Here is a 115,343-nt window from a genome sequence, read left to right as displayed (position 1 = left end):
CGAATCTGATAACGAGCCTGCCATTTGCTCTAAAATCTCTTTTACTGCATTTTCAACATCTTTTACCGGGACGTGCGCATGTTGCAGAGCGAGTTGTTCTATCAATTCTGACTTGGTCATAGTGTTTCCTTAGTTATAAAAGGAAGGGCTATCGCCCTTCCAATTTAAGACTTATTGATTAGTCTTTTTGAGCATTTTTGAAAGCTGCAGCCATTGCATTTTCGAACTCTGGCTCGTCTTTCTTAAGCTTCTCTAGAGCTTCTTTTTCTTCAGCTTCGAACATAGCTTTAACAGATAGGCTTACTGTACGGTTCTTACGATCCACACCTACAAATTTAGCTTCGATTTCGTCGCCTTCAGAAACTGCGGCAGTCGCGTCTTCAACACGTTCTTGAGCAATGTCAGCTACACGGATGTAACCTTCAACGCCTTCGCCAAGATCGATAGTCGCGCCTTTCGCATCAACTTCAGTCACTTTACCTTTAACAATAGCACCTTTTTTGTTGGCGTCTAGGTAGTTAGTGAATGGATCAGCGTCGATTTGCTTAACACCTAGAGAGATGCGCTCACGCTCTGGATCCACTTGAAGTACGATAGCTGTGATCTCATCACCTTTCTTGTACTCACGTACCGCTTCTTCACCTGGAGTGTTCCAAGAGATATCAGATAGGTGTACAAGACCGTCGATACCACCGTCAAGACCGATGAAGATACCGAAGTCAGTGATAGACTTGATCTTACCAGTAACTTGATCGCCTTTGTTGTTAAGACGAGCAAACTCTTGCCATGGGTTAGCTTTACACTGCTTAAGACCTAGTGAAATACGACGACGCTCTTCGTCGATTTCAAGAACCATAACTTCAACTGTATCACCAAGTGAAACAACTTTTGAAGGATGGATATTCTTGTTAGTCCAATCCATTTCTGAAACGTGAACTAGACCTTCAACACCTTCTTCGATTTCAACGAAACAACCGTAGTCAGTTAGGTTAGTTACACGACCAGTTAGCTTAGCACCTTCTGGGTAACGACCAGCAATTGCAGCCCAAGGATCTTCACCAAGTTGCTTAAGACCTAGAGAAACACGAGTCTTCTCTTTGTCGAACTTAAGTACTTTAACGTTGATTTCGTCGCCTACATTCACGATCTCTGAAGGGTGCTTAACACGCTTCCAAGCCATATCTGTGATGTGTAGAAGACCGTCAACACCGCCTAGGTCTACGAATGCACCGTAGTCAGTAAGGTTCTTAACGATACCTTTAACTTCTTGACCTTCGATAAGGTTAGCTAGAAGCTCTTCACGCTCTTGTGAGTTTTCAGATTCGATAACTGCACGACGAGAAACAACGACGTTGTTGCGCTTCTGGTCAAGCTTGATAACTTTGAACTCAAGCTCTTTACCTTCAAGGTGAGCAGTGTCGCGAACTGGACGAACATCGACAAGTGAACCAGGTAGGAATGCACGGATTGAATCAACTTCAACTGTGAAACCGCCTTTAACTTTACCATTGATGATACCAACAACGGTTTCGCTTTCTTCACAAGCTTTTTCAAGACGGATCCATGCTTCGTGGCGCTTAGCTTTTTCACGAGAAAGGATAGTCTCACCGAAACCATCTTCAATTGCGTCAAGCGCTACGTCTACTTCGTCGCCTACTGCAACTTCTAGTTCACCAGCAGCATTTTTGAATTGCTCTGCAGGGATAGCACTTTCTGATTTCAAACCAGCATCAACAAGAACGATGTTGTTCTCGATTGAAATTACAGTGCCTTTTACGATAGAGCCTTGCTCTGCTTCAAAACCCTTTAGGCTTTCTTCAAATAACTGCGCAAAATTTTCTGACATACTAAATACGTCTCTATAAAGTTAATATACCAATTAGCAACCATGCTGCATGGGGTTGTTAAAAAAGCATCAGCATCCTGCCAATGAGATTAATGTTTATTTCGGTAAACAGCTTTTAGGCAGCTTACCAGCCACAATGGCGTCTTGTATTAGAGACATAACTCTATCGAATACCTGCTCAGCATTGTCATCGGTTGTATCAATGACTACTGCATCTTGTGCCGGCACCAAAGGAGCAACCTTGCGATTCATATCGCGATCATCGCGAGCTTTAATGTCTTCCAACAGACCACTTAGTGTAACATCATGACCTTTTTCATTCAACTCAACAAAGCGACGTCGAGCTCGCTCTTCGGCGCTTGCAGTCAAATAAATTTTCAGCTCTGCATTTGGAAACACGACTGTTCCCATATCTCTGCCATCTGCAATTAGACCTGCTTCACTTCTGAATGCACGCTGGCGTCTTAAAAGTGCTTCTCGTACACGCGGAAGCGCTGCAATTTTAGAAGCAGCGGCGCCGACTTCTTCATTTCTTATGGTGTTTGTAACATCTTCACCTTCAAGAATGATTTTGCTCTTTTTCGTATCTTTATCAATAATAAATTGCACATCAAGATTGGCTGCTAATGGCACTAGGCCATCTTCGTTATCAACAGCAATCTGATGATGAAGCGCTGCTAGTGATAAAACTCTATAAATTGCACCACTATCCAACACATCCCAATTTAAAGTTTCAGCTAACAAGCGACAAACAGTTCCCTTGCCTGAACCACTTGGGCCATCAACGGTGATAACTGGCATCATAGCCTGCATTTAGACCTCCTAAAAATGCTCACCAGAGTCAAACGGCGCATATTATACTCCAATTTGCTGAACATATCCTTATTTACCTAAGGTTTTTTGTTATAAGTCAAATTATTAAGTAAGCAAATATGTAGATTGGAAGAGACTAACAGATTAATAAATAGCACTTGTTTCGTGCTCTCATACCTTAATCGGGTTGCAACTTTAATTAGGAATGAGAGCACCATCGAGACCGAGTTATCTTTGACTTATGCTTTCAAGTACAGAGAAATAGGTAGGAAAAGTCTTTGCGGTACATTTCGGGTCATTAATTACCACTTCATAACCACCCACAGCCACCATCGAGAAACACATCGCTATTCGGTGGTCATTGTAAGTGTCTATTTCCGCGAAATTTATCTGTTTAGGTGGTGTGATTTCGATAAAATCATGACCTTCCACAACTTCAGCTCCTAATTTCTTAAGCTCAGTCGCCATCGCCGCAAGCCGATCGGTTTCCTTTACTCGCCAGTTGTAAATGTTACGTATAGCGGTTTTACCATCTGCAAACAAGGCAACAGTTGCTAATGTCATCGCAGCATCAGGTATGGCGTTTGCGTCAATATCTACGCCTTTCAAATGACCTTTTGTCACTACAATACGGTCATCATACCAATCAATTTTAGCACCAACCTGCTCCATAACATGTGCGAAGCCGATATCCCCTTGTACACTTTGTTTCCCTACTCCCTTAATCTCAACTTCGCCACCAGCTATTGCTGCAGCAGCTATGAAATACGAAGCAGACGAAGCATCTCCTTCGACCATTATTTCACCTGGTGATTGATAAGACTGGCCACCTTTCACGACAAAGCTTTGGTAATTATTATTCTCTACAGAGACGCCAAAGTGCTTCATCACTCCAATCGTGATATCAATGTAAGGCTTTGAAACTAAATTACCTTTTATCGTTATTTTGGTATCGCCTTGAAATAAAGGTGCAGCCATTAATAGCGCAGTTAAAAACTGGCTAGAAATACTTCCGTCAATCTCAACATCGCCGCCTTCCAATGGTTTACCGGTAATCTTGAGTGGTGGATAATCTGCACTCTTAAGGTACTGAATATCTGCACCTAAAGCAGTCATTGAATCCACCAAGTGACCGATTGGTCGTTCTTCCATCCGAGGCTCACCAATAAGTTCATATTCCCCGGAGATCGCTGCAAGTACAGCGGTAAGGGGACGGTAAGCTGTGCCGGCATTACCGAGGAACAAAGCTTCTTTGGGTTGCTTAAATCGAGCGCCATTACCATGGACAAACGCCACTGTGTTATTAAGCTCAAGGTCAACATCTATACCTAAGTGAGAAAGTGCACCGAGCATATGTCTAATATCATCACTATCAAGCAAATTCGTCACTTTAGTGGTACCGTCGCACAGTGCCGCTAGTAGTAGTATTCTATTGGATAAGCTTTTTGATCCAGGCAACGTGACTGAACCATTGATCCGTTTAATAGGGTATAGTTTTAATTGCTCCATCAACTATTCTCCTGAGCAAACTTATCCATAAATGAAACCAATGCGTTGATGCCTTCTATTGGCATTGCATTATAAATACTTGCTCTCATACCACCGACAAAGCGGTGCCCTTCTAATGCAACTAGACCATTTTGCTCTGCTTCTGTTAAAAACTTTTCATTAAGTGAATCGTCCTTTAGCCAGAATGGTACATTCATCAGTGAACGGCAGTGTTTAGCAACTTTATTTGAATAGAAATTAGAGCCATCAATGTAGTTGTAAAGAATATCTGCTTTATTCTTGTTGTGTGCTTCCATTGCCTTAACACCACCAATACTCTCTAGATACTTGAATACTTCAAATGCTAAATACCAAGCAAATGTTGGCGGAGTGTTGTACATGCTTTGCTGTTGCGCAGCTATTGCATAATCGAGTATCGCAGGACGAGGAAGCCCTTTTCTTTCAAGTAAGGATTTTCGCACAATTGCGATGCTTAATCCGGATGGACCTATATTTTTTTGCGCCCCAGCATATATAAGATCAAAGTCATCAACATTTATCTCTCTAGATAGAATATTTGACGACATGTCAGCGACGATAGGAGCTGAAGGATGTTTAGGCACATCAAAAATTTCAATTCCATCAATGGTTTCATTAGGGCAATAGTGAATGTAAGAGGCATTCTCTGGTATTTGCCATTGCTCTACAGGCAAAATATCAAATTGACCGTCTTGGTCTGCACGAATATTTACTGCGTGGGTTTGTGTGAATTTCTCCGCTTCTTTGGTTGCTCCGACAGACCAAATACCATTTTCAATATAAACACCGGGAGCATCATCTTGATGTAAATTTAACGGAACTGCCGAGAAATGACCTCGGCCGCCCCCATGCATAAAGAGTACTTCGAAGTCATCAGAAATATTCATAAGCCGACGCAAACTTGCTTCACACTGTGCAGCCATTTCTAAATAAGGCTTGGAGCGGTGGCTAATTTCCATAACCGAAACCCCTAAACCTTGCCAATCTAAAAACTCTTGCTGTGCTTTTTTCATTACTTCTACAGGGAGCATGGCTGGACCAGCGCAAAAGTTATATACCGTCATATTTTCCTCATTCCACTTATTGATGACTTTTATGCGCTTTAATTTACCAGTGTTAAGCAACCGGTGGTAGTAGCTGAAGTTGAAAAAAGCTAATTTAAAAAAGGATTTTTAATAGCTATTAACTTCTTGGTGAAATATATATATGAAAAAAGCGACACATGGTCGCTTTTTTATAGTTTGCCTAATACTATTCTTCAGTATCTGAGGCTTCAGCATTTGGTGAATCTTCACCTTGTTCTTCTTGTATTTCACCTTCAAGTAGCGGATCGACTTCAATTTCTTCAATCCGTTGTAGGCCAACAACTTCCTCACCTTCAAGTGTTCTGATTAAGATAACACCTTGAGTGTTACGACCCACAGTTGATACTTCTTTAACTCGTGTCCTAACTAAAGTACCACGATTAGAAATTAACATTATCTCGTCGTTTTCATCTACCTGAACGGCGCCAACTACTGAACCATTTCTCTCGGTAACTTTAATTGATACAACACCTTGAGTCGCACGGCTCTTAGCTGGATATTCATCCAACGGCGTTCGCTTACCATAGCCGTTTTCCGTAACTGTTAGGATAGCTCCGTCACCTTGAGGAACAATCAACGATACCACTTTCACATCGTCTGGCATCTTAATACCACGTACACCTGTCGCTGTACGGCCCATTGGGCGCAATGCTAGAAGTTCTTCACCAGTTTCTGGATCACGTTTAACTTCACCAGTTTCAGAGTCGCGTTGTTTTTCATTAAAACGAACCACTTTTCCGTGTTCAGTGAACAACATGATATCGTTCTCACCGTTGGTGATGTTAGCACCGATTAAGCTATCACCATCATTCAAGTTAATCGCGATGATACCGCTTGCTCGTTGACGACTGTATGCTGTTAGTGGAGTTTTCTTCACGATACCACTAGCTGTTGCCATAACGATAAACTTGTCTTCTTCATATTCACGTACTGGCAAAATTGTCGTAATGCGTTCATCTGCTTCAAGCGGTAGCAGATTTACGATTGGTTTGCCACGAGCTGCTCGTGATGCTAGTGGTAGCTGGTACACTTTCAGCCAATACAAACGCCCAGAGGTCGAGAAACAAAGGATAGTATCATGTGTGTTGGCAACGAGTAGCCGCTCAATGAAATCTTCGTCCTTCATTTTTGTAGCTGAACGTCCCTTACCACCACGACGCTGAGCTTCATAATCAGACAGAGGCTGGTACTTAACGTAACCTTCATGAGAAAGCGTCACAACGACATCTTCTTCGTTAATCAAATCTTCTAAGCTGATATCATGTGCTGCCGCAGTGATTTCAGTACGACGCTCATCGCCATACGTTTCTTTAATCTCAACCAGTTCATCACGGATAACTTCCATTAAACGTTCTGGATGTTCAAGAATGTATAGCAGCTCTGCGATTAACTCGAGTAACTCTTTATATTCGCCAAGGATCTTTTCGTGTTCTAGACCAGTTAACTTGTGCAATCTCAAGTCTAGAATAGCCTGTGCTTGCTGCTCAGAAAGATAATACTGACCGTCACGAATACCTAGCCCTTCAGCCAACCAATCAGGGCGAGCAACGTTTTCTTCACCGGTACGCTCAAGCATTGTTTTGACGTTACCCAAATCCCATGAGCGAGATGTTAGCGCAACTTTTGCTTCAGCTGGGGTTGGAGATTTACGAATAAGTTCAATAATCGGGTCAATATTTGCCAGCGCGATCGCAAGGCCTTCGAGTGTATGTGCTCGGTCACGAGCTTTGCGAAGATCAAATACGGTTCTACGTGTCACTACTTCACGACGGTGAATAATGAACGCATCAAGCATTTCTTTTAAGTTGAAGCACTTAGGCTGATTGTTATCTAATGCCACCATGTTCATACCAAACACGGTTTGCAGCTGTGTTTGAGCATATAGGTTGTTCAATACAACCTCACCTACTTCACCACGCTTAATTTCAATAACAATCCGCATCCCGTCTTTATCTGACTCGTCACGTAATGCGCTAATACCTTCAACTTTTTTCTCTTTAACCAGCTCTGCTATTTTTTCAATTAAGCGAGCTTTGTTAACTTGGTACGGAATTTCATGAACGATAATGGTCTCTCTACCAGTTTTTTCGTCCACTTCAACATCAGCTTTGGCACGGATATAGATTTTACCACGACCGGTTTTGTAAGCCTGTTCAATTCCCTTTTTACCACTGATAATAGCAGCCGTGGGGAAATCAGGGCCTGGTATGTAGTCGATCAGTTCTTCGATGGTAATGTCAGGGTTTTGAATTACTGCCAAACAGCCGTTAATTACTTCAGTTAAGTTATGCGGCGGAATATTTGTCGCCATACCAACAGCAATACCCGATGAACCATTTACCAACAAACTTGGTACTTTAGTAGGTAATACGTCTGGAATTTGTTCGGTGCCATCGTAGTTAGGCACATAGTCAACGGTTTCTTTTTCTAAATCAGCTAGTAGCTCATGGGCTATTTTCGCCATCCGTACTTCGGTGTAACGCATTGCAGCTGCTGAATCACCATCAACAGAACCAAAGTTACCTTGGCCATCAACTAGCATGTACCGCAGTGAGAAAGGTTGCGCCATACGTACAATAGTATCGTATACAGCACTATCACCATGTGGGTGATATTTACCGATTACGTCACCAACAACACGCGCTGATTTCTTGTAAGGTTTATTCCAGTCGTTTCTTAACTCATTCATCGCGAAAAGTACGCGTCTGTGAACAGGTTTAAGACCATCGCGTACATCTGGTAATGCACGACCTACGATTACACTCATTGCATAATCAAGGTATGAATTTTTTAATTCATCTTCGATATTAACCGGTAGGATTTCATTGGCGAGATCAGACATATGACTTCACTTTCCTTCAGTGTCTTCCCCTTTTATGTCACACTAGCAATTAAAAAAGCTGTGTGCTCAAGCTTTAAGCTGGGGCTTGTTTATTATTAATTTCACCGAGCATGCTATCACACTTTTTACTGTTTTACAGGTGCTATTTTTTAGCAATGGCCTTTATAATGCGCTCAATTCAACGAGGAAGTTTTTTATGACCGAACATCAAAATGTAGACCCAAGCGAAATTGCTAAGTTTGAGGAAATAGCAGAGCGTTGGTGGGACAGAGAAGGTGAATTTAAACCGTTACATGACATTAATCCGTTACGCCTAGACTTTATCAATGATAAATCGCAAGGATTATTCTCTAAAAAAGTCTTAGATGTTGGCTGTGGTGGTGGCATTTTAACAGAGAGCATGGCTAAACTTGGCGCCGACGCCACTGGTATTGATATGGGACAAGAGCCATTGAATGTTGCAAAACTACATGCATTAGAAAGTGGTGTGACAGTGAACTACCTAAAAATACCTGCAGAAGAATTTGCGATGCAACACCCTCAAGCCTTTGATGTTGTTACTTGTATGGAAATGCTTGAACACGTTCCTGAACCTGAGTCGATTATACAATCGGTCGCCAAACTGGTTAAACCAGGCGGGCATGTATTCTTTTCGACTTTAAATAAAACAGTAAAAAGCTACATGCTAGCAATCGTAGCGGCGGAAAAAGTGCTAAAAATGGTGCCGGACGGCACTCACGATCATAGCAAATTTATTCGACCTTCTACTCTTATCAATTGGGCTGAAAAATACGATCTCAAAGTTAGGGCCTCTGCTGGCATCAATTACGATCCGTTTGGCAAAACCTTCAACTTATCTAAAGACGTTTCTGTTAACTACATTTTGCACTTTGAGAAACTAACATGATTGAAGCTGTTTTATTTGATTTAGATGGTACATTGCTCGACACCAGTGATGATTTAGGTGCTGCGTTAAACTACGTACTATCTAATCATGGTTTACCCGTTGTATCCAAAGCAGCATACAGTAGTGCCATATCAAATGGTGTTGCAGCATTACTGGACGTTGGCTTTGGTTCAAGGTTGGCTGAGTTTGATAAAGATAGCTTGCGGCAACAAGTGCTCAATTATTACGAGCAGAATTTATCAGTACATTCGCACGTATTCGAACTCGTAGAAGAAATGCTGTCATCCTTACGAGATAGAAAAATCAAATACGCCATAATGACCAACAAGCCAGCGTTTCTAACTTTGCCGTTATTAAAACGTATCTCCGCCCTGAGAGATATTGAGGTGGTAGTATGTGGCGACACGTTAAGTGTTGCTAAACCACACCCTGAACCTTTGCTGCTTTGTGCTCAACAACTTGAGGTTGCTCCTGAAGCCTGTATTTATGTTGGCGATGCAGAGCGCGATATCATTGCTGCAAAATCAGCAAAGATGACAAGTGCAGCTGCCATGTGGGGATTTATTCCTTCAAAACAGCAAGCTATCTCATGGCAAGCGGATCTGTATCTTACTAACCCAATGTCACTAATTTCGCATATATAGTATTATTTTTTAATAGCACTACTATATCTTGTGCTTTTGCTATAATAGACACAGATTTGTGTAGAAAAAAATCAGTCAGATATTTTTTTTAATTTTGCGAAAAATCTCATGGTTTAAGTTGATTTTTCGTCGAGTGTATTTAAGTGGATACTGAAAGGTGAGTAGATGCTCACATATTTAAATTATCCCAAACTTATCCACAATTCTGACTGATTTGCTCTCTTGCAAATTTGTACTAACCCCACTATCTTGTGATCCCAAGCCAAAAGGGCCCCATATATAGTGGTGGTTTGCTAATCATTTTTTTAACCGTGCGATATCTTGATGCGCATTCCTAAGGAATACAGGCACAATTATATGAACCAAAAGTTATCTGTATGCAAAAGAAACGGCCGTAAAGAGCCGTTAGATCTGGATAAAATCCACCGTGTAATTACATGGGCAGCGGAAGGACTTGAGAATGTTTCAGTATCTCAAGTAGAGCTGAAATCTCATATCCAGTTTTACGATGGTATTCGTACAGAGGATATCCATGAAACAATCATCAAAGCGGCCGCGGATCTGATTTCTAAAGACACGCCAGACTATCAGTATTTGGCAGCTCGCCTAGCCGTATTCCACCTTCGTAAAAAAGCATACGGAGAATTTGAACCACCACATCTATACGACCATGTTGTAAAACTTGTTGAAGGCAAACGGTACGATCAGCACCTACTTAGCGATTACAGCAAAGAAGAACTAAACGAGCTTAACGACTATCTTGACCATGGTAGAGACATGAACTTTAGCTATGCCGCAGTTAAACAACTTGAAGGCAAGTATTTAGTTCAAAACCGTGTTACCGGCGAGATTTATGAAAGCGCTCAGTTCCTATATATGTTGGTAGCGGCAAGTTTATTCGCAAACTACCCCAAAGAGACACGGTTAGATTACATCAAACGTTTTTACGATGCTGTTTCACTGTTTAAAATTTCTTTGCCAACGCCGATTATGGCTGGTGTACGTACCCCTACTCGACAATTTAGTTCGTGTGTTCTTATTGAATGTGCTGACAGCCTTGATTCAATCAACGCGACATCGTCGGCTATTGTTAAATACGTAAGTCAGCGCGCTGGTATTGGTATTAATGCCGGTAGGATCCGTGCTTTAGGCAGTCCAATTCGTAACGGCGAAGCCTATCACACAGGTTGTATTCCCTTTTATAAGCATTTCCAAACAGCGGTTAAAAGCTGCTCTCAAGGTGGTGTTAGAGGTGGTGCAGCAACCTTGTTTTACCCTTTATGGCACCTTGAAGTAGAGAACCTACTGGTTCTTAAAAACAACCGTGGTGTTGAAGAGAACCGTGTTCGCCATTTGGATTACGGTGTGCAATTCAACAAAACAATGTATAGCCGTCTAATCAAAGACGAATATATCACCCTATTCAGTCCGTCAGATGTTCCGGGTCTTTATGATGCGTTTTTCGAAGATCAAGAAAAGTTCGAGGAATTGTATGCTAAGTACGAACAAGATGAGTCTATTCGTAAAAAACGTATAAAGGCGATTGAGTTGTTCTCAATGTTTGCTCAGGAACGTGCAAGCACAGGTCGTATTTATCTACAAAACGTTGACCACTGTAATACGCACAGTCCATTTGACTCAAAAGTGGCTCCAATTCGTCAATCAAATCTATGCTTGGAAATTGCACTACCGACTAAGCCACTTAATAATGTAAACGACGAGGAAGGTGAAATCGCACTTTGTACGCTATCGGCTTTCAACTTGGGTGCGATCAACTCATTAGATGAACTGGAAGAACTTGCGGAACTCGCCGTACGTGCGCTTGATAACCTATTAGATTATCAAGATTATCCTGTACCCGCTGCATTCAATGCAACTATGGGTCGTAGAACCTTGGGTATTGGTGTGATTAATTTCGCTTACTATCTTGCTAAAAACGGAGTTAAGTATTCAGATGGCAGTGCTAATGGCTTAACTCATAAAACGTTTGAAGCTATCCAATACTACCTAATGAAAGCTTCTAACCAGCTAGCGAAAGAACGCGGTGCATGTCCTAAGTTCAATGAGACAACTTACTCTCAAGGTATTATGCCAATTGATACTTACAAGCGTGATTTGGATAAGGTCTGCGAAGAACCGTTACATCTTGATTGGGATGGGTTAAGAGAAAGTATCAAGCAACATGGTATGCGTAACTCAACGCTATCTGCCTTAATGCCTTCTGAAACGTCATCACAAATTTCAAATGCAACTAATGGCATTGAACCACCGCGTGGTCATATCAGTGTTAAAGCAAGTAAGGATGGTATCCTTAAGCAAGTTGTGCCTGAATATGAAAGACTAAAAGATGCCTATGAGTTACTTTGGGACATTCCATCAAATGACGGATACCTGACGCTAGTTGGTATTATGCAAAAGTTTGTCGACCAGACTATTTCTGCAAATACAAACTACGATCCGACTAAATTTGAAGGCGGTAAAGTGCCAATGAAGTTGTTACTTAAAGACTTACTAACGGCATATAAGTTAGGCGTTAAAACGCTCTATTATCACAATACACGCGACGGTGCAGCTGATGCGCAAGATGAGCTTAAACCTCAAGCCGAAGATGATGGATGTGAAGGCGGCGCTTGTAAAATCTAGTTTTATTACGCGGGTGAAACCACCCGCTTTTTTAGGTATTGAGTAACACAGTTATGGCATATTCTACGTTTAGCAGAAACCACAATAATCAACTACAAGAGCCGATGTTTTTCGGTCAGTCTGTTAATGTATCTCGCTTCGATCAACAAAAGTATCCCATTTTCGAAAAGCTTATAGAAAAGCAACTCTCGTTTTTTTGGCGGCCAGAAGAAGTTGATGTCAGCAAGGACCGCTTAGACTTCCAAGCGCTTCCAGAACATGAAAAGCACATATTCTTAAGTAATCTTAAGTACCAGACACTGCTTGATAGTGTTCAAGGTCGATCGCCAAACGTGGCGTTACTTCCGATCGTGTCTATTCCTGAGCTTGAAACGTGGATAGAAACTTGGGCGTTCAGTGAAACTATTCACAGCCGTTCATACACACATATTATTCGTAATGTGACGCAAAACCCAGAGCTCATTTTTGATGATATCGTGGGTAACGATAGAATTGTCGAACGAGCAGATGCGGTAACCAAGTACTACGATGAGCTAATTGAAAAAGTTAACCTGTACAATAAGTTAGGTGAAGGTAAACACGAAATTAACGGTGAAACCTACAACGTTAGCTTGTTCGAGCTCAAAAAACTGCTTTACCTATGTGTGATGTCAGTGAATATTCTTGAAGCTATTCGTTTTTATGTCAGCTTTGCTTGTTCATTTGCTTTTGCTGAACGCGAGCTCATGGAGGGTAATGCCAAGATCATCAAGCTCATTGCGCGCGATGAAGCCCTGCACCTATCCGGTACACAGCATATGCTAAACATTATGCAAGAAGGCAAAGATGACCCGGAAATGGCCATTGTAGCTGCACAATGTCGCGAAGAAGCTATTAAGATGTTTGTTGAGGCTGCACAACAAGAAAAAGAATGGGCTGAATACCTATTTAAAGATGGTTCGATGATAGGATTGAACAAAGACATTCTTTGTCAATATGTTGAATATATAACTAACATTCGTATGTCCGCTATCGGCTTACCTACCCAGTTTGAAACTAAGTCTAACCCGATTCCTTGGATTAATGCTTGGTTGGTTTCAGACAACGTACAAGTTGCGCCTCAAGAAGCTGAAATCAGTTCTTACCTTGTTGGACAAATTGATTCAGAGGTAGATGCTTCAGACTTTGGCGACTTTGATTTGTAATGGCTGAGAAGCCAAATTTTACCATCACTATCGAAAATATCACGGAGCCCCTAAATCATCGGGCTCCTTCTTGTTCAATCTTAGAAACATTAGAATCTGCCAAGGTAGAAGTTGCCTATCAATGCAGAGAAGGCTTTTGTGGCGCATGTCGCGCTAAACTATTGGACGGCGAAACACGTTATAATCAAGAGCCTTTAGCCTTCGTTAGAGATGGGGAAATATTGCTCTGCTGCAGTCAGCCTATTACCGATATCAAAATTGAGCTGCCCTAACACGGGTGGCCAATATTTTTGTCTGTCATTGCCGTCAAGATCTAACTATCACGACCTAAATCTAGCTATGGAATATCAACTGTAATAAATTCACAATTACGTCTGTTATCCCCACTTTCCTAATTCGTTGATCAACTTTGAGTCGAAAAAAGCTAGTTGATAACACCGCTATCGCGCTCTGCTAGCGCTAAGGTACCAATCCCCGTGTAGGTAAAAATTTGCTTTTTAGTTGTTATATTTAACACGGTCAGCGGCAGCTTTAGTCTCTAAAATTGATCATATACTGATGGAATGGGTATTAAGCAAATTTGGTAATAGTTGTCGAAATATAATGCGCTCCGTCGGTGACACTAATGGCACCATCCTCAATAACTACGTCCCAATGTAAACTCTTTTCCAACAGCTCAACAAGCTGTTCTACAAACTCTTTACTAAGACTGAATATAGAAAGATTATCAATAAAGAGTAACTGTACAGAGCGCTCTGTGAACCAATGCTCTCCTTCTACACCTAACAGCACCAGTTTAGGATAGAGCTTTGCTAGTCTAGAAACTTCGTCAACTTCTCGCCAGTCAATAAACATCGCAACTTCTATTTCAAAAAAATCATCTTCTATCCACACATCAGGTAAATTTTTGCGACTTCCTTTGTCCCAGTTTACCGCTTTTTCATAAGAAAGCGCGCAAATACCGAGTAGCTTCAAAGCAAAATGGGAAAGGCTTTCTTTAGAAAGCAAAGCAGTAGTAAAAGCTTCTTCGTGGTGACTTTGATGAAATAAGTCAGCCACCTTAATTCTTGCTTTATAAACAAATGGCTTACTCATTAGCTCGTATCCAATGTAGTTTGTAACTTAATTATAGACAGCTTCATTAATACAACAAAGACTAAGTTATAATATAACATTATTGATCTACCGCTCGCACGATGTTACATTATAACAAATCAAACAATAACTCTCACTTTTGGTAGTATTTATGTTTAAGCAGTCCGTTATCAGTAGCGCTATTTTATGTGCATTTAGTGCTTTTCCAGCGATCTCAGCTGAGTTACAAGGCAAGGTGGTCGACGCAAATAACCAACCACTTGCCAATGCGACTATCCACCTTCATGGTAAGAGCAAATCTGTTCAGTCAGACAAAAATGGTTTGTTCACCATAAATATCGACTCAGACGCCCAACTTCACATCTCAAAACCTAATTACCTAGACAGCCGGGTTGAAGTCAATGAGTCTAGCGGCTATGTAAAAGTATCTTTGCAGCCTAGTTCTGTTGAAACGATAGTGGTCTATTCTTCTGCACTACACAAAAACAGCATGGAAATGACCTCTCCTGTCAGTGTTCTAGGTGGTGACGAACTTAAAAACCATGCCAAACCAACACTCGGAGAAACGTTAAAAGGCCAACCTGGTATTAATGCCAGCTACTTTGGCCCAGTTAGTTCAAGTCCTATCATTCGTGGTCTTGATGGACCTCGGGTAAAAATCACCCAAAATGGTTTAGATAGCAGTGATGCGTCTCGCGTAGGTCCAGATCATGCCAACACCAACGATTCACTTGCAGCACAACAGATTGAAGTACTGAGGGGTCCAGCCACTCTATTGTATGGTTCTGGTGCCATTGGCGGTGTTGTAAACGTAGTCGATAACCGCATTCCAGCCGATGTTATTGATGGCTTTCATGGCGCTGCAGAATACAGTCATGATACAAACTCCAACACCAATACCTATGCCGCCCTATTAGAAACGGGAAAGGAAGGATTCAACTTTCATTTTGACGGAGTTAAGCGTAGAGGACATGATTATGAAACACCACGCTATGCAGTAATGCCTGAAGAGCATGACGAGCATGAAGAAGAGTCAGAGCACGAGACACATGCAGATGAAGTCAATTATCTGAACACGGTTGAAAATACCTTCCTTGATTCTGAACAGGTTAACTTTGGGACGAGCTTTGTCGGTAATCATTTAACTATTGGCGCTTCATTTGGCCGTATAGAAACAGATTATGGTATACCTGCACACTCACACATAGGCCACGATCATGGTCATGATGAACACGGTCATGACGAACACGAAGACGCTGAAGACTCACATGATAACGAAGAAGAACATCACGATGAGTCAGTGTTTGCAAAAGTCAAACAAGACAGGTTCCAAACCCGCTTAAACTATGCAATTCATAGTGATTGGCTTGAATCTGTAAGTATCCAAGCCGGTTTCACCGATTATGAACATGCTGAAATTGAAGCCGGTGAAGTTGGAACCGTTTTTAAAAACGATACGAGCGAACTTCGAGCATCATTAGAGCACCGCTTTGGTCAATGGCACGGCACCATTGGCTATCACTATAGCGACAGCGACTACCGAGCTGATGGAGAAGAAGCTTTTACGCCTTCTACCAAAACCGAAACTCATGCGCTCTATTTACTAGAAGAACGTAAATTTGATCAGTTTACCATTGAGTTAGGCGCAAGATTTGAAAATTATGAGTTAAATAGCGCTATTGAAGAAAGCCATGATTCACATGATGAGCATGATCACGAAGAAGTCACTGACACTAAGCACTATTTGCTTGAAATGGACAATCTGAGTCTATCGGTTGGCGGTGTATATGATTTTTCGGAAGGTCAAAACATAGCAGTTTCGTTATCTCGTTCCGAACGTGCACCGCTGACAGCCGAGCTACTTTCGAATGGCGTACATATAGCGACTAGCACCTATGAACTTGGTTTAGGGTATGACATTGAAAATGGTGTTGCTCATTTTGAACCTACCAACATAAAACAAGAAACCGCCAATAACCTTGATATTAGTGTTCGTAAATTCTCTGGTGACTTTGGTTATACAGTTAACCTATTCTATAACGATATCGAAAACTTCTACTATCAATCTTTGACAGATCTAATGTTCACAGGAGAACATGGCCTTGAAACCGCTGATCATTTCCATGAAGGTGCACTTCCGGTGTTCAAATTTCAAAGTCAAGACGCGAAACTTTACGGCTTAGAGTTCGATGCGCATTATAAACTTTCTGACTCATCACGTATCAAGGTCTTTGGTGATTCGTTGACTGCGAAACTTGACAATGATGACTACTTACCGCGTATTCCAAGCAATAAGTTAGGTATTGATTATCAATACAATCAAGGAGCTTTGCTCACTAGTCTGACTGTAACGCACTACTTTGAACAAAAGGATATCGCTAGTTATGAAAGTGCCACGTCTAGCTATACCTTAGTCGACTTAGCTGCAAGCTATGAATTTTCTGTGTCTGGGAGCGACTTGGTGGCGTACTTTAACGCGGACAACCTCACTGATGAGCTGGGTTTTGTTCACAGCTCCTTTATCAAAGAGCAAGCGCCACTGCCCGGCCGTAATTTCCGCTTTGGGATCAGAGGCTATTTCTAAGCCCGAAGATTTTACGCTCTATCACCCTTGGTGATGCTAAAAGCTACTCAACTACGAGTAGCTTTTTTTTGAGGTGCTTTGAGGCTAAGCTTTAGTACCAAAGATTTTATCACCAGCATCGCCCAACCCTGGGATTATGTAACCTTTTTCGTTTAAATGACTATCAAGCGAAGCTGTGTAAATCTCGACGTCAGGATGAACGTCATTAACAGCTTTAACTCCCTCTGGCGCCGCAACGAGTACAATGGCTCTGATAGTTTTGCAGCCTGCAGCTTTTAACATGTCGATTGTTGCTATCAATGAACCTCCAGTGGCCAGCATCGGGTCGACCACCAAAGCCAAGCGTGTATCAATGTGACTCACTAATTTCTCAAAGTAAGCTTCTGGTTGTAGAGTTTCTTCATTCCTCTGCAAGCCAACAACGCTTACTTTCGCTGCTGGAATCAATTGTAAAACTCCGTCCAGCATACCCAAACCTGCTCGCAAGATTGGTACTAACGTTATTTTCTTGCCATTAAGCCGTTTTACCGTTAACTCAGTTCCCTGCCAGCTGTTAATCACCTCATCACGTAATGATAGATCTTTGCTTGCCTCATACGTTAACAAGTTACCAACTTCAGAAACTAGTTCTCTAAACTGTTTGGTACTTATGCCTTGCTCGCGTAACAAGCCCAGCTTGTGTTGTATTAACGGATGATCAATAACATGTAGTGTCATAAGTATTGTCCTTACAATGAACTGAAAAAGTCTTCTGGCTGGTTCCTAACAGGTTTTGTACATTGCACGGTCGGTGTCCCAATATACAGATATCCGACAATCTCATCTTTTTCGTCTATACCCAACAACCTTTTAACTGTAGGACTTTGTGCAAAATATCCAGTTCTCCACACACCTGACAACCCTTGCGCGAAAGCAGCTTGTTGCATAGCGAAAACACTACATCCCGCGCTTTCGATTTGCTCGATACGAGGAACCTTTGGGTGCTCTTGAAAAGGGGATATTGCAATGATTAGCATTGGCGCGCGTTCAGGTAGTGACTTAGCTCGTTCAATCGTACGCTGATCTTGTGCCTCTTCAACTGCTGCTTGATGATAAATTTCACCAAGTTTAGTTCTGGCTTCTTCCTCTACCAAAATAAAGCGAAATGGCTTTAGCCCACCATGGTCCGGTACTTTCAATGCTGCTTTTTTTATAACCTCGAGCTGTTTTGGAGTTGGTCCTGGGTACGACAAGTTGCTGTCCGATTGTCGTGTTAAAAGAAGTTCAATTGCGTCCATTTACTGTCTCTTAATGTTCATTTTTAGTGTCATAGTTGAAGAATATCATTGTTCACCTTGACTGCTCTAGCTTTGCTTTAAGTCGTAACTTACTAAGCCAATAGTCCACACTGACATAACGGCCTCCGCCGACAAAAAACAACACCAATAACAATACAAAGTAAGTCGCCGAAAACTCAATGCCATTATTTAAAATAACGATATTCCCTTTTTCAAATAGGTATTCGGGAAGCCCATTTTCAGCAACAATCTGATTTATTCTATCCAGTCTTTCTTTTGCTTCGATACTGTTTTGCAAACTCTCTTCTGCGCTTTCAAAGCCAAACCACGCAAAAACTTTAGCTGCGCTGGTATCAGGATTTGTCGGAGCTACTGCAAACCAACCATTCTCCAGATGAACAGTTGTCGCCGCGACTAACATAGTGATCATCAGCGGAATAGATACCAGCCGAGTTAGCAAACCGAAAAAGAGTAACCAACCTCCAAGAAACTCACTCCATGCAGCCATAAAAGCAAGCATGTCAGGAAAAGGTAATCCAAGTCCCCACTCACTATTTGCAAACCAAGCAACGACATTTGGGTCTGCTTGTAGTCGCTCAAAAAAGCTGGCTTGTGGATTATTTAAGTTTAACTTGCTATATCCAGCGACGATCATCACAGGAGCAAGGATCAGACGGATCAATAACGACGGCAACCCGTCTAAACATTGGGTTTTGTGGATGAGTTTTTGGTAATTGTTATACAGGTAGGTTAACATCTAGCGGCCTCGATGACACATGAAAGTTATCATTATAGACCGCCAGACATAGGTAGTTATTTCACTATATTGCTCTTGCGACTTGTAGCGCCTCGTAAATTGCTCGCTTAGCGTCAATTGCCGATGCGAGTTTCGCCCCACCGATTACATGCATATTTTGCGGCATTGACTCGCGATTAAACAAATCATCATTGGATACTTGACCAATACAAGCGACCACTGTATCCACATCAAGCAGCTGAGTCTCACCCGCCACTTTTACTGTCAATCCTTTGTTGTCAAACGCTACATATTCACATTCGGCAATTTGTTCGACTTTGTGATGTTTCGCAACAGCACGATGGATCCAGCCGGTGGTCTTTCCAAGGTCAGCTCCGAACCTACCAGGTGAGCGCTTCAACATATAGAATTTACGCTGTTCTGCTGAGGGTTTAGGTTGGCACTCGATCCCCCATTGAGATTTGAACGCGTCAATACTTTGATTACGTTGTTCAGTTAAAAACGCGACCATATCAAAGCCGATACCACCCGCGCCCAGAATTGCAATTTTTTCACCTAGTTCAACTTCACCACGGATCACTTCATCATAGGCAAAGACTCGTTTACCATCAGAACATTGGATATTTGACATCCTAGGTCTCACACCTGTAGCAAACACCACATCATCAAATTCATCAGCCATCGATTGTTCAAAAGCTGTATTTAATTCAAGCTCGACACCTAGTCGCGCATTTTCACTGACATAGTAGTTCAACGTATGTTGGAAATCTTCTTTACCAGGTATTCGCATTGCTAAATTAAATTGCCCCCCTAATTCTGAAGCCTTATCTATCAATTTTACTTTGTGTCCCTTGGTGGCCAAGTAATAGCTAACTGATAGCCCAGCGGGGCCGGCCCCTACAACCAATACCTTCTTACGCTTTGTCGCTTTTTGTAGCGGGTAGTCAAGCTCAAAGCCAGCTTGTGGGTTTACTAAACACGTAGCACGTTTTCCTTTGAATACCTGATCAAGACAACCTTGATTACAACCAATACAAATATTGATTTGTTCGCTACGCTGTTGTTGATACTTATTAAAGAATTCAGGATCTGCCAACAGTGGTCTTGCCATTGAAATCAAGTCTGCGTCGCCTTTTGTTAGAATATCGTTCGCCAAATCTGGCGTGTTAATTCTATTTACTGCGATCACAGGAATATCAACTACTTGTTTTAAGCGTTTGGATGCTTCTCGATAAGCACCTGGCGGTACCATTGAAGCAATCGTTGGTACTCTCGCTTCATGCCAACCAATACCGGTATTGAGAACGTCAACGCCCGCTTCTTGTAGAGCTTTGGCTTGGCGTGTTACTTCTTCTGGTGTCGACCCGTTTGGAATTAGGTCCATCACTGATAGCCGGAAAATAATCATAAAGTTATCACTGACCGCGGCTCGAACCGCTGTAACAATCTCGACAGCAAAACGCATTCTATTTTCTAACGAGCCGCCGTACGCATCAGTACGTTTGTTGGTATGGTTAGCCATAAACTCGTTGATCAAATATCCTTCCGAACCCATGATTTCAACGCCATCATAGCCCGCTTTCTCAGCTAACTTAGCTGATTTAGCAAAGTCCTTTATTGTTGATTTGATGGCACTTATTGACATAGCCTTAGGTTTATAAGGATTGATAGGCGCTTTTATGGCACTAGGTGCGGTATTAAAGGGATGATATGCATATCGACCAGCGTGTAAAAGCTGCAAGCAGATTTTACCACCATGTTTGTGCACCACATCGGTGTATGCTCGGTGTTTTATTACATCGTAAAGGCTGTTAAATGACGATGATATAGGCGTTAGTTTACCCCGTATGTTCGGACTATATCCTCCGGTAATGATCAACCCTACTCCGCCTTTGGCTCTGGCTTCATAAAATGCAGCTAGCCTTTTCCTGTTGTGCCAGCCTTCTTCTAGGCCGGTGTGCATTGACCCCATTACGAGTCTATTTCTCAATTCGGTGTGTTTAAGTTTTAGTTGTTGTTCTAACATTCGCCGCCCCAATATACTGGTCTTACCTGTGAACATTAACGTTTTTTTATTATTTGGCAAGCCCCACTGACAAAGATTTTAGATTAGCCTTTGAAACTTGGCGTAAAAATGAGCACATAAATACTTCGTTACGTTTTTCCTGTACCTATACATCATGTGCTGGTATATGATTAAATCAGAAGTTATACCGAATAAAACATGAAGGTGCGTTTTGAAGTTTATTGCAAATATATTTAAAGGTCTTTGGGCTACCTTAAACTTTTCCAGAAGGTTACTACTGAACCTAATATTTCTGTTCATATTTATCGCGATAATTATCAGTTTGTTTTCAGGTGAGGACGACGTCACTATCGAAAATAACAGTGCGTTAAGATTGAACCTATCTGGATCTTTGGTCGAAGAATTAACCTACAGAGAACCTGTTGATGCTGCTTTCGAAGATGCTATAGGTGATCAAGATCGGCCGATGGAAATCTTAATCGATGACGTCATCAAGGTAATCAATAAAGCCGCAAAAGATGATCGTATTCAGGTCATGGTACTTGACCTGCAGAGTATGCATAGCTCGCATCTAGATAAATTACGCGACGTGGTTAATGCTGTCGAACAGTTTAAAGCAGCAGGTAAAAAGGTGTATGCACACGGCGCATATTACACTCAAGCTCAGTACTTTTTAGCTTCTGCTGCAGACGAAATTGCACTACATCCGTACGGTGCAATTAAAATGTCAGGCTTTGGTATGTACCCTCTTTATTTTAAAGACGCACTAGACAAGCTGAAAGTGAACCAGCATATTTTCCGCGTTGGTACTTATAAATCAGCAGTCGAACCATATATCCGCAACAATATGTCTGATGCCGCAAAGGAGTCAAATCTAGGCTGGCTTAACCCGCTTTGGGATCAATATAAATCAGAGGTCGCACAGCGCAGAAGCTTCGATGTTGCTAACTTTGACGAAACGCTTGCCGCGTTAGAAAACAAAATGGCATCAGCCAATGGTGATTCTGCGGTTTACGCACTGAGCAATAGCTGGGTCGATAAACTCATGACGAGTCAAGAGTTCACCAACAAAATGATTGACGAAGTAGGTAAAAACAAGTCAGGTAAATCATACAAGCAAGTCAGCTTCAAACAATACAAGGCTACGCTACCGCCAAAAATGCTGGCAGAGAATCCTATCACCGAAAAAGTGGCTGTTATCGTCGCAAGAGGTCAAATCTCGGATGGTAAGCGTAAAGCTGGTGCAATCGGCGGTGACTCAACCGCAGCGCTACTAAGAAAGGCACGTTTCGATGACAAAGTGAAAGCGGTTGTTTTAAGAATCGATTCCGGCGGTGGTAGTATGTTTGCCTCTGAAATTATTCGCAATGAAGTATTAGCGATTAAAGAATCAGGCAAACCGATTATCGCGTCAATGGGTTCAGTAGCTGCTTCAGGTGGTTATTGGATTGCTGCATCTGCCAATGAAATATGGGCTTCTCCTAGTACGATTACAGGTTCAATCGGCGTATTTGGCACCATAATGACGTTTGAAAAATCTTTAAACTCTCTAGGGGTGTATTCTGATGGTGTAGCCACCACAGAAATAAAGGGACAAAGTACAGTACGTGGAATTGACGAGAAGATGGCAAATATCATCCAAATGGGTGTTGAAGATGCCTATGACAAGTTTATTTCTATGGTTGCCCAGGAGCGTAACTTAACGAAGTCAGCTGTCGACGAAATCGCCCAAGGTCGTGTATGGCTGGCTACACAAGCTAAAGAGTTCGGCTTAGTCGATAAACTGGGCAGCAAAGCTGATGCCATTAAAGCAGCAGCCGAACTGGCTAATCTTCAACATTATGATGTAATTACGATCGAGCAAGAGCTAACTGAACAAGAGAAGTTTATGAAGCAAATTCTTGGTACATCAACTGCTAAAATGGCGTTACAAGCAGTGCTTCCAGAGCAAAGCGTGCTACTTGGTAACTCTTTAGGTAGCTTATCTGATGTTCGAGAGCAAATAGAGTCACAAGCGAAAATGATTAACCAGTTTAATGACCCGAATAATATCTATTCTATTTGTCTAACTTGTGAAGTGACCATTAATTAATTTGGTACAGTAAAGATACTGCAATTGTGATGCTGCAGTTGTTATAATTAGCCCAGAAATCATTCTGGGCTTTTTTATGAAAAGAAAAAAAATATATATCGCTTATACCGGTGGTACTATTGGTATGAAGCAATCGAGCAGAGGCTATGTTCCTGTTGCAGGTTATCTCACTGACACAGTTAAGAACAACGCGGAATTTACCCGAGAAGAAATGCCACTGTTCGATATCCATGAATATTGCCCACTTATTGACTCCTCTGATATGTCACCACTGCATTGGCAATTAATTGCAGACGATATAAAAGCAAAGTATCAAGATTACGATGGTTTTGTCGTGTTACATGGCACAGACACGATGGCCTATACCGCTTCTGCATTGTCATTCATGTTTGAGAATTTAACCAAGCCAGTAATTGTCACGGGCTCACAAATTCCACTATCTCAACTTCGCTCAGATGGTCAGGTGAATTTACTCAATGCAATGTATTTGGCTGCGAATTATCCCATCGCTGAAGTGAGTTTATTCTTCAATAACAAACTCTATCGTGGCAACCGCGCAATTAAAGCGCACGCTGACGGATTTGATGCGTTCGCGTCACCAAACCTCCCGCCACTTGCCCAAGCTGGTATCAGTATTCAGCTAAGAGAAGGAAAGTTGAGTCCGTATGTGGAACAAAGCCTACAAGTGACAAAAATATCACCACAACCGATCGCGGTGTTGCACCTATATCCCGGTATTTCAACCAGTATTCTACGTAATCTAATGCAAGGTGATATCAAAGCGCTTATTTTACTGAGTTTTGGCGTTGGCAACGCGCCACAAGACGAAAACTTTTTAGCCGAGCTTAAATCTGCCAGCGACAATGGCGTTGTGATTGTGAACTTGACTCAATGTATTCAAGGTAAAGTAAACATGGGGGGTTATGCGACAGGCAACGCATTGCTCAATTGCGGCGTGATCAGCGGCTACGATATGACTCTGGAAGCTTGTCTGACTAAATTACATTACTTATTTAGTCAAAAGCTTGAATTAGAGACCATACGCCACCTCATGCAAGACAACCTAAGAGGTGAATTAACCCGTTAGCCAGCTGCCCTTGGCAAATATCAGGTAAAATAAAAGCCGCTGTCTCGCGGCTTTTTGCTTACTCTTTGATTATCTCACTTTGGCATCAATTTCGACCAAATCAGTTAAGTGGCACATTTCGCCACTATGGGTTTTTATTCCATGTTCCCCAAAATAATCACGCTGTGCTTGTACCAAGTGACCATTGCTGGGAGTGCTCAATGTAGCAATGTAGGTTTGTGTTGCAGATAACACAGGAAATGACAAACCTGTCGCCATCGCCTTTGCTGCAACACTGCGCAATGCTTGAGATTCATGGTCCAGAGTATCTATAAACTCAACCCCTTGGGCTATATCATCTAAGTAATCCGCACGAATAATACAGCCAGCACGCCAAGTTTGTAGTGTTTTATTTAAATCCACTTTCCATTGGTGAGAGCGAGAGGCACCTTTTATTAATGCCAATCCCTGTCGATAGCAAAGCAAGCTGGCAAAGTAAAAGGCCGACTTCAACTCTTCTAAATCGACTTCTATTTGCAATGTTGATTTATTAGCATAAGTCATTTCTTTCGCTGCAGGTGTATCAATAGTGTTGGTTAGATGACGTGCTTGAACCGCCGCCACAAGAGAAGGTACTGCTATCCCCAACTCTAACGCATTTTGCGCAGTCCAAAGTCCAGTTCCCTTTGCCCCTACTTTGTTGTCAATGAGATCAACCAACGATTCGCCTTGCTCAGTCTCTAAACTCAATATATGACTTGATATTGCAAGTAGATAGCTATTTAGATTGCCCTCTGACCAAGACTCAAAAATCTCAGCTACTTGCTTAGGTGTACGTCCAGTACCAAGACGTAATAGTTGATATAGCTCAGCAATTAGTTGCATCAAGGCATATTCGATGCCGTTGTGTACCATTTTTACAAAATGGCCACTGGCAGATTGGCCAACACGCGCAAAACAAGACTCACCGTTATAACTGGCTGCAACCTTCTCAAACCAAGGTTCGATCCGCTCCCATCCACCTTCAGAACCACTCGCCATCATAGCTGGACCATGGCGCGCGCCTTCGGCACCACCTGAGATTCCCATCGTCGCAAACTCAAATTTGTTTTGATATTTAAGCTTGCGGTCAATACCATCTTTATAGTTGCTGTTGCCACAATCAACGATGATATCGTCTTTACTCGCACCCGCTTCAACTAGGTCACTACATACTTTGTCAACCAGCTCACCAGCTGGAACCAGCAGCAAAATAGAACGAGGAGTTTCTAATCGTCTGATCATATCACCTAAATCAGACACTATGTGTAAACGCTCTGCCATACCTAACGATTGTGCGCAGCTAATCAACTCCGCTCCGGCTTCAGGGTTTCTGTCATAAGCGACTAAAGTCATCCCCTTTTCTATTAGATTCAGCGCGAGGTTTTTACCCATCACACCCAAACCAACTAATGCAACCTGCATTTGGTTTCCTCCTCGGTAACATCAAAACTTTATGCGTTCGTGTTTATCAATTATACCTTATCCCAATCGAGTTAAATATTTAATCAGCTTGAGTGGCCAATTGGACGGCAATAGCGTCCATAATCGTTCCTCTCGAGTGACTCGATATTTAGTTACAATCAGTAGCTACGAGTTCAATTCACTAGCGAGACACACTTTTCGCTAATCTTTAGTATGGAAAACACTCATACTATTCACTCGAGCTAGGTAGTTAACAACTTGGTATGTCACAATATGTCAGATGTCAGTAAATTAAAAAGTCATTCTCAATGACAAAAAACACTTCAAGAATTTGCACGTTGACGCCTACTGACACCGGTGTCATAATGATGACATATAGATCATATAACTTAATCAAAGTGTAAAAAAGAGCTAACAGGCAAAACTTTGCGGTTTATTTAGTTATATTGTGATTTTTAACTCAGCTTGTACAAATAACCAGCAAAATGCTATTTTTTGCACAACAACTATTCCAGCAAACTTTTGGACAAGCCAACAGGAGAATCTGATGCTTAGACGCACAAAAATCGTCGCAACCTTGGGTCCAGCCACTGATAGAGATAACAACCTAGAAAAAATTATTCGTGCTGGCACCAACGTAGTCAGACTTAATTTCTCACATGGAGTCGCACAAGATCATAAAGACAGAGCCAACGCGGTTAGAGAAATTGCCGCGCGATTGGGAGTTAACGTTGCGATTCTAGCCGACTTACAAGGTCCAAAAATTCGCGTTTCCACTTTTAAGGATGGTAAAGTCAACCTAGAAGTCGGTGCAAAGTTCACACTTGATGCCAAAATGGAACCCGGCCAAGGTAGCGTAGAAGCCGTCGGTATTGACTATAAAGAATTACCCAATGATGTAATGCCGGGCGATCTACTGCTTTTAAATGACGGTCTTATTCAATTAACCGTGGATAATGTTGAAGGTCATTTAGTTCACACCACTGTAAAAGTTGGTGGTATTTTATCAAATAATAAAGGTATTAACCGTTTAGGTGGTGGTTTGACAGCACCTGCATTTACCGAAAAAGATAAAGAAGACCTAATTACCGCGACCGAAATTGGCGTTGACTACATTGCCGTGTCATTTCCAAGAAGTGGTGACGACATGCGCTATGTACGCAGTCTCGCTGAAAAAGCAGGTTCAACCGCACAACTACTTGCAAAAATTGAACGAGCTGAAGCTGTTGAAAGTGCAGAAGCCATTGACGATATCATTTTGGCATCTGATGCAGTGATGGTAGCGCGTGGTGATCTGGGTGTTGAAATTGGCGATGCAGCCCTCGTTGGCAAACAAAAGCAAATTATCAGCCAAGCACGCTCTCTCAACCGTACCGTAATTACTGCGACACAGATGATGGAGTCAATGATTGATAACCCTATGCCTACTCGCGCTGAAGTGATGGATGTTGCAAACGCAGTCCTCGACGGGACGGATGCAGTAATGCTTTCGGCTGAAACAGCGGCTGGTGATTACCCTGAACAAACCGTTGCGACCATGGCGCGCGTCTGTTTAGGGGCAGAGTCACAACCACAAACGCATATCTCAAAGCACAGATTAGATAGCCGCTTTGCTGACACCTGTGAAACCATTGCACTTTCAGCTATGTACGCCGCTAACCACTTGGATTCGGTAAAAGCTATTGTGGCACTGACAGAGTCAGGAAATACTGCAAAATTAATGTCAAGAATAAGCTCAGGACTGCCTATTTACGCGCTTTCAAGACATCAATCAACGCTTGGTCAAGCGTCTTTATACCGTGGTGTATATCCGGTTTATTTCGACTCAACTAAATGCAACGAAGACTCGACAGTTCGTGAAGCATTAGCGACATTGGTTGAAGCCGGATCTCTAGAGCAAGGCGATACAGTGATCATCACTCATGGTGATAAGATGGAAACGATCGGTGCAAGCAACACCTTAAAAATCGTGACCGTATAAAAATTGAAAACTAGGTAGCAATTGCTGCCTAGTTTCTAGCTGGCTAAGGCTGCTTTAACTTTATCGCGGTAGCTTCTGCTTACCTTCAGCTCCTGACCATTTTCCAACACTAATAAATACTCACCACTGCTTTGTGTAACTAGCTTACTGATTTGTTTGGTATTTACGATTGCTGAACGGTGGACTCTAACAAACAATGCTGGATCTAACTCACTTTCTAAGTCTTTCATTGTCTTTCTCAGAATATGAGTTTGACCATCGCTGCAATGCAAACACATGTAGTCACCCGCTGCATCAACCCACTGAATTGAGCTAGTTGCAACACGAATTATTTCCCCCTGCTCCTTCACGGCAATTGATTCAGAGTATTTTTTGTCTTCTAAAGTGTCTCCACTTGCGAGCTTTTTCAGGATTTCTTCACAATTATTACCAGTGATCCCGGCTACAAAACTTGCTAGCTTTTTCTTATGCGCATTATCTTGCTGTGTTTTTAGATAGCTTTGCACTTTATCCACCGCCTGTTTTAATCTGTTGTCATCAACGGGTTTCAGTATGTAATCCAACGCATGAATTTCGAATGCCTTAACGGCATACTGGTCAAACGCAGTTACAAACACGATTGCGGGTAATGGCTTGACGCTTTCACTCAGCGCCCGGGCAACTTCAAACCCGTTCATATTCGGCATCTGAATATCTAAAAACACCAAATCAACATCTTGTGATTGGCATAGATCTATTGCCTGTTGACCACTACCACATAGTTCTACAACACTAATCTGTTCATACTCTTTTAAACGAACTGCTAAGCCCTTTCTAGCCAGTGGCTCATCGTCAACGATAAGTGTTTTAATGTTGCTCATTACTTCTTAGCCTTTTCATACGGAACGCGAATATTTACTTTAAAGCCTGTAGGCTCATTATGAGACAGCACAAATGAATAATTGTTCTCATACAATGTGCTAAGCCTATCCTTAGTGTTAGCCAAACCTACGCCTTGTGCATTCACCAACTGACCATCCACGATTTCTGCACCAGGGCCATTGTCACCGACTTCCAAGAGTAGTTCATTAGCAAATACCTGCGCTTTAATCTCGATTTTTCCGCCATGTTCAATGTGCGCAATTGCATATTTAATGCTATTTTCGATAAGCGGTTGCAGTATTAAACTAGGTACAAGTCCCTGCTCGGCTTCTTCAGTGACTTCAAACTCGACCGATAACCGCTCATCGAATCGTACCTTTTCAATTTCCAAATACAACTTCAGTGCATGTAACTCTTGTTCCAAGGGCACTTTTTTTATCGGATCGGTATTTAATGTGTGTCGTAAAAAGTCACTTAACCGAGATACCATTTGGTTTGCATCTTTGTTTTCTTCAACCAAAATCAAGGTTGAAATTGCATTCAAAGTATTGAATAAGAAATGCGGATTCAATTGATATCTAAGCATTTTCAACTGTGCTTCATGCGCCATGGTATTTGCCTTGAGCGCCTTTTGTTTTTCGCTCTGCAATAACTGGTAATATTTAATCCCGAAATAAAGACCGCTCCAGCACAGTACGATATAAACTGAGTCTAAGCCTTGTTGCAGATAGTAAAACCACTCTTCAGGACGATAACCGTGACGATAGATTTCCCAATGGTTAAACTTCTGTACAACAGCCCAAAGCGTGCCTGTTACATAAGATGCTGAAAACACAACCAGCATCAATATCCATGGTGATGAATTCCATATTTTTCGATACAAATAGCGCAACGGCACAGTCATTAAACAACCAGCATAGGCATTTAGAACGATTACGAAGACATAAATATCTCGCATCTCAAAGACTTTTGAACCGATATAATTAACTAAGGCGTAACCTAGCCAACCTACGATTTGGAGTACCCAGAAAAATCTCTGTCTATTATCGACCAGTGATTGCCACTTCAAAATTTATATACCTCTTCCATTGTTACCCGATTATATCTCGACCTGACGTTTTTATTCACTGTTGACGGTCTCACTTTTTAATCGCCCCATCGCAAATAAAAAAAGACACTTAAGTGTCTTTTTTAGAATATCTTAGTATTTAACGTTGATAATCACGCGAGTTTATCCGATGCAACTTTGTAAGTTGGATCTTCAATCACATTCACTTCAACTAAATCTTTAGCTTTTTCTAGTAGTTGTCTGCAATCTTGACTTAAATGTCTGAGGTGTAGCGTTTTTCCTGCTTTAGTGTAGCGCTCAGCCAAGTTATCAATTGCTTCAATCGCACTATGATCAGCCACACGACTATATTTAAATTCAACAATTACATCATTCGGATCATTGTTCACATCAAATAAGTCAGCAAAGTTTTTCACAGAGCCGAAAAATAATGGCCCGTGTAATTCGTATACTTTTGCGCCGTCTTCATCAATATAGTTGCTGGTGTATATGTGCTTTGCATGCTCCCAAGCAAATACCAAAGCGGATACGATTACACCAACACATACTGCGATAGCAAGGTCAGTAACCACAGTAACACCGGAAACCAATACAATCACAAAGGCATCTGATTTTGGTACGCGCTTCATTAGTCTAAAGCTTGACCATTCGAATGTGCCTAGTACGACCATAAACATCACACCAACCAGCGCTGCTAACGGGATCATTTCAATCAAACCTGCAGCGAATAAAATGAAAGCTAACAACAATATCGCCGCAGTAATACCAGATAGACGGCTGCGACCGCCAGAGTTGATATTGATCATTGATTGTCCAATCATCGCACAACCGCCCATTGCACCAAACACACCACAGGTTACGTTCGCAGCGCCTTGTCCAATACACTCTCGGTTACTGTGACCGCGGGTTTCGGTGATTTCGTCAATAAGTGTCAGTGTTAACAAGGATTCAATTAGACCAATAGCGGCAAGTATTAACGCATAAGGGAAAATAATTTTAAGAGTTTCTAGGTTCCAAGGTACATCAGGAATGTGGAATACCGGAAAACCCCCTGCGATGGTCGCATCATCATTGCCCGACATATCTTTCAAATAATCAAGTACGTTTCGAGCATCTAAATCTAAGCCGATTACGATACCTGTTACAACCAAAATTGCTGCTAGGCTCGAGGGCACCGCAGTAGTTAATTTTGGTAGAAAATGGATAATTGCCATCGTTAACGCCACTAGACCACACATAATGTACAGTTGCCCACCTTGCATCCAAGCTAAATTGCCACTGTCGTCAAGGACTTTAAACTGTCCTAGCTGCGCTAGAAATATCACGATTGCCAGTCCATTTACAAAGCCTAGCATCACTGGATGCGGCACCATACGGATGAACTTACCAAGCTTAAAGACTCCTGCCAGTATCTGCAGAACCCCCATGAGAAGCACTGTCGCAAATAGATATTCTACCCCGTGTTCAACTACTAAGCTCACCATGACTACTGCTAAAGCGCCAGTCGCACCAGAGATCATGCCAGGCCTTCCACCTAGAATTGAAGTCACTAAACCGACAATAAATGCCGCATATAAACCCACTAACGGATCGACTTGCGCTACGAAAGCAAAAGCAACAGCTTCAGGCACGAGTGCCAGAGCAACTGTTAACCCCGAAAGTATGTCATTTTTTGCAGAGCTGGGTGCTTTGCTGATCAGATTAAACATCTATATCCTCTGGTCTTAATTGACGTTGAACGGAAAAGCGCTGGATTCTATCAAAATCCAGCGCTTTTAACAAATGGGATACACTATAGGCCAATTACTTGGCGAGGGTATGACAACGTATTAAATTGGCAACGCCGTGCTTCTTTTAACGCAAGTCATGGTGACGTTGGAATGCACTTCTTGAACGTACTCAAGGTTGAGTAAATTATCACGAACGAACTGTTCATAGCCTTCAATTCCGCGTGAGATAATGCGCAACATAAAGTCCATTGTACCAGCCATTGTGTAACACTCAGTGACCTCGTCATAACTCATAATCAGTTTTTCAAATTCAGATAAGTTATTACGTCCATGATTTGAAAGCCTCACATGAGCATAAACAAGCATATCAAAGCCGAGTTTTTTCTCGTCTAAGAGTGCAACTTTACCTTTGATGTAGCCATCTTGTTCGAGCTTGGCAATGCGCCTCCAACATGGTGATTGAGATAAACCTACTTTATCAGCAATTTCAGCTGTGGATAGACTCGCGTCCTGTTGTAATAGTGCCAGTATTTGGCGATCAACTTGATTCAATGACATATTGTATTCTAAATTTTTAGTTAAACTGAAATTGTCGTTTAAAGCGAACACCGAAGTGTTTGGTGTACACAACACCGTGACATTGTTAAGTATTTAACCAGTATACGACTGATTGAACTTTTGTCCTATATGTTAGCCAAAACGACCGCTCATAAATGGGTTCGTTGCTTTTTCTATGCCTATCGTGGTGTTTTCACCGTGCCCAGACAACACTAAAACCTCGTCTCCAAGTGCAAATAACTTATTCTTTATCGATTGTTTAAGTACTTCTGCATCTCCCTTTGGAAAATCAGTTCTGCCTACAGAGCCCTTAAACAACACATCTCCTACAATGACCTGTTTACTATCATCATGATAAAAGCATACATGACCAGGTGTATGCCCTGGACAATGTAAAACTTGCAGCGATAAGTTACCTACCGTGACTAATTCGCCCTCTTCCAACCAACGCGTTGGGATAAAGGCATCATGCTTATCAAAACCAAACATTTGAGATTGCATTGGGAGAGCATCCAGCCAAAACTTATCCTCTACATGTGGGCCGACTATATCAATATCGAGCATGTCGCGTAGTTGTACACTTGCACCAACATGATCTAAGTGGGCATGCGTAAGCAACACCATAACCGGCTCTACACCAAGCTGCTTTACTCGACTGATAATTCTTTGTGTTTCTCCACCAGGATCAACAATAGCAGCTAGTTTGGTTTCGGGACACGCAATAATCCGACAATTTTGCATAAATGGGGTTACGGGTAGCGTCTCTACTAACATCTACTTCTCTCCAAATTCCATCAAAATTGGATATTTTAGGTACGCATTATCATAAAATGGCGTTCTCGCGTAAAGCCATTCCATTCTTGCAGACGGATCATCAGCAAATTGTTTGTCTTCGCGAATTTTTTTATCAAACTCTAATGCCATTGCTGGATTTTGTTTTAACATTTTCCGAGCAAATGGCTCAAGTGCATAATTTTCAACATACTCTGTACGCTGAAATATCGTTGTAAATTCACCCCAAGCGAAAAATGAATCAGGTGCTTCTGGATGTAATAAGTGTGTCGCAAGTTCGCCAAGGGGCTGTGCTGTCTTCACTCGATACCAATTAGGCAACAGCTGCGCTTTTTCGAATGGCGAACGTTCAAACTCTGCTTCAACTCTAAAGCGTCCTTCAAACGGAGCATTAGCAAAGTTGTAAGATTTAATACTTGTCTGCTGTACTTGCTTATCAGCCAACGAAAAATCACCTTGTTCGACTTCGATGCCATGAATTTTTAGCTTGGTCACAATATTGGCGTAAGCAGGCGGGATATAAAATGCCGTCGGTACTTTTACGCTCTTACTGACCACCTTTTGCCAATAAATCGGCAGTTTTTCGTAGTGTTCTGCTTCGCCTAAATATTTTGCTTCAAGTTGGCCCGATATTGCGCTATCGAATTGTTTATATTTTATGCCTTTAAACTGGATGAAATCTGGTTGTTCAGAATATGTTCTTTCTACGACTAGTTCGGTAGGAATAAAGCTTTGTTCTTTTTCCACAGCAGAACGCAATAATTTGCCATGCTCTGCTAGCGCATTAATAACGCCATCCATAAACACATACGTGCCTAGCACTCGTTGTTTGTATGGTTTTAAAGAGTGATTTTCTACCAATATGGTTGGTAAACCTCGCAGATCTCCCCAGCCATTTGAAAACCGAGGTGAAGCCACCCAGCCTGCGATGCCTTTTTTGAAGTCTCTTTTGTCCATCGCAAAAACCAGCGGGCCGGGTATATGGCCTTGCTGCTCAAGCTGCTGGTCAATCATTGGCGATAGTGTAGACTCTAAGACCTCAGCAATTGCAGGGGAATCACTGGCAAAACTTGGATTAAACCCGTAGGTAATGTCATATTGATAATCTGCGCCATCGGTAACATGAACATCAATATAAAGGTCGGGTTTGAACTCGTTAATTACCTTAAGTACCGCTCTTACTCCTTCGGTATCAAGCTTCGTGTAATCTCGATTTAAATTTAAGTTTTTACCATTTGTACGAAACCCCATTACTTTCGGGCCGCGTTGGTTAATTCTGTTGAATTCGCTGCGTCTTTCATGCCCATCAACATTTAGTATGGGAATAAACAGTAAATTAACTTTTGACAAAATATCACGACGTTTACCTGTAGCAATGTCTCTGAGCATCATAAACATGGCGTCTTTGCCATCTATTTCCCCAGCATGGATCCCCGCTTGGATCAATACCGTCGGTTTTTCCGCACTACTAGTTAATTGTGCCGCCCCTTGTTCAGTCGCAACGAGCATTTTTATCTCTCTCCCAGCAGCACTTCGACCAATCACTTTTACACTGAATTGTGTTGGATTAGCAGCGACTAGGCGATCGACAAACGCCATTGTTTGCTCATAATTGGGTGAAACCACACCGCCGCTGAGTTCAAATTCAGTGGTCAAAGGACCTTGCTGCTGCATCAAAGCGACACTTTTTCCTTGCCATGGTTCAAGCGGTGGCAAGTAGTCATTCATTGTAAGTGCAGCGGTAAGCATAAAAACACTGGAATTGATCATATTTCTAAACCTTGAACTGAGACACTGCAATTATATCAATATTTTATCAATCGACTTACAATGTGCGGTGATTCAACAAAAATTTGCATTTAATCACGGTTAAAAGAGAAATTGACTAAGCACCTTGGCATTTTTTATTAGAAAAGTGGCCTTTACCTCTGCTAACGAGGTTAATTTAAGTTGCTTGACTAAGGTGCTTGTTAAAGACAAAGGGTAATGATTTGCTTAAAAAATCCATTCTTATCACAGGTTGTTCAACTGGCATTGGCTTACACTGTGCAAAACAGTTACAACAAGATGGCTTGAACGTCATTGCTTCAGTGCGTAAGACTGAAGATATGGCACAGTTTAAAAGCTTGGATATAAATTGTATTCAATTAGATTTAGACTGTACCGAGAGTATTGAACGTGGTTTTAACGATGCCCTCGCGCTTGCCAATGGAACGCTTTACGCACTTTTCAACAATGGTGCATATGGTCAACCTGGTGCTGTAGAGGACCTCCCGACAACAGCATTAATAGCACAATTTAATACCAATCTATTCGGCTGGCATCACTTAACAAGGCTCGCTGTGAAGCACATGCGCAAACAAGGTACTGGAAGAATTATCCAAAATTCATCAGTGTTGGGGCTAGTTGCCCTGCCGTACAGAGGAGCCTATAACGCCAGTAAGTTCGCACTTGAGGGGTTAACTGATACTTTAAGAATGGAGCTTAGAGACAGTGGCATTCAGGTCAGCCTTATTGAGCCAGGACCTATTAAGTCTGAATTTCGCAATAATGCCAAATCTGCGTTTTTAACCCATATAGACATCGAAACTAGCGCGCATAAAAACGAATACCAAAGTCAGTTAGAACGGTTAGCAAAGCAGAATACAACACAACCGTTTACATTGGGTCCTGAAGCAGTCTACCAAGTATTGCATCACGCACTAACGGCCAAGCGTGCCAAAGCCAGATATTATGTTACTTTTCCGACTTATTTAATGGGCTACTTGAAGCGGGTTTTAAGCACCAATTTGCTGGATAAAGTGCTATTACGTAATCGTTAATATATTTCGGATACTAAAAAAGGAGCCTAGGCTCCTTTTCATCAAGACTAAAAGTCTTTAGCTTCGCTTATTAAGCAGCTAGACCTTCTTTTGCTTTAGCAACTAGTGCTGAGAAAGCAACTTGGTCGTATACTGCGATATCAGCTAGGATCTTACGATCGATTTCAACAGATGACTTTTTAAGGCCATTGATGAAACGGCTGTAAGAAAGACCGTTTTGACGTGCTGCAGCATTGATACGTGCAATCCAAAGTTGACGGAAAGTACGTTTCTTAGCGCGACGGTCACGGTAAGCATATTGACCAGCTTTAGTTACCGCTTGGAAAGCTACACGATAAACGCGTGAACGCGCTCCATAGTAACCTTTAGCTTGCTTTAATACTTTTTTGTGACGTGCACGTGCAACTACACCGCGTTTAACTCTTGCCATTTCTGATATCCTCTATTAAGCGAATGGTAACATACGATCGATTAGGCCTAGGTCATTCTTATGAACCATAGACTTAGCACGAAGGTGAAGTTTACGCTTAGAAGACTTCTTAGTCAGAATGTGACGAAGATGCGACTGTTTACGCTTGTAACCGCCAGAAGCAGTCTTTTTGAAACGCTTAGCAGCGCCTCTGTGTGTTTTTAGCTTATAAGCCATTGCAATAACTCCGAATGATATTGCTTTAACATAAGTAAGCAGGCGGAGCGAACTCACTTTCAAGCCTGACTTACGACCATAGCCGGTGAAGAGCGAACTCTTACTTTCTATTCTCGAAATTAAATTCAGCCTTAAGCCTATGATTTAACTATAACTCTTGAATAACCGGATAACGCAGGTGGCGTTAGCACTTTAGACCTGCGTTAAATTCGTTGCGTATTATGCCGAGATTAAGACTTTTTAGCAATAGGTGCCATCATCATTATCATCTGACGGCCTTCTACTTTCCTAGGAAAAGATTCGACTGAAGCGATATCCTCTAACTCGTCTTTAATGCGGTTTAGAAGATCGATACCGATTTCTTGGTGCGCCATTTCACGGCCGCGGAAACGGATCGTTACTTTAGCTTTGTCGCCACCTTCAAGGAATTTGCGAAGGCTACGTAGCTTGACTTGATAGTCACCAACATCAGTACCAGGGCGGAATTTAACTTCCTTAACCTGAATTTGCTTTTGCTTTTTCTTTTGTTCTTTTTGGATTTTTGCTTTTTCAAAAAGGAACTTACCGTAGTCCATCACTTTACACACAGGAGGCTCTGCATTCGGACTGATTTCAACAAGATCTAAACCTGCTTCATCAGCCATAGCCTGTGCATCTTTCAATGAAACAATGCCAGCCTGCTCGCCTTCAGCATCAATTAAGCGAACCTCATTCACTGTAATCTCTTCGTTAATACGATTTTTTTGAGCGTTTGTTTGCCCTTTTTTGCCGCCTCTAATGGTACGTTCCTCCAAAAAATTCAAAAATATTTGCGTGCCCTTGAAAAAGAAAAAGTGCACGCAAGTTAGTTGTTATAGTCGGTTCTTAATTTCTTCGCTAACTTTTGCAATGAAATCTTCTACCGAGAATTTACCTAAATCCTCACCAGTTCGGGTTCTTACAGCAACTTCTTGTTGCTCTACTTCTTTGTCACCGACAACTAGCAAGTAAGGTATACGTTTTAAAGTATGCTCGCGGATTTTAAAACCAATTTTCTCATTTCTCAAGTCAGCGCAAGCTCTTATTCCAAGTTTATTCAACTTTTGTACAACTTCATGAACATAATCCGCCTGTTTATCGGTAATATTCATGATCACAACTTGCTTTGGTGCTAACCAAGTAGGGAATTGACCAGCGTATTCTTCCGTTAAAATACCGATAAAGCGTTCAATTGAACCCAAAATTGCACGGTGGATCATAACCGGAATCTTACGTTCGTTGTTTTCCGCTACATAAGTTGCGCCTAAACGACCAGGTAACGCGAAGTCCAGCTGTACTGTACCACATTGCCAAGCACGTTCTAAACAGTCATAAAGAGTAAATTCGATTTTCGGGCCATAGAATGCCCCTTCACCCGGAAGATATTCAAATTCGATATCTTTAGCTTTTAGTGCCTCAGCTAATGCCGACTCAGCTTTGTCCCACATCTCGTCTTCACCGATGCGTTTTTCTGGACGAGTAGACAGTTTTACAACAATTTTCTCAAAGCCGAATGTTGAGTAAGTGTCATAAACCATATCAATACATGCAGAAACTTCAGCAAAGATCTGTTCTTCAGTACAGAATACATGAGCGTCATCTTGAGTAAAGCCACGAACGCGCATTAATCCATGTAACGCACCAGAAGGTTCATTGCGGTGACAACAACCAAATTCAGCCATGCGTAAAGGCAAGTCGCGATAAGATTTCAAGCCTTGGTTGAAAATTTGTACGTGACCAGGGCAGTTCATTGGTTTGATAGCATATTCACGCTTTTCAGACTCGGTAGTAAACATCGCGTCTGCGTATTTATCCCAGTGACCAGATTTTTCCCAAAGCGCTCTGTCCATCATCATCGGACCTTTCACTTCTTCGTAGTTATATTCGCGTAGTTTTTCACGAACAAACTCTTCTAGCTCGCGATAAATACTCCATCCATCGTTATGCCAAAACACCATACCTGGCGCTTCTTCTTGCCAGTGCCATAAATCCAGTGCTTTACCAATTTTACGGTGATCGCGTTTTTCTGCTTCTTCAAGGCGCTTTAAGTAAGCTTTTAGCTGCTTTTTATCCGCCCATGCCGTACCGTAAATACGCTGCAGCATTTTGTTTTCTGAGTTGCCACGCCAGTATGCACCAGCCACTTTCATTATTTTAAAATGGTGACAAAATTTCATGTTTGGCACGTGCGGACCACGACACATGTCAATATATTCTTCGTGATGGTATAACCCTGGGCGGTCGTCTTTGGCGATATTTTCGTCCAGAATTTCCATTTTGTATGTTTCGCCACGCGCTTCAAATGCGTCACGAGCTTCTTGCCAGCTTACTTTTTTCTTTACTACGTCATAGTCTGTTTTTGCAAGCTCTAACATGCGTTTTTCGATGGCTTCAAGGTCTTCTTGGGTCAACGAATGCTCTAGATCAACATCATAATAGAAACCATTGTCTATTGTCGGACCAATTGCCATTTTCGCTTCTGGAAAAAGTTGCTTAATAGCGTGACCAATTAAGTGCGCACACGAGTGGCGAATAATTTCTAAACCATCTTCGTCTTTTGCAGTGATGATTTCTAGCGCTGCATCGGCTTCAATAAGATCACAAGCATCAACGCGTTCGCCATTCACGCGACCAGCGATGGTCGCTTTCGCAAGACCAGGACCAATGTCTTGAGCGACTTCTAAAGTTGTGACAGGGTTTTCAAAAATACGCTGACTGCCGTCAGGAAGAGTAATTACTGGCATGAGATTTCCTATTTACAGTGGTGACACCTACGACGCGCCACATGTATTCATTTATTTTGATATCGTTCGTGCCCAACAACGCTTTTACGAATAAGCATTGTATGTACAATTAGATTGCATCGTTTGGGGTCTTTCAAACTTAAGACGCTATTTTGTCGTTTAACTTGGCTAAGTGCAAGCCTCTGACTAAAATTATTATGCTAATCAGGTTGATATTTAAATTGGAGCTGTAGTGACTAAAAAGCGATATCGTTTTGCAACCTTTAATCTTTTGAACTTTGCAGCACCGCCCTATTCTTTCTATCAACTACACGAACGTTATGACGACACTCAATGGCAGACCAAAAGCCAATTTATTACCGGACTTGTTCAACATATTGACGCTGATGTCATTGTTTTTCAAGAAGTGTTCAGTCCTAGCACATTACAATCTCTATGTGAGGACTTAGGGCTAGAACACTTCATCACGGTAGATATCCCCAGCCCAGATGTTGTGTACCCTACGGTACTTTTTCGCCCTGTTGTGGCTCTCGCATCAAAACTACCGATTAAATCGTTTACACCCCTTGAGCCCTGTTCAGAGCTTTTGGAGTACTTAAATAATCAACATCAATTTAAATTTAACCGAACACCTATTAAATGTAGTTTTGATATCCCGCAGTTTGGTTTGCTTACTTGTTATGCTGTGCACTTCAAGTCACAACGTGTTCACTCTATGGCGCACATGCTCGACGAGCACAGCCAAGACGATCCTCTACTTGAACTATTACACGAGACTGTCGGTACACTGCAATCTCAGATCTCCCGCTCTCTCGAAGCTTCTATTATTTATTATGATGCACTTAAAACACAAAGAGAAAAACAAGCAGCGACCCTAGTGATGGGAGATTTCAACGACCAGCTAGACAGTCCAGCTCTTTCCTTTATGACCCAAACTTTTCCGCTTACTTTGAATGCTTCGGTCTTTGAAAGTGTTGGCCTGTTCGATAGCTACGAATTTGCAAACAATGCGCAATTGGTTAAACCGGCTAGCCATTATTATCAAGGTGAAGGAAATGTACTAGATTATATACTTTGCTCCAAAGAGTTTAACCCTAATAGAGCTAAGCCTTGTGTTAAAGAGCTGAAATATCTTAGTTTCGATGCACATTTAGACCCTAAAAAACAACGAGAAGATATTTGCTATTCAGACCACGCCGCAATAGCAATAGAAATTACACTATGAGATAATCTGTTTTTTGCATAATCGGACACAACAATGAAAACACTTGGAGTCGAAATTTCTGGCAGCGAAGCATTGCTTTGTTTGTTGACCAAAGAAGACGACGTATTTGATATCAGAGATATTCGTCAAAGGCGCTTCACTCTTGCCAATCAAGGCTTAGAGCTTGAGGATATGCGAAAATTCCAATTTGATGTGGCTAAGCTTGTTGAAGATTACGGTGTTGATTCTATCGCTATCCGCCAACGTCCTCATAAAGGTAAGTTTGCCGGCAGTGCAGCTGGATTTAAAATGGAAGCTGCGTTACAACTTATTCCAAAAGTTGACGTAAAGTTACTCACCGGCACTGAAGTCAAGGAACAACTCAAGGCTAATCCACTACCTGTTGATTATGAAGACACCGGACTTAAAAAGTTCCAAGAACAAGCTTTTATTAATGCTTATGTATACATTATGCGCAAAACTTACAGGAAAGAAGATTAAGTCAAGCGCCATTTGTTCTGGCACTATTCATCACGCTTAAAATTAACAAGGCCAGCTTCTGACTGGTCTTGCCTGACATCCTAACCGCAATACCGTTCATTTCAGTGACTAATCTTGTCTGTCCATTGCGGCATAACGCTGTTTTTAGGCAGCTGGTAGATTAACGTTAGTGAAATAAAATAAAACATATTAAGATATTCCTTCGCAGTAGGCTCTCACGAGCATTGAAGGAAACGTATATGTACAAAATATTTGAGCGATTTACCGAACCCTTCCCAAATAAGGAAGCGGTTCAGCCACCAAAAACCCTATTCTCTTTTTGTCGATTTTACACAAAAGGCATGGAAGTCCCACTCGTTATTATGTCTTTTTGTTCGGCGCTACTGGCCGTCCTTGAGGTCACACTTTTTAGCTTTATGGGAACGCTGGTTGACTGGCTGAGTACACATACACCAGAGCAACTATTTACCCAAAAGCGCTCAGAACTGATAAAAATGAGCGTTATTACGCTAATAGTTCTCCCCCTTTTAGTGGTTTTAAGAAGCTCATTGCTACATCAAAGCTTGCTTGGAAATTACCCGATGGCCATCCGTTGGCTAGCGCATCGCTATTTGCTCAAACAAAGCATGTCATTTTATCAAGATGACTTTGCTGGTCGCATTGCCACCAAAGTGATGCAAACATCTTTGGCAGTTAGAGAAGCTGTGATTAAGCTACTTGGCATTTTAGTATATGTTGTAGTGTATTTTGGCGCCATACTGACACTACTCGCGAACAGCGACAGTCGCCTGATGATACCTATGTTAGTTTGGTTATTTTTATATATCGGATTGCAATTTTACTTTGTACCGAGACTGAAGAAGGTGTCTAGTGAACAAGCGGATGCCCGCTCAGAGATGACGGGCCGTATCGTTGATAGTTACACCAACATTTCCACCGTGAAACTGTTTTCTTACACCAAAAGAGAAGAAGACTACGCCAAAGACAGCATGGCTGTATTTATCAAACCCGTATATAAACAGATGCGTTTAGCAACCGGTCTGGATGCCAGTATTCATATGTTGGGCTTTTCATTGGTGTTTAGTGTCGCCGCCATGTCCATACACTTATGGTCCTTGGACGCGGTTACAACTGGCGCTATCGCTATCGTCGTCAGCCTTGCACTGCGCCTTAATGGTATGGCGCAATGGATTATGTGGGAAGTCAGTGGATTGTTTGAGAACATTGGCACTGTAATTGATGGCATGAATACCCTGTCCAAACCACTGGATATTGTAGATAAAAAAGACGCAAAATCGCTAAAATTAACCCATGGTAAAATCGAATTTAGCAACTCCACTTTCGCCTATAAACGCCAGGATGTGAATAAGCAACATAATGTGATTGACGCATTAAACCTAACCATACAGGCAGGTGAAAAAATTGGTTTAGTAGGTCGCTCTGGCGCTGGTAAATCCACTCTGGTAAATCTGTTGTTGCGCTTTTACGAGCCAGATCAAGGTGCTATCAAAATTGACGATCAAGATATCTGTCAAGTGACGCAAGAAAGCTTACGCCAGCATATTGCGATGGTAACACAAGACACTTCACTACTTCACCGCAGTGTGCGCGACAATATTTTGTACGGCAGACCAGATGCGACAGAAGAAGAAATGATTGCAGCGACCAAAAAAGCACAAGCGTTCGACTTTATTCAAGACTTAGAAGATAGTTATGGCAACACAGGTTTTGATGCACAGGTTGGAGAGCGCGGTGTAAAGCTTTCCGGCGGTCAACGTCAACGTATTGCTATCGCCCGAGTGCTACTTAAGAACGCCCCGATTCTCATTTTGGATGAAGCAACTTCTGCGCTCGATTCCGAGGTTGAGCAAGCGATTCAAGAGAGTCTGGATACGTTAATGGAAGGCAAAACTGTTATCGCTATCGCACACCGACTATCAACCATTGCACAAATGGACAGGTTAATCGTATTGGATGATGGCAAAATTGTTGAGCAAGGCTCTCATCAAACCTTGCTAGAAAAAGGCGGTATATACGCCAAATTATGGTCTCATCAAACTGGCGGATTCATTGGCGTGGAGTAACACCATGACAAAATAAATCAACCGCCTGTTTAACTAACTCTTCAAGCTCCGCTTCTGCAAGCGGAGCTTGCCATTTTATTGCCCTATCCCAATACCCTAAGCGCTTTAAAGCGCCCCAAAAGTAAGAAGCCGCAAAACTTGCATCAAAATGCCCTAAACACCCTGAATTTGCAGCGTCTTCAAACCATTGGATCATCGCGAATTCACAACGGCCAAATTTTTCGTTTAGCTTTTGTGCTTGTTCATAACTACGCATAGACTCGATCATCACAATCCGTGACAGGCGCATGTAATCCTCATCGTTTAAAAGCGACATGGCACTTTGACCCAAATGCTGCAATTGAATAGCAAAGTCGTAGTTCGGAATAAATTGAATGGAAGCAATAGGCTTGATCCGCTCTATAAGTAGCTCGACAACCGCATCAAACAAATCTTCTTTTGTTGGGTAGTGTTTATAGAGCGTTCTTTTTGATACCTCAGCCAGCTGACAAATTGATTCCATAGTGGTCGCTTGTAAGCCTTTATGGGCAAACAGCTCTATCGCTGCACATAAAATAGACTGTTGTTTCGACAATTGTTGTGTCATCTCGATTTACTCGACCCAGGCAATTAACTGAGCTTTTAGTGGATTCGTCTTACTATGTATACTTTAGCGTATACCTTTCTACAAAAAAAGTACACGAAACCGTTTACCTCAAAAACAAGAAGGTATACACTACCGTTTACTTGTACAATTGTCGCACAATGTAGCTATAATCTCACATACTCTATACATTTATTGACAATAGCGCCCAGCTGAACACTTTCTTCAGTGCCCTTAGGGCGAGTTACAAGGTAGTTCCTCGAACTCGAGGCAGCACAATATTCTATTTTTATTGGAGTGTTCATGTATTCAAAATCATTACGCAGTCGATTGACAGGCCTCAGTGTTTTGCTTTTCTCAACAACTTTACTTAGTGCCTGCTCAAAAGCTCCAGAGCAAGCCGGGCAAAACACAATGCCGCCAGCGCAAGTTAATGTTATTAACGTAACTGCAGAAACGGTTCCATTTAGTATAACTCTGCCTGCGACATTAGCGGGCGATAAAGAAATCGAGATCAGAGCTCGGGTTACTGGTATTGTCGAATCACGCAACTTTGATGAAGGCCAGTATGTAAAGGCTGGTCATTCTCTATTCACCATCGAACTTGAGCCTTTCGAGCTAGCGGTAGAAAAAGCAGAAGCGACTTTGCACGGAGCAGAAGCCAACTTGGCACAAGCTAAAAGAGAGCGCGATAGGCTCGAACGCTTAAAAGACGAACGCTCCGTTTCCAAGCGTGACTTTGATAACTCGGTGTCAGCCTACGAGATTGCACAAGCAAATGTTGAATCCGCTAAAGTTGCTCTAAAAGAAGCGAAGTTAGATTTACAGTATGCTCAGGTTGAAGCTCCTGTCTCAGGCATTGTCGGTCGTGAACAGGTATCACTAGGCAGCTACATTTCAGGGCCAGGCACATTACTGACAGAGCTTACAGATACCAGCGTTATGCGTGCACGCTTTGGCTTTTCAGAAAGAGAACAACTGAGAATACGCAAAGATGTAGAAATGGGCTCGCTTAAGTTACCCAGAAATAATGAATTTGATACCACAATTATCTTGCAAGACGGTTCTACATACGGACAAATAGGTAAGGTTAACTTTAGTGACATTCGTGTTAACCGCTACACAGGCACCAGTGAACTACAAGCTAGAATCCCGAACCCCAGTGGTGAATTACGTCCAGGTCAGTTCGTCCGAGTACAACTAGATGGCGCAGTAAGAAATAACGCTATCGTTGTTCCTCAAAAGGCAGTGTTGGACAGTGGCGTAGGCAAATTTGTTTACCTCGCAAGGCAAAACGAACAAGGCATGACTGTAGCATTACCAGCACCTGTAGAAGTTGGAGAGTGGACGCGCTTTAATGACCAAAACATGTGGGTGATCCGCAGCGGCCTTAAGGTTGGCGATCCGGTGATTGTCGAAGGTATGGCTAGGATCTTCTTCCCAGGTATGCCTGTTGCGATAAGTAACCAAGGAGAGTAATCAAATGTTCTCTCGTTACTTTATTAGTCGGCCAATATTTGCCTTCGTTATATCCATCATTATTGTGCTCGCAGGTTTAGCTGCAATGAGGAGCTTACCTATTGCACAGTATCCTGAAATTGCACCTCCGCAAGTCGAGGTTATGGCGGTATACCCTGGCGCCTCAGCGGATGTATTAGAGCAAACAGTTGCAACCCCTCTAGAAAATGCCATTACCGGTGTCGAAGGTATGATGTATATGACATCGACGAGCACCAACTCAGGTGTGACCACGATTACTGTTACATTCGAGATTGGTACCGATGTGGACCAAGCCGCAGTAAATGTAAATAATCGCGTCAAACAGGTGGAAGCCAGACTCCCAGAAGAAACGCGTAGGCAAGGTGTGGTGGTTCAAAAAACCTCCTCTAACTTCTTACAGGTACATGCGTTCTATTCCCCCGATGGTACCCGAGACGGTTTATGGACATCCAACTATGTCACTTTAAACATCTTGGATCGGGTTAAGCGCATTCCAGGCACCACCAATGTGCAGATATTTGGTGCTCGAGATTATGCTATGCGCATTTGGTTACAACCTGATGTAATGAGCCAACTCGGGGTCACTGCCCAAGAGGTGGCAAATGCAATTCGTGAGCAAAACTCTCAATATGCAGCGGGCAGTATTGGCGCTCCACCGACTGCAATGACCGAGCAGTCTTTAGTTTATAGTGTTACGGCAAAAGGTCGTCTGTCATCGACTGAAGAGTTTGAAAACATCATCATTAGAGCGAACCCTGATGGTTCTACATTAAGGTTGAAGGATGTTGCACGTGTTGAATTAGGCTCTAAAGACTATAACTTTCAAGGTACCATCAACGGTAAAGAAGCGGTATTACTCGGTGTATTTTTGCAACCTGGCGCAAACGCGCTAGACGTTGCTGATGAGGTCGAAGCCACTATTGAGGAAATGAAAAAGCAGTTTCCCGAGGGCCTATCTCATATTAACTCGTATGACACAACACGCTTTGTAGAAGTGTCGATAAGAGAAGTACTGAAAACGCTTGGCGAAGCCATGATCTTAGTGTTTTTAGTGGTGTTCTTATTCTTACAGAATTGGCGCGCAACCTTAATCCCAACCTTAGCAGTACCAGTGTCATTGCTCGGCACGTTTGCAGGGCTATATATGCTTGGTTACTCTATCAATACTCTGACATTATTTGGCATGGTACTGTCAATTGGTATCGTTGTGGACGATGCTATTGTAGTTTTAGAGAACGTCGAACGGATCATGCATGAGCAACATCTGAACGCCAAAGAAGCTGCAATTAAAGCAATGCAAGAAGTCAGCGGCCCGGTAGTTGCGATTGTATTGGTATTGTGTTCAGTCTTTGTCCCTATCGCATTTTTAGGCGGTTTGACCGGTGAACTGTTCCGTCAATTTGCTATCACCATCTCTATTTCGGTCAGCTTGTCTGGGGTAGTTGCACTCACCATGACTCCTGCACTTTGTGTTTTGCTATTAAAACATGAACACAAAAAAGACAAAGGCTTCTTTGCTTGGTTCAACAACTGGTTCCAACGCGTTACCGGTCGTTATGTAGGCTCGGTCAGTTTTATGATCCGTCGCGGTGCGTTAGGATTTGTATTAATGGTATCAATGGTTGGTGCAACCGTGATGTTATGGCAGAAAACTCCCAGCTCGTTGGTTCCTGACGAGGACCAAGGGTACTATATGATTGCGGTCTTCTTACCCGATGGCGCTTCTTTACAAAGAACCAAAGAGGTAGCAGATCAAGTCATTGCAGCCGCTCGTTCAAACCCAGCCAATGAAAATGTCGTGGCATTCACCGGTCTTGACTTCATTGGCGGGGGCTTCAAAAACAACGCAGCGACGATGTTTGTGACCCAAAAGCACTGGGATGAACGAGAGGTTCAAGCCAAAGATCTGGTCGGTGAGCTGTTTATGAAAACCGCTCATATTAAAGAAGCCTTGGTGCTTGCGTTCAACCCTCCGGCTATTTTTGGTCTTGGAACAACGGGTGGCTTTGAAGTTTACCTGCAAAATAAAGGCGGAACCGACCCTGCTAAGTTGAAACAAGGCATGCAACTACTGATGGGGGAAGCACAAAAAAGTCCGATACTATCAGGTATTCAAACCCTTTGGCGACCAGATGCCCCGCAACTAAAAGTGCATATGGACAGAGAACAAGCCAGAGCGATGGGTGTTCCAATAAACTCAGCGTTTAACGCACTCGCTGCTAACTTGGGAAATTACTACGTAAACGACTTCAATAAATTTGGCCGCGCTTGGCAGGTTATCATGTCTGCAGACGCACAATTTAGAATGACCCCTGAAGATGTAGGTCGTATCTATGTTAAAAACGCGCAGGGTGAAATGGTGCCCATATCTGCCTTTACAGATGTTGAATATAGCCGCGGTCCAGAAACCTTAAATCGTTACAACAATATGTCTGCTGTTATGCTAATGGGTGAAGCCGCACCGGGCTATAGCTCGGGTCAAGCTATTGCAGAATTTGAACGTATTGCCGCAAAAGTTCTACCGCCCGATATGACCTATGAGTGGACAGGCTCAGCGTATCAAGAAAAGCAGAATTCGGGTACAACCGGACTTGCAATTGGTATGGCGGTGGTAATGGTGTTTTTGATCCTTGCCGCGCTTTATGAGCGCTGGTCATTGCCAATATCCGTACTGCTGGCTCTACCATTTGGTACGTTCGGCGCGCTCATATCAATTTGGGTAGCAGGATTAACCAATGATGTGTATTTCCAAATTGGCTTGGTTACTCTGTTAGGTCTTGCCAGCAAAAACGCTATTTTAATCGTGGAATATGCCTTGATGAAATACCAACAAGGTTGGAGCCCAGCGACTGCTGCGCTTGAAGCCGCTCGCTTGAGATTTAGACCGATTATTATGACGTCTTTGGCGTTCATTTTGGGCGTGGTTCCCTTGGTGATCAGTTCAGGGGCTGGCGCCGGTGCAAGGCATAGTGTTGGTACTGGCGTTATGGGTGGTATGCTATCTGCAACCTTCCTAGCGGTGTTCTTTTTACCCTTGTTTTTCTACTGGTTAACCTCAAGACGCGTTTCGGAGCGCCGTAGCAAACAAGAACTTGCCGACGAAATCGCTCACAATCATAAAAAAGAGCATGTTGACACGGATGAAGGATTAGCCTAACGGCTAGTTTAGCTACTTAGTAAAAGGCCCCATTTAGTAACACTAAATGGGGCCTTTTGTTATGACGGTGAGACTCTATTTTTCTAGAATTACTCGGTATCTAGCCTTACCCGCTCTAACGTGTTCAATTGCCGCATTGATATCGCTGAATTTAAAGAATTCAGCTTGCGGTTTGATATTGTGCTGAGCAGCAAAATCTAGCATTTTAGCAATCGTCGCTGGGCTTCCTACTGGCGAGCCTGAAATACTGCGCTGACCGGCTATTAACCCAAATGCACCGATATCCAATGGCTCAAGCGTTGCACCAACAAAGTGTAAACGCCCCTTTGGCTTTAAAGTGTTAATGTAAGCATTCCAATCAAGCTTTACGTTTACCGTTGAAATAATGTAATCGAACCGCCCAGCCGCTTGTTCCAACTCTTGTGGATCACGTGAATTAATGATGTAATGCGCCCCCATCTCTTTAGCTTCTTGCGCTTTACTTTCGCTGGAAGTAAACGCCGTCACCTCGCATCCCCAAGCATTTAAAAATTGCAGCGCCAAGTGCCCTAGCCCACCGATACCAATTACCGCCACCTTATCTGTGGGTTCAACATTAAATTGGACTAACGGGTTAAATACCGTGATCCCACCACAGAACAGCGGCCCTGCAGTTGTTGCATCAATTCCGTCGGGTAAGACTACGACACTACTTGCTTGTGCTCGTACTTTATCGGCAAATCCACCATGATGTGAAACGATAGTGCCTTGCGCCGTTGCACATAAGTTATGATCACCACCGTTACAACTACCACAGTGTCCACAATAGCCACTATGCCAACCTAGCCCCACTGTTTGCCCAACCTTTAAGTGACTGACATGACTACCAACTTGGCTGATCTTTCCAATCACTTCATGACCACCGACCAACGGATATTCACTCAGTCCCCACTCATTATCGATCATCGACAGATCGGAATGACAAATTCCACAATATTCGACTTCAATATCGACTTCATCTGGCCCAAGCCCACCTAGTTCATATTGGTATGGCTCGACCTTAGCTCCGGCAGACATCGCTGCAAATGCATTTACTTTCATGAGAACTCCTTGATATTCATTATGCTGTAGTTTATCACGCAGAAGGTGTCGACTATGACGCCAGCATATTCGCTTATTGTAGAAACTTAGTTTAGTTGATGATTACGCAGTGGACTTGGTTTTAGATCGCTGGATCAGACAGTGCTTTGGGGTTTTTTGGAAAAAAGAAATCGGGTTGCTTCTCACGCAGTGCAAATTCACGTGTATTTTTATAAGGTAACTTCATAAAACCTGCAACACCGTAGTCTTGAATGCTTACTGCGTATTGCATAATCTGTGTGAGGATTGCGTTAAAACGCGCTTCTTTACTGGCATCAAGTAAACGATAGTAATAGTGTATTTTCATCCTATCTTGTAACGACTCAAAGATAATACAACCGGTATGATGAATTTGGTTTAGTTCAAATACACATTGAATGATTTGCTTGGGTAACTGCAGCTGCTCGTCTGGATCTTTACCATCTTCAAAATAGGAATGAGGACGCGTAACTTCGTTGGTAGATACATCACTCACGCTATATTCTAGCTCGGGAAGTTGATCAAAAATAAACGCACCGGTACCGTCACGTTCTAGCTGAATAGTTTGCCGTGCATCTAGTAAGCAACATTTGAACAACCCCTTTTGCTGAATACTCTGCGCTAACATCACCGTGGCATTAATCGCATCTTTGAACGCCCGATTCAGCGATTCATCATGTAAAATAAGACTCGACTCAACAAATAGCTGCTCTGCTTTCCAGTGAAAGCTCAATCCGCCCACCACGGGATACTTTGCTAGCCGACTGATGGATGCAAGAAAGGCCTTTTCGGTGTCACCAGTATCAAACAAAAACTCTTTGTAATATCGGTCTAACTGCGCGTCGTTAACCTCTTTGAGATTTTGTTTATGGTCTGCGCGACGTAAAAACTGCTTTCGCGAGCTATACACAACAGTGTCAGGTTTGCTCTGAGTCTCATGCGTCCAAAACGGAATGCTGGTTTTTTTTGGTGCAAGGTCTAATTCAGGTATGTAAGTTTTTGCGATTGCAGGCATATTTCGAATGAAGTAATCCCCTGCTGCATCTCTAATTGCTTTGTCTTTGCTGAGCATTCCATCAATGGTTTTGGCGAACACAACAGGCAATCCCAAACTAGATGCCGGGATCACATTTGCGCCAAACCGACAAGACTGAGCACTAGCAAGGGCATAAATTGTTGATGCTACGCCCTGCTCGTCAAACCTTGGTGATGACTGTGCGCCAGACATTTGTTCGTCACCAATAAAGTACACATCCCCCATCCGCGCGTTTGTTGCACTAACGTCAGAGGACATTAAATCCATGATATTGCTGGCTACTGGTTCGCCATGTACATCGACCTGCGCATAAACCGAGCTACCCCAATCCACAAGCGCAAAGCTGTCGGACTGCCTGTCCCAAACAATATTAGAAGGTTTGATGTCACCGTGCACAATGGGCTGAATTGACATGCCATTTCTTCGCTCGCGTAAATCAACTAGCACATTGCGCAGTTTTAGTGCTAATGAAACAAGCGTAAGAGCATTAAAGCGACCCTGCTTAATGGAGATCTTTTCTAAGTCTTCTCCTTTGGCCCGCTCCATCATTAAGATCCCTTGTTTCTTTGCACGCTCAAACGCATAAAACTTCGGAACCATCGGATTGTTGATCTGCGAAAGCATATAGCCCTCGTCTTCGAGTCGGTCCCTAACACTTTGTGCAAGCGTAATTCTGGAGAATTTAAAAACCCACTCTTTTCCCGTTTCGCTGGTGCCTGCAAATACGAAACCAAAAGCACCGGAACCAATAACTTCCACATTTTTGTAGCCCAGCAATGACAGCTGCTTTTTACAAATATTTAGCCATTGACGGTGTTTTTTAGCATCATGATGAGACAACAAGTACACTGACTGTTGTTCATTGATATAGAAGTGTTGTATGGACTTTTCTGACATATTCGAGACACAAAAAAGGCCGACAAGCGCCGACCTTAGTTGAATAACTTACTCTTTAGGCTCTATTTTTGCCCATGAATCACGCAAACCAACCGTTTGGTTAAACACCAAACCTTGTTCTTTGTTATCACGGCAATAATAGCCTAAACGCTCAAACTGGAATCCTTGCTCAGCATTTGCATCAGCAAGCGAAGGCTCAAGTTTAGCATTAGCTATAACCGTTAATGACTCAGGATTTAATACCTCAGTAAAGTCATCTGCCGCAGCAGGGTTTGGCACCGAAAACAGACGGTCATACTGACGTACCGTTGCATCCACGCAATGCGAAGCCGACACCCAGTGAATTACACCTTTCACTTTGCGCCCATCTTCTGGGTTTTTGCCCAACGTATCAGGGTCATAGCTACAGAAAATAGTTTGAATATTGCCGTTACTATCTTCTTCAATACGTTCTGCTTTAATCACGTAAGCGTTACGCAATCTCACTTCTTTACCTAACACCAAACGCTTGAACTTTTTGTTCGCTTCGACGCGGAAGTCTTCTCTTTCGATAAATACTTCACGCGTAAACGGTAACTGACGAGAACCCATATCTAGCGTTGGGTGGTTTGGCGCTTCTAACATTTCCACCTGATCGGCATCATAGTTTTCAATCACAATGCGAACCGGATCTAGCACAGCCATCGCGCGCGGTGCATTTTCATTAAGGTCATCACGAATACACGCTTCTAGCATACCCATTTCAACCATGTTATCCATTTTGGTTACACCAATACGCTTACAGAATTCACGGATTGAAGTTGGCGTGTAGCCACGGCGACGTAAACCAGCGATGGTTGGCATACGCGGATCATCCCAACCATCCACGTGGTTATTAACCACTAGGTCGTTAAGCTTACGCTTAGACATTACCGTGTACTCAAGATTAAGTCTTGAGAATTCAATCTGCTGTGGGTGGCACTCTATGCTGATATTATCCAATACCCAATCATACAAACGGCGGTTATCTTGGAACTCTAGCGTACAAAGTGAATGCGTGATCCCTTCCAACGCATCGGAGATACAATGCGTAAAATCATACATTGGATAAATGCACCATTTATCGCCCGTTTGGTGATGGTGAGCAAAACGAATACGATAGATGATAGGATCGCGAAGCACCATAAACGAGCTTGCCATATCAATCTTGGCACGAAGTACACATTCGCCTTCTTTAAACTCACCATTTTTCATTTTTTCAAACAGCGCTAGGTTTTCTTCAGGGCTGGTATCGCGGTAAGGACTGTGTTTACCTGGCTCTGTTAGCGTGCCACGATATTCTCTCGCTTGCTCTGGCGTTAGGAAGCACACATAAGCCAAACCTTTATTAATTAGCTCAACCGCGTACTCGTACAGTTTGTCAAAATAGTTTGATGAGTAACAAATGTCACCATCCCACTCAAAACCAAGCCAATGAACGTCATTTTTAATTGAATTAACGTAATTGATGTCTTCTTTTTCTGGGTTAGTGTCATCAAAACGCAAGTTACATTTGCCTTTGTAATCCTGAGCAATACCAAAGTTCAAGCAAATTGATTTTGCATGTCCAATGTGTAAAAACCCGTTCGGCTCAGGCGGAAAACGCGTATGTGTAGAAGCATGTTTTCCACTTGCAAGGTCACTATCAATAATATTTCGAATAAAGTTTGATGGGCGATTCTCAGTTTCCGCCATAGGAAATCTTTCCTCTGAATTATGCTCGTAATTTAACTGTGGCATTATTACAAAATCTAACGCGAACTTACAGCAAATAAATAACAGGAATGTGTATTTGTGGGAACAACAATAGGTTAATATTATTCAATACACTTTTGTGACATATTTTGTTCTAGCGCAATACATCTGTCACAATTTAATCATATAGTTGCGCCGTAAAATCAGTTTTGGAAAGGAAAATCATGGCAACATTAAACTTGAACCGCGTGTACATCCCCACAAAGGCGAGAAACAACCACTATATTCTGGTGCAATTTGAGCCTAGTGATGAGTTTTATAATTGTTTCGATACTGCAGAAGCGTGTTACGAACGACTAGCAAGGCAGCTGTTTGCGTTATGTGACGAGTATGAATTGCACAACGTTCACGTTATTGCTAATGACAAACTGCCTGTTATTCGTTATCACGACGAAGCTTATACAATTCAGACAGACAACCAGCTGTTGTTTTTTTACAACCCTAGATTTCATGAAGCCCATCAAACCTACATTGAAAAGGGTTATAAGGCTAAGAAGATCAGATTGTTGTTCTTGGCAACAGGTAACGAACTCAGAGCAAACGCTGCGAACTTTCATAGCAAAGTAAAACATGTTCTTGATGAACTAAAAGACGGTATTATCTCGCCAATGCCAAGCTTTAGAGTAAGAGATCACCAACATCTTACTTACGATCTATATGCCAAAGCTAAGGGTGATAAAGAGTCTTATGGTTATAAACTACGTGCACTCTACCCTCGTTATCAAGCAAGAAACTGCTCGCTACCCGAATCCCATAGCGAAATGACCTATGTCACTTTCAGCGTACCAGTGTCGCGTAATTTTAAAACCGAGTATCAAAGCTTGCTAAGACCTAGTGACTACGGACAATTTTATCGTCTTATTGAAGATAAGTTTCTATCGGCTTGTTCGAACAAGCAGCTCAATATGGTTGCGATGGTTGCGGATGGCAAATTGCCGATAGTACGGAGCAATAAACAAGATCAATCAGCAGATCGTCATGAGCTACAAAAACTAAGCTTTGACACCCACTCAACTGACAACCAAATATTCTCGGTATATAACGAAGAAAACTTGGTTGATACGTTACGCTTTGTCATCGTCGCGCATGAAAAAGACAAAAAGGATATGGGTTATGGCCGATTCTTAAATCATGTTGAATCAGCGATCAAAAGCTTTATTAACGATTTGCCAATCAATACTGAGCGTCAAGACGTTAACGTGCGCTTCTTCCAACATATCAGTTACGACCACTAAATTGATCTGAATGAGTATTAGCTTAACCTGTCAGATTTGATTGTTATGACTTGATCAAATCTGACAGTCGCATAAGCTAGAAGTAGACGGTGGAAATGCTAAGCTAACGGGCGGGAATGCAGCTGTATTATTATTGTGTAGCACCGTTGTGAGTGTGGCAAGACGCGCTTCGTTATGTTACTTAACCCGAGTATTTAACTACTTTTTTGTGCTCAATCCCACGGTCATCTAATGCGACCATGAAATGAGCACTATCAGTAGGCCAAATAAACTCTAAACTATTCAACAAGTTTACATCGACATTTTGGTTTGCAAGATGACGACTAAGTCCATCTGCCCAATACCCAATAGACTTCTTAATTCTATCAGTACACAGCTGATTTGGTTCAAACTTTCTATTTAGCCAGTTGATAACAATTTCGTGACCTTGGCTGTGTATAACTGCTAATTCATAGAATACATAATCGCCATCTACATAATTTTCATCGCTAACAAAGCTATGTCCGAAATTATGAATGGCCGATTTTATATTTTTATACTTCATGGGCTACAAGTCCCCCTTGCGGGCCACCCTACCAAAACTTATCTTATTTGAGGAGTAACCTTGATCACTCCTCAATCCACTTCTTGATGCCAAATTAAGTCTTTATATGGCTTTGTTTTTAAGCTTTCCAGACGACTTTTTAGGTCACCGCAGTGCAATTCTAACTGATGTCCGTCTGGGTCAAGCAGATAAATAGAATCACCTTCGCTGGTATTACGTTTCCAGATCTTTACATTTTGCTCCGTTAGCATTGGCAGTATGTTATTCAAATCTGACTGCTCAATAGTAAATGCAATATGAGTATAATCTTTAGCTGGACAGGTATTGCCGTGTGAAAGACACAACCACACGTCTTGGGACCTTAAATATGCGCCTTTGTCCCAGCTAACTAATAATTCGAAACCTAGCACTTGATTATAAAACCCAATAGAGACAGATAAATCGCTTACCGCAATGGTGATATGGTTCAATCCTTTTAACATGTACGCTCCAAAAACGAAAAAAGCCGTGGCACAGGGCTCAACGGCTTTAACAACCAGAATTTAAACTTATAGCGCTTTTTCAAGCTCAGGTAGTGCGTCAAACAGATCTGCAACTAAACCATAGTCTGCAACTTGGAAAATCGGTGCTTCTGGATCTTTATTGATAGCAACAATTACCTTTGAATCTTTCATACCTGCCAAGTGCTGGATCGCTCCACTGATCCCAACGGCAATATACAGATCCGGAGCCACAATTTTACCCGTTTGGCCAACCTGCATATCATTTGGCACAAATCCAGCATCTACAGCGGCACGCGATGCGCCAATGGCAGCGCCAAGCTTATCCGCAATACCATTTAGTAACGCGAAGTTTTCACCATTTTGCATTCCTCGACCACCAGATATAACGACTGGCGCGGCATTTAACTCAGGGCGTTCAGATTCAGTCTGTTCAATACTAACAAACGAACTCAGCTCAGTTGCAATAGCCTGTGACTGTGAAACTACAGTGCAAGCATCTTGGCTAGCAGCGGGATCAAAAGCAGAGGCACGAACCGTGATCACTTTTACTGTATCAAGGGACTTAACCGTCGCGATGGCGTTACCAGCGTAAATTGGTCGTTTGAATGTATCTGCATCGACAACATCGATAATTTCAGAAATTTGTGACTTGTCCAACAACGCGGCCACGCGCGGCGCAATGTTTTTGCCGGTTGTCGAAGCTGAGAACACGATGTGGCTGTAGTTTGAAGCTAACTCGACAACCAATTCAGCGGTATTTTCTGCTAGCTGATGCTCATATACGCTATCGTCAACTAACACGACGTTAGTGACACCTGCAATGGTCGCTGCTGCATTTGCAACATCAGCAACTCCAGCGCCAGCTACCAACACGGTAACGTCACTATCAATCTTAGCTGCGGCTGTCACAACTTTGTTGGTTTCAGGCTTTAATGCGCCGTTTTCGTGTTCAGCAATGACTAATACGCTCATGAAATCACCTTTGCTTCTGTTTTTAGTTTTGCGACTAACTCTGCTACACTCTCGACTATAACACCACCTGAACGTTTAGCAGGTTCCTCTACTCTAACCAGCTCAACGCGTGGAGAAAGATCGACGCCCAGCGAATCCGCGGCAACCACATCAAGCGGCTTACGCTTTGCTTTCATGATGTTAGGTAATGAGGCATAACGTGGCTCATTCAAACGCAGATCGGTAGTCACTACAGCTGGTAGTGCAAGGGAAACAGTCTGTAAACCACCGTCAACCTCACGAGTTACTAAAATTTTACCACCTTCAACAACCACTTTGGAGGCGAATGTCCCTTGACCACGCTTAGTCAGTGCTGCAAGCATTTGCCCAGTTTGGTTGTTATCCGAGTCAATAGATTGTTTACCCAGAATAACCAGCTCAGGCGCTTCTTGCTCAACCAGCTTTGCAAGCAGCTTGGCAATATGTAATGACTCAAGCTTAGCATCTGTTTCTAGATGAATAGCTCTATCTGCACCTAATGCCAGCGCAGTTCTTAACTGCTCCTGACAAGCTTTGTCGCCTATTGAAACAGCAATAACTTCTGTAGCTTGCCCAGCTTCTTTTAAACGTACTGCTTCTTCTACTGCAATTTCACAAAAAGGGTTGATTGCCATTTTTACATTGCTTAAATCAACATCACTGTTGTCTGATTTGACTCTCGCCTTGACGTTGTAGTCAATCACTCGTTTGATTGGCACAAGTACTTTCATGGTTACTCCATCATCTGGTTATTCTTTTTACTGACGTCTACGTCAACAAATTATTTTATGGGAATCAGACTACTTCCTGTTGACGTAAACGTCAACCTAAAATAACCTTAGCTTAACTAATTGCAAACTAAAGCCTCTCTTTAGTTAATCTACCGTCAAAATGTGGGGTTGATAATGGTCGAACGCGAAACCATGGAGTTTGATGTTGTGATAGTGGGCGCAGGCCCTGCGGGCTTGTCTTGCGCTATCCGACTCGCTCAACAAGCACAGGAACAACAACAAGAATTAATGATATGCGTTGTCGAAAAAGGCTCTGAAGTCGGTGCACATATTCTATCTGGGGCTGTTTTTGAAACAAAAGCACTCGATGAACTTATCCCCAACTGGGCTGAAAAAGGCGCTCCGGTCACCACCAAAGTCACTGGCGATGATATTTATCTATTTAAAAACGAAACTAACGCCACGAAATTGCCGCACTTAATTGTGCCAAAAACATTTAAAAACGATGGCAATTACATTGTTTCAATGAGCAATGTCTGTCGTTGGTTGGCGGAACAAGCCGAGCAACTTGGCGTTGAGATCTTCCCAGGATTCAGCGCACACTCTTTGCTCATTGAAGACAATGAAGTAAAAGGTATTGTTACTGGCGATATGGGATTAGATAAGCAAGGACAACCCAAAGACAGCTATATGCCAGGCATGGAACTACGCGCTAAATACACAGTATTTGCTGAAGGTTGTCGCGGCCACTTAGGTAAACAGCTAATCAGCGAGTTTAACCTAGACAAAGACGCTTCACCGCAGCACTACGGTCTTGGCTTTAAAGAGATCTGGCAAGTAGACCCAAGCAAGCACGAAGAAGGCAAAGTTGTGCATGGCACTGGTTGGCCACTAGACAATGAAACACATGGTGGTTCATTTATGTATCATGCGGAAAACAATCAAGTCGTAGTCGGGTTGATCATCGATTTGAACTACAGCAACCCGCATTTAAGTCCATTTGATGAATTTCAACGCATGAAGCACCACCCTACTTTTGCAAGCGTTTTGGAAGGTGGTGAGCGCATTGCCTATGGTGCTCGTGCAATCGCCAAAGGTGGACTGCACAGCTTACCTAAAATGCATTTTCCTGGCGGTTTATTGGTTGGCTGTGATGCTGGCACACTTAACTTTGCCAAAATCAAAGGCAATCACACCGCAATGAAATCAGGCATGATTGCAGCGGATACGATTATCACCGCGTTGAAACAAGAAGAAGCTGCGGCAGATTTGAGTGCGTTTGACGATAACTTTAAAGCCAGTTGGCTTTATGACGAACTGTATCAGTCACGCAATTTTGGACCAGCGATGCATAAGCTAGGTCGGATCATGGGCGGCGCATACAACATGATCGATCAAAATATCTTTTCGGGTTCATTGCCTTTCACTATCAAAGATGAACATAAAGATCATGAACAACTCAAACTCGCTGCCGACGCAACGCCAATTACTTATCCTAAACCAGATAATAAGCTCAGTTTTGATAAACTTTCGTCCGTGTTTCTTTCAAACACCAACCATGAAGAAGTTCAACCCTGTCATTTAAAACTGACTGACGAGCAGATCCCGATAACAATAAACCTTGATAAATATGATGAACCCGCGCAGCGCTATTGCCCAGCCGGAGTTTATGAGGTCAATGAAAATGAACAAGGTGAGAAACAGTTTGTGATCAATTCACAAAACTGTATCCACTGTAAAACCTGTGATATCAAAGATCCTAGCCAGAACATTACTTGGGTCACACCTGAAGGTGCTGGTGGACCAAATTATCCTAATATGTAATTTATCCTAAATTGCAAGGGGCTTAACGCCCCTTTTTTAATATGGAGTCGCTTGGTTCCGCCTAGCCAACAATCACCGCAATCTTAGGAACCTTAGCGTTACCGAGATCCAATAGCGGTGTTATCTACTCACTTTTCTCGACTCAAAGTTGATAAGTTAATTAATAGAATTGCCATAAATAGCGAACGGTTAACCCATTCCCTTTAAAAAATTTAATATATAAGCTTGATGTAGTGAGTTTTTATTGTGCTAACCTGTGGCTGTATAGCTCAAAGTGCGATTGCAGCATTTTCAATCGGCAACATTAGAAGGTAGTTTGCTTTTTACTGATTTTATAATACCTTTATCGGAAACATTTTGTACGCGGCAAGTCCAGAAAAAGTGCCTTCTAGTACAAAAGGTAAAAAACTTGTTCGTGTCTGCGCGGCAAAACAGTGAGCCTTTTAACAAAAATTGCAAAGGAAAATTGCGTGAAAAAAATAGTTATGTCCGGTGTCACATCAGGCTTTGGTTCTCAATGGTTTACTGAATTGGATAAACAGTATACGGCTGAGTTTTTTATCCTCGCAAGAGACCGAAATAGGCTACATACGTTGATCCAACGTCAACAAATCAGCAATAAAGTGCACTTTGTAGACTGTGATCTCAGCTCTTTGAAGTCTATTAAACTAGCCTGTCAGTATATTTCCTCCAGAACTGACCATATTGATGTATTAATTAACAACGCGGGGGTTTGGGCTGGCGAGGTGCTGGAACTATCAGAAGATGATATTGAGATGACTTGTGCGGTTAATGTTGTAGCTCCTTATTATCTGACAGGCCATCTTCTACCATTGCTGAGCAAAGCACAGCGAGCAAGTATTGTTAACACTGCATCGTTTCGACATCGCGACGCAAAAGTCAATCAGAGTGATATCGAAATGCTTTCGAATTATTGTCCTGAGCAAGCTTACTGTAATAGCAAGCTGTATACCATTCTACTGACAAAACAGTTAGCAAATTTACTCGCTAATACCAATATTTATGTCAACTGTTTTGATCCTGGGATCGTTGACACCCCGATGTTAAAACAAGCGTTTCCGAAAAATCTTGGATTTATTTACCCGCTGTTCAAAAAGCTAATAGCGCGAACGCCAACAAAAGGGGCCCAAACAGGTGTGTTTTTGAGTGATAGCGATAACTATGACGTTTCAGGTGAGTATTTCAAAGATCACAAAGTAAAAAGCTCTTTTATACCAAGCCATAGTCAAGAATTAACTTCTTGGCTTTGGAGTGAGTGTGAGACCCTTACTGGGTTTGTTTATCCACTAGGTATTAATTTTTCTTCTGGTTGGATAGACGATTAAGATGAGGTAAATAATCGCCTTAAGCTTATTGTATAATAAAGTGGAAGCAGCACAACACTCCGTCTTTGACCTTAATTTTATGCTCCTAGAGCTTTAATGATGAAACTAGGTAAATCAACTCTCAAAGCCCGTAGTAAATAACAATCCAAACCTGAAACAGTGAAGGATTTACTGCGATTTTTGGTAATAATTAGTAAAACATGAGAAGTTGGTTACGAGTAACTACACATTTCTAAATTAAAAAATATATAGAAACTAATAAGTTCGCTTATCTACAAAAAATGCCAGCTCAATAATTGGGAGCTGGCATTGCTCAAATGTTCAACTTCGTAGAGATAACGACTGGGCGAACAATTCATGCTTACACATCTTATTGAACGCTCTCAATTAGCGAACCACTTCTGACAGATGCGTCTACTTAAGGTGTTTATCTAAAAACTTGAGCAGTTTTGTGAAGAACTCAATTTTATTTTGTTCGTTCACATAACCATGACCTTCTTTGTCAAACACAAGCCATTCATACTCTTTGTCCGCTTCTTCAAGTTTTTTCCTCAAAAATAAAGCGTGCTCAAAGTCAGCTCTAGGATCTTTTTTACCATGAACAATCATTACTGGAACTGTAAGCTTATCTACATGGCGGGCAGGTGAAGCCTCATGTAATAACTTAGGATCTGTTCCTACATACTTTTTCAGTGTATTTGTTCCATAAATTGTTCCTGGTGTATCTCCGGTTTTATACAGAATATCCATATCGTAAACCCCCATGGAAGCAACCGCACATTTATAAAGGTCAGGCTCGCGGATTGGAGCCATAACAGCTGAATAGCCACCAAATGAATGTCCAAATATACATACTCTATCTTTGTCAGCAGTACCTTGCTCAATCATAAAGCGTACTCCGTCATTGATATCATTCATGATGGTACTGTGCCAATTATGATAACCACTGCTTTGGAAAGACCTTCCATATCCACCACTACCTCGGAAGTTAACACGTAAAACTGCATAACCATGATCAGCTAGTAAGCTCACTTGATCATCGTATTGCCAATTATCTCTAGGGCCATGAGGGCCACCATGCGGCATGACAATCAAAGGTAAGTTTTTCGACTGATTCAATGGCAAAGTAATATAACCATGTAAATCTTGTCCATCCCTTGCAGTGAACTTAATAGGCTGAGTTTTAGCAATTTTTTTTCTATCTAAATGTGGAAATGACTGCATTAACGGCGATATATTTTGCTTCTTTGTATCAAACAGATAGTACGTCCCAGGTTCGTTATCTGCTGTTACACGAACAACCAACTCTTCCATTGAAGAAGTCATACTTGTGATGGATACATTATGACCTTTAAAGAACTGTTGTAATGGTTTTAACCATTTAATCAAATCACTGTTGTCATCTATAACGTCTATTTCAAGGTAATCTGGCAAATATTCTACTGCAACCAACTTGCGATTTTTATCAAATAGGTAGTCAGATGCATCAACTAAGGGGTGACCAGAAAGCAGCGTTTTCTCTTTGCTTTTAAGGTCTAATTTAAATATCGCTTGAGTCTCGCGACCAATTGTTGATGCCACATAGACAGTATTATTATCCGGAGCAAAAGCCAAAGGTGATAACACACCTTCATCTTCTAAATAACGACCAAATTCTTTCCATTCATCTTCCTCTGAATCACGATAGTAAAGAAGGTGATAGTTTTTATTATCATGCGCTTCAACACCAACAGCAAACCGTGCCACACGATTATGGTCAGCCAACATACCACCACCTTTAACTGGTGACTTTTCTAAAATATATTCACGGCCTGAGTAAATATTGATTCTTTTATATTCTGCATAAGAAATTCCATTCGGCACAGTTAAAACATAAATTTCATCATTTGACTCTGGTGCAACATCACTGATAATCAAACGTCCTTTTTCAGCTTTGGTTTTCGCTTGATTACGTTTACCTTTTTTGCGTCCCCCGTGCAGTATTAGCTCCTTAGAGCCATCAATATTCATTGCCACAACTTCACCAGTCGCGATAGGCATATCCATACTACTTAAAGACATCCCAACATTAACCGCTACGCGCTCATTATTGAGCCACGACATGCTAAGAGGAAATTCCTCCCCTTTCCAATTTAACGTAGTAGTCATCGACATATCTTTACGGCGTAAAATTGTTAATACCCTATCACCATTGTCGTTAGTGAGAATAACAGACATATGCTTTCCATCGGGAGACAGCGTAATCTGATGATATTGAGACTTTTTAGCAAAGTCTTCTATAGAAAAATAGGGAGGAGAATCGGGTTTTGCAGCCACGTTAAAACATGACAGCAGTAGCGCAAGAAGCAAATAATAAAACTTCATATTGTTTGTCCTTAATACCAATAGTACATAAAAAAAGCCCCATAACCGAGGATATGGGGCTTAATACAAATTATAAATTAAAATGTGAGAGTATAATCTAGAATAAACTCACGTCCTTTAATAATTGTTGTTCCTGGGTATGCAAAATTATTAAAGTATGGAGCATACTGTTCAGATGCATCACTTCGAGCTTTAGTATCGAATAAATTGTTAATACCAATTCTTATAGCGTTATTATCATCTATTGAATATGCTGCACCAAAGTTGTAGTTAAACCAAGGTGCATAACGTCTATTTTCAACTTGAGTCCAATCATCTTCATCATAATCGTTATGCATTGAGCCATAACGATATTGAACCAAAGTTAGATACCAATCATCAGTTAACAAACTTAATGTGGTCGAAACTTTTGAACGGAACTCATCATTGTATCGATCATCTCGGAAGTCCTCATTGATCTCTTCATCCATGAAATATTGGTTCTCAGTCTTCAGAACATGAGAGTATTGAGTTTTAAAGCCAACTGTTCCTACATCTTTGAATTCATAGCTATACTCCAATTCGAAATCAAAACCAGTTTGCTCTCTCATTGCAGCATTGATAAATGAGGAGTTGATTTGTTTCATTTTGTACGAACTATTGAAACCAGTGGCGCCATAACGCTCGACTTTTCTAAATGCCTGCTGACAAAGAACGCTATTAGCGTCTTCCGTACCATCAAGACAATCTTTTTCATTCAATGTGATTCGACTAGCAGGATATCGACGTACAGCATCTTCCATTTTGATCTTGTAGAAATCAAGTGTTAGATTTAAGTCATCAATTGGCTGCCACACAAAACCAAGGGTTAGTGTTTCTCCTTCTTCCTCTTTCAATGATTTCTCACCAGAAGTAACGCTAAATACGCTGTATGACTCTTGATAATCTTGATTACACGCTTTTCCAAGAGATTCAAGATCGACGTTGTCAAATAATATTCCGTCATTATTACCAGCTGCTAATGCCTTACAAGATGCTGATAAACGCTCGTCAGTAACTGAAGAGAAAGAACCCGATGGGTCTGCAAACACGTTATGTAAGTCTGGCGCTCGGAATGTCGTTCCCCAGTTCGCACGTAACAATAACTCTGTTGTTGGGCGATACTCTATACCAACTTGATAAGTAGGAGAACCATCCACATTAGTAGCATCATCATAGTGGTCATAACGAGCGGCAAGGCTTAAGTTTATTTCTTCGGTAACAGGAACCGCGAACTCTAATGCCAACGCATAGCGGTCACGCTCACCAGACCCTTCTGTACCTGTAAGACCTGCCCAGCCATCACCTTCTTTACCAAGCGTACGTGGGTGTACGTTCATATCATATTCAGAGCGCTCAAACTCAACTAACGCTGAAAAGCCCACAAAGCCTGACGATAATTCAAGCAAATCACCTGTAATACTCGCACCAGTTGTCAATACACTTGAGTCTGATTCTGAATCATTCAAACCAAAAATCGAATCGATGTCTTGCTCAGAGATTGGAGAGAAAATGCGGTCGATATTAACTTTAGACTTCTTTGTAGCTTCATCGAAAGTCACAAAGTAATCAGACACTACTTCTTTCTTAAGATAATATTCCTCTTGTCTATCAGTAGTTTGGCTATAAGCAACGAAAACTTCGTAGTCATACTCTTCAAATATGATACCCGATAACGACAAGTTAGCCGTCAACATATCCTCTTCGAAATTACTATCGCCCTTGTTTCCGATTTCTGAAGGGAGGATACTGCGGTTAATGAAAGAGTACTTTTCAGTTTCTGAATTCAAGAAATAACCATTACCAAGCCATAAATTAGATTCTTGAATATCTGTTTTTACGAAACGAGAATCCCAGCTTTTTGAACCGGTAGACATTGAGTCAGACATCCAATAAAGGCTGGTCAGGTTTAGTTTGTGATTGTCAGATAGTTCATAGCTAGCGTTTAAATAAACAGACGTGTTAGAACGCTCGTTTAAGAATGAAGTATCACCTCTTGATTCATTTGTTCGACTACAATAAAACCCGCGACTCGGGCGGTTTGCGTGCACAGTATCGCCGAATGAATTACAAGCTTCAGCACCTGGATCTTTATATTGCCAATCTCCAATCGTTGTGTCGTATTCCATAAACATAACGTTACGAGGCATTGATTGTGTATGCTCAGGAATATCTTCTAGATTTGCTGGGGTATCAAATCTATCGTCTAACCAAAGGCGTTCTTTAGCTTGTAGCATTTCGTTAAACGTGTGATCTAAAGCTAACACCCACGAATAACCATCGCCTTCACCGCCAGTTACGACATTAAACTTCTTAGAACCGCCGCCACCTGCACCTGTTTCTGAACCACCAACATTAACAGTAGTTTCATCAACCGACGTTTTAGTAATGATGTTCATTACACCAGCAATTGCATCTGAACCGTATATTGCTGACTGACCACCAGTAACGACATCGATACGTTCAACAGCTGCTAACGGGATTGTCGCAATATTAAAAACGTTGTTTTGTCCGTTGTAAGCGCGAGGATAGTTAGCAACACGCTTACCGTTCAATAGAATTAGAGTACGGTTTGGACCAAGGCCACGAAAGTTAACTGTCTCAGCGTTACTGGTAAAACCGTTGGTGAAAACTTGTCCCTGATTAGAACCTGTTGCTGAACTCAGTGACTGAATCGCGTCATAAGCAGTAATAAAACCTTTGTCAGTTAAATCGGCTGCTGTAATTGACATAACTGGTGCTGCACCCTCAATATCAGTGCGCTTGATACGTGAGCCGGTGATTGCAATACGCTCAACTTCTTCCGCTTTTTCATCTTTTTTATTTTCTGCGTATACGAGTGAAGTGCTGGATAATGCACCTAATACAACTGCTGATTTGACAGCTAATGCGAGCTTGTTAAAACTTTTCATTGTTTTCCCTAATATTAACAAAAATATAATAATATTTATTATTTATATACCTTTATCCCTTGGATATTAACCCAAAAAAGGTACGCTTATAGAAATAACATATTTTTCGGGAAATGTAATGTTTTTCTGTAATATTGTTATTTTAAGGATATATATTTTTTCTGACGAGATAATACTCACTCGTTGAAACGACTCTATTCAGCTAACTATCTAAATGAGCTAGATGGTTAGCCTATAATAATGAGTTAGATATTTAGCATTTAATAAAGATGAGAATAGGCTTGACTTAAATCAAACCCATTAAATCGAAATTTATTTTTGTTCTTCTTCCAGACGGATCAACAAAGCTTTGATGTCGTTTTTTGCACCAATAATATGTTGTTTTAAGTATGCACATGCTTTATCAGCGTCTTTTTGTCGGCAAAATTCTAGCAAGTTGCGGTGTTCTTCAGGTGCGGTGGTGATCCCACCAGCAAGCAGTATGTGCATACGAACATAACGTTCTGAGTTTTTGCTGTAGACATCCACTAATTCACGGGTTTGTGGTCTTTCTGCCCGGCTATATAATTTACTATGAAACTCAGCATTAAGCCTGCCTGTCGCCAACTGGGTGTCTCCCGCTGCCATCGCTTCTTCTAAATCAGCAAGCACAGCTTCTGCTTCAAGTAAGTCGCGATTGCTTAATTTGTCGATAGAATGTCTGAGAAGTTCAGCTTCGAGCAGTGCTCTTAAATCAAAAATTTCGTCAATTTGCTCAGCACTAAGCTTTGTTACTGTGGCACCTTTGTGAGCTTCAAAGTTAACTAAACCTTCAGCCTCCAATTGTAGTAACGCCTCTCTGACTGGAATGCGGCTGACATTGAGTTCTTCTGCAAGAGCTGCTTGTCGAAGCGGATCTCCGGCTTTGATTTCACCAGAAAGAATTTTTTCACGTATTGCTTCTGCAACTAATTGAGTTCGAGTTTTATGTACAATCGCCATGACTATAATTATTCGTTATTTTAACAGGTTATTATACGCGCTATCTTATAAATTGCACCTGCCAACGATAAATTGCGCGATGCAGGGATAATTCAAAGCAGGAAAATAAAAGCCCACTTCGCTCAAACAAGCGGTGGGCTTTATATTTGCTTAACTCTGTATACAAAGTGGCCTGACGAAACGCATAAACGCGCCCAGTCCAACAGATGTAGCACGTACATCTGTAGAAGATGGGAACGGGCCACCATGGTTCATTGTGGCGCAGACCTCAACACCGGTTGGCATTTGTCCATAAATCAGCCGCCCTACCTGATATTGTAAAGATTCGATAAATCCAGCGGATTGACTTAAATCATCTGCAGTGCCATGCACACTTGCCGTTAACTGCCCCGGCAGTAAATCAACCAATTGCTCCAACTGCTCAACCTCGGTGTATTCTACAATCAACGCGCATGGTCCAAACACTTCTTCACGCAACGAGTCTTCTGCTAAAAAAGTCTCTAAATCGCAGGTAAATAAATGCGCACTAGCGTGAAAGTTTTGCGACTGCTCAGCGGCACTGATTAACGTCACTCTATCTTGGTCTTTAAGCCGGGCAATGGCATTTTCATACGCTTTCAAAATACCCGGTGTAAGCAACGTATCAGAGTTTGCGCCAGAGATAGTGTCTTTTGCCTTGTCTATGAATGCTGTTGCGTGCTTAGGCACTAGCCAGACTCCGGGACTCGTACAAAACTGTCCATTCCCCATCAGCAGAGAGTTTACTAGTTGCTCAGCCAGTTGCTCACTTCCTTCAGCAACGATTGAAGGCAAAATAAACTGTGGATTGATGCTGCCAAGCTCACCATAAAATGGAATGGGTTCGTATCGCGTCGCAATAGACTCCATCAGAGCATTGGCCACACCGAAAGATCCGGTAAAGCCAACGGCTTTAACAACAGGCTGTTTAACCAAACTATGAGCGGCTTCATAAGCTTTTGCTTGAAGCATGGAAAATACACCTTTTGGCATTTTCGTCTTTTGAATGGCAATATCAATAGCCCTTGTCATTAGCTCACAGGTTCCCGGATGAGCTGGGTGGCCTTTATAGATCACAGGGCAGCCAGCAGCAAGCGCAGCGGCAGTATCTCCTCCTAAAGTGGAAAACGCGTACGGAAAATTAGATGCACCAAATACCGCAACTACACCAATGGGTATATGAGTAAGCTTGGTGGCTGGCTTGGGTAATGGCTGCCGCTCTGGTTCAGCGGGTTCGCAGCGCGTAACTCCTAGCGTCGCCAAGTTATTTTCTAACTCAGTAGCGAATGCTCTCAGTTGATTTACCGTACGCATTCTTTCACCCTCTAAGCGAGGTCTTGGTAGGTTTGTTTCAACCATTGTCGTGGTGATCAAATCGTCACCAAGCGCTAAAATTTCCTCTGCAATGGTATGTAGAAATTCTGCTCTTTGTGCATAAGATGTTTTTCGATAGGTTTTAAACGCTGACTGCGCGGCTGACGCTGCTGCGTCGACCTGTGCCTCGGTGGCATCATAAAATGGCACATCCAAAGGTTGATTGCTGGCAGGGCAAAAGGCATAAAAACTGCCGCGTTCTTCACTTCCTTGCCAGCTGCCTGCAATATAACTCTTTCCTGATAATTCCATGCTTCCTCCTAACTCTGTTTACAGCACTTGAAAACCAAATGCGTATGGATCGTCGTCGTCAATAGTGATTCGGTTGCTTCCTGTAGCTCTCGCCCACCCTTGAATACTGGGAATAATCGCAGGCTTACCTGCCACTTCCGTTACTTGTTCCACTATTCCCGTAAACTGACTACCGATAAAACTTTCATGAATAAATGGCTCGCCTTGTTTCAACAAGCCTTTCGCGAATCGTTGAGCCATTCTGGCACTTGTGCCGGTACCACAGGGGGATCTATCGATGGCTTTATCACCATAAAAAACCGCATTCGCAGCGCTAGAATTGGCATGTTTAGGTTCGCCGGTCCAAAGTACATGCGATGCGCCACATACCGTGCTGTCTAGCGGGTGGACAGGGTTAATTTGTTGATTCACTGCATCTCGGACTTTTGGACTCCAAGTTAATAGTTGGGAAGCCGAGCAATGCTCGGTTCCTTTGAAATTGGGCTGGGGTTCAACGATGATGTAGAAATTACCACCATAAGCGATATCGACGAGCAACTTACCCAAGCCATCAACTTCTACATGCATGTTTTGATAAGCTAAGAATGCAGGCACGTTATAGAGTTTGACCCAAAGCACTTTGCCATCTTGCATCTCATAATAAGCATTTACTCGTCCGGCTGGTGTGTCTAGCTTTAGCTGCCCCGGCGTATGCGATTTGATCAAACCATTTTCAAGACCAAATGTCACAGTCCCGATAGTGCCATGACCACACATAGGCAAACATCCAGATGTTTCGATAAACAAAACGGCGACATCACCATCTTCGGTGGTTGGCGGATACAAAAAGGCGCCCGACATCATGTCATGACCACGAGGCTCAAACATCAAGCCTTTTCTGATCCAGTCATATTCCTGTAAAAAGTGCTGACGCTTTTCACTCATCGTACGACCTTTGAGATCGGGATGGCCACTGGTCACTAACCTCACAGGATTGCCACAGGTATGACCATCTATACAAAAATACGTGCCCAATATCATACGCTTAGTCCAAGTTGTATTTACTTAGATCGATACGTGTAGCCATGGCTTCATCATATAAGCGACTCACGTAGGCTTTTTGTTCTTGTGTCAAAGGTAGTCGTGGCGAACGTGTCACTTCGCTGCCTCGGCCCGCAAGATATTCCGCATACTTAATACACTGCACCAACGTTGGAATAGTATCTAATCTCAACAACGGTAAGAACCAACGCCACAACTCGCGCGCTTCTTCGTAACGACCTTGCTCTGCCAGTTTAAAAATTGCAACAGACTCTTTTGGAAACACATTGGTCAATCCAGAAATCCAGCCTGTGGCACCAAGCATTAGACTTTCAAGTGCAATGTCATCTACGCCACCGAATACCACATAACGGTCACCAAACGCAGAAAATAGCTCACTGATCCGTCTTGTATCTTCCGTCGCTTCTTTAACCGAAACGATATTGTCCTCATTCGCCAGTACCTTCATGCCTTCTATTGACACATCAACGCCGTACGTCACTGGGTTGTTGTAAATCATAACTGGTAAAGATGTCGCACGTGCTACTTGTTGATAATGGTGAATCGCTTCTCGTTCTGAAGAGCGATACACCATTCCCGGCAATACCATGAGTCCATCGATACCAATATCTTCAGCATCTTGCACAAACTCAACAGCCAATTGTGTTGTCGTCTCTGCCACACCTGTAAGCAACGGCACTCGGCCTGCAACCACTTCTTTCGCTGCTTTAAGTACCTGACGTTTTTCGTCTTGTCTTAACGAGCAATTTTCACCCACAGTGCCCAATACGATAATACCGTGAACACCCTCTTGAATAAGCATGTCAATCATAGACTTTGTTGTTTCGAAATTGATGCTTTCATCGTCGTTAAACTGTGTCGTTACCGCTGGGTAAACACCGCGCCAAGTTACCTTCATAAATCTTCCTCTTCTCATTACGGGATAGTTATTATGCTTGCCATAATAGGTATATTGTATACAATAATCAATATCCATAACGCGAAATTTATTTAAGTATTTTTTTGTACTGTTACAGAATAGGTCTAACCATATTGTTTTATATAGAAAAATAGCCTTACATTTTTTTTGCATTGGGACAGATTTGAAACACATGCAATCTAATAAGAGTTGAAAACATGAGTGAAAAGTATAGTGTTGCGGTAATTGGCGCGGGTGTAATCGGTCTTGCAACTGCACTACAGCTAGAAAGCAACGGACATAAAGTGACCCTAATAGAAAGAGATGATATTGCTCGAGGCTGTTCATTCGGTAATGCCGGGCATTTTGCTACTGAACAAGTTTTCCCAATGGCTAATGCTGCATTGTTGGCAAAAATACCGGCTATGCTGTTCAACAAATTAGGACCGTTAAGAATCGAACTGGGATCTGTGCTTGCAATGCTCCCCTGGTTTCTTCGTTTTTGTAGAAATATGGCCAAGTCCAAACGTGATGTCGCGACAGCGGCATTAAGGCAATTAAATGAACATGCCTTACCTGCATACCAAAGGCTACTTGGAGATGATTTTTCCAAGTATATTCACTGTGATGGCAGCCTGTTTGTATTTGAATCTACGCCAATCAAAGAAGTAGCGAAATTACAAAAAAAGTATCAGCGCCACGGTGTATCTGTTCAGTTGCTCAATAGAAAACAGGCTCTGGCACTGGAACCCAATTTAAGTGATGCTGTTCATTGTGCACTGTATTTTGACTCGGTTGCGCATAGCGGTGATCCGTATCAACTCTGCCAGCATCTGTTTGAAAAGTTTACCGAACTCGGTGGTAGGTATATGCCTGGGCAAGTCGTCACAATTACTACGACTGATACCAATAAAGTCTCAACTACGTTTCAGGGTGGTAAATCACTAGAGGTAGATAAGCTGGTCGTTGCAGCTGGCTATTACAGCAAAGAGCTGGCTGAGCAATTAGGTTATACACTGCCGTTAATAGCTGAGCGCGGCTATCACAACATGCTTGATATAAAAAACCCACTCTCGCGCCCTGTCGCCTCAGCTGAGAGAGGCTTTATCATGACACCAATGAATAACGGCTTTCGACTTGCTGGAACTGTTGAATTCGCTAGTATCAAGTGTCCAGCTAATTACCAACGTGCGGAAACCTTACTCACTCACGCTAAACAGCTTTTGCGCTGCGCATTGCCGGAACTCTCCAACAACTTATGGATGGGCGTTCGTCCCTCTTTGCCCGATTCTCTGCCTGTGATCAGTAATATTAATCCCCGAATTTATTTTGCCACTGGCCATCAACATTTAGGGCTAACGCAGGCAGCAATTACGGCTGAGTGCATCGCCAATTTAATTGAAAATAAAGCAAGTGAGATTGATCTCACTCCATTTAGTATCACCAGATTTAACTAAGAGGAAAAACCATGAAAGGTATTGGTTATCAAAGCGCTTCTGCTGCTTTAGATGGTTTACATAACATGACGTCAGACATTAACGCGATTCCAAAACAAGAATATTTACAAAGAATGGAAAAAGCACAGCGATATATGCAAGAGCATGGTATTGATGCTATTTATCTAAATGCAGGCACAAATCTTAAATACTTTACCGGTCTTAAGTGGTATGCCAGTGAACGACTTGTTGGCGCGATTTTACCTGCAAACGGTGAACTACAGTTTATTGTTCCTCACTTCGAGATTGGTTCCATCAAAGACTATTGGTTAATTGAAGCACCAATACATCACTGGCACGAAGAGGAATGCCCTTATCAACTAGTTGCCGAGGTAATCCGGACTTTGAATATTAGAGCCAATGCCACGCTCGGTATTGATGAAAGTGCCGCGTTTTTCGTCGCCGATGGTATTAAACAAGCTGCTCCTGATTTAAACATAGTTAACGCAAAACCTGTCACTGCACATTGTCGAATGCATAAATCAGAAAACGAAATAGCGCTAATTCAGCGCGCAATGGACATGACCTTAGAAGTACATAAAGCAACAGCATCTATGCTCTACGAGGGGATAACCACGACTGAAGTAGAACAATTTATCGATCAAGCTCACAAAAAAGTCGGTGCTTCTGGCAGCTATTTCAAGATAGTTTTGTTTGGGGTCGCTTCGTCGTTTCCTCATGGTGTCAAAAATCCACAAGTACTTAAACAAGGTGATGTGGTTTTAATCGACACAGGCTGTCAGCTTGAAGGCTACTTAAGCGATATTACAAGAACCTATGTCTTTGGGCAGCCATCGGAAAGACAAAAATTAATGTGGCAATATGAAAAAAATGCGCAACTTGCCGCATTTGAAGCAGCCAAAATTGGTGCAACCTGTGGTGATGTTGACTATGCCGCTCGCTCTTATTTAGCCGCACAGCAACTCGGCCCCGATTATCAACTTCCAGGTTGCCCCCACCGTACTGGACACGGAATTGGTCTAGACATTCATGAATGGCCCTACTTAGTCAAAGATAATCCACAACCACTTGGTGAAGGTATGTGTTTTTCCAACGAGCCGATGCTAGTGATCCCCAATGAGTTTGGTATCCGTTTAGAAGATCACTTCTATGTAACAGCTGACGGCCCGAAGTGGTTTACTGAACCGGCTCACTCAATTGATAACCCGTTTGGGTTATAAACAAAGGGGCAGATCGCCCCTTCTACGTTTCGAAGCCTGCAATTAAGTCACTAAGCAAATAACACATGCTGCTGTTCTGTGTTTGCTGTAACCTTCCGGGTGAATATTATCAATACAACGCCAATATACTTATCACTCTCTCTATTCGACGACCCTTATCTGGCTTTATTGACTTTGAATAACTTTAACGAAATTTTTAAAATTATATTACTGTAAGCCAAAGAAACTTACTTCAAAGTTGAATTTCATCTCAATAAAATAGGGAAAGCTTTTTTTAGTCATATAATGGTCGATACCAATGATATCGAATTACCAAAACAAGTTTGTGATGCAATGCTATCATCACTAATTCGCTTAGTGTATTGAGCAGCTTAATGCTGCTAGTTCCATCACATTGCTCTTATATTAATGTGAATTGGCATCTGTACTTAAGTATTCGGAAAGTATCATAGCTCCAAAAGCTCGTTGCTTATACTTCACTCGCAAAGGTATAGTGTGGAGCGCTAACCCCGTCAATGGTGATATCACAACTGATGGTAATGACATGACCATTGGTTTTAAAGCTGGGCCTATTAAGCAAGTTGATTGGCATATAACTGGTAGCAACAAAGTTACGAGGAACAGCCTGGTTTGAGTATAAGCGCTGAAAGAAAATATAGTTTCAGCTAGTAATAAGTTATGTGTCGTTCATTTTGTAGGTTTGTAAGCTCGGATCAATGAATCTAATAGGCAAATAACTTATACCACAAAAATAAAAATGTAATTCACAAAGGGAATTAACAAGCATAATGAACAAAATTAAAATTTCAGATAATTTCTACCAATATCAGTTTCCACCTCTGGAAAACTGTCACTTTGGGTTTAATATTTACGCGCTTATTGATGGAAACGAAGCATTACTGATTGATACTGCTTTTGAATCGCAAGCAAAAGCAGTTAAAGAAGACCTTGCACAACACGGTATCACTATCTCAAAAGTGGTGTTTTCTCACTTTCATCCGGATCACACTTCAGGTCTGCCAGAGTTGGACACTCCAATACTGTATGGTAACGCGCTGTATCAAGAGTCGTTAAATAAATACACGCCTGAGAACAAGCACCACTATTTTGAAGGACTAAGTGTGTTAACTGAAGGCGACACAATGACATTTGGTTCATTCAACTTAGCGTTTACGTTAGTTCAAGGCCATGTTGATTGCGCTATGTTTACCATCATAAACAATGAATTTGTTCATGTCGCGGATGATATTATGGAATCAAATGAGGGTGTACCGTTACTGCCATCAGTCCATGTCAGTAACGCGCAAAAACACGTGTCATCATTAGAACTACTAAAACGATACAAGTCGTGTACCTTGCTACCTTCGCATGGAAACGCCATCTCCGGTGAAATCACTATTGTCACTGCAATCGAAGAACGTCAAAAGTACCTACAAGCGGTTGCTGATAGTGACACCCCAATTCCTATTGATACTGCACTGCAAAATTGTAATGTCAATTTTCTCCACAAAGAATGGCACGAATATGTCTATATTTAGACAGTATAGAATGGCCTTCAGCTAAGGACTTTACTCAGTCAACGTTTAGTTGTGCAGTTCTGGCTGTTATCTCTAGTGCAATAATGAAATGGCAGATAGTATTTATCTTGAGAAGGCTGTTCACCAGCCTTAATATATTGATATAAGAGTTCTGCGCTTTTACGCCCCATTTCAAACGGGTTTTGCCCTATATTAATCGTCGAAAAACCGTGCGAAAGTGCCTTTAACTGTACTTCTTCAGTATCCGCGGAAATGACTATTAAATCATGAGAAGCTAGTTTGCTTTTATAAGGTGCCATTCTTTCGACATATTTAGGATGAAATTGCGCAAACCCTGCAACCGCAATAAATACTGGAGGTTTGGAATAATCAGCAATTGCTTCAAGCTGTGTCAACGCATCTTCTCTGCGCCCCATAGTGAACAACGGACATCTAGGGTGCTCTATCCAACCACTGCTGCCGTCAAGGCGTTTTGTTTCACCTTGAGATAGTGCAAAGCGCACGCCATCGATTCTTTTGTTTAAGTTTGGCGTAGTTTGGTGGCCTGTTTGAATACAAACTGGTTGTGGGTTTTGTTGTTTATACGCCTGTGCGGCTTTTCCGAGCGCCACCCCAAAATCAAAGTTATTAGTGCCAACATAAGCTAAACGAAACGCTTGATGCTCAGGCAGCAAATCTGAATCAATAGTTACAACCGGTATGTTTTTATCCTTTGCAATTGCCAGTGCACCTGAACTTAAAAACTGAGAGTCGGTCGTAGACACCATTATTCCGTCGATATCTCTACTCAGTAAGTCTTTGACAATTAACACCTGAGTCCTAACATCTTGGTAGTCATCTGCACCATCGTAAACACAGGTTAATTCGTCAATTTTCTCTGCAAAAGCCAGGCAGCCGGCATAAGACTGTTCGTAAAAGCTATCATTTTTGGTTTTCCCCACTACGGCAAGCTTTATTTGCGCAATTGCTTGTGAGCTGAATATCAAAGATAGACAAACAACCAACGTGGAAATCAAAAAACGGGCTAGCGACATTTTAGTTAATTCTCTGAAAACACAAAGTAAACAGTAAAAATTTGAACTAGCTTAACTAATTCTGAAAATAAGGCAACTAGATTAAAATGAAGTTGCCTCAGTGGCACTCTGACTGCGCATCACCGCAGCATGTATTACACACTGACCTAATAGGTCCTAGATATTTGCTATTGTTTCACGACCTTGCCATTTTTCATCACAAAACCAACGTTCTCAAGTAGGGTGATATCCTCAAGCGGATTACCTTGTACAGCAATAATATCAGCAAACTTTCCAGCTTCTAACGACCCCAACTGAGTTTGTTGTTTTAACAGTGTTGCAGCATTAATGGTCGCAGCTTGAACAGCTTGTAGTTCGCTCATACCAAACTGCACCATACGGCTAAATTGTTTGCCATTATCGCCATGCGGGTAAACCCCAGCGTCAGATCCAAATACCATGTTGACACCCGCTTTTACTGCCTTACGAAAGCTTTCTCGTTGTATACCGCCAACCTGTCGCTCTTTGTCTAGGCTTTCGGGTAAGATCCCCGCTTTTTCCCCTTCACCTAAAATGTACTCAGTGGTGTAAATATCCATTGAAAGTACCGTGCCGTTCCTCTTTGCTAGCTGTATTGCTTCATCATCTAAAAAGCTTGCGTGCTCTACTGAGTCGACTCCAGCCTTGATGGCAGTTTTAATTCCGTTCGTGCCATGTGCATGGGCGGCAACAACAACACCACGCATATGTGCTTCATCAACAATGGCTGACATTTCTTCGAATGAATATTGCTGTGCCCCCACTTTTGTACCTTTAGACATCACTCCGCCAGTGGCACAGAATTTAATGACATTGACGCCATATTTAATATTTTCACGCACTTTTTTACGCACTTGCCATGGACCGTCAGCAACACCATCTGCAACCACCTTATGCTCGTGGGTGAAAAGATTATTATCACAATGACCCCCCGTTATTCCGAGTGCAGGACCTGAAGCAAATATTCGTGGGCCGGGAACATCGCCATCACTTATTGCATCTCGCAGTGCAATATCAGCATAGCCACCAGCGCCAAGGTTTCTTACCGAAGTAAATCCCGCTTCCAGTGTTCGTTTGGCATTCACAACCCCAGTAATAGCCGAACGAGGAGCAGTCAACTGTAGCCGCTTATAGCCGTGCGCGTTGGCATCAAACGTCAGGTGTACATGCATGTCGAACAAACCGGGAAGTAAGGTGTGATCACTTAAGTCAATGACGGTTGCATCTTTTGGATAGCTTTTACGATTCGACTTGCTGACCGAAACAATTTTGTCGTTTTCGATAATCACAGTAGCAGGAGAAATCATTTTACCGGTGGTTACATCTAGCGCGGCGTCAGCATTTAAAACCGTGGTTTGTGCAAATGAGAGATGAGTTAGCGTAAGAGTGGTGGCTCCTATCAATGCTTGTTTTATCATTATTATCACCTTTTTTAATTTTCATTCAGTGTAAAAATAGATAGGCGATCACGCAACCGATAGGAGACCAACGGAACTTATTGTTAACGTCTTACCATCACTCGGTTAAACCAAAACAATCCGCCCCCTGTCACTACTGCAATTATTGCAAATAGCCCCCACATCAGCTCAGGCTTCGCCATTTCCTGCACTAACACTTTGTAACTCCAGCCGGAAAGAAATCCAGCAAACAAAAAGCCCAACGCCATCGAGACAAAGTAGTAACCCATATAAAGTGCGGCTTGAGATTTTGGCGCAATACTAGCGACATATTCCTGGCTTTTAGGTGAGGCAAGCATCTCTCCAAGCGCAATCAAGAGGATCACTAATACCACCAGTTGTCCACTTATCCAGCTGGTTTCAGCCACTAATAAAGTAAATGCCAGAGTGATCACCACCATACCCCAAACTAATACATAAAATGGCTTAAAACGCTGACATAAAGCACTTACCAAAATTTGCAGTAGCACAATCGCCGCAAAGTCTAAATTAATGAGGTACTCAGGATTAACCTGACGATATTCAACTAACGTCGTGACCACATTTTGAAGTTGTTGTTCTGACAACACAACTTCCTGAACCTTTAACTGATTTAGCTGATCAACCATCTCACTGATAACTTCTGAGGGCACATTCACTTTTAAGTGTACCCACTCAAGTCTTATTGCTTCTATATCAACCTGAGCTGCTGGTGTTAGACGATTATAGAGTTCGCTTACAGCATGGCTTAATTTTGTCACATCAACATGAGCGAAAAAATTAACCGCGCCATCGCCAAACCAAGAAAGAAAAACCAATAAATCTCGAGTATCTGAATAATCGCGAATATATAACGGTAAGGTATAAAACAGCTGGTTGTACACTGTCCAAAACCCTGCAAGGATCAGTAAATAAAGAGCAAACGGCACATTGCTTACCTTGGTTGGCTGACGCCACCAAGTTTGTGCGTTATTTTGTCGATAAGTGCAGTATTTATCCCAAAGGTAATTCAGTATTAGCCAGCAACCAATCAATAAAAATGCATGCTGATAGTCAATTAGCCCTACACCTGCTGTCATCAAGATAATCAATGCCGTAAACATGGTGATAGCAAAACGACTGTTGCCAAGTACCGACTGTGCATCTTTAAAAATCTGCGACAAGGGTAATTTTGATTTAGGTAAGCTAGGGGGATCTTTGTAAAACAACAACACAGGGATGAAATTAATCGCTATCCATGCCGCCGACATCATAAACACCGCATCCCAACTGATCGCTCGCATATACCCTGCTACTAAAGGCCCAATAAATCCGCCCACATTCACCATAGTGTAAAAAATACCAAAACCCAGTCCTCTATTTTTGTCATTGGTACTGTGGGTTACGGTCCCTACCACAACAGGTTTGAAGCATGCGGCTCCAAATGCCACCACACTGAGAACGATAAAAAATGGCCAAAAACTTTGCACTTGGCCTAAGAGGTAATAGCTTGGCGTCATAATCGCAAAGGCCAGTATAAACATTCGCTTATAGCCTATTCTATCGCCCAGCGCTCCGGTAAAAACAGGTAAAAGATATAAAAAGAAAGGAATAATCCCCTGCACGGCTCCGCGTTCAATGTCATTAAATCCGACTCCTCCCTGAGACTTTGGAGTGGTCATATAGATTGACGACACCGCAAAGAAACCGTACCACGCTAGTCGTTCAAAAATTTCCATAAAATTGGCGATGTAGAATGCTCGACCAAAACCACTTGAACTAGGTTCTGCATTATCCATCGGCAATTTATCAGCTGTTACCTGTTGATCTGATTGCATGATGACATTATCCGTTATCTTTGTTATTTTATTTTGCATACAATATACATTAATTATAATTTGAGAAAAGCCCTATGCGTTTATTAGTCTTCGTTTTGTTATTTTTTCTGACCGCATGTCAGAGTACGAAAAGTCAACAGAATACAATCCCTAGTCCTTTAGAGTTAAAAGCTGACATCACGGTTTCAGGACGAGTCAGCACACTTAATCACATTGATATTGTGCATGTCGGTAAAACCATTCCTGATACCTTCAGCGAAGGAAAAATATCAAACTCAAGAGGTTATAACTGGTGGGTAAGTAAGCATTTCGCGCTTAAAAGCGACTTTCCAGAACATAAAGTGCGGCTTTATCTAGAGCTGCTAGAAATGTCATATCCCCATTATGTAGAACTATTTGGCATGGCACCTGCCAATATCGATAAAAAGCGAATCGCGGTAGTGTACGGTAGCTCACGTTCAAGGACACGAGAAGCCATGTTAGATGATGGCTTTACTCGAGGTGTTCACAAATACGCGGGGGGCGAAACGATGTTTTACAATCGCGCGGGTTATAGCTTTCCTAGTCACCGCGAGCATCATCAACGTTACATTGTGATCCATGAAACCATGCATGCTTTTCATATGGCGCTTAACGGTCACTCAACGTGGGCACCAAACTGGATAACAGAAGGGATGGCTGATTCTATCGCCAGTCATGTTTATGACCCTGACAGAAAACAACTGACAGTGATGGTATTTGACAGAGCACCAATGAATTACATTCTTTCTGGCCTGCAGCAGTATCATCAAGGTGGTCAACCATCATTTGAAGCCATTAATGATGACCCCGCGTTAAAGCGTGGCTTAAACTTCTTTATCGTACACTTTTTACTAAGTGACCCCGAACGTTATCACTACTTTAAGCAATTTATTGCCAAGCTGATGGCAGCTAACCCTCACTCGGAAGCGACGTTACCTACAGCCAACAAGTTACTCAAAGCGACCTTTCCAAATTGGAATAAACTGGAACAAGCATTTGCACAGTTTGTGTCAAACATACAGCCTACATTTCATATCGTAAATGGTCCTTGGGAGCAAAACGGCGCGGGGTATTGGATTAGAAACAGTCAGGAAGATGAATATAGCCGCTTGGATATCATACCAAATGGCCGAAACACTCATCCGGTAATGGATTTTCCGACTCCAGCCAAGCGCACACTTGTGTCAGTGAAAGATGATAAACAGCTAGGGTTCAAAATAGCGTTTCAACCTGAGCAATTGGCACGCGGTGCTATTGGTTTTGCATTCATTACTAAATTGAGCCAAGCCAGCATCGATGCTAAACGCGGGCTAATCTCTGAAAGCGAGGTTGACTATACTGCTGATCAGCTATTCAAAGTAGTTGTGGTAGACGGGGTAAAAATACAGCTGTCGCACAGTCATCATGCATTGCCTGAACAGCAGATAGCACTTAGCCCTGACATAAAAAACAGTTTAAAAAACCATCCAGCGCTTGGAATTACCGTCACACATAGTAATAATTCACTGGCGTTTAGGTTAACTACGAACAGTGCAACGCAATCATTTTCAGTGGCTGTTTCCAGCACACTGTCCAAGCAAATAGACCTCCAATCAATCAGCCTCATTGCGAAAAATAATAACCACTTGATCACGCCTTATCTGTTCACTCATCAATACCCTATAGAAAAAGTAAATACTGCAAACCCCTGGTATTTTGAGCAAGCGCCGTTACTTGGCCGGGCTTTTGAAACATGCGATGCGTTTAAACAACAGCTGATCGAATGTGAGAAACAACTTGAACAGATCTATACACTATTGCCAGAACCAAATAAGCACTCAACACTTGCTTTGCATCTCGAAACACAGCTTAATAATTGGCAACGGCTGCTTGGCAATAAAGCGCTGTGGCAGCTGAGTGGTATTCGCTATCAATTATACTTTCAGCAAAACTCAGCTTACCTGTATCTAATAAACCCATCGAATGATATCGCCACAATGGCAATTAACGAACAACAAGCTGTTCAACTGAGAAACGGTGAACATCGCATTAAATTGCACGCCAATAGCAATGTTATTTCCCTAAAATGGCGAGGCTTAGAAGCCAGCTTTCAATTAGCGGTTCCGAATGAAGTATTTGATGGCGTAATCTTAAATGCAAAGCTTGAAAATAACTTGTTGGTCACATTAACAGGCCCTTACTCCGGTGCTTCAAATGGGACTATACGCGTTAACTTTATCCCCTACTCAGCGCCGTCATCCGCTACTTTATTATGGCAAAAACAAGTCGATTTCAAGCCATATCAAAAACTGCTATTCACTATTGATGAATTTTCTGAACAAAAACACAACAACGGCTTGCTGGAAATCATTGGTGAGTTTGAGGTAGATGGTGAGACTATTAGATTATTGAAACACATTGACCTGTAACCGGACTGAAAGCCAAATCACTTTCCCGGAGATCATCTGATGGCTCCGGGATGCGGGTATAAAACCGTTGATATTATTTCCATATCCCTGTGGCGGTAAGGGTTGAATATACACTTTAGCCTGTTACTCAAGTTGCTTAAAAACCTGAGTTGGGTTGTTTCAGAAACTCCAGCTCTTGCGCTGTAGATTGCCGTCCGAGAATTGCATTTCTATGTGGATAACGTCCAAATCTATCAATGATCGCTTTGTGTTTGAGCTCAAAGTCCAAGCTACTTGCAATTCCCACTGATTCAAACAATTTCAACGCTTCAACATGGATCAATTTCGATTCACTATGCATAAAAGGCATGTACAAAAAATTTCGCTGGGCATTATCTAGCTGTTTATCAATGCAAGTTGCAATCGCAAACTGGGACAGTGCTAACGCCATAGGATCGCAAGCAAAAACATTGGGCGTATCACGGAACATATTGCGAGAAAACTGATCGAGAATAAGCACCTCAGCTAGGCTACCAAGTGCAGTCTCACGCCATTGATATAATTCACCATTTCTAGCTTGAGCATGTAATTCACCGAACCGAGATTTAATTAATTCGTCAAAGTCATCATCTTTTTGCCACCACTGCTGCGGCTCTGTTTCGTTAAACCAAAAGTCTATAATTTGCTTGTAAGGTTTGCTCATTCTATTCGCCTTTAGTGTTGACGACTAAACAAAAGGTTTGCACCTGAAAATGCTAAAAAGCCAGCACAAGCTCTATTAAAACGTTTCGTCATTTCCGGTTTTGTGAACCACTGATTCAAATAGCGCCCGAAGATCGCATATAAGGATATGGCTAGCATCTCTAGCACTAAAAACGTCACCCCCAGAAAGAAAAACTGCTCATTGACACTGGCAGTTGCGTCGATAAACTGAGGCAAAAATGCGGTGAATATTAAAATGGCTTTTGGGTTTCCTGCCGCTAAAGCAAATTCCTGTTTTGCTAGCCCAAAACGATTTCGGCTATGGTCAATTTCCGAGACCAGATTAACTTCGGATCGCCAAAGAGAAAAAGCAATCCATAGCAAATACATCGCGCCTAAAAATTTAATAATAAAAAACAGGATCTCGGATGCATACAGCACCACAGCTAATCCCGAAGCAGCCAACATGATCATAAAGCAAAAAGCGGCTATCCGCCCAAAACCGGCAATCAAAGCCGACTGAAAGCCATAGCATCGTGCATTATTCATAGCAAGTAAGTTGTTTGGTCCCGGCGCCATATTAAGCGCAAAGCATGCAGGGATAAACCATAATAATTTCAACAGTTCCACAATAGATTCTCCTTGGAAAGAGTGTTACTCATCGGTAGGCAAACACACCCTAATTATTTTAACTGGAGAAAAACGACAACGCGTTATATATCCAGCGTTGATTCACGTTTGAATTTGCATTTTTTGATACTGCTTTTCTTTTAAGTAAAGATACAATGGTAGGCCAAAGGACACACCGACGAATAAGGTTCCCAGTAAAGCAAAGTAGCGATACTTTACTTGATGCCTGTAACCATCTACGGTAATAAAACCTAACAACGTAATTGCAGATACCAATACATCTAGCCAAGCAAATATACTAATGGGGTTTATCATGGCTTCATGGACTAAAAGGTCAACTGCAAAACCGTGAGCTATTAGCCAAGGAATAAATGCGCCGTAAGGGAGTAAAATACCAAACAAAGTTAGCACTAGATAAAACTTCGCCATTCCACTTTCCTTGTAGTTAGTTTTGGTAAGATCAGGTACACAATCCTCATTCGTGTCCAAAATTTAACATCAAGCCTAATCAAACTCTAGTAGCAGATGAAAAATCAAATCACGAGAATATGTAATTGTTATAAATATGAAATTCACTCGCGCACTTTACATCGGCTGACTAATGGGTGACCCCAGACTTTGTTAGCTACCCAATACACCTGCTATCCAGTCATAGTAGTTTGATACCCTAACTTGATATGCAGTAGTACCATACAAACCACCTTTAAAAGTAGATATATCGCCGTGCCCTAATTGCCAACTTGATAAACCTACAAGAAAGGGAATACCTTCTTGAATGATAACAGAAGCTCCACCGCTATCTCCAGAGCCATGCATACCTTCAAGTGGCAATGCGTTTTGTGGTTCATCGAATTTGAATGCTAACCAATTTCCTTCTGCACTTTCTATCACATTTTGAAACTGGTTTATTACACGAAGTGATTTTGTATCAATATCTTCCCCAGTTAATCCTGTTCCAGTAGCCCCTTTACCATAAACAGTAATTGTTTTTCCTTTTTCACTGTTGCCTTTGTATATTTTGATTGGATTAACACCTGTTACTTTTGATGACAATTTGATGAGCGCAATATCACTTCTTGATTTGAAAAAGTTCATTAAAGGCGCTAAATCGCCTTTAAGTAAACTGTTTTTAGGTTTAGCGTAATCAGGGTGTATATGAACACTCTCAATTTCATATGCTTTTGAGCCAATGATCAGATCTTTACCAACATAATCATAAAAAATAGTGTGTGCTACGGTCAAAACCCATTGTGATTTTATTAATACACCATGTCCTTCATGGGGCATATCAATAAGGTACTCAGGCATTTTATCAAGAACATAATTTTCAGGAGGAATATCGTGTCTCTTAACAACAGCATTGCTGTATGTAGAAAAGAAAATAACAGATAAGATAAACAAAAATTTCATACTAAGTCCATATTCATTAATGGGTAGCCAACACTATGTTAATGGCAAAAATATAGCTGGCTATAATCTAGCGAAGAAGGAGCAAAAAGCCAACAGTATTTTTTCCTTGTTCAACAGCTTGTTATAACAATTTTTCTCGATACTTTTCTATAGCTAAAATAAACTCGTTAGGTGAATCTACGCCTAAATATATGAGCTTACCCGAATTAAGCTTGATCTCAACATTTGGATTACCAGACAAATTAAATCTATTAACATTACCTGACCGACGTATGAAAATTGAATTAGGTTGAACATGAGCAATTTCACTTAAAGCAATCCTTAATGGATTCCATATGCCATACCTTACAATAATACTGTCTGGAACAATTGAAATAGGTCTAATTGCAATGGCTTTATACTCTGCTATAAAAAACACTAACCCAAGAAGAGTTAAAGCCGTTGTGAAATTAGCCGCAAACGGTGACCATAAAAAATGTAACAGCAAATGCATTGCGGGTAGTTCAAATAAAATTATTAAAATAAAGCCTAATTGGTTGCTTTGAGCGCCATCTTTTTTATGACAGCTAAAATGGCTATCACCTATAAAATTTTGCTGCTTTATCTTTTTTGAAAATAATGCATATGTCCAAACTCGCGCCTCAAAAGATAGTAATGAGCTTATGGCTCCTTTACCTAGAATTCTTTCAATTGGCCTTGATATAGCCAAATCTGGATCTTGTTCTTTTGTAAGTGAAGCTTTAATAGCAAAAAATACGGTCAAAATAGTCGTGATTTCTAAAACGATAAACGTAGCGATAGCAAGATAGCGCAATGATTCAAGGTAAGGCCATACAACCTTGGAGCTTTCAGAGATTACAAAGCTGCCAAGTAATATAATTAAACAGCTGTAGGCAACAGCCTTGATAGCAGCTTCTTTCTTATCTTTAACAAACCAAAAGCACAAAATAGGTAAGACAACTAAACCATCGATTAGCAAAAGCCATTCTGGCTTTTCTACACCATGTCCATTAAGAGCATTGGGACTTTGATAGTAAAAAGCCCAGAAAACAGAAATAACTGCAAGAAAGATAAATGGGATATTCTTTTTAGCTAAAGCTTGCACAGATACTCCTTATCGTTATAACGCCCAATTCAGGGCAGATAATAGCTTGGTGAAGCGAAACGGAACCGAGCAAGCTGTTAGTAGTCCCGTTACTGTAATGGCTTGATATATGGCTATTCGCCACCTCCATCTCCACAACCACCGTCGCCTCCAAAGCCACCTCCGTCACCACCCATTGTTGAGCGACGAGAATAATCTAAAAGCGATTCGAAATTGAAGCGAGGCCAACTATCAAAACACGCTTTTGATACAACAGTGCGCAGTTCACTATAACTTGATTCTAAATTTAATTCATCGAAATTGCGTTGTGAGCAAAACATTGCAAAAGCATATTCGATATTGTGCTCGGTTTTGAGTTCACTATCAAAAACACTTTTTACTTCTTGGGGAGAGTAAAAGTTTTGCTTTTCGAATGCATCAATTAATGCTGGAGGTAATACTCTAGCTATTTTAGGGATTGAATTCTTGTTAAACATATCGAACATTTAGTTAAACTCCATTTTGCTATATAACGCCGTTTTAAGCGGAAAATTGCTGTTGGCTAAAATAAGTGAAGCACGAACCAAACCAAGCTTTTTTAGCCCGTGCTTGATTGCCTTTGTTAGGCGCTATTTTACCAGTAATTCTAATGCGTTAATTTTTTCTATTGCGATTTCATTTCTTGGATTTAATTTAAGGGATTTTTTATATGACTCTAATGCCAATGTATTTTCACCTTTTACCAAATAAGCTTCACCTAAACTGTCCCATACATTGGCTGATTGAGGATAGTATTCAGTGTTCAAAAGAAAAAACTCAATTGCGCTGTCAATATCAATACCAAACTGATCGTTATAAAGCCGATCATACCCAAACCAATTGATAAGGTCTTCTTTAAGATAAAAGTTAGCTCCCAATTTCTTCGATACATTTTGAAAGTGCAATTTGAGCTCAGATGCAGGGCGGAACCTCGCGTGATCATCAATCATATAACCATCAAAAATTGAACGTAATCCTTTATAAAAACTTAAAATAGGCATCGTGTGATGGTTTTCATCCAATCCAAATGTAACTGAATCAAAGTAAAGCCCCTGTTTTGGCGTTGCATTTAACTTTTCAATCAGTTGCTTCACATAATTGCTTTTAGGATAAACATCGCTAACTCGATCTGAAGTTGCAACAAACAATCGACGTTTGTCTAACGAAGGTTTTTGATAAAAGGGTTCTAACTGCTTGAGCATAAATTGATTATCCCACCACATACTAGGATCTATAGCGATATAAGCATTAAAGGTCTCTGGCGTAGTAAATAAGCTTTGAATAATCGGTAGACCGGTAAATGAGTACCCTGTAAACAATCTATAATCTGATGTTCTATAATTTTTATCAATCGTTGGAATAAGCTCATCTTTAATAAAGTGAATAAACTTATCTGCACCACCAGTTACATTTAAAGCTTGGTTTTTTGTTCCTCCATATTGTGTTAGAGAGTTTGTTGGCGAGCTGTCTCTCACTCTGTTTTGACTCACTATGCCAACCACAATCATTTCAGGTATCGTTGGGCTAGCATCCACACTCATTTGATTGACCATACCAGAGAATGTTTGAAAGAAACTATGCATATCACCATCCAGCAAATAAAGTACTGGATATTTTGTATAGTCATTATTCTTGTATGATTTGGGAAGTGAAATCCAGAACTCCCTTTTCTCTTTTAAGATATTCGATTTCAGGGTATGTTTCTCGCCTATTTTGATATCGTTAGCATCAACGCTAAAAGATAGTAATATAAACAAGATAATCGATGTTAAAACCTTAATCATAACCACTCCATTGTGATGAAACCGCATAAGTACCTAATTGTCTTAATAAACGGCGAAAAATAGCAGGCTAAACTAAGCGAAGAATGAGCGCAAGCCTGCTGTTTTGCGTCCATTGTTGAATTAATTTGTTATATGTCGCTATCTCGAGTAAAGGTGAGCTAATGGTGTAATAAGCAAAATAGTTAAAAGTATTAGCCCAGACCACACTATGTAGCCCGTAACTTTGGATAGTGATAAAACAACCTTATCACCAGATTTGGTGAACAGAACTCTAATTAATTACTGACACCCACCACTAATTTGCACCTTCCTAAGATGCCGCCTAAGCTTTAATTCTGCACTCAAAGGATTGAGGAAACCAAACTATGGCAACTGCCCGTAAAAGACAAATCAGTTTAACCGACACCAAATATTACCACTGTATCTCCCGTTGCGTAAGGCGCGCATTTCTGTGCGGTGAAGATAAATTCACTGGAAAATCATACGAACATCGCCGTGATTGGGTTGAAGAAAAGCTCCTGTTGCTGGGGTCGGTGTTTTGTATTGATGTCTGTGCTTATGCCGTGATGAGCAATCATACTCATGTTGTTTTACATGTTGACGATAAAAAGGCTAAGCGTCTGTCGGATGAGGCGATTGTGATACGATGGCATAAGCTGTTTAAAGGCAATTGGTTAAGCTATAAACTTACTGAAGGTGAACCGCTCAATGAATCGGAGCAGTTGATACTTGATGAGCATATCGCCAAGTACAGAGAAAGACTGGCTGATATTAGCTGGTTTATGCGGGTGCTCAACGAAGACATCGCCCGCCGAGCAAATAAAGAGGACAATTGTACCGGTCGATTTTGGGAAGGCCGATTTAAATCTCAAGCCCTACTGGATGAAGCAGCTCTGGCTGTGTGTTTAGCATATGTAGACTTAAACCCTATTCGCGCCAAAATTGCTACAACACCTGAAGTCTCAGACTACACTAGCATCAAAAAGCGTATTGACCACGCAAAGTTAGGAAAACAACCAAAAAGCCTACTGCGCTTTGTTGGCAGCCCTCGAAAACAGATGCCAAAAGGACTACCTTTTGAACTCAAATCCTATATTGAATTGGTTGAATTAACCGGCAAAAGCATTCGTGCCGATAAACGCGGTAATATCAACGAAGCGCAACCCATTCTCACTCGGCTAAATATAGAACCTAAGAATTGGATAAAACTCACCACGCAATTTTCCCGGGTATTTCATGGTGCAGTTGGCCGAGAGCGAGAAATAACCGCTTACTGCCAAACGCTTCAAAAACGACGACGAACAAACCTAGCAAACTGCGAACGCTTGTTGGCATAATAAACCAAGTATTCTCAGCTCTACATATCGAACTGTTGTATTTACAGTACGTTGTCGTGCGCGATAAAGCAGTTTTAATAATGAGATAGGCTTGAGCGCCACATTCCCTTCATTTATGAGCACTTTTGACCCCGGAGATTGATGTGTTTCAAACCTTTTTAAACTCATTCACCCAGCATGTATTTAGTTGTGGGTGTCATTGATTTCGTTGATTTAATTGATTTAATTGATTTAATACTTCTCTCTCCTTGAACTTAGAATTTGATTTTGAAGAACTAAAGTGTAGGCTAGTCACGCAAACTATCAAACTTGAGTGACTGTCCAATTTCAAGCAGGGGAATTAAAGAAAACTGGCTGAGTAGCAGCTTCTCGGACGAATCTCATTAATAGGCCGAATAAACACGTTAGCAGCGTAATTAAGGAAAGATGATGTCTTTAGTTGTAACAAGTAAAAGTTTCGAGATCATCGAACAAAATTATCTACTTTTGTTAGATAATTTAACTGATGTAATAAAAAAGGAGATTCCCTACTTTGATCCATCTCCGACTAAATTAGGACATATAAAGAGGAATTTACAAAAATTTAAGAGCCTAGATCTTAAACAACAATTACACACTTTAGAGTTAGCTAATAAGTTTTCTTGCATTTGGCCAGTACTCAGTATTGCTAATGTGGATATTGGTGATCTGCATAAAGCGGTGAAAGGGAAATTTCAACCAGATGAAGACTCAAGTCAAGAGTATAATGGCTTTTTCTTTGAGATCGCTATGGCATCAAGGTACTTACAAATCTTCCCCGAAAACTCACCTGTGACCATTGAGCTGAATGGAATAACTGATTTAGTCATTGACTCTCACTTTGCTATTGAATGTAAATACCTAATTAGTAGCAATAAAGTATCGAAAAATATTAAAAAAGCAGCAGCTCAAATTAATGAAAGAGTAAATTCCGGCTTAGCCAGGCATGGGATTATTGCTTTAGACTTTACACATTTATTTGATTACAAGGAAAATGATAGACGTTTTGGAAATCTTTTAAAAAGGTACTATGACGAACATAGAAAAAATGACTACGCTACAAAAGACTCTTTTATTTATAATAGGATTGTTAATGATAAAGAATTTATAAATAAAGCCAGTAGAATAGGCATCACTTTGATCGAAGAAATTTTGTCACCCTGTCTTAAAGGTTTATCTCTTAGTGAAAATATCATTGGGATTCATTATGAGTATAGCAACACCTTCGTAATTGATTGTGACGAGATAATTGTAGTTCCTGTAAGAGGCCTATCATATTTTCCGAACCCCAAATTAGACGATGAGGGAAAGAAGCTTTTCGGAAAATTTACTCATAAATTAGCTGTTGGCATATAAAAACGTTTTTCCATTGGAAACAACAGGAAATTTTTTATAAATGACTACTTAACTATTCGTTCAGTCAAAGCACAAATGGAGTTGAGATTAAAATCTGAAGCTAGGCTGTTTTATGAGACAGCTGATTAATCACTAAAGGTGCTAATCTGTCGTTTAACACTTTTATTGCTTGGAATTGTTCTAGCATAATGCCTTCATCAAGAACAAAATTATCATTCAGGCTCAAACACAAACTTGCTTGGCCGTCATGCTCAATAATTAAGAACTCCCCGCAATCACGCTTCGAATTTAGTTGTACAACGGCCTCTGTAACATGTTGGTTTCCAACATAAGGTTTGAAAAACCAGCTTTTAGCTTGCATTGGTTGCAAGTGAAATTTAGCCGCGGTTGCATTCAACGCAATTTGACAGCATCGAGCTTCGCTCCACACGCCAAAATGGTTAAGGTAGGTATAGACGCTTTGATAAAATTCGGCTTCACTCAGGCTGAAATTCGGATTGGTAGCTGAATCTTCGGTAAGATTTCTGATACGAAATGGTGTACACAATTGAAGCTCTTCGCCCAAGTCTACAAGCAATCTATTTCTTTTGTCGCAACGAATCCATTGCCACTCTTTTGACGCTTGCAAACTGACCTCCCACTTACCGATTAACGCTATATAGTTGATAAGTGGGAGTATAACCCGAAAATAGCAATGATAAAATTATTTATAATAACGATTTGTTTTCGATCTTTTAGTTATATTACGGATCATTATAAAGAAGAAATGATCTTTTTGATCAATCCTGGGCCTTCATAAATAAAACCGGTATAAATTTGAATTAAATCTGCACCCGCTTGTAACTTTTCTTGAGCCGCTTCAGCGCTATCAATACCACCGACACCAATAATAGGTAATTTCCCTTCGGTAATACGTTTTAATTCACTGACTACATGGGTAGACTTTTCTCTCACTGGGCGACCTGACAATCCACCCGCTTCTTGCCCATGTTCCATTCCTTCAACGACATCACGTGCCAGCGTTGTATTCGTCGCAATCACGCCATCGATACGATTATTTGTAAGAGATTCAGCAATTTGGGTCAACTGCACAGCATCAACATCCGGTGCTATTTTCACAAGCATTGGCACAGACTTGTTGTGTTTCGCTACCAAGTCCATTTGTTCATTTTTCAAGCTTTGTAGTAAGTCATCCAATGCTTCACCATATTGCAAATCTCTAAGGCCTGGCGTATTTGGTGAAGAAATATTTACAGTAATGTACGATGCGTGTTCAAATACTTTACGCATGCAATAAATGTAATCGTCTTTGCCTTGCTCATTTGGCGTGTCTTTATTTTTGCCAATATTGATCCCAAGGATCCCTTTATATTTTGCCTCACGCACATTACTGATCAAATAATCCACGCCTTTATTGTTAAAGCCCATTCTATTTATAATGGCGTGGGCGTCCGGTAATCTGAAAATTCTTGGTTTATCATTACCAACCTGAGGCCTTGGCGTGACTGTACCAACTTCTATAAAACCAAAACCCATTTGTGCAAATGCATCAATACACTCGGCATTTTTGTCTAAACCAGCCGCTAGGCCCACAGGGTTTTTGACCTCTAAACCTAAAAAGTTGACAGGTTTTTCCGGTACTGATTGCGACCATGCCAGACTCATAGGGGTGTTTGCGAAACGACGTAAATTGCCAAGTGCAAAGTCATGTGCCCATTCAGCATCTTTACTGAACATAAATCGGCGCGCAAGATCGTAAAACATGGAAGCTCCTCAGTATTGGTAACAAAATCTGGTTGGTTAAAAGTTCGATGGACAAGCTTTTAAGCAATCACACTTTTATGAAATTCTCTCAGATAAAAAAATACCCCAGTAAAAACCGGGGTATTTTAACGATTTACAAATTATTTGGAAGTATCGCAGTTGTGGCTCAACAACATAAGCTCGCGCAGTGCTACTGAGAACTTAGCAAAATCATGAGTTTGCGATGTCTTAAACTCAGAAAGCATTTGCTGCCAACGATGCAATAAGCCCGCTTGCTTGTCCATCCATTGCTCAATTTGGCTATTTACGTCGCTATCATCGCCTTCGAAGCTATTTAGAACAACTTCAGACAATGAACGCTGTTGCCAATCTAACTCTTCTCGGTAAGATGCTCGAGCTAAAGCTTGCCAGTGGTTAGCCACAGGTTGCGCCGTAATTTGGTCAAGGAACCAGTGAAGACCCATATTTGACCCAAGTTTGAAGTAAGTGTTTGAAACCACCTCAATCTTACGACCTGAGTTCTTCGCAACTTCGGCTAGATCCATCACTGAGAACAAGCTAGAAAGTGACACGATCCTTAGTGCGATATCCGCTGGAACACCATCTTTTTCAAGAACACGTGCTTTATCAACAATCGCTTCGCTCTCATCCGATACCATATAATTATGAAGATTCGCGCTTAAATCTTTGAATGTTGGAGCAAAGAATGCGATGGTTTGCTCAATTGTCATGGACTTATCGCGGTGACGTAAGAACCAGCGCGTTGCTCTACGTACAGTTCGACGTAGTTGATACAACATTTCTGTTTGTACCGCTGATGGGATCTTGTTATCAAGCGCTGCAATTGCCGACCACGTTTCTTTCATTTCAAAAATGGCGCTAGCAATTGAGTAACAAATCGCAATCTCTGCGTCTGACGCACCTGTCTCTTCATGCATACGGATCATGAAGTTCAGACCCATATCATTAACGATATTATTCGCAAGTTTTGTTGCGATAATTTCTTTACGTAATGGGTGGTTATCCATTGCTTTATTAAATCGTTCGCGCAAAGGTACCGGGAACGAATGTACTAGCAACTGACGGTAATAAGGGTTTTCTGAAATCTCATCGACAACCAGAGTTTCTTTTAACACCATTTTTGAATACGAAACGAGTACCGAAAGCTCTGGACGAGTAAGATCTTTACCCGCAGCTGCGCGTTCAGCTAGCTCTTCATCTGTTGGCAAGAACTCGATGGTTCTGTCTAGCTTGCCTTCTTTTTCTAACGCATGGATAAAGCGAATTTTCTCTTTAAGCGTGTCTGGACCTTTAGACTTAGTAACAGACAAAGTATGCGTTTGACGGTAACAGTCTTTAAGCACTAACTCTGAAACTTCATCCGTCATTGAATAAAGCAGCTCGTTACGCTGTTTGAAGGTTAGGTCGCCTTCAGCAACTAAGCCATTAAGTAGAATCTTAATATTTACTTCGTTATCTGAACACGCAACACCACCCACATTATCAATAAAGTCAGTGTTGATACGACCGCCTTGTGAAGCAAACTCGATACGACCCAATTGCGTTGCACCTAAGTTACCACCTTCACCGAAGATTTTTGCACCTAACTCACCACCGTTAATACGCAGTGCATCGTTTGCACGATCCCCTACTTCTGCATCGGTTTCTGACTTAGACTTGATATAAGTACCAATACCACCGTTCCATAATAGGTCAACCGGCATTTTCAGAATCGCTTTAATAAGCTCATTTGGCGTCATGCTGGATTTTTTGGTGCCTAGCATCTTTTTCATTTCAGCAGTCAAGGTAATCGCTTTCGCCGCGCGAGAGAAAATACCGCCACCTTCTGAAATCAGGTCTTTGTTGTAATCTTCCCAAGATGAACGAGGCAAGTTAAACAAACGTTCACGCTCAACCCAAGAGCTTGCTGCATCAGGGTTTGGATCAATGAAGATATGCATATGGTTGAACGCAGCTTGTAAACGAATATGCTTTGACAACAGCATACCGTTACCAAATACGTCACCGCCCATATCACCAATACCTACAGCGGTAAAATCTGTGCTCTGACAGTCAATGTCCATTTCTCGGAAATGACGCTTAACCGACTCCCAGCCACCTTTTGCTGTGATACCCATCTTCTTGTGGTCATAACCAATCGAACCACCAGATGCGAACGCATCACCCAACCAGAAATTGTATTCTTGCGCGATACCATTTGCGATATCAGAGAAAGTAGCGGTTCCTTTGTCTGCCGCTACAACTAGATATGGGTCATCTTCATCATGACGCACCACATCGATTGGCGGCACAATCTCACCGTGTACAATATTATCTGTGATATCAAGCAAGCCACGAATGAAGATCTTGTAGCATTCTTGGCCTTCTTTAAAGAAACCTTCACGATCAGCAGGCAATTGCTTACAAACGAAACCACCTTTAGAACCTACTGGTACGATTACTGTGTTTTTAACTTGCTGTGCTTTTACTAAGCCGAGTACTTCGGTTCTGAAATCTTCACGACGGTCAGACCAACGCAGACCACCACGCGCAACCTTACCACCACGCAGGTGTACACCTTCAACGCGAGGCGAGTAAACAAAAATTTCAAACGCAGGCAACGGCAGTGGCATATCAGGCACCGCACTTGGTTGCATCTTAAATGATGTATAAGACTTGTTGCTTCCATCCTCTTCTTTTTGATAGAAGTTGGTACGTAGAGTCGCTTTAATCATATCGACGTATAAGCGAATGATTCTGTCATCATCCAAGTTTGCAACATTTTCAAGCTCTTGGTGAATCGCTTCAACAAGCTTAGTAATCGTCTTTTCTGCAGTCGATTTCTTCGGCGAGAACTTTTTGGTGAATAAATCAACAATCATTGCCGCAATGTGCGGATAACGGTCAAACGTGTTCTCAATGTAAGATTGCGAGAAAGTAACACCGATCTGACGCATGTATTTTGCATACGCACGTAAGATTGATGCTTCTCTACCAGTTAGACCACCTAGTAAAACCAATCGGTTGAAGCCGTCGTTTTCAAGACGGTTATTCCATACGTTGGTTAATGCCGCACGGAAACGCGCAGACACTTTGTCAAAGTCTGAGATCTCCTTGCTGCCGATAAGCATCGAGAAATCCATAATCCAGTTAACCTGACCATCTGTGGTTTTAACCGCATAAGGCGTTTCACCTATGACGCGCAGGCCAAAGTTTTCTAGCATTGGCATAACGTCTGAAAGATGGATCGGTTCGTCTTTGTGGAATAGACTCAATCGAACGAGCTGAGAGCCGGCCTCTTCTTGAGGGCGGTAAAAAAGCATTTCAAGTTTATTATCGTCTGACAATGTTTCAAGTTTTTCAATGTCGACAACTGCCGCACTCGGTAAAACTTGGTCTTTGTAGGCACTTGGGAATGCGTTAGCATATTTACGGTTTAATTCGTTACCACGAGATTCACCGTTTTTTTCAAGCAATGCTGTTTGAAGCTTGTCTTCCCATGTACGGGCTGCTTCAACGAGGTTATTTTCGATGTCTTTCACGTTATAGTCTATGTTGTTGTCATCAACGCGCACAATGTAGTGCGTACGCGCAAGCGTTGATTCAGAGAAAAAGGTAGTGAACTCGACTTTCTCGCTGGAATTAAATGCACGAGCCAGCAATGTTTGAGTTTCACGGCGAAGTGCTGTGTTGTAACGCTCTCTCGGTACATAGACCATACAAGAGAAGAACCTTCCGTAGACATCTTTACGAACAAACAAACGACACATATCGCGTTCTTGTGTTTGTAGAACGCCCATAGCCACTTCTAACAACTCACTCTCTCGAGCTTGAACTAATTCATCACGAGGGTAAGTTTCAAGAATGTTCAGCACCGCTTTGTAAGCATGCGTTCCTCGAGCAAAATCGCTTTGTTCCATGATGCGATTAATTTTGCTTTTTAGAACCGGAACATCTGCCGCGCTGTTGTTATAAAAACTAGAAGAGAATAAGCCGATAAAGCGATCTTCACCAATCACGTTACCCTTATCATCAAATCGTTTAATACCTACATAATCAATGTATGCTGGACGATGGACGCGCGATAACGAATTGGTTTTAGTTAGAATTAGTAAGTTATCGCTACGCGCTTCTTTTCTGGCGACTTCTGGAAGCTCAGACAACAATCTACCGTGTTCGTCATCGGAGTTTTTCATCAAACCTAAGCTTGAACCTTTAACTGGCTTCACTTGGTAATCACCCTGCACTGGTGACAGCTCATATTGGCGGTAACCCATGAAAGTGAAATTGTCGCTAACCAGCCAGTCTAGAAATTCGACCGCTTCTGCTACTTCTTCTTTTGTGCAGTCATAGTGACGTTTTGGTAGCTCTTTACTAACGCTGATTAGTTTGTCACGAATTGGTAGCCAATCCTCGACTGCTAAGGAGACATCTTTAAGCACCGACTCTAGCTCAGCGGTGAATGCAGCGATTTCTTTTTGATCTGTTTGTCTGTCGATTTCAATAAAGAACACTGTCTTAGTCGAACAAGACTCTTGTTCAGCCTTTAGATTTGAAATGGCTGCAATATTACCTTTATCGTTACGCTGAATTTTCAGAGGTGAATGTAGTAATAAGTGAGAGACTATATTCTGGCGATTCATCGCCATTCTTACTGAGTCAACAAGGAAAGGCATATCTTTGGCAATGATTTCTACAATCGTATGTGATGATTGCCAACCGTCTTTTGCAACTTCTGGATTGAAAACACGAATAACAGCTTCGTCAGACTTGTTTTTGTCCAGTGCGTTCCAAAGACTTAATGCGGCACCGTAAAGGTCACTGTCAGTGCGATTTGCCAAGTCCTCTTTAGACATATTGCTGTACAAGGTTTTGGCAAACGTTTCGACAAGTGACACTTTGTCGGCATGAACTTTTTTATGGATTAGCTTGCAGACGTTATCAAGGATAACCGAAGCAGCGCCTTCATTTTGTGTCATTATGTGTTCCTTAATCTATACCACCTTTGAACGGTAGATTATTTGTACAGCCATTTATTAGCGTGGAGTCAGGTAAATTCTAACCTTTCTCACGCTAATAAACAGCCTTTTTGACGAAAACATTTCAAGCTTTTCAGCTGTTTGCTGTTCTATTCACAAAAAATAGATATAAATCGCCAATACCAAATAAAAAGGAGCACAATTATTCACATTATTTTTTCTGGTCAGACCAGATCAGCGTTCCGATTGCTGGTAAAAGCAACACAGCGCCCAGCATATTAACCAAAAACATAAAGGTCAGAAGTATCCCCATATCCACTTGGAATTTTAATGCAGAGAAAATCCAAGTGCTCACTCCAACCGCCAAAGTAATACCAGTAAACAATACCGCACTGCCGCGCTCAGCTAATGCATTCCGATATGCAACGCTTAATGGTGTACCTTGTTTAAGCTGACCCATCATGGATGACAAAATATATATCCCGTAATCCACACCAATGCCAACACCCAAGGCAATAACAGGTAATGTTGACACCGTTAGGCCAATCTCTAATTCAACCATAAGGGCTTGCGCCAAAGTTGATACAACATATAGCGGAACAATAACAGCAACGGTTGCTCTGACACTTCTGAAACTAATTAAACAAAGTAGAATGACAGCTCCATAAACATAGATCATCATCGGCACTTGCGCCTCAGAAACCGATTCATTTGTTGCAGCCATTACACCAATCGGACCAGATGCCAACTTAAACGCAACTTGAGCTGTGCCCTCTTCCTGAGCAAACTGCTTAATTTTGGAAACCACTAAATCAATTGATTCAGCCTTATGATCTTCCATGAATATCGTAATAGGCATTACCGAACAATCACCGTTTAGCAGACCAGTACTTGTTTCAACACGTGATGTCGCTTGTACCAGCGACGCACTGTTGCGCGGCAGCGTTTGCCATTTTAAATTACCTTCGTTATAGCCTGCATTTACGGCTTGCGCGACTGAACTCAGCGAAATAGCAGATTGCACACCAGGCAGGTTCTCAATGCGCCACTGGAAGCGACTGATTCGCTCCATTACATCGTGATCTGTACAGGCGGCTGGAAACGCTTCAACAATCACTTTAAGGATATCTGATGAAATGGCGTATCTGTCAGCTATCAAGAAGGTATCTTGGTTATATCGAGCGTCTTCATGCAACGCTGGGGCACCTGCGTGTAAGTCGCCGATCTTCATTTGCTGAGAATGCCAAAAACCCAGGCCAAAAAGCACCGCCGAGACCAGCAATATAATTCTCGCCACCTTTTTATCTGTCGTCTTAACAAGCCCTTCTCTTAGTTGTTCAAACACAGTATGAGAGGCAGTTTTACCATCGCCTAAACGCTTCATTTTTGTTGCTTCAAAGAATGACGCAAGTACCGGCAGCAATACCAAGTTCGTGAAGATAATCACCGCAACCCCTAAACTCGCCGTGATAGCCAGTTCGCGAATAATGCCGATATCGATAGCCAGTAGCGTCAAAAAGCCCACAGTGTCCGACAACAATGCGATACCGCCAGGAATAAGTAATGCTTTGAAGCTTGCTTCAGCCGCTACTTTGCTACATGCACCTGAGGAAACCTTTTTACCGATTGCATTGATCATCTGTACGCCATGGCTCACCCCTATCGCGAATACAAGAAAGGGTACCAAAATAGACATCGGATCTAGACCAAAACCCAGGGTGCTCAACAGTCCCATTTGCCAAATTACTGCGATAATTGAACAGGCAATTGGCAATAGCGTTAATTTAAAGCTCTTACAGAACATCCAGACCATCAAGAAAGTAAATGCAATAGCTAAAGCAAAAAACAACACCACTTCTTTAGCACCATCAGCAATATCACCTGCCATTTTCGCAAAGCCAATAATATGAATGCTAACATTGTCAGTGCTGAGTTGTTCACGAACTTGCGTTTCTAACTTATTAGCAAACGCCAGCGTGTCTAGCTTCTCTTGGGTTTGTGGATCAATCTCCATTAATTGTGCGGTGACCATGGCACAGGAGTAGTCGCTCGCCACCATACGACCGACAATTTTGGCCTTTTCAATATTTTGTTTAACGACTTCTAAACCACGTTCATCTGGTTGAAAGTTAGCTGGTATTATCGGCCCACCGGCAAATCCATCTTCAACTACTTCAACAAATCGAGCACTGGGTGCAAAAATGGAGTTCACCAATGGACGATTAACACCGGGAATAAAGTACAGTTGATCATGGACGGCTTTTAGTTGGGTAAAAAACTCCTCATTAAAAATGTCGCCGTTTCTGTCACAAACAGAGATAAGAATGCTATTCGCACCACCAAATTGTTTTTCATGTTTTAAGTACACCTTCATGTACTCATGATTGAGTGGAATATTTTTGTTAAACGAAGCATCAAGTTGAATTTGTGTCGCTTTAAAACCTAAAAATAATGTGGCTAATGCGAATATGACCGTTACCGATACTCGATGCCTAAAAACGATATAAACGAGTTGATTTAAGAATGCTTGCATTACTTGGTTACCTCGATTTCTTCAATACCTTTCTCAGTGGCAAGAATGAGGCGATTGTTCTTTAATACACCTGCCATAATGGCATGGCCATTTTTTAACTGCTGGACGCCAATTTTATTATTTTGAACCTTAAAAATCACACCGCTATTAGCCAATAAATAACTGATGTCATCATTGCTGACAATGCTATTTATGGTCACTGATTTTTTGGTTTCTAGTGGAATGAATGCGTCTAATTGTTCAATAAAAGCATTTCCTCTTAATCCCGCAATCAATGTTTGTCCTTTGTTATGTTGCGCTATTGCAAAGAATGAACCGGCGTAAAATTTCTCTAGTTTGCGCCAAGTTTTTCCACCGTCAGTACTTTCAGCTACTAACCCCATTTCGCCAACTAGCCATATTTTTTGCTCGGTTATGAGGAGACGGTTAAAATGCGGCAAAATAAACGCGGTCTCTATCTCGTAGCCTTTGGGATCATCATTTTTAAGATCTTCCAAATAGCTGACGTCGTCGGGATGCAAAAACTCATTAATAAAACGCTTTTGCCATGTATTACCGCCGTCTTCGGTTTCGTAGAACATCCCATAGGCACCAATTGCGTAGCCTTTTTGGGAGTCAACAAATTCGATATCGAGACATGGACGCTCCAATTCTGGTAAGTATTGCTGCAAAGTCCAGTTCTTACCGCCGTCTTCTGTCTTTATAATGGTTGCGTCGTGACCACAAGCCCAGCCCAGTGATTCCGTTTTAAAAGTGACCGCTGTCAGCAATGACTGCACCGGAACGCTGGCTTGTGTCCAATTTGATTCTGAATACGGCTTGTGGATGATAGTTCCGTGTTTACCGACGGCCACCAGACCATCGCCTTTATCGACAATGTCGGTGAATAGTGTTTGTTGTGGCTCTTTAACCATCAAAGCCGAGTTTGATGTCGTTTGAGCATGTAAAGGCATGCATATCGAAATACTGAGAATCGAGGCTGCTGCTAACTTCTTAATCATGAGAAAACACTCGAAAATTGAGAGAGGTGTGGGAAAAAGGCAAAGGTGCGAAGCACCTTTGCCTGAATATACATTGAGAATTAACGACGTCCCTCACGACGCAGTGCACCTTGAGTGAACTCATTGTCGTTAAACGACTGGCTAAAGTCATACATGTCTTCTTCATTATCTAAACCAATCGCCAAATAACGACGAGAGTTCAGATCATAATAAACATCTAACGTACTCCAGTGAGTCGGTACTTCATAATAGTTGATGCCATGTGCCATCGCTACGCGATACATTTGGTCGCGATTATCATAAAGATCTGCCACATGGATCTGCCAGCTATCTTCGTCGATATAGAACACGCGCTTTTTATAGATGTGGCGAGTGCCTTCTTTAAGATTTGCTTCTACTACCCAAACGCGATGTTTTTCATAACGCACGTGCTCAGGGTTAATATGTCCTGGCTTAAGAATATCGTCATACTTCAGCGAATCGCTGTGAAGCTTGTAACTATTGTACGGAATGTACATTTCTTTTTTACCAACTAGCTTCCAATCATAACGATTGGGTGAGCCGTTAAACATGTCAAAGTCATCAGTTGTACGAAGGCTATCAGATGCTGTTCCCGGTGCATCGTATGCTACGTTAGGTGCACGTCTAACACGACGCTGACCGGTGTTATAAGTCCATGCTTGACGAGGCGTTAGAATTTGGTCCATCGTTTCATGTACCAGTAACGCCGTCCCAGCCAAACGTGCGGGTTCTGTTACAGCCTGTTTGAACTTAAACAAAATGTTAGACTTTTGAAGCTCTTCAGGTGTTGTTGACGGGTCAGAATATTTTACCAACAGCTGTTCGTCAAAACCGATCATATTATAATCGCCTGACTCAGTTGGCATCGCCTGGCCACCATTACGAGAAATAGACAAACCTCTAAAACGAAGTAAATGGTTCCAAATAGCTTCTAGACCATTTTTAGGAATTGGGAATGGAATACCAATAGCAGTGTTTTTAATTCCGTTGCCACCCTCGATTAGCTCTGCTGTAAGCGCATACTTTTTAGTCGCATCATAAACAAAGTCTGGATAAGCAGCACTGCGACGAGTTGGGTAAATGTGCATTTTAAATGTATCTGGGTACGTTTCAAAAAGCGCTATCTGCCCTGGACTCAACAAATCTTTGTGTTGGTCTAAGTTTGACTTATCGATGGTCAATAACACTTTGTCATCAGCATAAGGATCTGGGTGATGCATGCCAACTTCATAGCCCGCTGGAGGGGTTGTAATTCCCCCCGTCCACTCTGGGATACTACCATCTTTATTAGCCGCCTTTTCTGCGCCAATCGGAGTAAGGTCTTTTCCTAATCTTGATACTTCGTCTGCACTCATCTTAGCTAATGCACTTGAAGCTGACAGCATTGTAATTATTGTTGCTGCTACTAATGTAGGTTTTCTAAACATACCGAAAGCCCTTAAATTGAATACTTAATGTTGAAAGAAACGAAATCGCGATCCGAGAAGGTATTTGTCGCGCCACCACCCCAAAATGCATTGTAGCCAAAATCAAATGACCACGTGTTGAGATAGTTGAAATTCAGATTGATACCGACAGACTTACGATCTTCAACGAACAAGAACATAGGATCTGGCGTGATCCCATTAACGTCATGAGAAAACACAATTCTGGGTGAGAAGTTAACACCACTAAATACGTTGTTATACTCACCCTTCGCAATTAAACGATATCCCCAAGCTGAAGCTGTCGGGAATGGATTAGTCTCAGGACCATTAGAAACAGCTCTATGAATAAGGTCATAATCACGACCCGAGATGCCTTCAATAACACCACTTCGGCCCGTACCCGCAACATTCAATCTCAGCTCATCGTATTCAGGCATATCTTTGATTGTCACTGCACCAACTTCTCCAACAACCGCCCAACTATCGGCGCCTAATGAAGGACCGAATAAATGCGTTGCTGTAAATTGTGCCTGAATGGTATCTCGCAGAATATAACCCTGTGCAACTTCGCCAGGGTCAACATAGGCAACGGTGTCCCCTTCACTTAATTGTGAAAAGCCCGCAAAATCTGTGCGACGCCCTGCTAGTGCAAGTTGTTCAACCATACCGGCGTAAAGAAGCTCTACATCGTCAATTTGTAGTGGTTCATCTTGTCTAAATGAAAATTCACCAGAGAAAGCGGTTTCACCAATTGCTGTATTAAAGCTTAAACCATAGAGTTTAATGTCTTCTGGGTAAGCGATTTGACCTTGCGTGAATGCAGCTAAATTAGTGATGTTATCTTCAGTAATTGGGTTGCTCTGAATATAAGCCAGATCTGCTGCGATAGACTGCGCTGTAAAGTTCGAAGCTTTACCAGAAATTAGTGGACGACGGCTGTGGTAATTAATGTAATAAAGACCAAACTCGGTATCGTTTAGCTCAGGAGCAAAGATCCCTAGACGGATACCATACTGACCACCATCATCAGGCTCTGTTTTGCCTTTATTGCCCTTGCCTTTAAGCGCGACTTTAGTTGGGTATTGCAAATACATTGAAGCCAGAAGCTGCCTTGCACTTTCGCTACCCAATACAGTTGGATCTGTTGGGTCTAACCCCTGAGAGGCAAGTGTCGTTCCCCAATCTGTATACAAGCTATTTAACGCGTCAGTCAAATGGTAAAGATCAATATCAGGATTCGATGTGAAACCTAATTGGATATTTTGCATGTAACCATTTTCAGAAGCGAAGTCATTAGTAGAAAAATAACTACCAGATGCTGGTAAACGCGTTTCATGCCAATCATACTGGTAAAATGCTTCAATATTCACATTATCTGTGATGCCAAGTGAAGCCCAAAGCATACCAACTGGAATGAAGGCTTCTTTGACCTCTGAACCCGGTGCTTTTAAGCGGTCAATATCTACAGGGTTAACATTGATGCCGTGTGAAATTAGCGTACTTTCGCCCCAGTTGATCACCTGTTGACCAAGTCGGATAGATAAAGGGTTTCGACCCTCATTCAAATCAAAGTCAGCCCAGATAAACGCGTCAAGTAATCTAAAGTCAGAACAAACTTGTTCTTTGGTTTGATCATCCTCGCAAGGATCAGCCTTTTGGCCTGACACAGGATTTCGATATGCAAAATCACCATCTTCCATCGCAAAGTCATGGAAGTACATGAAACGAGTGAAAAGACCAAAATTCTCTTTCGAGATACCAAGGTCATGGGTGCCTTTTAAAAGTTGTGAGAAAGTATCACCAGCGTCAAAATTCAAGTTGCCGGCGTCACCATTATTTGAGTATGCACCGAGCTGAGACCAGATTTCTGATGAACTATATACAGTATTACCAGTCGATGCTTTATAGCCAGACCAGTCATACATTGGGTGGTTACTTTTACCTATTATATTAAAATCACGGTCTTCAATACGAATACTCTGACCGTATGAAAAAGTTGAATCAAAAGTGACTTCAAAATCCCCAACCTCGAAACTTGCTGCACTTACTGATTGAGCAGTGAGTCCCATCATTGCTGCACTAAGACCGAGCATAATTTTGTTTTTCACAAAGAGCGATCTTTTTATCATTATTTCTCCCCCTTTTGGCGGGTCTTGTCTAATCAAGTTATTGTTTTTTGTTGTCTAAACGATAGAAGCGAAACGCTAAAATTACAAATACAGTGAGCTGAAATCAATGTGTTGTCGCTTCTAGGGCCGTATATTACTCATGGTAAGACGTCCAACCAGATAATTTATAACACGTAATTTAAGCTTATAACAAACCCATTTAACAAAAATAAAATATCTTTTGTCGATAATGCTGGGTTAAATGACTTTTTCTAACGATATAAAACGGTTATCTGCATCGAGAATGAGCCGGAAACGACCTCTGATACCGATTGCGGTAATAAAGCGCCGAATATGCGATGCAGGAAAGCGTATAGACTTTCCTGCATCTTCTACTACTTGGATATGCTTAATACTGCCATCATAATATCCCAAGCATTGCTCATGGGTGAGCTCCATGTAAAAAAAGTATTCTTTCATATTTACCGTAGAGCTTTTTCTACCTTTTCAAATAGGTCATCACTTAAATTAGGTAGTGCAAATAACTTCTGCAACTGAGCTGTCATCAATTTCTGGCGATTTTGGCTGTATCTTTTCCATGACATAAATGGTGTGATTAGCCTAGAAGCGAGCTGCGGATTTGTGCCATTTAATTCGATAAGCAAGCTGCCAAGTAGCTCATAGCCTGCCCCGTCTTCACGATGAAACTGTTGTGGATTAAGACGAGTAAAAGAACCCACTAGCGATCTCACACGGTTAGGATTGTTTTTATCAAAAGCTGAATGAGTATATAGCTGATGAACTTTGTTAATGACCAAATCACTATTCAATGACCCCCATAGTGCAAACCATTTGTCCATCACTAGAGGATCGTGTTGCCATTGCGACTCAAAATTTGCCATTAACTCATCTAATGCTGAATGTTGATTAGCTACCGCCGCTTTTAAAGCTCCCAATTTAGTGGTCATATTATCGCTAGCTGCAGCCTGACGTAGTGCGTTTGTCATTTTTTCAGGCGCAGTCATTACTAAATAGTAGATAGCGCGACTCTTAAACGCCCTAATCGCGACGTCCTCTGGTTCTAAGGAAAGCGCTTCAGGAAGGGTTGTATAGGCTGCGTAAAGCTCCTCTTTTAAGCTCTCAGCAATCTGCTGTTCGTACACTTGCACTGTGTTTACGATACGGTCGACATCAACACAATCGAATTGACTGGCTAGTGTCTCAAAGCTCGGTAGTGTTATCAGCTCTGCAAGCAGTGCCAGATCGCCTTTGAGCTCTTTCAACAGTAACCTAAACGACTCAATAACCGCAGGTGCTAAGACTGGTTGAAGTTCCTTTTGCAATACTGCTTTCTTCACTTCTGACATAAATACTTGCTGCATTGCTTCCCATCGGGCGTAGTCACTACGAGCATACTTTAATATATGTAAAAGCGAATTGATGCTGTAGTCATATTCCAACTTGATTGGGGCCGAAAAGTCTTCAAACAAAACCGGAACTGGTTCAGATGTAATATTGGTAAACGTGACACTTTGTTTACTCTCTGTGATATCCAAAACTCTCTCAACTACACCGTCGGCAGTTTGCAAAGGAAGGCTGTTACCTGCCTCATCCAGAAGCTCTAATTTTAACGGAATATGAAGCGGCTTCGAAATAGGATCGTTACTAGCATGGTGTTGCGTTGTTTCAATGGTAAATGTTTGATTTTGTTTGTCGAAATAAGTCAATACTGTCACTTTCGGTGTACCAAACTGTTCATACCACAGCTTAAATTGGCTTAAATCAATACCTGAAGCATCTGCCATCGCGGAGACAAAGTCATCGCAGGTTACAGCTTGACCATCATGACGTTCGAAATAAAGTGCCATGCCTTTTTGGAAATTGGCTTCACCTAAAATGGTGTGCATCATACGTATAACTTCTGCACCTTTGTTGTATACCGTGACTGTATAGAAGTTATTCATTTCTATTACTTGCTGCGGTCGAATCGGGTGCGCCATTGGACCTTCGTCTTCTGCAAACTGATGTGTTCTCATCATCATTACAGCATCAATACGATTGAGGCCTCTAGAACCAAGATCACTGCTGAACTCCTGATCTCTGAATACAGTTAAGCCTTCTTTTAGGCTTAATTGAAACCAATCTCTACAGGTTACTCGGTTTCCAGTCCAGTTATGAAAGTACTCATGTCCGACAATTGATTCTATATTATGGAAGTCTCGATCCGTTGCAGTGTCTTGACTAGCTAAAACACATGAACTGTTGAAGATATTTAACCCTTTGTTCTCCATTGCTCCCATATTAAAGAAATCAACAGCGACTATCATGTAGATGTCTAGGTCATATTCAAGGTTAAACCGCTCTTCATCCCACTGCATGGCTTTTTTTAACGACTCCATAGCATGGGGGGCTTTATAAAGGTTACCTTTGTCAACAAACAACTCTAAATCAACCTGCTTACCTGATTGAGTCTCATATTTGTCTCTCAGGACATCAAAATCCCCTGCCACTAAGGCAAACAAGTAGCTCGGTTTTTTATGGGGATCATGCCAAATAGCAAAGTGTCTTCCATCATCAAGTTGGCCTTCATCCACTTTGTTACCATTGGATAAAAGATACTTATATTGTTGGTCAGCGATAATTTTTACGCGATAACTGGTTAGGACATCAGGTCTATCCATAAAATAGGTGATCTTCCTGAAGCCCTCTGCTTCACATTGAGTACAATATGCGCCGTCAGATAAATACAACCCCTCCAGTGAGGTGTTTGTTTGTGGCGATATCCGAGTGACGACCTGCAAAGTGAATTGTTCAGGCAATGCTTTAAGCACTAACTGATCACCTTTAATGTGATAGTCAGTCCAGTTTTGATCATTAACTGTTATTGCAACTAACTCGAGATCGACCCCATCTAGATACAATGTATCCGTGGTTCGATTGGCTACCACCCTACTTTTTGCTGTTACCAGCGTATTGTTAGGACTTAGCTCAAAGGTTAGATCTAAAGTTTCAATACTATGCGTAGGAGATTGATAGTCTTTGAGCAATTTGGCTTTTGGTTTTGTTGACATTTTTGTTCCCTCACACCAATAAAGCGAAGCTTAGTGGCGCTATGCTTAATACCAATTATATTATTTCTCTAACCAATTTGAAGGATAGAATACTCTATTAGCTTCGTTAAAAGTTTCTGATTTAGAACAACTAAATAGCGAAACTTTCCCGTCCGACTAAAGCTATTTAACGCTTCAAAACAGTCCATTTATTTAACCCAATTGGTATAGTTCAACCTTTTTCGGTTTAGCAGCGTAGCCCTGTTAAATAAAAAACGCCCTGCTGATCATAGCAAGGCGTGTAACTTGCCGATGCTTTGGCTTTTAAGATTCAATATTCTTGGGTTTTATACGTAAAATCTTCACACCCAAGTAACCATAAATCACTGCAAGCACAGGATTAATAAGATTAAAGAACGCATATATAGCGTAATCAAATGGATTGATTAATAACACGCTTTGCATGTACGCGCCACAGGTATTCCAGGGGATTAATGGACTGGTTATTGTTCCACCATCCTCGAGTGTTCGTGACAGGTTTACACTCTTTAATCCACGTTTTGCATATTCGTCTTTAAACATTCGACCCGGAACTACAATGGCAATATATTGGTCTGCTGCGACAATATTAGTTCCGATACATGTAGCAATCGTAGAGGCAATTAAAGACCCTGTACTTTTTGCAACTTTTAAAATGCTTCTGACGAATACATCTAGAAGGCCTGTTTTCTCCATAATGGCGCCAAACATTAAGGCTGTCATCACTAGCCAAGTCGTGGTTAACATAGAAGCCATACCGCCACCACTTAGCAAATCGTCCATTTTGCTATCACCAGTTTGAATCGAAAAGCCTTCAAAAAAAGTCGCCCAAACCAGTTTAGTCCAACCGACAACTTCACCTTGGCTGGCATCTATTTGATTGCTAATCAAATCACCTTGAAACAACACAGCCCAAACCGCACCCACAACTGCACCTATCGATATAGCTGGAAAGGCAGGCATTTTCTTAATGGCAAGTACGAGCAGCACAACTAACGGGACCAGCATAACAAGATTTATATTAAAGTGAGTGTTGAGAATTGAGAGTATGTCTTCAATACGCTGTGCTTCACTACTAACTTCCGCATTAAAGCCCATAAAAATAAAAATGATAAGCGCGATAACAAAGCTTGGCACCGTAGTCCAAAGCATGTGTTGAATGTGCTCAAAAAGATCACTACCCGCAACGGCTGGCGCTAAGTTTGTGGTTTCTGACAAAGGACTTAGCTTATCTCCAAAATAGGCACCCGAGATAACTGCACCGGCGGTAACCACCTGATCAAGACCGAGTCCAGTAGCAACTCCTAATAACGCTACACCAATCGTTGCAGCTGTAGTCCAGGAACTACCGATACTCATTGCGACAATGCCACAAATCAAACAGCTTGCCGCATAAAACCAGCTTGGACTGATGATTTGCAGTCCGTAATAGATAAGTGTTGGAACTGTGCCTGATAATAACCAAGTACCAATCAAGGAACCGACCATAAGAAGAATAATAATGGCCCCCAAAGAAATAGTAATGCCTTTAATCATCGCTTCTTCAAGGGTTTTCCAAGTATAACCGTTTTTAAGACCAATCAATGCCGCTGCAAAAGTTGCAAATAACAACGCGATTTGATTAGGTCCTGAAGAAGAGCTATCTCCATAAAGGTATACTGCAGCACCCAAAAGGGAGATTAGAAAAAGGATAGGTATAAGCGCGTCAATAAATGACGGTTGTTTTTGTTGTTTCAAAACGGAACGCTCCTAGACACGACAAGTCATGTTTATAATTATTCTGCTACTGTATACCGTTTTGAGAAGTTCTTTTTACCTGCTTACCCCCTTGTGCGGTATTCGCCTATTTTGGGGCACGCATATCAAATCAGAACTGTTCAAAAGAGTATGTCTACGAGTAACTGGTGTCTTTAGAAAACAAGATCTTAAATCTATTAACTGTAATCTTAACAGACAAGTATCGCTGATTTTCTACTGTGCAAAGCATTGTACATGAGATGTTTTTGTCAAGGCTAGTATAGATAGCAATTTATTGAACAATAAGTTACCCAAAATAAGCTATGAAGTAAGAAATGAAAAAGGCGCTAGAGCGCCTTTTATGATTCGTTTTTAGCGAGTCTCCCGTAGGAGATTAAGTCTTGCGTAATCAAAGCAGCTTCCTCAAGATAAGGATCAAGCTCCGCAAGTACATCAGGCGCATCATCTAATGATTTGATGGGCTCAAGACCAAGTCTTGCCAACCGCTCATTGGCTCGTTTTAATGCTTTCGCTTCACGCTGTTCACGCTCTTTGATTCTTTCAGCTTCGACTAAAGAAATAGACTTGTCATCTTTGTGTTCTTTGTACTCAGCAATATCTTGATAAACATAAGAGAACTCTGGTTCTGATTTAACACGTTTATCATGTTTACTCGCCAAATACTGAACCACAGGAGACAGGTTATCTAAGCTGCTGTATTTCGCTCTTATGATGCTATCCCAAGGCAATGCATTATCTTCTTGGCTTTCACCCCACTCACTTGGCTCAATTGGTGAAGGTAGCAAGATGTCAGGGATCACGCCTTTGTGCTGTGTGCTACCACCATCGATACGATAAAACTTTGCGATGGTGTATGTTACGCTGCCTAACGCATTATCGAAAAGGTCATAATTTTTACCTAAACCACGATGCTGTTGAACAGTTCCTTTTCCAAAAGTTTGTTCACCGATAACCACTGCTCGACCATAGTCTTGCATTGCAGCGGCAAATATTTCTGACGCTGATGCACTGTAACGATCTACTAAAACCGTTAAAGGCCCATCGTAAAACGTCACGCCATCTCTGTCCTTTTGGCTCTCAACACGGTTATAGGCAGTATGGATTTGTACAATTGGTCCTTGGTCAATAAACAATCCAGACAGTTGGGTTGCTTCGTATAAAGATCCACCACCATTTTGGCGCAAATCAATGATTACCCCATCGACTTTAGCCTCTTTCAGTTTGGCAAGCTCAGTCTTGACGTCTGTAGATAAATTATTATAAAAGCTCGGGATTTCGATCACACCAATTTTGCTTTGCAAATCTGAGTATTTCGCCTCGAACACTTCCGACTTAGCAGCTCGGTCTTCTAAACGAATTTTGTCTCGGACAATTTCCACAACTTTAGGAGTACCTAATGTATCGCTGCCCTTTAGATATTGTAGTCTTACCGTTGTGCCTTTTGGGCCTTTGATTAAGTCAACGACATCATCCAGTCGCCAACCTATTACATCAACAAATTCGTCCTTACCTTGTGCGACACCAATGATTTTATCTTCCGGTTTTAGCTGCTCTGTTTTGTCCGCTGGACCACCTGGTACAAGGCTTCTGATGACAGTGTAGTCCTCATCGTAACTCAGCACTGCGCCAATACCTTCTAACTCAAGATCCATATCCATCTTGAACTGTTCAGCGCGACGGGGAGATAAATAAGATGTGTGTGCTTCTATACTACGAGCAAACGCGTTCATAATGACCTGAAAAGCATCTTCGCTGTTACTTTGCACCAATCGTTTTTGTGCATTTTTGTAACGCTTGGTCAGAACATCTTTGATATCTGTCCATTCTTTACCGGTCAGCTTTAACCTTAACGCGTCTGATTTAACTCTTTGACGCCAGTATTCATCAAGCTCAGCCTGAGAAGTCGCACGCTTCGCATCTTCACGATCAAAAATAAATTCATCAGGCGTTGCAAAGTCCATCGGTTTTTCAAGCAGATTTATTGAAAAATCATAGCGCTCAAAACGGCGCTTCATACTGAGATTAAAAAGCTCGTAAGCGAAATCTAACTTGCCGTTCATCAAAGCATCATCAAATTGTTTCTGATATTTGGAAAACTTTTCGATGTCTGACTGCAATAAAACAGACTTATTGAAGTCAATTGATTCGATAAAACGGTCAAAGATTTGCTCCGACAGAGCATCATCAAAACTGAAGCGCTTATAGTGTTGTCGAGTAAATAAGTTCGTCACTCGTTTACTTGCAGTCGTGTGTTGAATTTCAGGTTTCAACTCGGGTAAATCTTTAATACTTACCGTATCAACAGAGGCGAATGAGACGCCCGATACGAAAACTGCAACTAGGGAAATGAGTGGCAACTCTTTACTCATATACAACTCCTTATTGGATGAAAAGGCTATCAGCTTTGGTCTTAACTTGCATGCCAGTGACAAGCTCAACATGAACTTCGTCTTTGTTCACTTCCGTGATCGTTGCGTTAACCAAGGCTTGGCCAAGTTTTACCTTCACTTTATTATTAACCTTGACCTGCTCTGCAGGCAATGGTTCAACTTTTCCTGAACGTTTCGGCTTCTCTTCTTGAGGCTTACTGTTCATTTTAGGACGTTTCTGGTCTTGGCGATCTTTCGAATACGGTTTCTTTTTGTAAGATTTTGTTTCGCCGTCACCTCTAGGTGCACCACGCTGAGGCTTTTTACGTTTAGCCATTTTCGCACGGCTTTCAACTAACGCTTTTTCCGCATGTTCGACGTGCTCTTGTTCAACTTTTTCAGCTTGATTACCATCTAAGTCAACACGAAACTCGTTTTTAGTAACGGCTTCAAGATAACGCCAATTAGAAGTATATTTACGCAACGCTTGTCTTACCTGCGTTTTGCTAACCACATCAGAGCCTTCGATTCGCTCTGCTATGTCTTTAAATATACCTACTTTAAGAGGCTTGATACCATCCTTTTGCTTGAAGCAGTTAGGAAATTCTGTGTACAAGAAGTTTAGTACTTCATTTGTGTCTTTTAGCTTGTTTGTGGTTTCCATTTTTGAACCTATTTATTACATCTGCTCATCTAACGATGATTCGACATAGTGTGTAACCCAGTCTGTTAACTCTTCTAAATCCGCTTCTAAAAGAGCGTAATCGCCACGAAGATGTTCCCAAATACCTAGAATAATTTTGTCTATACTGTCGCAATCGAGATCTTCTGGTAGCAAGTCCCAAGCATGATGAACTAACTCGTTCAATCGCTCAGCAACTAGCTCTTCTTCACCTTCCCAATCACCAACATCAGCATATGAGTAGAGATAATCTTGAACTTGAAGCATATCTTTCATTACAACGTTTCCTCAAACGCTTTCACAAGAGATTCTAAGCCAGCTTTATCTTGTTCATCAAATCTTGCCAGACTAGGACTATCGATGTCTAGCACAGCAAACACTTTCTGGTCCTTAAATACTGGGATCACAATCTCTGAGTTAGATGCTGCGTCGCAAGCTATGTGTCCTGCGAAAGCATGAACGTCTTCGACTAGCTGCGTCTGTTGAGACTCAGCTGCAGTGCCGCAAACACCTTTCCCCATTGGAATTCTGATACAAGCAGGATTACCTTGAAAAGGTCCAAGAACAAGTTCGTGTGGAGAGTCTACAAAATAAAACCCAGCCCAGTTAATATCTTCTAGTGAAGTAAATAACAAAGCACTAATGTTAGCCATATTTGCGATAACATTTCGCTCTCCAGCAATCAGGCTTTGAGCTTGTTTAACTAGCGAGGAATAAAAATCTTGCTTTTGCATTACTGTATTGATTCACGATTAAAACTACAAAAGCTAAAGGTACTCCTTCAGCGATTTAATTAAAACCTTTTCTGCACAAAAAGTCTTATTTATCTGTAAATTCTCGTGAATACGAACGTTATTTAGACAACTTTTCAGCACCGATACGCAAGCCAAACAAGAATAGTCCAGCAGCTATCGCCGACATAATGACATTAACAATGAATCCACCACCAGAACTCGCGGCAAAAAGAAAGCTAAATAGTGCTCCGCCTAGTAGCCCTAATGTCAGCACACCTGAATAATGTATACATTGAAAACGTTGCATTGTAATGTAACCAGGTAACACTATGAGGGCCATTGTTAAGCCCACAATATGTGCATTTGCAATGGCACTAAGCAACATACTGAACAATGCCGAAGACTGGCCACTAATAATACTGAAGTAAATCCCTAGCCCCAAACCAACGATTAGTGGTGATAATAAAGAAAACCCAACACCCGATATTATTTTTTTCATACCGCACCTCTCATATTGACACTATCTAGATCGTAAGTATCGCGATGTTCAAAATAATGCAACGAATACTACAAACGAGTATTGCCGTTGCTAAATAAACTGGGTAGCAGACTTTGGTCTAAGTGAGAGCTTTTTTGCTAACTTGATAGTCAAATAAAAAAGGCCCACTTGATATCAAGTGGGCCTTCAATATGGCGGAGAGATAGGGATTTGAACCCTAGATACGCTATTAACGTATGCCGGTTTTCAAGACCGGTGCTTTCAACCACTCAGCCATCTCTCCAAAGGTGTTAGCTTGACGCTTTAGCATCATGCAGCAATTTAGTGGCGGAGAGATAGGGATTTGAACCCTAGATACGCTATTAACGTATGCCGGTTTTCAAGACCGGTGCTTTCAACCACTCAGCCATCTCTCCGCAGCGGGGCGAATATTAGAGAATCTATTTCTTATTGTGAAGCTTTTTTTTCAATTTATTGTTTGATTGCGCACTTTTTGGTTCCTTTGTTCAGAAATACAACATTCAGTTCGCAAAATGCGGTTGAACTTTGCGCTGCACTTTTTATCAAACTCTTAGAATCTCTAAATTAACAGGGGTTTATTTAGGAAAGTTGATCCGGAATAGTTTGCCCCAACATATAACTATTGGTAACCTCTAGGTAGTTAATCTTAAAACATTATGTTTTGTTAAGGAGCTTGAATCATGGCATTCAATCATTCGTACAGTACTGCCAAGCCGGTAATGTCAACAATGGAAACTAACAAGGTATTGAAAAATACTTACTTCCTATTGGCAATGACACTTGCTTTTAGTGCAATTACCGCTGCAATTTCGATGAGTTTGACACTTCCACCTTTTACTGGGATCGTTTGTTCGCTAATCGCATTTGGACTACTTTTCGTCATTGGTAAAAAGGCGAATTCCTCTTCTGCGATTGGTCTTGTATTCTTATTTACTGGACTTCTGGGTTTCGGTTTAGGTCCAATGCTCAATTACTACGCGGCGCTACCTAATGGTGGTTTACTTATCACCCAGGCGCTTGGTTCAACGGCGTTGATCTTCTTTGGTTTATCAGCTTATGCGCTAACCACTAAAAAAGACTTCTCTTTTATGGGAGGCTTTTTAACCGTTGGTCTTATCGTTGTTATCATTTCTAGCTTGGTTAACTTGTTTATCGGTAGCAGCATCGCGTTTATGGCAATTAATGCCGCAGTGGTGTTGTTAATGTCAGGATTTATCCTATACGACACCAGCCGCATTATTAACGGTGGCGAAACAAATTACGTGCTTGCAACTGTGAGTTTGTATTTAAGCATCTATAACCTGTTCACTAGCATTCTAGCGTTATTAGGCGCATCTGATGACTAAACTCTAGAATCTGATAAAATAAGCCCCTCTTTGGGGCTTTTTTTATGGGTGAAACTTGGCACGATTAGTCATTTCTGTTCATTTTGGTGTTGCTGAGCATTCAAAGCTTTCTCTGCTATATCGCTATGTTAACGCTGCGTTTGAACGTGGACACGAGATTGCGTGTATATTTGTTTATCAAGAAGCGGTTTATCACTCTAGCAACAACATTTCACAGCCTAGCGATGAGATAAACTTGACTCAAATTTGGCAAAGCTTTGCTGATAAGCAAATTCCTCTGTTAATGTGTGTTACGGCAGCTGAAAAGCGTGGGATTGATTTAAACAATATTAATCCAGAGTTTAGCGTCGCTGGCCTTGCTGAATTTGCAATGCAAGCGAGTAAAGCAGATAAGTGGGTACAGTTTAAGTAATGAAAAACGTATTAGTGATCAGTACGGCAAGCCCATTTCAATCTTCTGAGATTCGAGACGCGCTGGACCTTACGTTAATTTTTGCGGCAGTTGATCAAAACATCAGCTGGTTATTTCTGGAAAGTTCGGTTCTTGCGCTAAAGTCAAACTTAAATGCGCCGGCACTATCTATTAAAAATTATTTCAAACAGTTAAAAACGCTAGAAATTTATGATGTTGAGCAGATATACACAACAACTGACGCTTTAAGTGCGAACAACCTCCGTGTGGATGATTTAGATATTGAAACTGTTGTGCTCAATGACAACGAGGTTTCAGATTTAATTGCCAAACAAGATTTAGTGGTAAGGCTATGACAGTACTGCATATTGTAAACAGTAAAGAAGCTGTTTCACGCATTAAACATGTAAGCAATGATGATACTATCCTACTTTGCGATGACGGGTGTTTCTTTCAATTGTTACTCACTGAGAAGTATCCTCAACAGATATCCATCGTAATGTTAGAAACATGCGCTATGGCCCGTGGTGTTACAGCACTTCCTGGCATCACTCTGCTATCTGATCAACATTGGGTTGACCTCACTATTTCGAGCAAAAATTCTATTACATGGTAAACGCACGATGCTGAAACTTAACGAACTAGAAATCGAAACCGATAAACAAGGTTACTTATTGGACCATACCCAGTGGAGTGAAGAACTTGCACCCATTATTGCGGAGCAAGAAAATGTAACGCTCACGCCTGCACATTGGGAAGTAATAAATTTCGTCCGTAATTTTTATCTCGAGTACAACACAAGCCCAGCGATTCGAATGTTGGTAAAAGCCATGGCTAAAGCGTTAGGCGAAGATAAGGGAAATAGCATATATCTTTATAAACTTTTTCCAAAAGGCCCGGCAAAACAAGCAACAAAAATCGCTGGTTTGCCTAAACCCGCAAAATGTATCTGAGCAGCTTCTAGTTGCACATAAAAAAAGGCTCCATGACGGAGCCTTTATTTCAAGTAAATTTTTATTTGGTATAAGCTCTTGGCAGTTCTGAGCTGGTTGTATATCGTTCTCTTAACTTGTCATGTCTAGATTCAGTTGAAACTTCCTCACCATTAATCCACATTTTTTCTACGTGAGTACTGTATTCAAATGGATCGGCTGACCACAACACTAAATCAGCGCGTTTTCCCGCCTCAATGACACCCGAATTTAACCCAAATGCTTGAGCTGGTGCCGATGTCACTGCTTTAATTGCACCTTCAAAGCTCATGCCATTGGCAACGGCAACACCAGCATCGTAACGTAAGTTATTAACCATGTGACTATCGGAAATAGTCAATATCACCGTTACACCCGCTTTTTCAAGCTTACCTGCTGTCTCT

Annotated in this window: 91 protein-coding genes and 2 tRNA genes (2 of these 93 running past the window's edge); 29 read left to right on the top strand and 64 right to left on the bottom strand. The window is 41.7% G+C overall.

The window, feature by feature from the left end:
- From ihfB to gyrA, 6 genes are all read right to left on the bottom strand, one after another.
- Positions 1-120, bottom strand: the beginning of a protein-coding gene (gene ihfB, locus ACSLBF_RS07890; protein ID WP_440056057.1) for an integration host factor subunit beta. It extends 171 nt beyond the left edge of the window; the window shows 120 of its 291 coding nt (coding positions 1-120); it begins with the start codon at positions 118-120; its stop codon lies beyond the left edge, outside the window.
- Between the two features lie 58 nt (positions 121-178).
- A complete protein-coding gene (gene rpsA / locus ACSLBF_RS07885; RefSeq protein WP_440056056.1) occupies positions 179-1,846 on the bottom strand; it encodes a 30S ribosomal protein S1 in 1,668 nt (555 codons plus the stop codon).
- Positions 1,847-1,942: 96 nt separating this feature from the next.
- Complete coding sequence (gene cmk, locus ACSLBF_RS07880) at positions 1,943-2,659, bottom strand: (d)CMP kinase (protein WP_440056055.1); 717 nt, start codon at positions 2,657-2,659, stop codon at positions 1,943-1,945.
- A gap of 228 nt (positions 2,660-2,887) precedes the next feature.
- Positions 2,888-4,168 (bottom strand): 3-phosphoshikimate 1-carboxyvinyltransferase, encoded by a 1,281-nt coding sequence (gene aroA, locus ACSLBF_RS07875; RefSeq protein WP_440056054.1) that lies wholly within the window; start codon positions 4,166-4,168, stop codon positions 2,888-2,890.
- Entirely contained in the window at positions 4,168-5,250 is a 1,083-nt protein-coding gene (gene serC, locus ACSLBF_RS07870; protein ID WP_440056053.1) for a 3-phosphoserine/phosphohydroxythreonine transaminase, read from the bottom strand. The genes aroA and serC overlap by 1 nt, the downstream gene beginning before the upstream one ends.
- 187 nt (positions 5,251-5,437) lie before the next feature.
- Positions 5,438-8,113: a DNA gyrase subunit A gene (gene gyrA / locus ACSLBF_RS07865; protein ID WP_440056052.1), complete on the bottom strand. Its 2,676-nt coding sequence runs from the start codon at positions 8,111-8,113 to the stop codon at positions 5,438-5,440.
- Positions 8,114-8,309: 196 nt separating this feature from the next.
- Between gyrA and ubiG the strand changes: the two genes are divergently transcribed.
- The 5 genes from ubiG to yfaE all read left to right on the top strand — a co-directional run bounded on the left by ubiG (position 8,310) and on the right by yfaE (position 13,763).
- A complete protein-coding gene (gene ubiG / locus ACSLBF_RS07860; RefSeq protein WP_440056051.1) occupies positions 8,310-9,020 on the top strand; it encodes a bifunctional 2-polyprenyl-6-hydroxyphenol methylase/3-demethylubiquinol 3-O-methyltransferase UbiG in 711 nt (236 codons plus the stop codon).
- A complete protein-coding gene (locus ACSLBF_RS07855) occupies positions 9,017-9,664 on the top strand; it encodes an HAD family hydrolase (protein ID WP_440056050.1) in 648 nt (215 codons plus the stop codon). Before ubiG ends, ACSLBF_RS07855 begins: the two co-directional genes overlap by 4 nt.
- Before the next feature lie 357 nt (positions 9,665-10,021).
- Entirely contained in the window at positions 10,022-12,307 is a 2,286-nt protein-coding gene (gene nrdA, locus ACSLBF_RS07850) for a class 1a ribonucleoside-diphosphate reductase subunit alpha (protein ID WP_440056049.1), read from the top strand.
- A 53-nt stretch (positions 12,308-12,360) separates the two neighbouring features.
- A complete protein-coding gene (gene nrdB / locus ACSLBF_RS07845) occupies positions 12,361-13,491 on the top strand; it encodes a class Ia ribonucleoside-diphosphate reductase subunit beta (protein WP_440056048.1) in 1,131 nt (376 codons plus the stop codon).
- Positions 13,491-13,763: a class I ribonucleotide reductase maintenance protein YfaE gene (gene yfaE / locus ACSLBF_RS07840; RefSeq protein WP_440056047.1), complete on the top strand. Its 273-nt coding sequence runs from the start codon at positions 13,491-13,493 to the stop codon at positions 13,761-13,763. The genes nrdB and yfaE overlap by 1 nt, the downstream gene beginning before the upstream one ends.
- Positions 13,764-14,061: 298 nt before the next feature.
- On the opposite strand, the gene ACSLBF_RS07835 is transcribed toward yfaE, so the two are convergent.
- A complete protein-coding gene (locus ACSLBF_RS07835; RefSeq protein WP_440056046.1) occupies positions 14,062-14,586 on the bottom strand; it encodes a YaeQ family protein in 525 nt (174 codons plus the stop codon).
- 151 nt (positions 14,587-14,737) lie between these two features.
- Here ACSLBF_RS07835 and ACSLBF_RS07830 point away from each other — a divergent pair, with 151 nt between their 5' ends.
- Positions 14,738-17,170 (top strand): TonB-dependent receptor, encoded by a 2,433-nt coding sequence (locus ACSLBF_RS07830; RefSeq protein ID WP_440056045.1) that lies wholly within the window; start codon positions 14,738-14,740, stop codon positions 17,168-17,170.
- An 84-nt stretch (positions 17,171-17,254) separates the two neighbouring features.
- Here the strand turns inward: ACSLBF_RS07830 and upp are convergent, their stop codons facing one another.
- The 4 genes from upp to ACSLBF_RS07810 form a co-directional block, all read right to left on the bottom strand.
- A complete protein-coding gene (gene upp / locus ACSLBF_RS07825; protein ID WP_440056044.1) occupies positions 17,255-17,887 on the bottom strand; it encodes a uracil phosphoribosyltransferase in 633 nt (210 codons plus the stop codon).
- A gap of 11 nt (positions 17,888-17,898) precedes the next feature.
- A complete protein-coding gene (locus ACSLBF_RS07820) occupies positions 17,899-18,447 on the bottom strand; it encodes an NAD(P)H nitroreductase (RefSeq protein WP_440056043.1) in 549 nt (182 codons plus the stop codon).
- Between the two features lie 52 nt (positions 18,448-18,499).
- Positions 18,500-19,204, bottom strand: coding sequence for an HvfX family Cu-binding RiPP maturation protein (locus tag ACSLBF_RS07815; RefSeq protein WP_440056042.1), 705 nt, complete (start codon positions 19,202-19,204; stop codon positions 18,500-18,502).
- Positions 19,205-19,268: 64 nt separating this feature from the next.
- On the bottom strand, positions 19,269-21,230 hold the full coding sequence (locus ACSLBF_RS07810) for an FAD-dependent oxidoreductase (protein WP_440056041.1): 1,962 nt from the start codon (positions 21,228-21,230) through the stop codon (positions 19,269-19,271).
- A 211-nt stretch (positions 21,231-21,441) separates the two neighbouring features.
- On the opposite strand from ACSLBF_RS07810, the gene sppA reads away from it, so the two are divergent.
- Entirely contained in the window at positions 21,442-23,322 is a 1,881-nt protein-coding gene (gene sppA, locus ACSLBF_RS07805; protein WP_440056040.1) for a signal peptide peptidase SppA, read from the top strand.
- 76 nt (positions 23,323-23,398) lie between these two features.
- Positions 23,399-24,409 (top strand): asparaginase, encoded by a 1,011-nt coding sequence (ansA, locus tag ACSLBF_RS07800; protein WP_440056039.1) that lies wholly within the window; start codon positions 23,399-23,401, stop codon positions 24,407-24,409.
- Between the two features lie 69 nt (positions 24,410-24,478).
- Here ansA and gndA read toward each other — a convergent pair whose 3' ends face one another.
- Positions 24,479-25,852 carry an NADP-dependent phosphogluconate dehydrogenase gene (gndA, locus tag ACSLBF_RS07795; RefSeq protein ID WP_440056038.1) on the bottom strand — a complete coding sequence of 458 codons (1,374 nt, stop codon included), beginning with the start codon at positions 25,850-25,852 and terminating at the stop codon, positions 24,479-24,481.
- A 547-nt stretch (positions 25,853-26,399) separates the two neighbouring features.
- On the opposite strand from gndA, the gene pyk reads away from it, so the two are divergent.
- Positions 26,400-27,833 carry a pyruvate kinase gene (pyk, locus tag ACSLBF_RS07790; RefSeq protein WP_440056037.1) on the top strand — a complete coding sequence of 478 codons (1,434 nt, stop codon included), beginning with the start codon at positions 26,400-26,402 and terminating at the stop codon, positions 27,831-27,833.
- Between the two features lie 35 nt (positions 27,834-27,868).
- On the opposite strand, the gene ACSLBF_RS07785 is transcribed toward pyk, so the two are convergent.
- The 6 genes from ACSLBF_RS07785 to ACSLBF_RS07760 form a co-directional block, all read right to left on the bottom strand.
- Positions 27,869-28,693 (bottom strand): LytR/AlgR family response regulator transcription factor, encoded by an 825-nt coding sequence (locus tag ACSLBF_RS07785; protein WP_440056036.1) that lies wholly within the window; start codon positions 28,691-28,693, stop codon positions 27,869-27,871.
- Entirely contained in the window at positions 28,693-29,763 is a 1,071-nt protein-coding gene (locus tag ACSLBF_RS07780; RefSeq protein WP_440056035.1) for a sensor histidine kinase, read from the bottom strand. The genes ACSLBF_RS07785 and ACSLBF_RS07780 overlap by 1 nt, the downstream gene beginning before the upstream one ends.
- Positions 29,764-29,915: 152 nt before the next feature.
- Positions 29,916-31,472 carry a SulP family inorganic anion transporter gene (locus ACSLBF_RS07775; protein ID WP_440056034.1) on the bottom strand — a complete coding sequence of 519 codons (1,557 nt, stop codon included), beginning with the start codon at positions 31,470-31,472 and terminating at the stop codon, positions 29,916-29,918.
- A gap of 120 nt (positions 31,473-31,592) precedes the next feature.
- On the bottom strand, positions 31,593-32,051 hold the full coding sequence (locus tag ACSLBF_RS07770; protein WP_440056033.1) for an Lrp/AsnC family transcriptional regulator: 459 nt from the start codon (positions 32,049-32,051) through the stop codon (positions 31,593-31,595).
- 132 nt (positions 32,052-32,183) lie between these two features.
- A complete protein-coding gene (locus ACSLBF_RS07765) occupies positions 32,184-32,825 on the bottom strand; it encodes an MBL fold metallo-hydrolase (protein ID WP_440056032.1) in 642 nt (213 codons plus the stop codon).
- Positions 32,826-34,613, bottom strand: coding sequence for a M14 family metallopeptidase (locus ACSLBF_RS07760; RefSeq protein WP_440056031.1), 1,788 nt, complete (start codon positions 34,611-34,613; stop codon positions 32,826-32,828).
- A 221-nt stretch (positions 34,614-34,834) separates the two neighbouring features.
- Here ACSLBF_RS07760 and ACSLBF_RS07755 point away from each other — a divergent pair, with 221 nt between their 5' ends.
- Entirely contained in the window at positions 34,835-35,665 is an 831-nt protein-coding gene (locus ACSLBF_RS07755) for an SDR family oxidoreductase (protein ID WP_440056030.1), read from the top strand.
- Positions 35,666-35,735: 70 nt separating this feature from the next.
- Here ACSLBF_RS07755 and rplT read toward each other — a convergent pair whose 3' ends face one another.
- The 4 genes from rplT to thrS all read right to left on the bottom strand — a co-directional run bounded on the left by rplT (position 35,736) and on the right by thrS (position 39,073).
- Entirely contained in the window at positions 35,736-36,095 is a 360-nt protein-coding gene (gene rplT, locus ACSLBF_RS07750) for a 50S ribosomal protein L20 (protein WP_440056029.1), read from the bottom strand.
- A gap of 15 nt (positions 36,096-36,110) precedes the next feature.
- A complete protein-coding gene (gene rpmI, locus ACSLBF_RS07745) occupies positions 36,111-36,311 on the bottom strand; it encodes a 50S ribosomal protein L35 (protein ID WP_023398350.1) in 201 nt (66 codons plus the stop codon).
- Positions 36,312-36,541: 230 nt separating this feature from the next.
- The gene (gene infC / locus ACSLBF_RS07740; protein WP_440056207.1) at positions 36,542-37,105 is read right to left on the bottom strand and encodes a translation initiation factor IF-3; all 564 of its coding nucleotides are present in this window, start codon (positions 37,103-37,105) and stop codon (positions 36,542-36,544) included.
- 57 nt (positions 37,106-37,162) lie between these two features.
- Positions 37,163-39,073, bottom strand: a complete 1,911-nt coding sequence (thrS, locus tag ACSLBF_RS07735; protein ID WP_440056028.1) for a threonine--tRNA ligase — start codon at positions 39,071-39,073, stop codon at positions 37,163-37,165.
- 232 nt (positions 39,074-39,305) lie between these two features.
- Here thrS and ACSLBF_RS07730 point away from each other — a divergent pair, with 232 nt between their 5' ends.
- The 3 genes from ACSLBF_RS07730 to ACSLBF_RS07720 all read left to right on the top strand — a co-directional run bounded on the left by ACSLBF_RS07730 (position 39,306) and on the right by ACSLBF_RS07720 (position 42,862).
- Complete coding sequence (locus ACSLBF_RS07730; protein ID WP_440056027.1) at positions 39,306-40,298, top strand: endonuclease/exonuclease/phosphatase family protein; 993 nt, start codon at positions 39,306-39,308, stop codon at positions 40,296-40,298.
- 33 nt (positions 40,299-40,331) lie between these two features.
- The gene (locus tag ACSLBF_RS07725) at positions 40,332-40,778 is read left to right on the top strand and encodes a DUF3010 family protein (RefSeq protein WP_440056026.1); all 447 of its coding nucleotides are present in this window, start codon (positions 40,332-40,334) and stop codon (positions 40,776-40,778) included.
- A 239-nt stretch (positions 40,779-41,017) separates the two neighbouring features.
- Positions 41,018-42,862, top strand: a complete 1,845-nt coding sequence (locus ACSLBF_RS07720) for an ABC transporter ATP-binding protein (protein ID WP_440056025.1) — start codon at positions 41,018-41,020, stop codon at positions 42,860-42,862.
- Here ACSLBF_RS07720 and ACSLBF_RS07715 read toward each other — a convergent pair.
- Positions 42,846-43,448: a TetR/AcrR family transcriptional regulator gene (locus tag ACSLBF_RS07715; protein ID WP_440056024.1), complete on the bottom strand. Its 603-nt coding sequence runs from the start codon at positions 43,446-43,448 to the stop codon at positions 42,846-42,848. The genes ACSLBF_RS07720 and ACSLBF_RS07715 overlap by 17 nt on opposite strands.
- 300 nt (positions 43,449-43,748) lie before the next feature.
- On the opposite strand from ACSLBF_RS07715, the gene ACSLBF_RS07710 reads away from it, so the two are divergent.
- Positions 43,749-44,924, top strand: a complete 1,176-nt coding sequence (locus ACSLBF_RS07710; RefSeq protein ID WP_440056023.1) for an efflux RND transporter periplasmic adaptor subunit — start codon at positions 43,749-43,751, stop codon at positions 44,922-44,924.
- 4 nt (positions 44,925-44,928) lie between these two features.
- Positions 44,929-48,102: an efflux RND transporter permease subunit gene (locus ACSLBF_RS07705; RefSeq protein WP_440056022.1), complete on the top strand. Its 3,174-nt coding sequence runs from the start codon at positions 44,929-44,931 to the stop codon at positions 48,100-48,102.
- Between the two features lie 75 nt (positions 48,103-48,177).
- Here the strand turns inward: ACSLBF_RS07705 and ahr are convergent, their stop codons facing one another.
- The 3 genes from ahr to glnS form a co-directional block, all read right to left on the bottom strand.
- On the bottom strand, positions 48,178-49,182 hold the full coding sequence (gene ahr, locus ACSLBF_RS07700; protein WP_440056021.1) for an NADPH-dependent aldehyde reductase Ahr: 1,005 nt from the start codon (positions 49,180-49,182) through the stop codon (positions 48,178-48,180).
- A 121-nt stretch (positions 49,183-49,303) separates the two neighbouring features.
- Positions 49,304-51,133 (bottom strand): protein kinase domain-containing protein, encoded by a 1,830-nt coding sequence (locus ACSLBF_RS07695; protein ID WP_440056020.1) that lies wholly within the window; start codon positions 51,131-51,133, stop codon positions 49,304-49,306.
- Between the two features lie 48 nt (positions 51,134-51,181).
- Positions 51,182-52,846 carry a glutamine--tRNA ligase gene (gene glnS / locus ACSLBF_RS07690; protein ID WP_440056019.1) on the bottom strand — a complete coding sequence of 555 codons (1,665 nt, stop codon included), beginning with the start codon at positions 52,844-52,846 and terminating at the stop codon, positions 51,182-51,184.
- 224 nt (positions 52,847-53,070) lie between these two features.
- Here glnS and ACSLBF_RS07685 point away from each other — a divergent pair, with 224 nt between their 5' ends.
- Positions 53,071-54,141 carry a DUF3083 family protein gene (locus tag ACSLBF_RS07685; protein WP_440056018.1) on the top strand — a complete coding sequence of 357 codons (1,071 nt, stop codon included), beginning with the start codon at positions 53,071-53,073 and terminating at the stop codon, positions 54,139-54,141.
- A gap of 181 nt (positions 54,142-54,322) precedes the next feature.
- Here the strand turns inward: ACSLBF_RS07685 and ACSLBF_RS07680 are convergent, their stop codons facing one another.
- The 4 genes from ACSLBF_RS07680 to ACSLBF_RS07665 all read right to left on the bottom strand — a co-directional run bounded on the left by ACSLBF_RS07680 (position 54,323) and on the right by ACSLBF_RS07665 (position 56,909).
- Positions 54,323-54,685, bottom strand: a complete 363-nt coding sequence (locus ACSLBF_RS07680) for a hypothetical protein (protein ID WP_440056017.1) — start codon at positions 54,683-54,685, stop codon at positions 54,323-54,325.
- Positions 54,686-54,756: 71 nt separating this feature from the next.
- Positions 54,757-55,167, bottom strand: a complete 411-nt coding sequence (fos, locus tag ACSLBF_RS07675) for a fosfomycin resistance glutathione transferase (RefSeq protein WP_440056016.1) — start codon at positions 55,165-55,167, stop codon at positions 54,757-54,759.
- A 66-nt stretch (positions 55,168-55,233) separates the two neighbouring features.
- Entirely contained in the window at positions 55,234-56,160 is a 927-nt protein-coding gene (locus tag ACSLBF_RS07670) for an electron transfer flavoprotein subunit alpha/FixB family protein (RefSeq protein ID WP_440056015.1), read from the bottom strand.
- The gene (locus ACSLBF_RS07665; protein ID WP_440056014.1) at positions 56,157-56,909 is read right to left on the bottom strand and encodes an electron transfer flavoprotein subunit beta/FixA family protein; all 753 of its coding nucleotides are present in this window, start codon (positions 56,907-56,909) and stop codon (positions 56,157-56,159) included. Before ACSLBF_RS07665 ends, ACSLBF_RS07670 begins: the two co-directional genes overlap by 4 nt.
- Before the next feature lie 174 nt (positions 56,910-57,083).
- On the opposite strand from ACSLBF_RS07665, the gene ACSLBF_RS07660 reads away from it, so the two are divergent.
- The gene (locus ACSLBF_RS07660) at positions 57,084-58,733 is read left to right on the top strand and encodes a 4Fe-4S dicluster domain-containing protein (protein ID WP_440056013.1); all 1,650 of its coding nucleotides are present in this window, start codon (positions 57,084-57,086) and stop codon (positions 58,731-58,733) included.
- 470 nt (positions 58,734-59,203) lie between these two features.
- Positions 59,204-60,079 (top strand): SDR family NAD(P)-dependent oxidoreductase, encoded by an 876-nt coding sequence (locus ACSLBF_RS07655; RefSeq protein WP_440056012.1) that lies wholly within the window; start codon positions 59,204-59,206, stop codon positions 60,077-60,079.
- Between the two features lie 414 nt (positions 60,080-60,493).
- On the opposite strand, the gene ACSLBF_RS07650 is transcribed toward ACSLBF_RS07655, so the two are convergent.
- The 6 genes from ACSLBF_RS07650 to ACSLBF_RS07625 all read right to left on the bottom strand — a co-directional run bounded on the left by ACSLBF_RS07650 (position 60,494) and on the right by ACSLBF_RS07625 (position 69,937).
- Positions 60,494-62,443: an alpha/beta hydrolase family protein gene (locus ACSLBF_RS07650; protein ID WP_440056011.1), complete on the bottom strand. Its 1,950-nt coding sequence runs from the start codon at positions 62,441-62,443 to the stop codon at positions 60,494-60,496.
- A gap of 77 nt (positions 62,444-62,520) precedes the next feature.
- Entirely contained in the window at positions 62,521-65,373 is a 2,853-nt protein-coding gene (locus ACSLBF_RS07645; protein WP_440056010.1) for a TonB-dependent receptor plug domain-containing protein, read from the bottom strand.
- Positions 65,374-65,685: 312 nt separating this feature from the next.
- Positions 65,686-66,354, bottom strand: a complete 669-nt coding sequence (locus tag ACSLBF_RS07640; protein ID WP_440056009.1) for a GntR family transcriptional regulator — start codon at positions 66,352-66,354, stop codon at positions 65,686-65,688.
- A 150-nt stretch (positions 66,355-66,504) separates the two neighbouring features.
- On the bottom strand, positions 66,505-67,998 hold the full coding sequence (locus ACSLBF_RS07635; protein WP_440056008.1) for an aldehyde dehydrogenase (NADP(+)): 1,494 nt from the start codon (positions 67,996-67,998) through the stop codon (positions 66,505-66,507).
- A gap of 18 nt (positions 67,999-68,016) precedes the next feature.
- A complete protein-coding gene (locus ACSLBF_RS07630; RefSeq protein WP_440056007.1) occupies positions 68,017-69,018 on the bottom strand; it encodes a 4-hydroxyproline epimerase in 1,002 nt (333 codons plus the stop codon).
- Between the two features lie 4 nt (positions 69,019-69,022).
- Positions 69,023-69,937 carry a dihydrodipicolinate synthase family protein gene (locus ACSLBF_RS07625; protein ID WP_440056006.1) on the bottom strand — a complete coding sequence of 305 codons (915 nt, stop codon included), beginning with the start codon at positions 69,935-69,937 and terminating at the stop codon, positions 69,023-69,025.
- A gap of 218 nt (positions 69,938-70,155) precedes the next feature.
- Here ACSLBF_RS07625 and ACSLBF_RS07620 point away from each other — a divergent pair, with 218 nt between their 5' ends.
- The 3 genes from ACSLBF_RS07620 to ACSLBF_RS07610 all read left to right on the top strand — a co-directional run bounded on the left by ACSLBF_RS07620 (position 70,156) and on the right by ACSLBF_RS07610 (position 74,152).
- Complete coding sequence (locus ACSLBF_RS07620) at positions 70,156-71,394, top strand: NAD(P)/FAD-dependent oxidoreductase (protein ID WP_440056005.1); 1,239 nt, start codon at positions 70,156-70,158, stop codon at positions 71,392-71,394.
- Between the two features lie 11 nt (positions 71,395-71,405).
- The gene (locus ACSLBF_RS07615) at positions 71,406-72,614 is read left to right on the top strand and encodes a M24 family metallopeptidase (protein ID WP_440056004.1); all 1,209 of its coding nucleotides are present in this window, start codon (positions 71,406-71,408) and stop codon (positions 72,612-72,614) included.
- A gap of 788 nt (positions 72,615-73,402) precedes the next feature.
- Positions 73,403-74,152: an MBL fold metallo-hydrolase gene (locus ACSLBF_RS07610; RefSeq protein ID WP_440056003.1), complete on the top strand. Its 750-nt coding sequence runs from the start codon at positions 73,403-73,405 to the stop codon at positions 74,150-74,152.
- A 38-nt stretch (positions 74,153-74,190) separates the two neighbouring features.
- On the opposite strand, the gene ACSLBF_RS07605 is transcribed toward ACSLBF_RS07610, so the two are convergent.
- The 3 genes from ACSLBF_RS07605 to ACSLBF_RS07595 form a co-directional block, all read right to left on the bottom strand.
- The gene (locus ACSLBF_RS07605; protein ID WP_440056002.1) at positions 74,191-75,186 is read right to left on the bottom strand and encodes a substrate-binding domain-containing protein; all 996 of its coding nucleotides are present in this window, start codon (positions 75,184-75,186) and stop codon (positions 74,191-74,193) included.
- 167 nt (positions 75,187-75,353) lie between these two features.
- On the bottom strand, positions 75,354-76,622 hold the full coding sequence (locus tag ACSLBF_RS07600) for a Xaa-Pro dipeptidase (RefSeq protein ID WP_440056001.1): 1,269 nt from the start codon (positions 76,620-76,622) through the stop codon (positions 75,354-75,356).
- 83 nt (positions 76,623-76,705) lie between these two features.
- Positions 76,706-78,457, bottom strand: a complete 1,752-nt coding sequence (locus ACSLBF_RS07595) for an MFS transporter (protein ID WP_440056206.1) — start codon at positions 78,455-78,457, stop codon at positions 76,706-76,708.
- A gap of 74 nt (positions 78,458-78,531) precedes the next feature.
- On the opposite strand from ACSLBF_RS07595, the gene ACSLBF_RS07590 reads away from it, so the two are divergent.
- Positions 78,532-80,886, top strand: coding sequence for a hypothetical protein (locus ACSLBF_RS07590; protein ID WP_440056000.1), 2,355 nt, complete (start codon positions 78,532-78,534; stop codon positions 80,884-80,886).
- Between the two features lie 136 nt (positions 80,887-81,022).
- Here the strand turns inward: ACSLBF_RS07590 and ACSLBF_RS07585 are convergent, their stop codons facing one another.
- From ACSLBF_RS07585 to ACSLBF_RS07555, 7 genes are all read right to left on the bottom strand, one after another.
- Complete coding sequence (locus ACSLBF_RS07585; protein ID WP_440055999.1) at positions 81,023-81,568, bottom strand: DUF924 family protein; 546 nt, start codon at positions 81,566-81,568, stop codon at positions 81,023-81,025.
- 11 nt (positions 81,569-81,579) lie between these two features.
- Positions 81,580-82,197 carry a LysE family translocator gene (locus ACSLBF_RS07580; protein ID WP_440055998.1) on the bottom strand — a complete coding sequence of 206 codons (618 nt, stop codon included), beginning with the start codon at positions 82,195-82,197 and terminating at the stop codon, positions 81,580-81,582.
- A gap of 102 nt (positions 82,198-82,299) precedes the next feature.
- Positions 82,300-82,626 (bottom strand): DUF2834 domain-containing protein, encoded by a 327-nt coding sequence (locus tag ACSLBF_RS07575; RefSeq protein WP_440055997.1) that lies wholly within the window; start codon positions 82,624-82,626, stop codon positions 82,300-82,302.
- 192 nt (positions 82,627-82,818) lie between these two features.
- Entirely contained in the window at positions 82,819-83,607 is a 789-nt protein-coding gene (locus ACSLBF_RS07570) for a trypsin-like serine protease (RefSeq protein WP_440055996.1), read from the bottom strand.
- A gap of 121 nt (positions 83,608-83,728) precedes the next feature.
- Complete coding sequence (locus ACSLBF_RS07565) at positions 83,729-84,712, bottom strand: hypothetical protein (RefSeq protein ID WP_440055995.1); 984 nt, start codon at positions 84,710-84,712, stop codon at positions 83,729-83,731.
- Between the two features lie 113 nt (positions 84,713-84,825).
- A complete protein-coding gene (locus ACSLBF_RS07560) occupies positions 84,826-85,197 on the bottom strand; it encodes a DUF6559 family protein (protein ID WP_440055994.1) in 372 nt (123 codons plus the stop codon).
- Positions 85,198-85,320: 123 nt separating this feature from the next.
- A complete protein-coding gene (locus tag ACSLBF_RS07555) occupies positions 85,321-86,514 on the bottom strand; it encodes an alpha/beta hydrolase-fold protein (RefSeq protein WP_440055993.1) in 1,194 nt (397 codons plus the stop codon).
- A 365-nt stretch (positions 86,515-86,879) separates the two neighbouring features.
- On the opposite strand from ACSLBF_RS07555, the gene ACSLBF_RS07550 reads away from it, so the two are divergent.
- Together ACSLBF_RS07550 and ACSLBF_RS07545 are read left to right on the top strand one after the other, a co-directional pair.
- Positions 86,880-87,851: a transposase gene (locus ACSLBF_RS07550; RefSeq protein ID WP_440055992.1), complete on the top strand. Its 972-nt coding sequence runs from the start codon at positions 86,880-86,882 to the stop codon at positions 87,849-87,851.
- Positions 87,852-88,280: 429 nt separating this feature from the next.
- Positions 88,281-89,225, top strand: a complete 945-nt coding sequence (locus ACSLBF_RS07545) for a hypothetical protein (protein ID WP_440055991.1) — start codon at positions 88,281-88,283, stop codon at positions 89,223-89,225.
- Positions 89,226-89,325: 100 nt separating this feature from the next.
- Here the strand turns inward: ACSLBF_RS07545 and ACSLBF_RS07540 are convergent, their stop codons facing one another.
- The 17 genes from ACSLBF_RS07540 to ACSLBF_RS07460 form a co-directional block, all read right to left on the bottom strand.
- Positions 89,326-89,853: a cell division protein ZapC domain-containing protein gene (locus tag ACSLBF_RS07540; protein ID WP_440055990.1), complete on the bottom strand. Its 528-nt coding sequence runs from the start codon at positions 89,851-89,853 to the stop codon at positions 89,326-89,328.
- A gap of 125 nt (positions 89,854-89,978) precedes the next feature.
- Positions 89,979-90,989, bottom strand: a complete 1,011-nt coding sequence (pyrD, locus tag ACSLBF_RS07535) for a quinone-dependent dihydroorotate dehydrogenase (protein WP_440055989.1) — start codon at positions 90,987-90,989, stop codon at positions 89,979-89,981.
- Positions 90,990-91,129: 140 nt separating this feature from the next.
- Positions 91,130-95,968, bottom strand: coding sequence for an NAD-glutamate dehydrogenase (locus ACSLBF_RS07530; protein ID WP_440055988.1), 4,839 nt, complete (start codon positions 95,966-95,968; stop codon positions 91,130-91,132).
- Positions 95,969-96,179: 211 nt separating this feature from the next.
- Positions 96,180-98,501: an efflux RND transporter permease subunit gene (locus tag ACSLBF_RS07525; protein ID WP_440055987.1), complete on the bottom strand. Its 2,322-nt coding sequence runs from the start codon at positions 98,499-98,501 to the stop codon at positions 96,180-96,182.
- Complete coding sequence (locus ACSLBF_RS07520) at positions 98,501-99,499, bottom strand: WD40/YVTN/BNR-like repeat-containing protein (RefSeq protein WP_440056205.1); 999 nt, start codon at positions 99,497-99,499, stop codon at positions 98,501-98,503. The genes ACSLBF_RS07525 and ACSLBF_RS07520 overlap by 1 nt, the downstream gene beginning before the upstream one ends.
- Before the next feature lie 83 nt (positions 99,500-99,582).
- Positions 99,583-100,950, bottom strand: coding sequence for a DUF1329 domain-containing protein (locus tag ACSLBF_RS07515; RefSeq protein WP_440055986.1), 1,368 nt, complete (start codon positions 100,948-100,950; stop codon positions 99,583-99,585).
- Between the two features lie 11 nt (positions 100,951-100,961).
- Entirely contained in the window at positions 100,962-103,079 is a 2,118-nt protein-coding gene (locus tag ACSLBF_RS07510; RefSeq protein WP_440055985.1) for a DUF1302 domain-containing protein, read from the bottom strand.
- Positions 103,080-103,316: 237 nt separating this feature from the next.
- On the bottom strand, positions 103,317-103,538 hold the full coding sequence (locus ACSLBF_RS07505) for a DUF2835 domain-containing protein (protein ID WP_440055984.1): 222 nt from the start codon (positions 103,536-103,538) through the stop codon (positions 103,317-103,319).
- A gap of 2 nt (positions 103,539-103,540) precedes the next feature.
- Positions 103,541-106,129, bottom strand: a complete 2,589-nt coding sequence (gene pepN / locus ACSLBF_RS07500; RefSeq protein ID WP_440055983.1) for an aminopeptidase N — start codon at positions 106,127-106,129, stop codon at positions 103,541-103,543.
- Between the two features lie 303 nt (positions 106,130-106,432).
- Complete coding sequence (gene nhaC / locus ACSLBF_RS07495; protein ID WP_440055982.1) at positions 106,433-107,884, bottom strand: Na+/H+ antiporter NhaC; 1,452 nt, start codon at positions 107,882-107,884, stop codon at positions 106,433-106,435.
- A 359-nt stretch (positions 107,885-108,243) separates the two neighbouring features.
- Positions 108,244-110,274 carry a carboxy terminal-processing peptidase gene (gene prc / locus ACSLBF_RS07490; RefSeq protein ID WP_440055981.1) on the bottom strand — a complete coding sequence of 677 codons (2,031 nt, stop codon included), beginning with the start codon at positions 110,272-110,274 and terminating at the stop codon, positions 108,244-108,246.
- A gap of 10 nt (positions 110,275-110,284) precedes the next feature.
- Positions 110,285-110,938: an RNA chaperone ProQ gene (gene proQ / locus ACSLBF_RS07485; RefSeq protein ID WP_440055980.1), complete on the bottom strand. Its 654-nt coding sequence runs from the start codon at positions 110,936-110,938 to the stop codon at positions 110,285-110,287.
- A 15-nt stretch (positions 110,939-110,953) separates the two neighbouring features.
- Positions 110,954-111,232, bottom strand: coding sequence for a hypothetical protein (locus ACSLBF_RS07480; RefSeq protein WP_440055979.1), 279 nt, complete (start codon positions 111,230-111,232; stop codon positions 110,954-110,956).
- Positions 111,232-111,690: a GAF domain-containing protein gene (locus ACSLBF_RS07475; RefSeq protein ID WP_440055978.1), complete on the bottom strand. Its 459-nt coding sequence runs from the start codon at positions 111,688-111,690 to the stop codon at positions 111,232-111,234. The genes ACSLBF_RS07480 and ACSLBF_RS07475 overlap by 1 nt, the downstream gene beginning before the upstream one ends.
- Positions 111,691-111,808: 118 nt before the next feature.
- Positions 111,809-112,189, bottom strand: a complete 381-nt coding sequence (locus ACSLBF_RS07470; protein ID WP_440055977.1) for a hypothetical protein — start codon at positions 112,187-112,189, stop codon at positions 111,809-111,811.
- Positions 112,190-112,381: 192 nt separating this feature from the next.
- Positions 112,382-112,472 (bottom strand) — tRNA-Ser (locus tag ACSLBF_RS07465).
- 42 nt (positions 112,473-112,514) lie between these two features.
- Positions 112,515-112,605, bottom strand: a tRNA-Ser gene (locus tag ACSLBF_RS07460).
- Positions 112,606-112,890: 285 nt separating this feature from the next.
- Between ACSLBF_RS07460 and ACSLBF_RS07455 the strand changes: the two genes are divergently transcribed.
- The 5 genes from ACSLBF_RS07455 to ACSLBF_RS07435 are packed head-to-tail and all read left to right on the top strand — an operon-like array spanning position 112,891 to position 114,921.
- A complete protein-coding gene (locus tag ACSLBF_RS07455) occupies positions 112,891-113,556 on the top strand; it encodes a Bax inhibitor-1/YccA family protein (RefSeq protein WP_440055976.1) in 666 nt (221 codons plus the stop codon).
- A gap of 55 nt (positions 113,557-113,611) precedes the next feature.
- Entirely contained in the window at positions 113,612-113,968 is a 357-nt protein-coding gene (gene tusD, locus ACSLBF_RS07450) for a sulfurtransferase complex subunit TusD (RefSeq protein ID WP_440055975.1), read from the top strand.
- Positions 113,968-114,324 (top strand): DsrE family protein, encoded by a 357-nt coding sequence (locus tag ACSLBF_RS07445; RefSeq protein WP_440055974.1) that lies wholly within the window; start codon positions 113,968-113,970, stop codon positions 114,322-114,324. The genes tusD and ACSLBF_RS07445 overlap by 1 nt, the downstream gene beginning before the upstream one ends.
- Positions 114,321-114,584 carry a DsrH/TusB family sulfur metabolism protein gene (locus tag ACSLBF_RS07440; RefSeq protein WP_440055973.1) on the top strand — a complete coding sequence of 88 codons (264 nt, stop codon included), beginning with the start codon at positions 114,321-114,323 and terminating at the stop codon, positions 114,582-114,584. The genes ACSLBF_RS07445 and ACSLBF_RS07440 overlap by 4 nt, the downstream gene beginning before the upstream one ends.
- Before the next feature lie 7 nt (positions 114,585-114,591).
- Entirely contained in the window at positions 114,592-114,921 is a 330-nt protein-coding gene (locus ACSLBF_RS07435; protein ID WP_440055972.1) for a TusE/DsrC/DsvC family sulfur relay protein, read from the top strand.
- A gap of 61 nt (positions 114,922-114,982) precedes the next feature.
- Here ACSLBF_RS07435 and ACSLBF_RS07430 read toward each other — a convergent pair whose 3' ends face one another.
- On the bottom strand, positions 114,983-115,343 hold the 3' portion of the coding sequence (locus tag ACSLBF_RS07430; protein WP_440055971.1) for an amidohydrolase family protein. The gene runs 866 nt beyond the window's last position; only the last 361 of its 1,227 coding nucleotides appear in the window; its start codon lies beyond the right edge, outside the window; its stop codon occupies positions 114,983-114,985.

Origin of the sequence: Pseudoalteromonas sp. T1lg65, assembly GCF_051930985.1 — a bacterium.
Taxonomy (GTDB): Bacteria; Pseudomonadota; Gammaproteobacteria; order Enterobacterales; family Alteromonadaceae; genus Pseudoalteromonas.
This window is presented reverse-complemented; position numbering and strand designations above follow the sequence as displayed.

Bases quoted from the DNA above. Each gene is read 5' to 3' on its own strand.
- rpsA (WP_440056056.1), bottom strand. From the start codon at position 1,846: ATGTCAGAAAATTTTGCGCAGTTATTTGAAGAAAGCCTAAAGGGTTTT.
- cmk (WP_440056055.1), bottom strand. From the start codon at position 2,659: ATGCAGGCTATGATGCCAGTTATCACCGTTGATGGCCCAAGTGGTTCA.
- aroA (WP_440056054.1), bottom strand. From the start codon at position 4,168: ATGGAGCAATTAAAACTATACCCTATTAAACGGATCAATGGTTCAGTC.
- serC (WP_440056053.1), bottom strand. From the start codon at position 5,250: ATGACGGTATATAACTTTTGCGCTGGTCCAGCCATGCTCCCTGTAGAA.
- gyrA (WP_440056052.1), bottom strand. From the start codon at position 8,113: ATGTCTGATCTCGCCAATGAAATCCTACCGGTTAATATCGAAGATGAA.
- ubiG (WP_440056051.1), top strand. From the start codon at position 8,310: ATGACCGAACATCAAAATGTAGACCCAAGCGAAATTGCTAAGTTTGAG.
- ACSLBF_RS07855 (WP_440056050.1), top strand. From the start codon at position 9,017: ATGATTGAAGCTGTTTTATTTGATTTAGATGGTACATTGCTCGACACC.
- nrdA (WP_440056049.1), top strand. From the start codon at position 10,022: ATGAACCAAAAGTTATCTGTATGCAAAAGAAACGGCCGTAAAGAGCCG.
- nrdB (WP_440056048.1), top strand. From the start codon at position 12,361: ATGGCATATTCTACGTTTAGCAGAAACCACAATAATCAACTACAAGAG.
- yfaE (WP_440056047.1), top strand. From the start codon at position 13,491: ATGGCTGAGAAGCCAAATTTTACCATCACTATCGAAAATATCACGGAG.
- ACSLBF_RS07835 (WP_440056046.1), bottom strand. From the start codon at position 14,586: ATGAGTAAGCCATTTGTTTATAAAGCAAGAATTAAGGTGGCTGACTTA.
- ACSLBF_RS07830 (WP_440056045.1), top strand. From the start codon at position 14,738: ATGTTTAAGCAGTCCGTTATCAGTAGCGCTATTTTATGTGCATTTAGT.
- upp (WP_440056044.1), bottom strand. From the start codon at position 17,887: ATGACACTACATGTTATTGATCATCCGTTAATACAACACAAGCTGGGC.
- ACSLBF_RS07820 (WP_440056043.1), bottom strand. From the start codon at position 18,447: ATGGACGCAATTGAACTTCTTTTAACACGACAATCGGACAGCAACTTG.
- ACSLBF_RS07815 (WP_440056042.1), bottom strand. From the start codon at position 19,204: ATGTTAACCTACCTGTATAACAATTACCAAAAACTCATCCACAAAACC.
- ACSLBF_RS07810 (WP_440056041.1), bottom strand. From the start codon at position 21,230: ATGTTAGAACAACAACTAAAACTTAAACACACCGAATTGAGAAATAGA.
- ansA (WP_440056039.1), top strand. From the start codon at position 23,399: ATGAAAAGAAAAAAAATATATATCGCTTATACCGGTGGTACTATTGGT.
- gndA (WP_440056038.1), bottom strand. From the start codon at position 25,852: ATGCAGGTTGCATTAGTTGGTTTGGGTGTGATGGGTAAAAACCTCGCG.
- pyk (WP_440056037.1), top strand. From the start codon at position 26,400: ATGCTTAGACGCACAAAAATCGTCGCAACCTTGGGTCCAGCCACTGAT.
- ACSLBF_RS07785 (WP_440056036.1), bottom strand. From the start codon at position 28,693: ATGAGCAACATTAAAACACTTATCGTTGACGATGAGCCACTGGCTAGA.
- ACSLBF_RS07775 (WP_440056034.1), bottom strand. From the start codon at position 31,472: ATGTTTAATCTGATCAGCAAAGCACCCAGCTCTGCAAAAAATGACATA.
- ACSLBF_RS07770 (WP_440056033.1), bottom strand. From the start codon at position 32,051: ATGTCATTGAATCAAGTTGATCGCCAAATACTGGCACTATTACAACAG.
- ACSLBF_RS07765 (WP_440056032.1), bottom strand. From the start codon at position 32,825: ATGTTAGTAGAGACGCTACCCGTAACCCCATTTATGCAAAATTGTCGG.
- ACSLBF_RS07760 (WP_440056031.1), bottom strand. From the start codon at position 34,613: ATGATCAATTCCAGTGTTTTTATGCTTACCGCTGCACTTACAATGAAT.
- rplT (WP_440056029.1), bottom strand. From the start codon at position 36,095: ATGGCAAGAGTTAAACGCGGTGTAGTTGCACGTGCACGTCACAAAAAA.
- rpmI (WP_023398350.1), bottom strand. From the start codon at position 36,311: ATGGCTTATAAGCTAAAAACACACAGAGGCGCTGCTAAGCGTTTCAAA.
- thrS (WP_440056028.1), bottom strand. From the start codon at position 39,073: ATGCCAGTAATTACTCTTCCTGACGGCAGTCAGCGTATTTTTGAAAAC.
- ACSLBF_RS07725 (WP_440056026.1), top strand. From the start codon at position 40,332: ATGAAAACACTTGGAGTCGAAATTTCTGGCAGCGAAGCATTGCTTTGT.
- ACSLBF_RS07720 (WP_440056025.1), top strand. From the start codon at position 41,018: ATGTACAAAATATTTGAGCGATTTACCGAACCCTTCCCAAATAAGGAA.
- ACSLBF_RS07715 (WP_440056024.1), bottom strand. From the start codon at position 43,448: ATGACACAACAATTGTCGAAACAACAGTCTATTTTATGTGCAGCGATA.
- ACSLBF_RS07710 (WP_440056023.1), top strand. From the start codon at position 43,749: ATGTATTCAAAATCATTACGCAGTCGATTGACAGGCCTCAGTGTTTTG.
- ACSLBF_RS07705 (WP_440056022.1), top strand. From the start codon at position 44,929: ATGTTCTCTCGTTACTTTATTAGTCGGCCAATATTTGCCTTCGTTATA.
- ahr (WP_440056021.1), bottom strand. From the start codon at position 49,182: ATGAAAGTAAATGCATTTGCAGCGATGTCTGCCGGAGCTAAGGTCGAG.
- ACSLBF_RS07695 (WP_440056020.1), bottom strand. From the start codon at position 51,133: ATGTCAGAAAAGTCCATACAACACTTCTATATCAATGAACAACAGTCA.
- glnS (WP_440056019.1), bottom strand. From the start codon at position 52,846: ATGGCGGAAACTGAGAATCGCCCATCAAACTTTATTCGAAATATTATT.
- ACSLBF_RS07685 (WP_440056018.1), top strand. From the start codon at position 53,071: ATGGCAACATTAAACTTGAACCGCGTGTACATCCCCACAAAGGCGAGA.
- ACSLBF_RS07680 (WP_440056017.1), bottom strand. From the start codon at position 54,685: ATGAAGTATAAAAATATAAAATCGGCCATTCATAATTTCGGACATAGC.
- fos (WP_440056016.1), bottom strand. From the start codon at position 55,167: ATGTTAAAAGGATTGAACCATATCACCATTGCGGTAAGCGATTTATCT.
- ACSLBF_RS07670 (WP_440056015.1), bottom strand. From the start codon at position 56,160: ATGAGCGTATTAGTCATTGCTGAACACGAAAACGGCGCATTAAAGCCT.
- ACSLBF_RS07665 (WP_440056014.1), bottom strand. From the start codon at position 56,909: ATGAAAGTACTTGTGCCAATCAAACGAGTGATTGACTACAACGTCAAG.
- ACSLBF_RS07660 (WP_440056013.1), top strand. From the start codon at position 57,084: ATGGTCGAACGCGAAACCATGGAGTTTGATGTTGTGATAGTGGGCGCA.
- ACSLBF_RS07650 (WP_440056011.1), bottom strand. From the start codon at position 62,443: ATGAAGTTTTATTATTTGCTTCTTGCGCTACTGCTGTCATGTTTTAAC.
- ACSLBF_RS07645 (WP_440056010.1), bottom strand. From the start codon at position 65,373: ATGAAAAGTTTTAACAAGCTCGCATTAGCTGTCAAATCAGCAGTTGTA.
- ACSLBF_RS07640 (WP_440056009.1), bottom strand. From the start codon at position 66,354: ATGGCGATTGTACATAAAACTCGAACTCAATTAGTTGCAGAAGCAATA.
- ACSLBF_RS07635 (WP_440056008.1), bottom strand. From the start codon at position 67,998: ATGGAATTATCAGGAAAGAGTTATATTGCAGGCAGCTGGCAAGGAAGT.
- ACSLBF_RS07630 (WP_440056007.1), bottom strand. From the start codon at position 69,018: ATGATATTGGGCACGTATTTTTGTATAGATGGTCATACCTGTGGCAAT.
- ACSLBF_RS07625 (WP_440056006.1), bottom strand. From the start codon at position 69,937: ATGAAGGTAACTTGGCGCGGTGTTTACCCAGCGGTAACGACACAGTTT.
- ACSLBF_RS07620 (WP_440056005.1), top strand. From the start codon at position 70,156: ATGAGTGAAAAGTATAGTGTTGCGGTAATTGGCGCGGGTGTAATCGGT.
- ACSLBF_RS07615 (WP_440056004.1), top strand. From the start codon at position 71,406: ATGAAAGGTATTGGTTATCAAAGCGCTTCTGCTGCTTTAGATGGTTTA.
- ACSLBF_RS07610 (WP_440056003.1), top strand. From the start codon at position 73,403: ATGAACAAAATTAAAATTTCAGATAATTTCTACCAATATCAGTTTCCA.
- ACSLBF_RS07605 (WP_440056002.1), bottom strand. From the start codon at position 75,186: ATGTCGCTAGCCCGTTTTTTGATTTCCACGTTGGTTGTTTGTCTATCT.
- ACSLBF_RS07600 (WP_440056001.1), bottom strand. From the start codon at position 76,622: ATGATAAAACAAGCATTGATAGGAGCCACCACTCTTACGCTAACTCAT.
- ACSLBF_RS07595 (WP_440056206.1), bottom strand. From the start codon at position 78,457: ATGCAATCAGATCAACAGGTAACAGCTGATAAATTGCCGATGGATAAT.
- ACSLBF_RS07590 (WP_440056000.1), top strand. From the start codon at position 78,532: ATGCGTTTATTAGTCTTCGTTTTGTTATTTTTTCTGACCGCATGTCAG.
- ACSLBF_RS07585 (WP_440055999.1), bottom strand. From the start codon at position 81,568: ATGAGCAAACCTTACAAGCAAATTATAGACTTTTGGTTTAACGAAACA.
- ACSLBF_RS07575 (WP_440055997.1), bottom strand. From the start codon at position 82,626: ATGGCGAAGTTTTATCTAGTGCTAACTTTGTTTGGTATTTTACTCCCT.
- ACSLBF_RS07570 (WP_440055996.1), bottom strand. From the start codon at position 83,607: ATGAAATTTTTGTTTATCTTATCTGTTATTTTCTTTTCTACATACAGC.
- ACSLBF_RS07560 (WP_440055994.1), bottom strand. From the start codon at position 85,197: ATGTTCGATATGTTTAACAAGAATTCAATCCCTAAAATAGCTAGAGTA.
- ACSLBF_RS07555 (WP_440055993.1), bottom strand. From the start codon at position 86,514: ATGATTAAGGTTTTAACATCGATTATCTTGTTTATATTACTATCTTTT.
- ACSLBF_RS07550 (WP_440055992.1), top strand. From the start codon at position 86,880: ATGGCAACTGCCCGTAAAAGACAAATCAGTTTAACCGACACCAAATAT.
- ACSLBF_RS07545 (WP_440055991.1), top strand. From the start codon at position 88,281: ATGTCTTTAGTTGTAACAAGTAAAAGTTTCGAGATCATCGAACAAAAT.
- pyrD (WP_440055989.1), bottom strand. From the start codon at position 90,989: ATGTTTTACGATCTTGCGCGCCGATTTATGTTCAGTAAAGATGCTGAA.
- ACSLBF_RS07530 (WP_440055988.1), bottom strand. From the start codon at position 95,968: ATGACACAAAATGAAGGCGCTGCTTCGGTTATCCTTGATAACGTCTGC.
- ACSLBF_RS07525 (WP_440055987.1), bottom strand. From the start codon at position 98,501: ATGCAAGCATTCTTAAATCAACTCGTTTATATCGTTTTTAGGCATCGA.
- ACSLBF_RS07515 (WP_440055986.1), bottom strand. From the start codon at position 100,950: ATGTTTAGAAAACCTACATTAGTAGCAGCAACAATAATTACAATGCTG.
- ACSLBF_RS07510 (WP_440055985.1), bottom strand. From the start codon at position 103,079: ATGATAAAAAGATCGCTCTTTGTGAAAAACAAAATTATGCTCGGTCTT.
- ACSLBF_RS07505 (WP_440055984.1), bottom strand. From the start codon at position 103,538: ATGAAAGAATACTTTTTTTACATGGAGCTCACCCATGAGCAATGCTTG.
- pepN (WP_440055983.1), bottom strand. From the start codon at position 106,129: ATGTCAACAAAACCAAAAGCCAAATTGCTCAAAGACTATCAATCTCCT.
- prc (WP_440055981.1), bottom strand. From the start codon at position 110,274: ATGAGTAAAGAGTTGCCACTCATTTCCCTAGTTGCAGTTTTCGTATCG.
- proQ (WP_440055980.1), bottom strand. From the start codon at position 110,938: ATGGAAACCACAAACAAGCTAAAAGACACAAATGAAGTACTAAACTTC.
- ACSLBF_RS07480 (WP_440055979.1), bottom strand. From the start codon at position 111,232: ATGAAAGATATGCTTCAAGTTCAAGATTATCTCTACTCATATGCTGAT.
- ACSLBF_RS07475 (WP_440055978.1), bottom strand. From the start codon at position 111,690: ATGCAAAAGCAAGATTTTTATTCCTCGCTAGTTAAACAAGCTCAAAGC.
- ACSLBF_RS07470 (WP_440055977.1), bottom strand. From the start codon at position 112,189: ATGAAAAAAATAATATCGGGTGTTGGGTTTTCTTTATTATCACCACTA.
- ACSLBF_RS07455 (WP_440055976.1), top strand. From the start codon at position 112,891: ATGGCATTCAATCATTCGTACAGTACTGCCAAGCCGGTAATGTCAACA.
- ACSLBF_RS07445 (WP_440055974.1), top strand. From the start codon at position 113,968: ATGAAAAACGTATTAGTGATCAGTACGGCAAGCCCATTTCAATCTTCT.
- ACSLBF_RS07440 (WP_440055973.1), top strand. From the start codon at position 114,321: ATGACAGTACTGCATATTGTAAACAGTAAAGAAGCTGTTTCACGCATT.
- ACSLBF_RS07435 (WP_440055972.1), top strand. From the start codon at position 114,592: ATGCTGAAACTTAACGAACTAGAAATCGAAACCGATAAACAAGGTTAC.